Genomic DNA, 115,343 nt, shown 5'->3' with positions numbered 1-115,343 from the left:
AACCTACTACCTCGTTATACAGCCCTTGAGAATGTTGTGCTCCCACTAATTTACGCTGGAGTTGGGAAGGATACTAGAATTGCAAAAGGTGTTGAAACAATGCGCAACGTTGGGTTAGAGGACAGAATGGAACATCGCCCCAATGAACTATCAGGCGGACAACGCCAAAGGGTTGCAGTTGCCCGTGCATTAGTAAACAATCCTTCAATTATTCTGGCGGATGAACCTACCGGTAACCTTGATTCAAAAACATCAATAGATATCATGAATCTTTTCGAAGATATTTATGATCAAGGGAATACTATCATTGTTGTAACTCATGAGGAGGATATTGCACGCCATGCAAGGCGGATTGTTAGATTACGTGACGGGTTAATAGAATCGGACGAAATTAATCCTAATCCAGTAAGAAAACAAAAGGTTGTACTGATTGAACAATAAAATCCATTTTCTTTAAATGAAATACCCATGTTGTAGACTAAAACAAAAGGAGATAAATATAATATGGGTGTTCCATGATTGTAATTTATAAACGGTTACCATTACATTTTCATCTTACTATAAATCAATCATATAATATAAGATTATTCTCATGAAGGTTTATACTAAAACAGGAGATAAAGGTACTACCTCGTTAATCGGAGGAAAGCGAGTTTCCAAGTACCACCCAAGAATTGAGGCCTATGGCACTGTTGACGAATTGATTTCATACGTAGCTCTGCTTCGCGATCAGGATATTGACCATGAAATAAAGCTATTTCTAATTGAGATTCAAGACAAATTGATGAACTGCGCATCCATACTTGCGGCAGATTGCACGGATTGTAAGGTTAAAATCCCATTGATCCTTCCCTCGGATACCCAAAAAGTTGAACTGGAAATCGATAAATTTGAAACTTTACTAGAACCTTTAACTTCATTTATTCTGCCTGGTGGTCATCAATCAGTATCCCTCTGCCATGTATGTCGCACTATTTGTCGTAGATGCGAAAGAATAATCATAAAACTTTCAGAAGAAACACCTGTACCCGAAGAATTAATTGTTTATATTAATCGCTTAAGTGATTTTTTCTTTGTTTTATCAAGAAAAATTGCCAAAGATCTTAATATTGATCAAATTTCTTGGAATCCTAAATTTTGATATGAATATTTTTTATATTTGCAAACAGGGTATTATATACAATATTCTGTAAAACAACTACTTAACGAAAATATTTTAGATTATGTACTGGACACTAGAACTTGCATCAAAATTAGAAGATGCTCCTTGGCCAGCAACTAAAGAAGAGTTGATAGACTTTGCTATTCGTTCCGGTTCTCCGCTAGAGGTAATTGAGAATCTTCAAGAACTTGAGGAAGAAGCGGAAATATACGAAAGTATAGAAGATATTTGGCCTGATTATCCTACTAAAGAGGATTTTTTCTTTAACGAAGATGAATACTAAAAAGAGGCCGAAAGGCCTCTTTTATTTTATTTCCTAGGTTTATCCAATAAAACATTACGAGTAGTGTAATGCTCCGTGAATTTTGATATCTGGAATCTAATCTAACGTCAGTTCGATGTAAGGTGTCATCCTGAGCGAAGCGAAGGATCTAATTATTTAAAGATGAGATGCTTCACTTCGTTCAGCATGACAAAGCAACAATCTAACCCTGAGTTAAGGATCAATATGTTACGTTTACATCGAACTCACGTTAATCTAATTCTCCCTCAGAACAAATTCATCGTATTCAAGTTCAAAGCGAAGCTTATGGCGAGACTCTTCTTGAGCAAGGCCTAAAAATAGTTTTTTCAAATCTTCGTTGGGGGCTTTTTCAGATAGTTTCATGTATAGTTTAAATGCTGCTTTTTCCCTTTTCATGGCTAGAACCAAGGTCTGTTCATAGCTCATATCAGCCTTTGTTTCAGTTCTTACAACGTAATCGGCAATTTTCAGATCGGCAACTTTTGCTATTGGAAGGTTGAAGATACCCTCTTCCTTTATCTTAATTAACCTAGCCTTATGACCCATTTCCTCCTGAGCAAATAGTACAAATGTGCTGTGCATATCATCGGTACGAGCTGTTTTTGCCAAATCGTTATAAAACTCAACGGCATTCTGCTCGTTCTGGATTGCAAAATCCAGTATGTCGTTTATGTTAATAAATTCGTTCATATGATTCTAGTTAATTCGATTGGTTGTTGATATTACAGTGTCTAGAGTGCCTAAAGTACTTTAAAACTAATATGGTGAACTTAACTTTAGGCATTTTAGGCACTCTAAACTCTAGGCACTTAATTGTTTAATATATAAACATTCATTTTGTCAATTAGCTTAATTCGAAACAAATTATTTCCCTAAAGCCCCTTCAAACTCTTCATCAAAACGTTTCATGATATAGTTACAACCATGTGTGAACATTTGTTCGCTAGTCTCACTTTCGGTATAAATAAAATTAAACTTGGTCGGTTCATCTTGAGTTGGAAGTAGTGAGAGTGCTTCAGTATTTGCTTCATGAATATCACTAATACCATTCGAACCAAATTTTGCAAGAAGTTTAATTAGCTGTTCAGCGGATGATAGTTCAGTTTTAGGTTTTAATCCCGATTCAAATACCTGAATCATCCTTTGTGAGTTGGTGAAGGATCCTCCAGTTTCGAACCATAGCGATGCAGGAAGAATCAGATCAGCCTCTTTTGCTGTATCGCTCATAAATACATCTTGAACTACCTTGAATTCAGCCTTGCTGAAAATCTTTTCAATGGATTTCCTATCAATGGCACAACCAATAGGATCTTCACCAAATATGAAGAGATTCTTGTATTCGCCATTCATGAACCTTTCAGTAAAGCATTCTTCTACAATTTTTGGAAAATCATTAATACTCCATTTACTCTTAATTTTTGCAATAAATTCAGCATTTGATAAATCCTGTAACCCAACACTCGTTTTTGGTCTAACGCCCATATCGAAAAGTCCATGCGAGTTATTCTTTTGCTTTAGCGAGATGATTCCACTTGAAGTTTTTCCTAGTTTACCAGTAATCATCGCTAAATTGATAATCTCACGTGCAGCATCAGATCCAACCTCTTTCTCGCTGAATATCAATATTGCATTCATCTCGTTGTTAAACGATTCTGCAAAATCGCTAACGCAGCTGCAATCACAGCCACATTCACTATAACATGCTTCACCGCATAATTTTTTGTAACTCTCCTTCAGCAAATTCTTTTTATAATCCTCGTAACCAACGCAATTATCCTTAATGAACATGCTATTCTGCTTGCCATTGGCAATTAGATAGTGATTAACCGCCTTAATAAAAAGGTAATAGGATTTTACTGTATTAAATGAAAATGCTTTATGTCTTAGAGTGCTCTTTGGGTCTATAGAGATTACCTCTAAACGCTTCTGAGCAGCATTTACCATATAGCCAGCCACAGGATTGTCACGGTTTATCTCAGAGCCAAGTAGATAAATAGCGGATGCCCCGCTAATAGCATCAAAAGGAACGTTACTATCAGAATCTGTTATATAACCTTTTGCTCCTCCTAAATAATGGAAACTGTTAACGTTATTGGTCTTAGCACCAACACGTGCTAGTTTCTGGACAAGGTATTGTTCCTCATTGGTTAATCCAGCACTTGCAAAGAATGCATTCTGGTCGTTTTTAACAGATTTTATTTTTTCGGAGATGATGTTGAATGCCTTTTCGAAGCTAATCTCTTGAAACTTTCCGTTGACTTTATGGAGAGGTTTTGTGATTCTTGATTTATCGTTGATAAAGCGATAGCCAAACTTACCATACATACAAAGATTGCCATCTTTATTCACCATTCCCTCTGCACCAGTTACCTTCATCACATAGCCAACACGATGATGGAATGTAAGTTTACATCCTACAGAACAGTATCCACAAATAGTTTCGAATGTTTCTAGCTTAACAGGACCTGGTTTAAATGGAACATTCTCGGTGATTGCTCCTGTAGGACAAGCAGAAATACACATCCCGCATGATTCACACTTAGTATCTTGTAATTTGTCGCCAAATGCTGGTGCAACATAGGTGTCGAAACCACGCTTAACAAGCGTTAGGGCGTTAGCGCCAACAACCTCCTTACAAATCCTCACGCAGCGTGAGCAGAGAATACATTTGTTATTATCAATCTCAATGTACGGATGGGCTATATTCAATTGGAATTCCTTATGCTCACCAATAAATCTCTTTTGATCGGCTTTATAGGTATCTGCATGTTTTTTCAAATCGCAGTCGAAATAGGCAACACAACCACATTCTAGGCAACGGCTAGTTTCATTCAAGGTTTGTACTTCGGAATAACCAAGTTCTACCTCTTTGAAATTAACCCTGCTATTGGGTTCCATAACAGGCATCTCTTCCCTAATTTGGTTGCGATAACGACCAATATATTCGTCTTTCTCCTGATTTTTAAAGTTGTCCTTTTTACTAAGGAAATCTTTAATTGGAGCTTCAACCTTTTGTCCTGTAAGATAAAGATGGCAACTATTTGATGCCAAACGTGCTTGAGCAACGGCTTCAATTAGAGTAGCAGGCCCTGTTACTCCATCGCCAGCAGCAAAAACAGATGGAATTCCTGTTTGAAGAGTGTTTTTATCAGCATCAATGTCACCCCATTTGGTGGGTTTCAGCTGACCTCCCTTTGCATATTTATTGATATCATCAAGGAAATTAATCTCGGTTTTTTGACCAATTGCGGCGAGTATATAATCAACCTCAATATCAAATTCAGAACCTTCAACAGGAACAGGTCTTCTTCTGCCCGAAGCATCGGGTTCACCTAATCCCATTCGAATAAGGGTCATGGATTTTAATTTTCCATTCTCATCCTTATTAACCCTAACCGGATTGGTTAGGAAAAGATACTCAACTCCCTCAAGTTTTGATTCATGGATTTCAATTGGATTGGCTGGCATTTCAGCCTCAGAGCGGCGGTAAACCACCTTAACATCGGTACTTTTGCAACGGAGAGATGTGCGACAGCAGTCCATGGCTGTGTTTCCGCCACCAACTACAACTATTTTTTTCCCAGTGAAGTCGTAACGCTGACCCGTTACCTCCATATTCCGAAGGAAATCAATTCCAGAGAAAACGCCATCTGCATCCTCACCATCGCAACCAAGTAGGGTGCCTCTTTGTGAGCCAATGGTTAGAATTACCGCATCGTACTTTTCTGATAATTCCTTATAGCTAATGTTTTCGCCTAACTTTTTATTGTAAAAGATATTTGCACCTAATTCAGTTACACAATCAGTCTCTTTTTGAATTATATCATTGGGTAAACGATACTCAGGAATACCATAACGTAACCAGCCTCCAGAGTGTGGTTGTGCCTCATAGATATCGCACTGATGACCTTTTTGTTGTAAAAAGTATGCGCTTGATAAACCACCAGGGCCAGCACCAATAATTGCAACTTTTTTACCTGTTGATGGGGCAACCTCAGGTTTATAATGGTTTTCAGAAGATAGATCGGAATCTGCTGCAAATCGTTTCATATAATCAATACCAACTCCAGTTCCCTCATCTAATAGATTTCGGCGACATGCAGCCTCGCAAGGGCGAACACAAACTCTCCCACAGATTGAAGGTAGAGGGTTAGTTTGTTTTATCACCTTAACAGCCTCGCTGTAAAGACCTTTTTCAATTAGTGAGATATAGCCTTGAACATCAACTCCAGCAGGGCAACGCTCGCGGCAGGGAGCAACGCAATCGGCGTAGTGGTTGCTCATTATCAGGTCAAGTGCAGTTTTTCTAGCCTTGTAAATTCTATCATTATCAGTATTAATCTTCATTCCCTCAGCAATCCTCGTTGAACAGGAGGGTTGAAGGTTTTTGTTTCCCTCAATCTCAATTAAACATACATAGCAAGCAGAGAATGGCTCAAGCCTTGGGTCGTTGCAAAGTGTTGGAATTTCAATACCGTCCCTTTTGGCAACATCAAGAATGTACTCTCCTTTTAAACCAGTGGTATTTTGTCCGTTAAGAACTATATTGATTTTGTCGCTCATATTCGTTGTCAGTTGAAAGTTTGTAAATCATTAAGAAACACTAATTGCACCGAACTTACAGCGTGAATAACAATCACCGCAGCGGATGCACTTTTCCTGATGAATAAAGTGAACTTTTTTCTTTTCACCCTCAATGGCCTTAACAGGACATTTAATTCCGCAAACCATGCAACCAGTACATTTATCAGGCAGAATCTGGTAGGTGAGAAGCTGCTTGCAACTTAAAGCAGGGCACTTTTTATCTCGGATATGTGCTTCATACTCATTTCTAAAATACTTAATTGTTGTGAGTACTGGATTTGGTGCTGTTTGTCCTAGTCCGCATAGTGTACTATCCTTGATTTGAGCAGCTAGCTCTTCGAGGGTTTCAATATCGCCTTCAACGCCCTTCCCTTCAGTTAAACGGGTAAGAATTTCGAGCATGCGCTTTGTCCCGATACGACAAAAGGTACATTTTCCGCAAGATTCTTTTTGTGTAAAATCAAGGAAGAATCTAGCCATATCAACCATACAGGTTGTTTCGTCCATTACAACCATACCACCAGAACCCATGATGGCTCCAGTTGCATTTACTTGGTCGTAGTCAATTTGTAAGTCTGCAAGGTGCTTTGGAATACATCCACCAGATGGACCACCCATCTGAACCGCCTTAAACTCCTTATTGTCTTGAATCCCACCACCAAGTTTGTAGATGATATCTTTGAGGGTAATACCCATGGGAACTTCAACAAGTCCTCCATGTTTGATTTTGCCAGTAAGAGCAAACACTTTTGTGCCCTTGCTTTTCTCAGTACCATACTTATTGAATGAGCCAGCACCGTTGTAAACAATATATGGGATATTTGCAAAAGTCTCAACGTTGTTGATGTTCGAAGGTTTTTTCCAAAGACCCGATTCTGCTGGGAATGGAGGGCGTTTTGATGGCATACCACGTTTACCTTCAATTGAGCCCATGAGTGCAGTTTCTTCACCACAAACAAATGCTCCTGCACCCTCTTTTACATAGATGTCAAGATTGAATCCTTTTATTCCACAAATATTTTCACCCAGATACCCTTTATTTCGTGCCTGATCTAAAGCAATGTTGAGACGTTTAATGGCTAGAGGATACTCAGCCCGACAATATATTACTCCATGGTTTGCTCCTATTGCGTATGCTCCAATAATCATTCCTTCAAGAACTGCATGTGGATCGCCTTCAAGAAGTGAACGATCCATAAACGCTCCTGGGTCGCCTTCATCTGCATTACAAATAATATACTTATCATCGGATTTGCTGCTACGTGCAAATCGCCATTTTAAACCGGTTGGGAAACCTCCGCCTCCCCTACCACGCAAACCCGAATCGAGAATGGTTTGGATTACACTTTCAAAGGGTAATTTTTCAGAGGCAATCTTCTTAATTGCTAAATAGCCATCTCTGGATTCGTACTCCTCGATACTTTCTGGGTCGATATACCCACAATTGCGGAGTGCAATCTTAACTTGACCTTCAAAGTAATCTTTGTCGGGTGTGTCGAAAAGATCTGTTTTAACTACATAATCTTTGATGGGATTAAATCCGATAACATGCTGTTGAATAATTTCAACTGCCTTATCTTCTGTTACATCTCCATATATAAAGGAACCAGTATCATCAATAACCTCTACCAAGGGTTCTCGATAGCACATACCGATACAGCTGGTTTTTCTAAGTTCGAAATCAATTTTCTCAGCCTCTTGTAAGGCTTTGATTTTGTTATAAACCTTGTTGGCTCCAGCAGCAATTCCACAGCTACCTAAACCGACTATAACTTTTGTTTTTGCCATTAAATATACTCTTTTGTAGTAAAGTAGCGATTTGTTAAAGTGTTGAGGTAAAGTCGAAACACTTAATACAAAACACTAAACACTAATTGCTTTGGCTTTCTTTTATTTTAATATCCTTGATAATTTTCACGGCAGAATTGCCTGTGAGTTTGCCATATGCCTCTTCACCTATCATCATAACAGGAGCAAGAGAGCAGCACCCAAGACAGGCAACCGATTCGAGGGTAAACATCTTGTCTTCGGTAGTTTCTCCGTCCTTTACATTTAATGCTTCTTTAATAGCATCGGAGATTGCATCGGCATTTTGAACGTGACAAGCAGTTCCATGGCAAACTTTTATAATATATTTGCCTACAGGTGCAAGTCTGAACTGGGAATAGAATGTAGCTACTCCATACATGTCGCTGAGACTAATGCCCGATACTTTTGATATTTTATCAAATGCTTCCCTTGGGATATACCCAAACATTTCCTGAGCACCTTGTAAAAGTGGAATAAGACTACCTTTTTTGCCTTTATACTTGTCAAGTAAAGGCTCTAACAGGACAACATTTATGGGTTCCCCTTTGGCGATTGGTTTTGATTCAGGTTGGAGTCTTTGTATGCGCATGGGTAAAACAGTTTGTAATGTAATTAATTACTAAAAACGATATGTATTTTTACATATCGTTTAAAACCTTGAATAGTCCTTGTAAAAATATTCCTTTAATCTTGATATAAATATAATCATATAAAAATTTTATAAACAAATCTGTCAGGCTGTGGTGAGCAGCCTGACAGACACTACTAAAACTAAATTATCTATTTAAACTGCTCCTTGATCAATCATTGAGTTGGCTACTTTAACGAATCCGCCGATGTTAGCTCCATCAACGTAGTTGATATAACCATCCTCTTTTGTACCATATTTCTTACATGTTTCGTGAATGTCGATCATAATCTGATGTAATCTTTGATCAACCTCTTCACGTGTCCATGATAAACGAAGTGAGTTCTGTGACATTTCAAGACCAGATGTTGCAACTCCACCAGCGTTAGCTGCTTTACCAGGGCCAAATAAAATCTTATTCTTAATGTAAACTTCAACAGCCTCAGGTGTTGATGGCATATTTGCACCTTCAGAAACGCAATAGCAACCATTCTTAACAAGAATCTTAGCTTCTTCGCCGTTGATTTCGTTCTGTGTTGCGCTTGGTAAAGCTACATCACACTTGATTCCCCATGGACGTTCACCTGGAAAATAATCACATTTAAACTTATCGGCATATTCTTTAATACGGCCACGTTTCTCATTCTTTAGCCACATTACGAATTTTAGTTTTTCAGCGTCAATTCCTTTAGGATCGTAGATAAATCCTTCAGAATCTGAAAGGGTAACGCATTTTCCACCAAACTCGTTAACTTTTTCAACGGTGTATTGAGCAACGTTTCCTGAACCAGAAACTGTTACAACTTTACCTTTAAAACTCTCACCACGAGTTTTTAGCATTTCTTGTGCAAAATATACATTGCCATAACCAGTTGCTTCTGGACGAATTAATGAACCACCCCAAAGTCTACCTTTTCCAGTAAGAACACCAGTAAACTCATTACGGATACGTTTGTATTGACCAAACATGTAACCAATTTCACGACCACCTACTCCTATATCACCAGCTGGAACGTCAGTATCTGGGCCAATATGACGACAAAGTTCAGTCATAAAACTTTGGCAGAAACGCATAACCTCTTTATCTGATTTTCCTTTAGGATCGAAATCAGAACCACCTTTACCACCACCCATAGGTAGAGTAGTTAAACTATTTTTGAAAACTTGTTCGAACGCAAGGAATTTCAAAATACCAAGGTTTACAGTTGGATGGAAACGTAATCCACCTTTGTATGGTCCAATTGCACTATTCATCTCAATACGGAAACCACGGTTTACTTGAATTTCGCCTTTATCATCAATCCAAGGTACTCTAAACATTAATACTCTTTCTGGCTCAGTAATTCTCTCAAGAATCTTTTCATTATAGTATACAGGATTCTCTTCCATGTAAGGAATAATACTCTCGATTACTTCCCTTACAGCCTGATGGAATTCAAGTTCAGAAGGATTCTTAGCCGCTACTTGAGCCATGAATTTGTTAACTTTTTGTTCAATAGCTTGGTTTTTCATAATGATTTAATTTAGTTAGAAATTTATTGTTATTAAAAGGGTTTTATGAGTAAAATTGCAGTTGAAAGTTAGCCTAAAAAAGATATCAAAATACGAAAGTGTCTTAAATCCAGTTATATACTGACACTGTCGATAGGCGTTCCACTTAGCCGGTCTCCGAGTTTTACTTATTTTTACTATTATGAGTTGATGAAGCCGAAAAATGCTGCTAACTTGAAGCGATTTGAAGTGTTTCTTTTATTTAGTTTCCCAACTCAACTAATAGCTTATGACTCAGAAACCTGTTGCAAACCCCGAGGATTTTTACAAATTACTGGCTCAGAGCAAGGAAAGACTGAAGGAACTTGCTGCTATTAATCAAGCTATTGCTATAATTAAGGAGGGAAAATCAATACAGGATACATTGCACCAGCTATGCTTAATACTACCTGATGCATGGCAATTCCCAGAGCATACAATTGTTAGAATAAAGTATGGACAGTACGAATTTCAGTCATCTGGGTTTAAGGAAACCCCTTGGTGTCAAAAACAAGATTTTGAGACTATTGATGGTGGTTTTGGATTCATTGAGGTTTACTATACACAGGAGTTTCCAACCGAATTCGAAGGTCCTTTTTTGAAAGAAGAGAGAGATCTAATTAATAATATCACCAATATTTTAACAGGTTATCTCAATAGTATTAAGGGCAAAGATATTATTCGTGAAGTTAAAGTAATTCAAAAACGTAAACCTGAAGGAGACACCACTACAAGCAAAAGACTCTTACAAAAATTTATAAACCAGCATAATGCCGACAGGGACATTTATCATGATTTGATGCCCTTTAAGGTTAAAGAGATATTACTGATTTCAACTCTATATGATGCGTACAGCATAGAAAAAGAGGATAGGCTAACCGATAATATTCTTGGTGAGTACTCAAAACTCAGTCTTTCAACGGTACCCCGTATCACAGGTGTTTCTAATCTTGATGAAGCTCTTGAAAAACTAGATGAAAAGTATTTCAACATGATTATTATCATGATGGGAGCAGATACTCAGACTCCTCTTGAGATGAGCAAGAAAATCAAGAGTGAGTACAACTATATACCTTTATATTTACTCGTTAACAATAGCGTCATCGTTAACGAGATGGAAAAGAACCCTGTAACCATCTCAAGTATCGATAGAGTATTCGTTTGGAATGGTGAACCGAAGGTCTTCTTTACCATGATTAAACTGTTGGAAGATAGGGTTAATATTGAGAATGATACACGAATTGCTCTTACGCGGGTTATTCTGCTTGTTGAAGATTCACCAAAGTACTATTCACGATATCTCCCTCTATTATATAGCAGCGTGCTAGAACAGACAAAGCGGATAATAGAGGATGTTAGCACGGATGATTTATATAAGGTATTAAGAATTAGGATTAGACCTAAAATCATTCTCGCAGGTACCTATGAGGAGGCTATTGAGCTCTTTACAAGGTATAAGAATTATATGCTTTGCTTAATTTCCGATGTAAAATTTTATAAGAATAATATTCTTGATGAGAATGCAGGAGTTCAGTTGGTTACTCATGTGCGAAAAGAGTTGCCAAATTTGCCCATTATTATCCAGTCTTATGAACAGGATAAGGAGGAGATGGCTTTTAAACTAAAGGCTGCATTCCTAAATAAGAACTCTGAGATATTGATGCAGGAAATAAAAAATTTCTTGAGCAACTTCCTTGGATTTGGCGATTTTGTTTTCAGGGATTCTTTGGGAAATCCCTTAACCATTGCATCAACTATGGAAGAGTTTGAGAGAGCTCTTAGGATAATTCCGGATGAGAGCCTTTTATACCATTCCCAGAAAAACCACTTTTCGATGTGGCTGGCTGCACGTGGTGAGATACAGGTAGCCCGAATTATTCACCCATCTACAATTGAAGATTTCACTAATTCAGAGGAACTTCGGGAATATCTTTTGAATACCCTAAAAAAATATAGGCAAGAGAAGCGTAGGGGAAAAATTGTTGGCTTTGATACCGCCTGGGAAGTAGACGAGAGCAATATAGTTAGCCTTGCCGAAGGCTCCTTTGGGGGAAAAGGGAGGGGTCTGTCATTTATCAATACCCTAATTTACACTTTTGATATATCACAGTATACTCCAAACATCAATCTTAGAACACCACGTACATCAATTATTGGTACTAGTGAGTACGAGGGTTTTATGATGAGAAATGGATTGTACGAAAAGGTTTTCGCATCATCAAGTTATGTCGAGATACAAAAACATTTTTTGGAAGGAGAACTATCCGATCAATTAAAGATAAGGTTAGATAGATTACTACAAATATATCATCGGCCGTTAGCTGTTCGTTCATCTGGCTTGCTCGAAGATTCAATAATGCAACCTTTTGCGGGCATCTTTGAAACCTATATTGTACCGAACAATCACCCCGATAAGCATATTCGCCTGAAACAGGCTATGGATGCTATTAAATTAGTTTATGCATCTGTTTTTTCCGATACAGCACGTGGATATATAAAAGCTATTAACTATAAGATTGAGGATGAGCGTATGGCTGTTATTATCCAAGAGGTTGTTGGTAATACTTATGGGAATTACTATTACCCCCATATAAGCGGGGTTGCACAATCCTATAACTACTACCCATTTGGACATATTCAACCTGAGGATGGATTTGCTAATATGGCTGTTGGTCTTGGGAAATATGTTGTTGAAGGTGAAAGATCCTACCGGTTTTGTCCAAAATATCCTACTATTATTAATTATTCCAATGCCGATTTGATAAAAAATTCTCAGGTTGAATTTTTTGCGGTAGATCTATCAAAACACAATCTCAACCTGCTCGAAGGTGAAGAGGCTGGACTTGCACGTCTCCATATGTATGAGTCTGAACAGCATGGTACTCTCAAACACTGTGTTTCTGTTTTTAATCCAGAGAATAATTCGTTAACTCCTGGTCTAGGCCAATCTGGTCCAAGAGTTGTAAATTTTGCTAATATTCTTAAATATAACTATGTTCCATTAGCACAGTCAATTCAGGTTCTTTTGGATGTTGTAAAAGAAGCTTTGGGTGCAGCATGTGAAATAGAATTTGCAGTTGACTTAAATAGGGATACAAACTATAAATCCTCATTCTTCTTGCTGCAAATAAAACCAATGCTTGGTAATACTCAGGAATATAAGGTGAATCTTGACTCTATTGATATGAGTAAGGTAATTCTTATGTCGATGAATGGCATGGGGAATGGGTATATCAACACAATCTCCGATATTGTTTATATAAAGCGTGAATCATTCGATAAATCGATGACTCCTGATATGGCTATTGAAGTCAACTCAATAAATAATAAACTAATTGAACAAAATAGACGCTACATTCTGATTGGCCCCGGACGATGGGGTAGCCGTGATAGGTGGATTGGAATTCCTGTTACATGGCCGCAAATTTCGCAGGCAAAAATTATAGTTGAAACAAGTTTTGAAGATTTTCCATTGGATGCATCTTATGGTTCCCACTTTTTCCATAATGTAATTTCAATGAATGTTGGCTATTGTTCAGTTCAGGATGGAGATACCAAAACAAAAATTGCCTGGGATGTTCTGAATAGTATGCCTAGTGTAAATGAAACAAAGTTTTTCAGACATGTTCAACTTCCGAAACCATTGGTAGTTAGGATGGATGGTAGACAGAGATTGATAGTTGCAAGTATTGAATAATATATTTCACCACAGTAGACACATTATAACACAATAGAAAAAAGGAGAGAAAAACTAATGTGACCTACTGTGTCTACTGTGGTTAATTTTAAGGAATTTAAAATCGTTTTGCCATGGAAAATAAACCCAACGATCTAAAGGCTGGCAAATACTACTTTGCCGAGACGGCATTCGATTTGTTAATGAAAAAACAAATTAAGAGTGTTCTGCTAATTTGTAGTAAATATGATGCTTTCATGCTCGAAGAGGATGGTAGGATCGAGGAGCAGATCTTTAACGAGTATGTTTCGCTCAACCTTCGTTATCCACCAGTATTTTATCAGGTAACATCGGCAGAGGAGGCCTTCTCAATATTAAAGAAACAGCATATAGACCTCGTTATTACAATGCTTAATGTTGAAGGTATGGATACTTTTACTTTGGCTACAAAGATTAAGAATTTATACCCTCAGAAACCAATCGTAGTGCTTACCCCTTTTTCACGTGAAGTATCACTTAAATTAAGTAAGGTAGATCTTTGGGCAGTAGATTATGTTTTTGCATGGCTGGGGAATGCACGTATAATGCTTGCAATTATCAAACTGATTGAGGATAACCTAAATGTTGAGCATGATGTTAATGAAGTTGGAGTTCAGGTTATTCTGCTTGTTGAGGATTCGGTGCGCTTTTACTCTAGCTATTTACCTCATCTTTATAACATAATTTACACCCAGAGCAAAGAGTTTATGTCCGAAGGCCTTAATGAGCATCAGAAAATGATGAGATTAAGGGGTCAACCTAAAATCCTTCTTGCCGAAAATTATGATCAAGCAGTTGAATTGTACGAAAAGTATAAAAATAACCTACTAGGTGTAATAACTGATATGAGCTATCCGTTAAACGGAAAAATGGAACAACGTGCTGGTGTTAAACTTATTGAGAAACTGAAGGGCGATAACCCATTTTTGCCAATTCTACTGCAATCGTCCGATATAAACAACCGCTTAATTGCAAAGCAGATTAAAGTGGGGTTCCTACATAAGTATTCAAAAACTTTATCGCTTGAACTTCGCGACTTTGTTGTCAAATATCTAGCTTTTGGTGATTTTATATTTATAGATCCTGATACAGGAAGCGAAATCTTTAGGGCATCAGACTTAAAATCTTTACAAGATTTAATATTTCAAGTTCCTGAATCATCACTTGAATACCATATTCGTCGAAATCATATCTCTAAATGGCTTACAGCAAGAGCTCTATTCCCAATAGCTGAAATTTTTAAATATTTTGTCCCTGAGGATTTTACTAATTTTGATGAGATTCGCAGGTTTATTTTCGATACAATTGATCGTTACCGCCAGAGTAAAGGGCGAGGAATAATCTCAAAATTTTACCGTGATCAGTACGATGAGTACCAGATTTTTTCACGTATTGGCGATGGTTCAATGGGCGGTAAAGGCCGAGGCCTTGCATTTATCGATTCCGTGATCAAACGTAACTATCTGATTCACCAGTTCGAAGGCATTACGCTAACTATTCCTCGAACGGTAGTGCTCTGCACAGATATTTTCGATGAATTCATGGAGATCAATAATCTCTACTCAGTAGCGATGTCCGATATAAGCAACGAGGAGATGCTAAGGCATTTCCTTAATGCGCTAATACCTTCGCGTATACATAAAGATTTATTCTCATTTATATCTGTTGCAAAGAACCCTATTGCTGTTCGCTCCTCAAGTTTATTGGAAGATTCACATTATCAGCCATTCGCTGGAATCTATTCAACATACATGATTCCAATTTTGCACGAGAATGAGCATCAAATGCTTGAAATTCTTGGACAAACTATAAAATGCGTTTATGCCTCTGTTTACTATAAGGAGAGTAAAGCGTATATGCAAGCAACACAGAATGTTATTGATGAAGAACGGATGGCTATTGTTTTGCAAGAAGTTGTTGGTTCAACCTATGGGCATAGATTTTATCCGACAATATCTGGTGTTGGACGATCTTTGAACTTTTACCCTATTGAACCTGAAAAACCATCGGATGGGATTGTAAGCGTGGCACTTGGATTGGGAAAACATGTTGTTGAGGGAAAGCCAAGCTTGCGCTTTTCACCTAAATATCCAAAAAAACTATTCCAACTCTCAATTCCTGAGATGGCATTAAAGGAGACCCAGAAAACATTTCTTGCCCTCGATTTAAGAGCATCCAGCTTTGTTCCATCAACTGATGATGGAATAAACCTGCTTGAACTAGATGTGAAAGAGGCATATCCCGATGGCTCGTTAGCATTACTTGCATCAACTTTTGATAATGATAGCCAGCAAATACGTGAAGGATACAGCGGTCAGGGCATGCCAATTATTTCCTTTTCGGGTATACTTCGACATAGGCAGTTTCCACTTGCTGAGATTTTAGAAACCCTTCTGAAGCTTGGAGAGCATGAGATGAATACTCCCGTTGAGATTGAGTTTGCCGTTAACCTCAACACTCCTGCCGGACAACCAAAACTTTTCAGCTTCTTGCAAATTAGGCCTATTGTACAAAATAGGGAGTTGGTGAATATTGATGTTGATAATTTTAAGAAAGAGGATTTGATTCTCTTCTCGGATTCATCACTTGGAAATGGGCAAGTACAGGATATATGTGATGTTGTATATATCAAGCCAAAGAGTTTCGACTCTTCAAAAACCATTGAAATGGCTGAAATAATCGATGAGATTAATCAAAAACTTGTTCGTGAAGGTAATCCTTACATACTGATTGGCCCTGGTCGCTGGGGTTCGGTCGATAGATGGTTAGGAATACCCGTTAAATGGTCGCAAATATCGGGTGCTAAATTAATTGTTGAGGCCGGACAGGAAAACTATAGGATCGATCCAAGTCAGGGTACACACTTCTTTCAAAATTTAACCTCTTTCAGGGTTGGCTATATTACCGTTAACCCTTACATCAATCAGGGATACTTAGATTTCGAATATTTAGATAGTATTCCAGCAATTTTCGACGATAATTATATTCGGCACATTCGTTTCGATGCACCTATGGATTTAATAATTAACGGACAAAATCGTAAGGCGGTTGTGCTTAAGAGAACTGGAATTGTTAGTAATAAATGATTTGAACCACAATAGGCACAATAGGGCACATTATATAAAACCTAAAATTTAATAATACATATTTTAAAGTTTAACTCTGTCAGGGTTTTGAACCCTGACAGAGTTTTGTATGATACATAATAGACATTATATATTTTCTTATACTATTGTTCTCTGCTGTGCCTATTGTGGTGAAAAAGAGTATAATTATAACAGATTAATTGAAATCGAGAACCCTTTCAGTAATCTCGATTGGCTTATCATTTTTATAGGTAGTTTTCTTTATCCAATTACCCGAGTTGTCATACTCGTATTTATAGGTTAACGAACCCTTGAAACTATTATCGGGGCTATAAGCCGAATGTTCGGTTTTATTCCCCTTATCGTCATACTTAAAGGTGTACTTATTTGTTAACTCATTCTTAGCGTTGTAATGATTTTCTTCAATTTGAAGACCTTGGGAATTGTAGCTGAATGTGATTTTCTTGATTCGACTACCAATCAGATTATATAACACGTATTCAGTTTGGTTTCCCTTACTATCATACCCGTAGGTTGCCTTGTAGTATAAGCTGCCATCGGTATAGTTTGCTGTTTCTTCAAGAATATTGCCATGATCATCGTATTTGAAAGTAGATTTATAGTCTAAACTTCCATCAGATTTGCTATTGCTGTATTCTATCTTTTTACCATCCTCATCATACTTGTATAGGGATTTATCATCCAAATTACCTTTTGGGTTAAAATTATCCAACTCTATTTGATTACCCTTTTTGTCAAATAGCATAAGCTTTTTCGATAGTATATTCCCTTTTATAATTGCACCATCCTTTATAGTTGAGTAGTAATAAGTCTCGGTTATTGATTTAATATTTCCAGCAATTTTCAACTTTTCGAGATCACTTTTTACTTTTGCCTTAACCTTCGAAGCCTCTGCATTTGCTTTACTATTTGAGGTAGATGATTCTTTTTTAGGCTGCTCATTGGTACAGGAGAAAAAAATCACTGTGATAATGAGTAGAAGAATAGTATTCAAGTGTTTCATGGCTAATAAATTTAGTGATATTGAAAAAGATATTGTTGTGCTAACTGTAAATATATAAAAATCTACCTAATCGGTTGTTGTTAGGACTTTAATAAATTCAAACAACTTATTAATATTCAGTATTTAATATAGCAATAATTAACTTATCGAAGATTCGTCTTCCTCATCGCCTCCAGCACCTTTTTACCCTTATTGATGATACCCGGTGTTCCATCAATTATTTGTAGTTCTATTACATAAGGTAGTTCCTCGGCAATCCACTCGTAACGATTCGAGAAGTAGTATAGAATATCCATACAATGGGCTTTAACAGCCGCTTTGGTTTCGGGATTCATTAGCCATTCAAAACACTTCTCAACAACGGGTTCCATATCCAGCTTTTTAAGTAGCTGGCATACATCCTTGGGAAGTCTGTTATTCAGGCAATCGGCAATTGCTATATTAAGTAGTTTGCTGAAATGGCGCTGTACGCTTGGGTTTTTTATGTTAGGAATTGCCTCAACAATTTTAGAAAGGCTTAAGGCAAAAAGATATGGATTAGCTGTTAGCACATTCTCTAACACCCATGCTGCATGGAAACTTAACGTTTCATTTTCCGATTTGCAAAGCTCAAATAGAATTGAAACGCCATCATCAATATCTGCGAATATCTCGGCAAGGGCTAAAACTTCTTTTTTACCCATTACAAAGTTTAACCGTTCTATCAGCCTTTCTTTTTCCATATATATGCGTTAGATTGTCTTACTGATGTTATGTTAACTGTAAAATTAACAATAAACCACCCCTACCCCTCCTTAAGAAAGGAGGGGAAACCACTGCACTACTCTGTTATAGCCCCTTTAAGGGGTTGGGGTTTATTCGTAATATTAAATTTAACATAACACTGTAAAATTTTCAATAAATATATTTAAAAACACTCTGTGAAATTCAGTGCCTACCTCTGTGTACTCCGTGGTTAAATATGGATGAAAAGTAAATAATTATAGAATCCGATAAGCCATAAAGGCCATATTTTACAACAACTTTTTAAAAAATATTAAGTAGTAACATTGGTTTAAAAGGTATAGGGGGATGAAAAGTATTCTACCATTTATTTAGAATGCTTATATTTATGGGTGAATATATAACTGAGTTGGCTGCAATTTAATAAGACACGATATAACAACATTATGACATCTACTATAATAAATGAAGAATCAATCGAGAAAATAATTCAAAAACTCGATAGTTTTGTTTGGACAGATAAAGACAAGGAAGAACGCAATAATTTAATTCAACAATTTCAGGCAACATATAACAAAGACCGCATAGAAAACTTAACTAAAGAAGATTACTTTGCAGGTCTTGGAAGGAAAAAGGGTTGTATTGCTTACGACCTTGAATGGGGTACAAGAATACTTGGTAGCATTAAAGGGGGTTCAAAATATAAATATGGATACGAATCTGACTTTTTTAAAATAAAATCGCTTATTCAGAGGGTAACTTTTATTGACGGTAAAAATGCTTACCAACCAGATGGATTATTTTCCAAAGGACTTGAAGAAATTGCCAAACTTTCAAAAGAAATTAATGGATTTAAGACTGGTAGGACAGTTTTGCCAAAATTATTAAGTATATACTATCCAGATACATTTTTACCAATATTCAATGACCAAGACCATTTTCTTGCTATTTTGCTAACAGGAGGAATTGACACAGAAAATACGGGTCTTAAACTTTATCTTGAATACAATTTCAAACTTATAAAAGTAAAAGAAAGATTAGAGGAAATAGCAAATAGAATTTTTGATAATTTTGAATTTTATCATCTTCTTTATCAGACTTTTCCAAAGGAACATAAAGAACCGAATGAAGTAGCAACAACAGTTAAGGAATTAGTAGAAGAACAAAAATTTGAAGCGTTGGAAGTTCAACATTATCAAAGTTTATTGCATAGAAACTTCAACCGACTTTTTCCAAAACTTAAATATTTTGACGACGAGGAACAAATACCTAAAAACGGACAATACGATACTCAGACAGTTGGTATTATGGATATTCTTGCAGTTGACGATAAAGGCAATTTTATAATTATCGAAATAAAGCGACAGGCGACCGATAAAACAATAGGTCAAATTTTACGCTATATGGGGTGGACTCAGGAAGAATTGTGTAAAGACGGTCAGAAGGTCTCAGGACTCATTGTTGCTGAAAGAAAAGATACTCATTTAGAATTTGCATTAAAAGTAATTCCTATAGTAAAATTTATGAAACTTGGATTGACAATCACACTTGAAGAACAATAAACATGAGCGGTTAACACCTAGTGTCATTTATTGGTGCAGAAATGGCGATGAGAAATTTTTTTATCTTTAGTTTGTTTTGTGGAATGAGAACGCTGGTGCAATCCCAAACACTCAAAACCACCGAACGCCCCTAAACACATAACCAATGAAACCCAAAATAACCCTATTACTCCTTCTCGCAACAACCTGCCTCTCGATCAACTTATTCGCTCAGGCTAATGTTGGTCAGCAAACGGTGATGTATCATGATAGTTTAAGGAATAGGCCTCTAAAAACCGAGATTTGGTACCCAACAAACGACTCAATCACCCCAAATAATAATGCAACAGCATCATTACCCTTTATTCTCAAGCCAACGGTAAGGAATGGGAGTTTCTTGAATAAAAAGTGTCCCCTTATACTCCTATCACATGGCTCGGGCGGAAATCGATTAAGCTTAGCATGGCTTGCCTACAATCTTGTAAAAAATGGCTTTGTAGTTGTTGGCGTTGATCACTGGGGGAATACTTACGATAATAAAATCCCCGATCAATTCGTAAAGGCTTGGGAAAGACCGCAGGATATAAGCTTTGTGCTAACGCAGCTGCTAAAGGATAGCCTTTACAAAAAAAATATTGATGAGAATAGGATTGGCGTTGCAGGATTTTCGTTGGGCGGCTACACCGTTATTGCCCTTGCAGGGGCGCAGCTGGATGTAAATTTGCTTCTGAAATTTGCCGATACCCCCCAAGGGCGCAAGGAGGGAACAACCGCTGAGTATGGGGATCTTACCAAACTTATGAGGGAAACTAGTGTTGAGGAATCGTTTAAGCATTGCCCTGATTTAAAGGACAATAGAATAAAAGCATTCTTTGCCATTGCTCCAGCCATAGGCCAAGGATTTGGGAGCGAAAAGCAAATGGAAAGAATCACCAACCCCGTTTTTATTGTTGGGTTAGAGGGCGATAATGTAACACCCGTAAATACCAACGCCTTGCACTATCACACCTTAATAAAAAACTCAACCTACCATTTAATTACAGGCAAAGCAGGCCATTACAGCATACTAAACGAGGCTAAAGATGAACTTTTACGTGAAGCCAAAATTTACTATAAGGATGCCAAAGGGGTTAATAGAACTACAACCCATGATGATATATCGCAATTTGCGATAGGTTTCTTTCAAAAAACATTACATTAAGAATAAACCCATTTTATGCCAACATTTGAGCAGATAAAAGCCGTAATGCAAAAGCATACCGTAGGAATAGCCGGGGCTGGAGGCCTTGGCAGCAACATCGCAATGGCGCTTACACGTGTGGGCATCGGCAAGCTAATTATCGCAGATTTTGATATTGTATCGGAATCCAACCTTAACCGCCAGTTTTACTTCTGCGACCAGTTAAACCGTAAAAAGGTTGAGGCATTAAAAGAAAATCTACATAGAATAAATCCCGATGTTGATATTGAAATCCACGATATCATGCTTGATGAGAACAATTTACTTCCCATCTTCTCATCCGTAGATGTTATGGTTGAAGCATTTGATAAGGCCGAGATGAAAGTGCAGATAATTGAACTATTCCAATCCGAGAAACCGAATATCCCACTTGTTGCTGGTAACGGCATGGCTGGCTGGGGAGAATCTAATAGGATGAGAGCTCAAAAGTTTGGAAATTTGTATATTTGCGGGGATTGTGAAACAGAGATTAGCCCAAGTATGCCGCCAATGTCGCCGCGAGTTGGAATATGTGCATCGATGCAGGCAAATGTTGTAATGAATATTTTACTTGAAAATCAATTTGGAAATGAATTTAATTTTGAACCATAGCCCCGAGGTAATTGAAACATCTCAGCAAACAATCACAGTTTCTGAACTTCTAAAGATTAAAAACTTTACCTTTCGGATGCTTGTTATCAAAATCAACGATGAGGTTGTTAAAAAGGATAACTATTCAACATCAACCATTAAGGATGGCGATAACGTACAGGTAATCCATTTAATAAGCGGTGGATAACTTTAAATGTATTTAAGGTGTATTGCATTGATTCATAATATAATTTTGTCAAAATAAACAAGTGTTACGTTTACTGTTAAAAATAACAATTAACCACCGTATAACTCTGTTATAGCGCCTTATTTAAGGAGTTGGGGTTAAAGATTTTTGGTTCAATAAACAAAAGCAAGTAGTTGAAATTACAATGGATGCTCAACAAATTTGGAAGAAAATACTACCACGGCTAAAGAATAAATTTATTCTTACCACTCTGGTATTTTTACTTTGGTTGATTGTTTTCGATAGAAGCAATTGGTTCGATATGATTGGCGAAATTCGTTCAATCCATAGCCTAGAGGATGAAAAAGAGTACTATCAAAAAAAGATAGAAACCGATAGGCAACGGCTCAATGAGCTTAAAACAAACGATGAAAACCTCGAAAAATTTGCTCGTGAGCAGTACCTTATGAAAAAACCTAACGAGGATATTTTTATAGTTGAAGAATAATTGGTTCACACTTTACAATTTCAAACTCCAATTAGCATTGGGGATTTTTATTTATCTATAATCCAGTAAATGCGGACGTGCAATTATTCAGGTTTATATCTCAGCAAATATGTAAGGATTATAGGTTAGTTATAGTCACTAAAACTTAATTTCGTTAAGTAATTATGGGTTCTCGCAAAGTCGCAAAGCACGCCAAGTAAGAAAAAACTAAAGGTTTTTTCTCTTTGCGCACAAACCGTACATTCAGTTTGGAATAATTTAATCATAATATTTCAGTTGATTTTAATAGTGTTTCACAGCTATCTTTTCTTCTTTGCACCTTTGCGTCTTAGCGTGAGATATTTTTTATTGCTGAGTAATTACGCTGACATAAATATTAGGAATAGTTAATATAAATCATCGTAATTAATAAGTTGTAATTCCTGTAATAGTGCTAAATTACAAACTAAAATCTTTGCTATGAAACTACCACGTTCCTACTATAACTTATTGTCTTTCATTGGTACAGCGATTGCCAGCGTGAGTTTTTTTATGATCATGTTCCTTTTTATTATCTCCTTCTTCTGGGAAAAGAGCAACTCATACCTTGGTTTATTTATTTATATCATCATCCCCGCTTTTCTGGTTATTGGATTGCTGATTATTCCGCTTGGGATGATTATTGAATTGAGGAGACGAAAAAAGCGTGTTCAAATCTACCTTAAGAAAGAATGGCCGGTAATCGATTTAAATATATCAAAATACAGGAATGCTATTTTGATATTTGGGATAGGAACGCTTCTACTACTACTTCTTACAGGTTTGGGCAGCTATGAGGCGTTTCACTATACTGAATCTGTTGAATTTTGTGGTAAACTCTGTCATGAGGTTATGAAACCTGAGTATACAGCTTACCAAAACTCGCCACATGCGCGTGTTACATGCGTTGAGTGCCATGTTGGATCGGGGGCAGGTTGGTATGTTCGTTCAAAACTCTCGGGTTTAAGACAGGTTTACGCTGTTACAACCAACGATTTTTCTCGACCAATTGCAACCCCAATACATAACCTTCGTCCTGCAAGGGAAACTTGTGAACAGTGTCATTGGCCTCAGAAATTCTACTCTAGGCAGCTTAGAAACGAAAAGCACTTCCTTTCGGATAGTATGAATACCGAATGGAATATCAGCCTACAAATGAAAATTGGACCTTCGCATAGTGCTTATGGTTTAGCTGAGGGAATTCACTGGCATATCAACCCAAATGTAAAGATCGACTATATTTCTACCGAGGATAATCGTGAGGAGATTCCTTGGGTCAGATATACAAATCTTTTAACTGGTCAAGTAACAATTTTTAAGGACACAACAGCTGGGTTTGATGATTCCAAGATATCCGAATCAAATGTTCGTGGAATGGATTGTATCGATTGCCATAACCGCCCATCGCATCACTACTCTACACCAGCCGAATTTATTGATTATTCAATGACTACTGGAGCTATTCCCAAGGATCTTCATTTTATTAAAAAAGCAACAATGAAAGCCTTGGTTGAACCGCTTAAGCATACTACCGATAGCACATTGCTTCAAATAGATAGTTTATTGAATAGCTATTACAAGGAAAATAAACCTTGGATCTATGCCTCAAAACAGACGGAAATAAAGAAGTCAATAGAGGAGGTTAAAAATCAGTTTTGTAAAAATGTTTTTCCAGAGATGAAAGCTAGCTGGGATGTATACCCCGACCATATTGGGCATAAAACTTACAATGGTTGTTTTAGGTGTCATAACGACACCCATATAAATGAAAATGGGAAAACCATTTCGAAGGATTGTAACTTGTGCCATACCATTGTTTTACAGGGTAAAGCAGGTCAAGAATCGTATGCTCCGCTGAATAGTTCCCTTGAGTTTGTTCACCCAAAAGACATTGGTGATGAATGGAAAACTTCGTTATGTACTGTTTGTCACAGAAACCTTTATTAAATAATTCGAGTTACTGTTTAGAGTTAATTAACAAATATCGATTGTCTTCGGCGAGCTCATAAACTCGGTTAACGATTTAAGGTTTTTGGAGTGAATATGAACAAAATCTTGATGTTCAGAATTATGATATTTAATTCCGAATAACTTCTGAAATCAAGATTCGTTGATCTTTGTTCTTAAATCTTCTATTTTAGCTATAACTTGCAATTTGAATTAAAGAAACGAGAGGTATGGATAATTCTCAAGAAGCGAAATATATTGGCTATCTCTCAAGTCCAATTGGACTTCTTGAAATTACGAGTGATGGTCAATATATTACATCAATTCAATTCTTGAATGATGCTGAACCAAAGCAAATAAATGAACCAAACGAGCTTATCCAAGATTGCATAAAACAGCTTAATGAGTATTTTGAGGGTAGTCGAAAAGAATTTGATCTTCCTCTTCGACCCTCTGGTACAGAATTTCAGTGTAGAGTTTGGGATAGGATTTCCGAAATCCCGTTTGGAATGACCTCTTCCTATGGGTTAATTTCTAAACTGTTAGGTAACTCCAAACTTACCAGAGCCGTTGGTTTGGCTAATGGAGCAAACCCAATTCCTATTATTATTCCTTGCCATAGAGTAATTGGAAGCGATGGAAGCCTTACAGGATATGCAGGAGGATTAGATAAAAAGAAATGGTTACTTAACCATGAGCAGCAACACTCTAAAATTAGTGAAGGACAATTAAAACTTTTTTAATCAGATTAAAAAAAACAGTTTTATTAATAGTTAAAAGCAGCAAAATCGAATAAAAACTCGTCAATAATTTGTTGTGCCAATGAATCCCAATTTTTTCTATTCTTGGTACATAATATAGATATATGCAATCTAGTTTTTATTATTCAAAAGGTATAATCAAACACCATCTTATATATTTAATAATCAGTTATATATTATTACAAAGTATTAAATACAAATTCAATAATCAACTTATATGATAAAAAACTTCTTTCTACTGGCATTAAGGAACTACATGAGAAATAAAGCTTTTGTAGTTATCAATGTATTGGGATTAGGTATTTCAATTGCCTGCTGCATTGTTGCTTACCTAAATTTTATGTTTGATGCCGATACGAATACTATGCATGTTAATCATGAAAAGATTTACAAAATAAATATATCAAGGCACATTAAAGACCGTTTACAGAATTATAGCATTTCGCCAGTATCATTGGCTCCAGTCATGTTTAACGATGTTGCTGGTATCGAAGCCATATCGCGCTACTCCTCGGTAGGTTCGCCAATGCGGTACGATATTCCCGGTAAGGATGCTAAGATATTTAATCAGCAGATAGTTTTTGCTGATAAAGATTTTCTCAGGATATTTTCGTTTCCCCTTAAATGGGGTGATCCGGCCTCGTTTGAAGACGAAGGGAAAATTATTTTGAGTCAGGAAACATCGGAGAAATATTTTGGTGATAAAAATCCTGTAGGTGAATCGCTTACCATTTTTAATGATGAGGGGGTTGGTAAAATTGTTGTGGTTGGGGGTGTCTTCAAGAAAATGCCATACAATACCATTCCTCGCTTTGGATCTTTGATGCTGTATTCCAATTATATAAAGTTCTATAAAGTAAATGAATTAGATTGGAAGAATTGGGCCGGAGGAACTTTTATTAAGGTTTCTAACCCCGCTACAGTAAAAACAATTGAAACATCGTTGGCCAGATATATAGACATTCAAAACAAGGCTAAGGACGATTGGAAAATTGAGAGATATTATATTGTGAGTTTGCATGATTTTGTTAAGGACTCAAGAAATCTATGGGCGAACTGGATTGGAAGCAATTCACACCCAGCTGCAGTTATTACACCTGTTATAATGGCAATTCTAATACTGCTTTTGGCTTGTTTCAACTTTGTAAATACTGCTATTGCCACATCTAATAAACGACTTAAGGAGATTGGAATTCGAAAAGTATTAGGTGGACATCGTAAAGGACTCATTATTCAGTTTATGGGCGAAAATTTCTTGATTTGTTTCCTTGCTCTTCTTGTTTCATTGTTGATAGGAGCTTTTCTGATTGATGAATGGCAGAAGATGTGGGCATATGAAATGATTGGAAGAAATTTCATTGGTGTTTTAGGAGTATGGGTGTTCTTGGCATGTACTCTTGTTTTTACTGCAACTGTTTCGGCACTCTACCCTGCTGTGTACATTAGCTCTTTTAATCCCATCCAAGTGCTTAAAGGATCTGTAAAATTTAGTGGGAATAGCGTTCTTGCAAGAACATTGTTGGTCTTACAGTTTACTATATCTTTAATTGGCCTCATTTCAAGCATTGTATTTACCCAAAATGCTTCGTTTCAGCGAAACTTTGAATATGGTTATAATAAGGAGGAGTTGATTCTTGTTCCTACTGGAAGTAATGCTAATTTAGAGTTATTGCGGAAGAGTTTGGAGAATAATCCATCGATTATACAGATGGCTCAAACTAGTCATCACGTTGCATGGGGTGCCTACACTCGTACAGCAATATATGTAGATAAAAAAGCTGAGGTTAGATTGTTTAATCTATATACTGGTTATTGTGGAATAATGGGGCTTCAGTTTGCAAAGGGAAGAGAATTTACTCCAGAATTTGAATCCTCGGATGTAAACCGTTCTGCAATTGTTAACGAAATGCTTGTAAAGGAATATGGATGGGACGATCCTATTGGTAAAACAATTAAGATTGATACTTTACAGCTCACAGTTGTTGGTGTAGTTAAAGATTTTTACCAAAGCCTTTGGGAAAAACAGATGCCTATGGTTTTCAAGATGGTGTCAAAGGATCAGTTGAATTTACTTGTTGTTAAGGGAAATAAGAAAAATCTTATGGCATTAAATGAGCAGATCAAGAAGGAGTGGGAAAGACTTGTTCCCAATTCACCATATGAAGGAGCTCTACAAACCCAATCATTCGAAGAAGCTACCAATGTTAACAAGAATATTCAAAAGATATTTAACTTCCTTAGTGTAGTTGGTTTGTTCCTTTCAATCGTTGCATTGTATACCCTAATATCGCTAAATATTTTGAAGAGAACCAAGGAGGTTGGAATCCGTAAAGCACTAGGTGCTCCATCGTTCCATATTAACAACATGATTGGTAAACCGTTTTTTATCATGCTTCTAATCGCATCTGTATTGGGAGGTGTTGGAGGTTACTATCTATCAGTAATGCTTTTAAATAGTATTTGGGAAATTCATATAATGGTTAATATAGTAAGTATACTGCTACCAGTAATTATAATGCTGATGCTAGCTTACGTTACACTTTCATCGAAGGTTTACTATACATTATCAAAAAATCCGATAAGTTCACTGCGCTACGAGTAAGTTGAACTATTAGTGGGACTGACGAATTTTAGTGATTCTCTTTTTCGCGGTAGGACTTAAGTATGTCAATGGGATTTGGATTCTCAGGCAGCTTAAGTCCTATCCTATTTGCAAGAGTTATAGACTCTTCCTCAACTGGTTTCCTTTGAAAATGATTTTCGTTTGCAAAATTTAAGTACTTAAGTAGCATAAATGCATCGAACCAAAAGAAAAATCTTTTACGGAATGATTCCAGATTGCCAGTGTTTGCTTTGATTTCAGCAATTTTTTGAAGATAACTATAGTTTGATAAAAATAGAACTAAGGCTGGGTGTAAATTGATAGCCCACTCCTCAATAATTTGACTTTCAGAATTGTAAAAGAAGTCTATATTTTCGAAAAGTGGAATAAGCGTTAAGAATGAGTTAAAATTATAGGTTAAAATTGATTCCTCTGGATTTTGTTGATATTTGGTCATTGCCCTACCCGTTCCAAAGGGAACTCGAAATGATGGGCGGGGCGATGGATAAACACATGTACTATTGAGTTCACGAAAATATCCATGGGGTATTATTTTTTGAAGAAAATAGAAGTCCTCCCCTGCTTGATGGCGATTCATTCCTCCAAACTTTACGTATGCCTCGACAGAACAAGCCATGCTCGAACCTATTGTATGATATGCAAATGGGAATTTAATAAATCTACTCGCCTGATTATAGAACCGGAGATGTAATTCGTAGAGTGTTATTCCTTTATAAATGCACTCATCGAATTCAGTCCCATTCATTGGATGTTCATATCGAATTGAGCAGGCCTGAGTTTTGGGGTAATTCTTCCAAAGATTCACAAGTTCCACCAAGTAATTAGTCATACAATCAGAATCTGCATCGTAACAAGTAATTACCCCTTTGGGGTTGTTGATACTGAAAAAACGCCAAGCAGCCTCATCCATGCCAATCTTTCTAGCCAAACCAACACCCGCTTGCTTTTTAGGTAAATCAGCTGCTAAAATATAGCTGAATTTTAACCTTGGATTTGATGAGAGTTGATTAACATCTTTAACTTTTTCAATGCAAAAATATGCATTTTCAATAACCTCTTGGGACGATTCAATTGGATAGTTTATAACAGATATAACCTCTACAGAACAATTAGGTATTTTACAACTCAATAGCGATTGTAGAGATTCCTTAAGATTTGGCTCATTGTATGTTGGAATTACAACCACCAATCCAAGATCTTGACTAGGCAAATCGCTAATAAAAGGTTTATATTCTCCATATTTGCTAAAGTACCCTATCATGAATTTGCTTTCTAACTAGAGTTTATCTTTAAAGTAACTGTATTTTGATTTAAGAACAAGGGTTAACGATTTTTGATTTATGATTGGTTTCGCCGAACTCGTAAACTCATCTTCCTTAGGCGAACTTGCAAAAAAAACACTAGGTTTCTGATGTTTTCATAATCAGTTAGTTTTTAGAAATCTTCTAAAATCGTTAATCCTTGTTCGATATTCAATTTAGGTATAAATTTCTGATATTATGGATAGACTCTGATGACAAGAAAAAAATGAAAAACCCCCTTCTTTTCAATCATTTATGAAGAGAAAGGGGTTATAATGTATTGATTAATTATTTCTTTGAAGTATTCGATTTGTGTTCGGCTGAATACTTTTCGTTAAGACCTTTTTGTACCTCTTTTGTGATATCAATTGAAGGATGACCGTAAAGTAATGGCCCACCAAATGTGCTACTAAAAATAAGGTAATAACCTTTATCTTTATTGTATAGCGCAAGATATTCAGTGATACTCTGATGAATTTGGCGGAGTTTAACTTGTTGTTCATCGTTAAGTTGGGCACGTAGTTCATCGCGTAAACGATAAAGTTCCTGTTCCTTAACTGCTAAATCCTGCTGTATTTGCTGTAATTTTGTTCGAGTTTCTAATCCCTTCTGTGCTTTGTCTTGAAAATCGGCAGCTTGCTTTTCAAAATCTCTCGATTTTAAATTCAGTTCAGCTTCAAGTTTACGTCCAGTCTCCTCCAGTTCTTTCTGCATATCATAATACATGTCGTAATTATTGATAAGAGTATCAATATTTACCCAAGCTGCTGAAAAATTATTTGTTAGCTTAACATTAGAGATATTCTCGCTACTGTTTTTAGTTGACGTTTCATTATTCTTCGATTTGCAATTTGATAATAAACCTACAACTGCTACTGTTGCTATAACATTGACTACTAAAGTAATTTTTTTCATTATAATTGTTATTTATTTTACAAGCTTAATCCGTAACCAATAAACTTTTCTTTAATCAATTTAAGGTAACGGAATTACTATAAGTTCATTTACCGCAAATATAAGAGAAAATAAAACAAATTATCGAGTCATCACATTTTTTAGCTAATTGAGAATAGGTATTATTCGAATAATCCATCATCTCTAACAAGCAAAAGAATGGATGAAAAAGGTACTATAAAATATTTCTCATGATTGAATTCAATTTCAATACTACTCTCTTGAAGGTACACAGCTAAGTCACCTATTTTTGCTTGAAGAGGAAAATACCTTGCATCATCTTTCTTGCTCTTCCACGATTCATCAAACTCATTTATTGCTGGAATAGGATAGCCAGGGCCAACTTTGACTACATATCCATGATGTACCTTTTGCTTTTCCTGAACCCCGGGAGGTAAAAGCAATCCTGCTTTTGTTCGTTCTTCAGGGTTTTTGGGTTTAATTAGCACCCTGTCTCCTACAACAATGAGTTTATCAATATCTTTTGTATCGAGTATTAGCGACATAATAACTAGTTTGAAAACACAAAAATAGTAGATATTGGCATATTATTTTCTGTTAATTTAATTTTATATTTGCCTAAATCTTACCTAAATATTGTTCGAAAATGAGTGAAATTGTAATCTTTCAGGAGAATTTCGCAACAATTACTTATCATTCTAAGCAAGAAATGATAAAAGTTGTATGGAATGGGGCGATTAGCAAAGAACAGTATCAAAGAGCCATTGAAAAGGCTTTGGATTTTCAACAAAAAGAAGGACCTCGTATTGAGAATTACTTGTCGAATATTTTAAACCAAGGCATTGTTAGCCCTGAAAGTAGAAAGTGGTTCGAGGTAGTAGCGCTCCCAAGAGGAGTTAAACAAGGTTTGAAAAAAGCTGCGGTTGTTTTTGATGGTAATATTTTTAAAAAGTATTACCTGAACCTAATTCTTCAAGCATCAAATGCATATAAACTCCCGCTTAAATTTTTTAGTACGGAAGAGGAGGCAATTAAGTGGTTTGATTTGGGCAAAAAATGATTTCTAGCTTGTTTTTTTATTTAGAATACCTTTGCAAAATAATTTATAATTGTTTTTAGGTTGATTTTTCTATTTGGATGCGCCCTCGAAATATCAACACTAGTCAGATTTTGCTTTAGTTTAAATGAAAATACGTGTGAATTAGTATCTTCAAAGTCGAGTCCACAATACCTTATATCATAAAGCCATAAACTACCCGAAATATCCTTTTCAACAATGTAGAAACCTTTGGTAAAGCGCAGCAAGTTTAGTAAATTTTTATCTTCTAAAAGTGAATCGAGTAATTCGGAATTTCGTGCCTGAAAATTAAACTTCACATCATTATTTTTGATTGGATAATAGTACCCAATATTGTACCCGTTATCATTCTCTGCGACTATTAACCATAAAAAATTTGATAACGGAGCAGGGGTTGTGAGCAGCCTGTTATATTGAATATTACTACTTGCCAGTTGCTTTTTGATTTTCAATTCAATATCTATTTTATTAACAATTGTAAAGAAGAAATAAGCAGTTGAGAGTCCAAGTCCAATCCACATTATAATTCTTCTAATCCTATCTTGTTTTTGATAAAACATCACCCAAATTACCGCAATAGTTAAAGGTGCAAGAAATATAAAATCGATTATTGCCATTGTATCGTAGGCAATTCGAATATTACTAAAAGGCTCAAAAATTCCAGTCCCATAAGTGTTAAAGCAATCAATAAAAATGTGGGATAGCAGAGGAAAAAGAGAGAATAGAATCCACTCTTTAAGTTCAATTGAATGCTTCTTTTCAATCTTCGATAAAATCCATCCCACAATTGGAGCTATAAACACCAAAAAGAGCAGAGAATGGCTAATACCTCTATGAAAAAAAAGCGATGAGACTGGGTTTAAAAAAGGGGTGATAAAAACATCCAGATCTGGAATTGTACCAAGGAATGCTCCATAAAGAAGGGCCTTATTGCCAATCTTTTTACCCAAAGTAACCTCTCCAATAGCAGCACCAAGAACAATATGTGTTAATGAGTCCATGTTTTATACTAACTTTGCAAGCAAAACAGTTTTATATAACATTTGTTTGATTCCAAAAGTAGTAAAAGGTGGTTAAAAATAGAAAACATCCTTTGTTAGAGCGTATTTTAATTGAGGATATTGCAGCAGAAGGTAAAGCTTTAGCACGGGTAAACAATAAAGTGGTTTTTGTAACATTTGCAGTTCCAGACGATATTGTTGATATACAGATTGTAAGAAAGCGGAAAAGTTTCATGGAGGGTTATATAACCCAATATCACGAGTATTCATCATTAAGGGCAGAACCATTTTGCGAACACTTTGGGATGTGTGGAGGATGCAAATGGCAGAACTTACCCTATTCAGAACAGTTGAATTTCAAACAACGTCAGGTATTTGATCAGCTAAAAAGGATAGGAAAGATAAATATTGAGGAGATAAACCCAATAATTGGTTCTAAAAATACTACCTATTATAGGAATAAACTGGAGTTTACATTTTGTAAGAGCAGATGGCTTACTAACCAAGAGATATCCCTTGGAGCTGATATTCCAATTGAACCTGCTTTAGGGTTTCACATCCCTGGCATGTTCGATAAAGTTTTTGATGTTAAAAACTGCTACCTTCAACCAGAACCTTCGAACTCAATTAGACTTGAGGTAAAGAAATTTGCCCTTCAACATCAAATCACCTTTTATGATATTCGGAAAAGGGAGGGATTGTTAAGAAATTTAATTATTAGAACCTCCTCTACTGGCGATGTAATGGCTATTTTCTCCTTTTTTTATGATGATATTGAAATTCGAAATAATCTTTTAAATCATATAAAAAACCTTTTCCCTCAAATTACATCGCTGCTATACGTAGTAAACTCAAAGGTAAATGATACCATCAATGATCTTGAAGTACATACATTTAGTGGTAATGACTTTATTTTTGAGGAGATGGAGGGGCTTCAATTTAAAATTGGGCCGAAATCATTTTATCAAACAAATTCCGATCAAGCGTATACTTTATATAAGGTTGCACGGGATTTTGCAGGCTTAACAGGTCATGAACTTGTATATGATCTATATACAGGTACTGGGACTATTGCTCAATTTATTGCTAAAAGCGCAATCAAGGTTATTGGGATTGAATTTGTTCCTGAGGCGATAGTGGATGCAATAGAAAATTCGAAAATAAATGGGATTGCCAATGCTAACTTTTTTGCCGGTGATATTAAAGATATTCTTAATCAATCATTCTTTGAACTTCATGGCTACCCCGATGTAATTATTCTTGATCCACCCCGAGCAGGCATTCATGGAGATGTTGTTGAGGCGTTAATACATGCTAACCCAAAGCGAATTGTATACGTTAGCTGCAATCCTGCAACTCAGGCAAGAGATATAGCCCTTTTAGGTGAAAATTATTCAGTAATAAAAGTTCAGCCTGTAGATATGTTTCCACACACTCACCATGTTGAAAATGTTGTTCTCCTTGAGAGAATTTCGGCTTAGTAGATAATTCATTGATTACAAGATTATCATAATCAATGAATTGAGATATTAGATTGCTATTGTAGTGTAATTTCGATTGCATCCTCCAAATCGTTCGAATACGAACACTAAATGTTTGATTTCGTTCAATTTTCTAAGAATGTAAAAACATTAAATTATATTATATTATTGATAACCAGTCATTAAATTGATTTGGCACAAATCTGGTCAACCATATGTTAATCGAATAACTTTTTTATAATAATTTCTTTTTAAAAAATTACAACAACCCAAAATTGAAATACTTTTATTATTAAAAATTTCACGAAAAAAGATTAAAAATTTATCGAAAATTGTAATTGAAATGTTGGGCTTAACATTATTAAAGGATTAAAAAAAAGGGTGCTGTTTGTTGTTAGGTATCCGAATTATTAAAAATTGTTCTTGGGTTAATCTAAAAATTATAAACTGGGTTGTAAAAAAGTCCGTGACATTAGCCACGGACTTTTCATTTATGGGTATAAATAAACTACAACCCTTGAGTTATGCAGGACGAATTGCCTCAACTGGACAAACATCAGCGCATGAACCACAATCGGTACAAACTTCTGGATCGATTTTATAGATATCACCTTCAGAAATTGCCTCAACTGGACACTCATCAATACAGGTACCGCAAGCGGTGCAGTCTTTAGAAATTACGTATGCCATTTTTTTATTTGTTATTGGTTAAACTTAAATTCTGAAATTTGAGCACAAATTTATATTCATTTATCAAAACCAAAAATAAAAACGAACATTTTCCTCTGATTAATAATAATTATATCATTTCTAAGTGCTTTACTAGTCGATTTTGTTGGGTAAGTTAAAAGAAATCCAAGCCATAAGACCAGAAGAATATTTTAGAACCTCCTCGTTTGCAATAAAAGTTGAACTATGAAGTTGAAAATTACAGCTATTCTCAAATCCCACACCCATGCGAAAAAAAACGGATGGAATTGTTTGACCAAAATAAGCAAAGTCATCAGTTGTCATTCTTCTTTCCAAATCAATTACATTTGAAGGGTTTAGGTATTGCTCTGCCAAAATTTTGGCTTTCCTTGTAAGTTCTGGATTATTATAAATAGAGGGGTAACCTTTTCTTATTTCAATTTCACAATCGCCTCCTAGGTCAATGCAGGTCTTTTTTGATATCTCTTCGATTAAATGGTGCGCTTTATGCCTCCAATCCTCATCCATTGTTCGAAAAGTACCTTCGATATGTACATCATTAGGTATTATGTTTGTTGCCCCATTAGCCTGAAACTTCCCAAAAGATAGGATACTTGGAATAGCCGGAGGAGTTTCCTTATCAATAAATTCTTTAAGATTTAAAATCAAATTAGATGCGATTACAATAGGGTTAACCGTTGTTTTTGGTAAAGCTGCATGCCCGCCCTTTCCCTTTACAATGATATACACTTCATCGCCAGAGGCCATATATTGGCCTTCTCGAAAGCCAGCCTTACCAGAAATTAGTTCTGGTAGAACATGAAATGTTAGCATTATGTCAGGAATATTCTGCTGGAAGATATTCGAATCAATAATTTGCTTAGCTCCACCGGGAATTTGTTCTTCACCCGGCTCGAAAACCAGTACTATTTTTCCTGTAAGGCTGCTTTTTAGTTTGTTTACAATTATTGCCGTTCCAAGTAATGAGGCCATGTGGATATCGTGACCACAAGCATGCATCACTCCATCATTTTTTGATAAAAAATCGAGTGAAGTGTTTTCGACTATTGGTAGCGCATCGAGTTCGGCTCTAATGCCAATTGTCTTGCCATTTATTTGACCCTCAATTATTCCAATTACTCCAGTTCCACCTATTCCCTCAAAAACGGGAATATTATTATCTCTTAAAGTCTTAGCAATAAATAATGATGTTTGTTTCTCCTGAAAAGAGAGTTCTGGGTTTGCATGCAAATACTGCCGAAAACTTCGAATCTGTTCGAATAAACTTTCGGAGTACTTTTTAATTGAATCTAAGAGTTCTTCCACTGAATCAGAAATTATTAGGTTTAGCAAATGTAGGAAAAATGAATAACACATATAAATAGATATTTAAGTAATTAAAATTAAACTCAAATCATTTCATCTTAACTGATTTACTTTGTTAACCGCTAAAATCTTTTTTACCTTTGATGCAGTAATATCTATAACATCTAACGAGTCCAATTCGCACACACACGAAATAGCCATTAGAAATAAATATTACAACAAACGAGAATGTTTACACATGGTATTTTCCATGTGGCCTTAAAAAATAAAAAACAAGCACATGAAAAAATTATATTTATTTTCAATGATTTTGGCCTTTGCGGTAGCATCTTCAGCCATTGCACAACAAAAAAATGCTTTGATTACTTTTAAGAAGACAACTCACGATTTTGGGACAATAAAAGAGGAAGATGGAATTGTGTCGTATGGTTTTGAATTTGTAAACTCTGGTAAAAGTCCCTTAATAATTCAACGAATAATAACTTCTTGTGATTGTGCAACATCTGATTGGTCAAAAGAACCATTATCACCTGGGGCAAGTGGAATAATTAAAATATCCTATAACCCTAAGAATAGACCGGGGAACTTTGATAAAATGATTACTGTATACTCAAACGCCGAAACTCAGACTGTAATTTTACAGATAAAAGGAAATGTGCAAGAGAGGCCAAAATCCGCTGAGGAAATTTATAGCCGATTAATTGGTGGGTTTAGATTTAAAACAAACCTACTCTCTTTCAATAGAGTTTTTGTAGATAATCCCAAGGTTGACACGCTTGAATTTATATCTGTTACTAATGAACCCATCAAAATTGGGTGTAAGATAGATGGATTGCCACATTTAAGTGTCAAATTTGTTCCAGAGACGCTAAAGCCTAACGAAAAAGGACTTATGATTGTTAAGTTTGATGCCAAAAAGCGAAATGATTGGGGTTTTGTTATTGATAGATTTAATTTAACACAAAATGACAAGGATATTAATGGTGGTTTGATAAATATTAGCGCAAGTATAGAAGAAAATTTCTCCAATTTAACAGATGAACAACGTACTAATGCACCAAAGATCGAATTTGCTAAAACAGACTATGATTTTGGACAAATAAATGAAGGTCAAATTGTTGAATATGAGTTTTCTTTTACAAATATAGGAAAGAGTGATCTGCTTATAAGAAAATTTAAATCAAGTTGTGGGTGTACAACAGTTGAACCATCCGATAAAGTAATAAAACCAGGCAAAACAAGTACCTTCAAAGCATCGGTTAGAACAAAAGGGTTAAGTGGCAGAAATTCTAAAAGTATAACTGTTATTTCCAACGATCCTGTTAACCCTACAGTAGTCATTCGGATAAGCGGAATGATAAACGGAACTCCTAAATAGGATTATGAGATTACAATGAGCTTATGAGCAAAGTAATAGTTTTTTTATTTTTATAATTTTCAAATTGGTATTGGTATAAAGGTTTATAGAAATGTCTGATAAAAATTTTAAAAGTGCATTAAAGGTTAATCCAGGAATAGATCCTCCTCCTTCAATTAATCATGACTCCGCAAATAAGTTTAAAGCCAGAAAGAAAAAACTACTAGGTGCTGATGAATATGTCGAAGGTATTCTATCTCAAAATAAAACGTTACTCAGCCAAGCGATAACTTTAATTGAAAGTTCGCTACCCGAGCATCATATATTAGGTCAGCAAGTTATTGAAAAATGCCTACCCTATTCTGGCAACTCAATGAGGATAGGAATAACAGGAGTACCTGGTGTTGGGAAAAGTTCTTTTATCGAAGCCCTAGGTTCAACTATTACAAATTCAGGGCATAAGTTAGCTGTTCTCGCAATAGATCCGAGTAGCGAACGTAGCAAAGGTAGTATTTTAGGCGATAAAACTAGGATGGAGACTCTGAGTACGGATGCAAATGCTTTTATTAGACCATCCCCTTCGGCAGGATCGCTAGGTGGTGTTGCTCGGAAAACTCGTGAAACCATAATCCTTTGCGAAGCTGCTGGCTTTGATACTATTTTTATTGAGACGGTAGGTGTTGGGCAAAGTGAAACGGCAGTCCATTCAATGGTCGATTTCTTTCTCTTGCTGATGTTGGCTGGGGCTGGGGATGAACTCCAGGGAATCAAGCGAGGAATTATGGAAATGGCTGATATGATTGCTATCACTAAGGCCGATGGCGATAACTCTAGAAAAGCACAAGTGGCCAAAGTAGAGTATGAAAGCGCATTACACCTATTCCCTCCCTCAGAATCGGGATGGATTCCAAGAGTGTCCACATGTTCATCAAGGGATATGATGGGTATAGTTGAGTTGTGGGATGATATTCAGGATTATTTAAAGTTTACCAATAGTAATGGATTCTTTACTAATCGGAGAAGAAATCAGGCAAAATATTGGATGTACGAAACAATTAATGAAGCTCTAAGAGGTAATTTCTACAACTCAAAATCAATTCAAGAGAACTTGAAAGAAAAAGAAGAAAAAGTCTTATTAGATAAGTTAAGTTCTTTTACCGCAGCTAAGGAATTACTTGAAATTTATTTTTCATCAAAATCCTAAAATATCTTGAGTTTTTAAAATTATTGGCGGTTTATCAATATATACTATCTGGTTTATAATTAATATTTTATGTTTAATTTTTATTGAAGTAGCCTTGAAAAACCAGTGTAGGGAGATAGTTCTCTGATTTCAAAATGTATTATACCATTTGTAACAAGAGGAAGAGAATTAATAATTTTTTCTGCTTCATTAAGACTATTACATTCCAATATTAGGACTGCACAGTGGTACTGATCAAAGTAAATTTCACGAATTACTCCTTTTTCGTAGAGTTCAAGTACCTTTAATGATTCATTTTTGAGATGAGGAGTAAAATGCGACGTTTCAACACCAGCATTTTCTATTTCAATAGCTAAGTATTTCATAATAGAAGCGTTTGGGGGATTATACCAAATTCTAATATAAACTAAAATCATCTATCTTTATTCTTTGATAAGAAGTGCTAAGAAGTTGTAACTAAATTAAAATTTCTTAGTCTTATATCAAGAGATTAATTAAAACCGAACAACCCATGTTCATAATCGAACAGTATTTTAAAGATCAAAAATAATATATAATTCAAATAATCAACGCAATATGAATTGTGGTATAGGATATGAAAGAAAATAATTAATAAATCATACAATTATGACAGTAAAACTTTATGAAAATGAAACCGTGCTGAAGGCTGCAAATACAAGTTATTATGATAGTTCTGCACAAGTTGATGGAAAATTAATACTTACCAATCAAAGAATATATTTCAAAACGATGACAGATGAGAAAAAACATATAGATTTTGAAATATTGCCAAATCAAATAAAAGAGGTAATGTTTTTTAACACTTGGAAAATAATACCAAATGGCTTAAATGTTATAACCAAAGAGGGTAAGGAGTTAAAATTTTTAGTAAAAAATCGTGATCAGTGGTGTTTAATGATTAATAAGATGTACTAAAGTAATAAAAGGCTGTTTATCATCTTCTCATCAAGCACTATAGATTCACCAATGTTTTAGGGCTTTAGAATAGGATTGAGTAATGTTGAACTATCCGAATGAATCGTATAGGTGAAATTCTTCTGATTCAACTTCTTCAACAAACCCGCTGAGGTGATTTTTTTATCAACAAAAGTCAATTTTAACTCTATGCTAAACACATGCGCTAAAGTGGCAAAACTCAATGGCTTGCTAATCAATAATTTCTTTTAATACACAACTGCATTGGAGTGGTTTCTTTCGCCACTACAAATTAAAATGAATTGTGGCTCTTTTTTCTTCTAGCATCTTTTTCGAAAAGGAAAGTAAAACTTTACTAACGAAAAAACATGTGTTAACACATCAACCTGACTTCAATAGCTATCTAATACAACATCTATTCTTTTAGTATTTTATCTTCCTTTTACAATAATTCAATACTCATTTTATTTTGTAATTGTTGGAAACAGTCTACCTCAAAGTCTTGTACACATATTTCTGTCGTCATTATTCTTTGTAAATGAACCATTTTTGTTTATTGAAATTTAATACTCAATTTGTTTCAATATTGTAATTATTTAAATCATAAACAATTGAAGATCTATTTTAGCCATTATTTTTGACAGATTTTACCTATATTTTACAACGTGTATTATCTTTCGTAAATGATACTATATTTGAATAATAATAATCTATAAAATAAGGAGGATAAAAAATGGTTAATGAATATGATGTTATCATTGTGGGCGGTGGGCATAATGGTCTTACTGCTGGATGTTATCTGCAAAAATCAGGAAAAAAAGTACTCGTGCTTGAGCGATTAGAAAAAGCAGGGGGAGGCGTTTGGACCGAAGAGGCAACTCTGCCCGGTTTTAAGCACAACCTAGCTTCGCTTTTTCATGGGATACTTCATTTAGGACCCGTTTATAAGGATCTTGAATTGGAGAAATATGGCGCAAAGTACATCTGGCCAGATGCACAAGTTGCAGCTGCATTTACCAATGGGAAATGTCTTGTATTTTATCGAAATCTTGAAAAAACATGTAAGGAAATCGCACGTTTTTCGGAAAAGGATGCAGAAACATACAGACAACTAGCAACTAATTTCAGGGTTGTTCTTGACAATATGATTGGCCCTTGGTTTTTTAATCCGCCACAACCAACTTCCCTTGCAGCAATGGCCATGGAAAGTAGTGTTGAAGGGTTAAATATGCTTAGGATGCAACTATCTAGCCCCAAAAACATTGTCAATGAACTTTTCGAATCGAATGAAATAAAATCATTCCTGCTTGCTTTTATCAAGGAATTTGGCGGTTCGCCCGAAACCTATGGGTTTGGGGTGTTTGTACCGATGATGCTTGGTGAAACTCATGAGCCACATGGCTGGGCAATATGCGAAGGGGGATCAAGTAACCTTGCAGATGCTTTTGTACGATGCTTAGAAGCTAACGGTGGAACGGTTAAAACAAAAGCCCATGTTAAGCAAATTATTGTTAAAGATGGAAAAGCAACTGGTGTTGAGCTTGAAAATGGCACAATAATTCAGGCAAAAGAACTAGTTATTTCAAACATTGAGCCCCACCAAACATTCTTAAACTTAATTGGTGAAGATAAACTGGAGCCATCATTTGTAAACTCAGTTAAACGCTTCCGCCATGAAGAAACCGTTCTGTTCACTACTCACCTAGCTTTAAACGAACCTCTAAAATGGAAATGTGCTGAATTTAATCCTGATATAAACCGTTGCCTAGGTGTGTTGCTGGTTGATAACCCCCAAGAATTATACGATGACTTTGCTGATATTAATAAACAAAAACTACCTGAATATCCACGTATGTTTACAGCATACCCATCGGTTGTTGATCCAAGTCAAGCTCCTAAAGGGAAAGGGACTGCAATGGGTTGGCAATATGTACCCTATAAGCTTAAAGGAAAAGGACCAGAAGAATGGGATAAAGTGAAAGAAAGTTTCGCCCAAAGATGTATTGAAGTTTGGGGTCAATATGTTGAAAACATGGATACTGCACTTCTAAAAACATACATTTTATCTCCTAGAGATACCGAAAATAAATGGATATCGATGGTGCATGGTGGATTTAATCATGGTGAAATGAGTCAAGATCAGCTAACGGTAATGCGCCCATTCGTTGAATATAAACCATACAAAACACCAATTAAAAATCTTTACATGTGTGGTGCTAGCACTCATCCAAGTGGAAGTGTTGGCGGAGCATGTGGCTATAATGCAGTGCAAGTTATAGCGGAGGAGTTGAAACTGAAAAAGTGGTGGGAATAAATTATTGAAAAATTATGAAGTTAACAATAATCTCGGATAAAGGGGTGCCAATGATGGTGGTTACAAATGTGTCCCGCAAAGGGCACTCCTTAGAAGTAACTGGTAAAATGATGGGGGCATGGCCAGCAAAAATGTATATAACACCAAAAGAGTTTTGGATATGTATACGTATTGCTTTCAGTCCTGCTGTGCAATTATATCTTTTGTCATACCCCTTTATACTTTTAATAGGCATATTTAAAAAGAAGAGCAAATAATAGATTAACATTAAGAGTCACAGATTTTGTTAACCACTGCCCTACTATTTTCAAAGGAGATGAAAATTACCGAGTCATCTCCTTTGATTTTGGTGACCAATTATATTTGAAAAGATTCATCATCAACCCTTAATCAAAAGTATTGGTTAATAGGTTTGGGTCTTTTCTGAGCCTTTTCAAAGTTGTAATCCTTGGCTATTTTCACGGAACGGTTGGCGTTTGGTACGTTATGCTGTTCAAATAATTTGAATGGACAATTGCTGCCTAAGGTTTGGAAATTTTTTTTGCAACAGTAAATCGAAAAATGCAATACCGGGCAGGACAATTTGCATAATGGAGGAAAGGTTTTTGTAAGTTTATTTACCCCTATTTATAATTTGTTAAATACTTGCCTCTCTTTTCACTCTTATCTTTTCACTTTAAAATATTCACTTTTCACTTTCCTTTCCTATCTTTGGTTCTGATTCGATGTTGGGGAAAATGGTGTCTAGAAAGCATTACTTATTTCTTTATCTAATAATTATTCTGTTGTTTGCATCTTGTACTAAACCAAACCAGTACTTTGCAAGGGAAAGGTATATTGTCACCACCAATACTCTGAATATCCGAATTGATCCAACACAATTATCGAGAAATATTGGTGTACTAAAAAAAGGGGATATAATCACTGCTCTTGCATCGGATAAATACTGGGTGATGGTTAAGGTTGGTGATCAAACTGGATTTGTTTCCATTGAGTATGTGAAAGAAATTGATCCAATAGCAGCACCCAAAATTATCTCTTTTATCGAAAGGAACGCTGATTGGGTGAAATGGCAGTTCTGGGTTATTTCTATAATACTTATCACCCTATGGGTTATTAGTGAGTTAGGATTGATGCGATACGAGAATCGTCTCAAAATCAAATTTGGTATTAATGCAAAAAAAATCTCTGTATCTCCGCTAATATTCTTTGTCACTGGCATTCTTACGGCAATACTTTATCTTTATTGGAAAGATCAGGTAATTGAATCCCTATTTTACAAATCCTCATTTCTACCACGTGGAATGGGCAGTATTGCATGGATAATATGGATTCTATACTTGACTCTTCTTTTAGGAATGGTTGTTGATTTTAGCGGTTCAATTTACCGAAGCGGAATTAAGTATGGGCCTGTAACCTTTTTAATGGAGTTAGGAATTAACCTTATCATTTACTTTACTACATCCTTTCTTATCATCTCACTATTTATAGCAGCAATCGTTTTCCTAATTGTTTTCTTTGCTATTCTTTATACAATAGTTGTTACGGAAAATAGTAAATCGTTTTCTGATTTTTTAACAAGTAAATAGATCTATTTGAACCACATTAGACACAATAGAAATAAGGGTAATAATGCCAAAATTAGTTGGTGATTTTGTTTTTATCTCATAAAAATTTCTTTAGAAATCCTCTCTCACAAATGGGTGGAGAGGTTTATAAAGAAATTTTTTTCATCATCTATTGAAACACCCTCCAATAGAGTATCAGTAAACTCAATAAGAACAAGAGGTGTATGAGTTTTTAACAACTATTTTTGGCATATATACCGAAATAAGCCCTACTTACTCTATTGTGCCAAATGTGGTAAATATCTTATTCAACCTTAATTCTCTTCACCCCTTCCCTTCCAAAGAAAGTTGGGAAATACATTAACTCTGCCCTTGCAGGGTTAAGCGTAAAACTACCTGTAAATCTAGGGATTAGAGTAATTTCTATGATACAAATTCCATTATATAATCTATTGTAGAAAACGGAAACATGATCCTTAAATTTTTCTCGATAGTCCTCATTGAATCCTTTTTTCTGATTATCATCGTATGAAAAACCTGCAGGAATTGGTATCTCTATCATAGTGTATGGAGAATCCCTTTTCACCGTTACAATGGCAGTTAACTTTATTGGTTTGCCAATTTTTACCCTATTCGATTTAGTGTCAAAAAAGGTCTCAACGCTGAAATAATCAGATATTTTGATTGGATTGCTGTTGAATTTCTTAGAGTAAGATGTGAAAAGTACTGGTCTACCTCCACTCTTCTTAACAACAACCTTATCACCAGCTGTTATTGTAAGATTATAAGGGAATTTATTTACATTGATAATAGAGTCATTAACGCTCAAACTTAGTTTAGGATCTGATTGAAGACCCATTGATAAGATATCATCACTAATTGCATCAATAATCACAGCCTTATGGTAGGTGTTCATGTATGATTGGTTGTTGATGTTCATAAAGAAGAAGCGATTAATCTTCCGCAACCAATCCACCCTTGAACTATCCATTTTGATAAGTTTATACATCTCAGCGGTAGTGATATTGCGATGATCATCCGGCCAAATTGTTTCGCTTCCCCAGCAAACGCCTCCAGCAAAGGTTGAGATTGTATTCCTAAATAGACTATCTGGAACATGTTTCAATAGCCCTGCTCTCATCTGAATACTTGATACCTTTATGGCATTTATCAAGGCATTATATTTGAATAATTTATTTTCCTTTACAACCTTTTCAATGTAAACCTTATAATCAGTAGATTTATCGATATCAATTAGAATGTCTAGTGTTGAAACCAATTCATAGAAATATTTAGCCTCTTCCAACCTTTTTTTCAGAGATTCTACAATTGAATTAATATTAAGATCAAACTTATAATCTGCTTTTTTAGCCATCAGCAACGCTTTTATAACATGGCTAGATACCCAAGGCTCATCGTTACCGTCCTTCCACCAACCCCATAAACCTCCTTTTCCTCTTGATTCAAGCAACTTCTTTATTAATTTCTGAACATCTTTCTTTTGCTTAAATGGTTTATTTTCAATTTTTGCTGCTTTCTCAAGAGTTAGTAGTGCAATTAATTTGGATGCTGCTTGCTCATTACACAAATATGGGTAGTTAACTATTGATTCTGTAAGTGACTTAAGGAAGTCATATTTACCTGATGTTGCATATATTGTTGTGTTTTTACCTATTGTAGAATCAGGAACGGTAAAGGTTGTATCGGTATCGGCATAAACAAATATGCCTTTGGTTTCGAGTGTTCCAATTCGATTTAGTGGAATTTTGCGACGTTCACCATCGGAAATACCGTTCTTAATTTTTGCTGAATACTCAACTGATATACTATCGTCAACAGGAGCAATAACAAGGGTAGAGTCATTAATAATCTTATGCAATAAACTATCAGGGAGGGTTTTAGTGAAGCTCAAATACTTGAAATTTCTTGAAACCTTTTCATCCTGCTCCGAATAGTTTTTCACTCTACCTTTAACGTACACGGAATCACCCTCAACTAAGAATCTTGGTAATGAAAGTGAAGCCATTACAGGTTTAAAGGCTTTTATTGTACCTTGAGTTTTAGCCATCTTAAGATCTTTACCAACCGCAATTGCATAGGTTTTCCATGTTGTTATATCATCGGGTAGTTTTGTTTTAAACTTGGCAATACCATTCTTGTCCGTTGACAGTGTTGGTTTCCAGAATGCATAATCCGAAAAACTTGTACGCAATGAACTCGCATTTTCCAACCCAGCAGCATAACTTGAATCAGCCAAGGCATTTTTGATGCTAATCGGTTTTGTTCCTCCTTTGGTTGTGATAATAACAACCCCATTGGCTCCACGAGAGCCATATAAGCTGGTTGCTTGTTCGCCCTTTAGAACTGACATTGATTCAATAGATGCTTGGTTTAATGCGCTACACTCTTCCTGTGACATAATAACCCCATCCACCACGTACAGAGGGGGATTACTTCCACTAATTGAACCTGAGCCCCTTATTAGAATTGGCTGTGATAAACCATTAGAACTAGACACCTGAACTCCTGCTACTTTCCCCGCAAGTGAAAACGATTTGGGAGAATATCCAAAAGCAGTAACCACAATCTCCTCGCAAGCCATAGATTCTGCTTGAAGTTCAATATTAATTTCTGGACTATTCTCAATTGAAACCTCTTGATCTTTCATCCCTACAAAACTAAATACCAAAACATGCGAATCGCTCGAAGTATATACTTGATAGTTGCCCTCGATATCTGAAATCGTGCTTATGTTTGTGCCCTTAATGACTACCGAAACACCTGGTATTGGCAAACCATCTTCATTAGAAGTAATTTTTCCGTAAATAGCATTTCCCGAGTAGTTTACCCTTTTGCTATCGCGAATCTCACTAATTGTAACATTCTTTTTTACAAAAGGGATTGATCCATGGTATAACTTATTAGCAAATTCAGATGGTGAAACTGGAAACCCCTCTACTATTTTTGAGACTTCAGTATAATGGGCTTTTTTTATGGGTGAGTTACCAATATGACTATCTGTTATCTCCATATAAAATTCACCCTTAGCGGAGATAAAGATTGAGTCCCTAGCTCTGATACCATCGTTGTAGAATAGAAATAACCGATAATAGCCTGTACTTGATATCTGATAATTTTTTCCATAACGAAATAACTCTTTATCACAAATAATAAACCCAGGATCAGAATGGCTAAGTACAACGATAGCATTTGGTTTTATTGTTGAATTATTGACAAAATGCAACTTAGCTCCATTATAGGTGCTTGAATAGGTGCCTGTAAATAAAGCATTAAATGGATCTCTGTTAGGTTTAATGAAATTAATACCATCCTTACGGGTTAGAAATTTATCCTCAAAATCCCATGAAATGTTGTATACACTATACTTGATATCGTATTTGGTAAAAGGTTTGGTGGTTCTCATTACAACCACTTTTTGCCCAAAAGTGTATTCGTAGCCTGGAACAAATCCAATCCTATAATTATTACCGTATGCAGTAAAATCAAAGTCGTTTGAAAGAATTGGTGCTAAATTCAACCCTCTGTAATAAGCATAAGCGGACGGTACAAGAAAGGTATTTTGATTTTGTATGATAAATCCCTTAACACTATTAATATTTCCGCTATTTCTAACTCTTAGAATATACCTATTCGCATCATAGATTTGCTGCCTTAGCGCTTTATCATCTTTTTCCTTAATTATTACTAAACTATTTGGTTTTGAAACATCGAAGTTTACAATAGTTTTACGATTAATTTTAAGGGAGAAATCTTTAATTTTATAAATCTTGTCTTTAGCAATAAATTCAATATTATTAAACCTCGATGCATTAAAGATGTAGGGTTTACTTCCACGCTCTAAACCAAAGTATACAGGCCAACCGTTTATATTTATCTGCTGAATACCGATAGGTTTTCCATTGCTATGAAGGTAAGGAGATATAAGCGTTACGCTATCATCCGATTTTATCTCATTGATGTAAAGTCCATATTTAGGGTAAAGAAATTTATAAAATTCAATGGTATCGATTCCCAATGGTCGACCCCACCGCTTAAAATCTAAATCTCGGTTAACATTCACATCATTAGGAAGTCTAACAAAGAATCTATTCCTAAGCATTCGAGCCTTTGGTTCTTTTGCAAAATTTGGCAAATTTATCTCCTGATTTTTCTTGAATTTACTGGTCACAGCCCAAGCTGTTAAATCAGCATTCGAAACAGGTTGTCCTTTACTATTGGTAAGTGCAATTTTAAACTCCACCTCTTGACCAGGAACCGCATTAGGAGGAGCAATTAAATCAAGATTTAACAAGTCATCCTTAAGATTAACGCTATAATTGTTTCCAATTACCTCACCTGCCCATACATAACTTACATACATGGAGCAAATCTTCTTTGACCTATAACTTTTTGCAAAGTTTTCAGTTGAGTCACACACACCTCTATAATATTCATTATTGCCCCGATAAATGAAATAATCAACTTTCAATTTTCGGATGTTGACAATGTTTACAAAAATTGAATCTTCGGTTCTTGTTGCAGAAATCGAAACATCGCTATAATTAGCAGGTAAATAATATTTTAACCTTGTACTCATTTCAAAGAAATCATAAACCTTTTTAGTTGGGTTGGGTTTAAATGAAAAAGGGTACGAAATTTTCTGGTGGGCTTGATCATCAATCTTTAGTGTGCCAGTGCCTTTCGTCTCCTTTCCCCTATAATAAAGTCGTGCAATTAAAGAATCTTGACCGTTAAGATCAACTATGATTCTGGAAGTATCACCTATAAAGCATCCGTTCTCGTTAAACCTATGATATTCATTAGCCTGATCTTTAAAACTCACATTCACCAAATAATCAATTATGGCTTTAGGAAATATTGAATCGGGAATTGCGATGGAAGTTTCAGGCATATCCTCTAATAAACGAGAGTATTTCCATAGCGTATCAGGGATGAATACTTCAGGAGATAGTGTTTTGTTAATCCTTTTTGGCAGTAAAATTACCTCAACTCTTGCATCAGGAATAGGATTTCCGTTTTCATCTTTACCCGTGCAGATTATACTATTTTTCTCCCCTCGAAAGTGATCTTTCTTCTCCAGTCTAACACTAAAGGTATTGTTCTTTAATTCGTAATCCTCCAAACTGAAATAGGTATCAACAGATTGCCCTTTAATATTTTCCAATCTAATACTAGCAGATTGATCCAGCCTAAGATTTAAACTATCGTGAAGTACAAACTGAGTTTCGTAAAAACCTTTTCTATACTGGGTAATCTCTTTTATCTTTTTCTGATTTACAAAAAGCTCAAGGATTTCATTCTTCAATTCTCCTTTAGAGTCGGCAACAAAAGCCTTTAATTTCAATGTATCACCCAACCGATAGATGGGTTTGTTTAAAATTATGAATCCTTTCTTTTGTCTAAAACTATGGTTGAAAAAACACCAAAGTTTTTCCATTCTAGGTTCTGGCTCACCATAACTAATTGATTCAGCAAAATCGGTTACAGCGGCAATCCAACCTTCAGGTTCTCCATATCTAATGCTTCTAGAAACATCACCAAACGGTTTCCATAAGTAGTAGAAAATACCCGAAGGGTAACCTTTAACAAAACTTCTTACTAAATCGAACGGAGATCCAACTACAAGTCTAACTGGCATCCAAACATAACGTATTGGTTTTTGAGATAATGCCAATTTTACTTTATTGGTTTTATAATTCTTACTCAGTAGATATATTCCAATAAACCCATCCTTTTCAATTGAGAGATATCCATCAGGGTGCGATTTGGGTAAACGATATGTATGAGTTTTATTGTCAAATCTCACTTTTTTTCCACTAACTCTTACAATTGCATCCTCTATTAAACCTTCTGTACCAGCTATTACCATGCAGAAGTCATTGTTGTTGTTCACAATCAACGGAGTCATTTTATTTTCAGAATGAATGCTTAGTTTCAACTGGTTTGACTGCGCTTTGACCAATAAATAGTGCCCACGACTGAGCCGTTCTGTGTTTAATTGATGTGCAGGAAATGAGTCAACAAGATGCTTAAATAGCAATTCATCAGCTTCGATACGTTTATGCCGATAAACGCTGAATGCTTGCTTGTTTGTAATCTTATAAACGTAGACGTAGTAACTCTCTCTCTTTGAGTTTACTAAATCTTGACTTGTTGATGATAGAACTGTTGAAAGGAACAGTATCAGCAGAAAACAAATTCGCATAAGAGATTTTTTATATCCATTTTAAAGATATAAAACAATCGTTATAAACATTAATTTATCCTGAAAATATTGATTTTAGGGCTACGAATTAAACTTTTGGGATAAATCTTACCGAATTTGCCTTAACCGATATCCACACTTTCTTATCGGTCTTTAGTCCAAGTTTTTCAACGGATTCCCAAGTTACTAAAGCCGCAACACGAATTCCAATATCAAGCCAAACTTCAAACCCATGTTTTTGTGGAAAGATATCTACAATTATACCCTGAAAAGTGTTCAAAGCACTATTTTCAGGCTTTTCGATTGAAACGCTAATCGCATTTTCGGGGAAACAGACAAAGCCATTGGGTTCAACCTCATCAGTATATAGCCACACTTTAAGGCCATTTATGGAAAATCCTTTTAACCCATGTTCCGTTGTATCAGATATTGAGCCTTGAAAGAAATTCTTTATACCACTAAAATTTGCTACAAACTCCGATGCAGGATTCCGAAAAACATCAACAGGTGTGCCTTTTTGAACGATTCCTCCACTGTTTACAACGGCTACATGACTTCCAAGTGAAATAGCTTCATCGTAATCGTGAGTAACATGAAGTATCGTTTGCCCTTCACGGTTTAAGTTGCGAAGCAAAGCCATTAGCCCAGATCTTAGCTGTACATCAACTGATGATAAGGGTTCATCGAGTAGTAAAACCGTTGGTTCTAGTGCAAGTGTACGTGCCAATGCCACCCTTTGTAATTCTCCGCCTGAGAGCGATGCAGGGTTTCTATCGAGAAGATTTGAGATTGAAAGTTTATCTGCAATTTCAAAAACCTTTATTTGTTCGTCTACCTTTTTAATTCCTTTACGGCGAAGTGGATATCCAATATTCTGCGATACCGACATATTAGGAAATACTGCCAAATCCTGAAAAACAAGACCTACGCTTCTCCTTCCAATGCTGGCTTTGGTTACATCAATACCATTAATCCAAATTTGCCCATTATCAGGTTTAACAATACCCGCAATTATTTCAAGAATCATTGATTTTCCAGCACCCGATGGGCCAAGTAGCATAAAATAATCACCTTTGTTCACCTCAAAGGTTATATCGCATATTGCGAATTCTTTAAATTTTTTGGATAAACCTTCAACCTTAAGCATCGCGGTGCTCCTTTCTGGCTATTAATCGCACCAAAACAAATACCAGCAAGCAAACCCCAATAAATAGAACGGCAACTGGTCGTGCATATTTAAGTCCGAATGATCCAAATCGTTCAAAAATCAGAACAGGTGTTATCATAGGATGATAAGCAACCACTATTACTGCACCAAACTCGCTCATTCCACGAGCAAACATCATAATAAGTCCCGACACAATGCTTTTCCATGCAAGAGGAAGCGATATAGTAAAAAAGACCCTTGTAGGCGTTGCTCCAAGGTTTAACGCCGCCTTCTCCAAACGTTCAGGAACTGCAGCAAACCCCTCCCTTGCATAGTTTATTAGGAATGGAACACTTACAAATGCCATTGCAAGCGCAATTCCTCCTGAAGTTCCTACAAAACTAAATCCCAACGAGGAAGAAGTTTTACCTAAAAAGCTATCCCTTGCCATAAACCCAAGTAAAGCTATACCCGCAGCGGAATGAGGAATAACTACTGGTAGATCTATGATTCCTAGAACCAATCGTTTTAGAGGAAATTCGAAACGTGCCAGCAAATAGGCAAGCGGAATGGAAAGTATTGCAAAAATTAAAGTGGCAGCCATAGCAACCCAAATAGTAAGCCAGATGCTCTGTTGAACCTCGTCCTCACCTGCTGTTTTGATTAGACTTTCCAATGGGGTTGCAAATACCATTCCTAGTATAGGGGAGATGATGAATAGAAGTAGTACACCACCTAACAACGAGGCAATAAGCCTGAACCAAGAAAAACTCTGGTTAAAATCTCTTATGCTATTGCTAAGTTTAGATGGCATTAAAGGTTTTATTTTAAAAAATTATTCTAAAAGCGAAACTCACTGTTTCTTGTCATTCCGGGCGAAGTCCCGGAATCCCATTATAAAAATTCAAAAAGATCTTTCCATTCTGGATTAAAACTGTTGATTATATTGTCCTTGTATTCCCTCTTCCATTTCTTCATCCTTTTCTCCTGCTCTATTGCCAATCGAATATCTTCATATTTTTCAAACCAAACTAATTTTTCGCAATTATACTTTTTGGTAAATCCTTCATTTTGTTTGGTTCTATGTTCAATTACTCTTCTTTTAATATCATTTGTTACACCTAAATACAAAACTGTGTCTCTGCTGTTCGTCATGATATATAAGTAATATGCGATGCTTTGTATTTTTACAAAGATATAGATTCCGGGACTTCGCCCGGAATGACAAGAAAGCTTATTTATTGCAAAAACTAGTTTATTTTCTTCAACGCAAAACCTTTCAACGGTTTAGGAATACTGTCATACGACAAAGTTGATGAAGGCACAATCGGAGTTTGCCCCATCTCTTTAATTATTGCCTGACCCCCGTTCTGCTCTAAGAAATACTTTACGAATTCAATCGCCAATTTTGGATTTGGAGAATTCTTAGGTATTGTAAGCCCGTAAACCATTGGTTCTCCGAACATGGTTAGTTTTGAGTTGGGTGTTTTTCCATTTACCTCAACCGAAACGGTTTTGTAGAGTGAATCCATTGTAAGATTCGAAAGATTTATCTCTTGAGGTAGCGTAAGATATTTCAGTCCATGCTGAATTGCAACTGATTTGTATAGGAAGATATAGTCAATCGTATTGCTTTCAAGTAACGCAAGGAGATCAACCTCTTTAGGGCGAATATGCTTGGTATCTTTACTAAGGAGAGTCTTTGAAATCGTTGTATTCAGGTAATACTTTTCTGCAAGTTTAATCGTCATAACAGTTCGATACCCGCAAGGGTCAGAATTTGGATCGCTTCTACCAAAGGCAACGTCATCTTTTGCTAAAATCTCAAACCAGTTATCCTTACTAATTTCCTGTGAATGCCTTGATTTTTCTTGATAAACAATCGCCATCTCGTTACCAGCAAATGGGATATTCCATGATGCATACTGAGGGATAAGTAGCTTATCAATCACTTTATAATCGGCTGATGCCAATAAATCGCATTGCTTACCCAATTCTGTAATCTTGCGGGCGCACTCAACGCTGCCTGCCGATTCTAGTTTGAATGTTACTGCTGGGTACAATCGTTTAAAACTATCAACTGCTGCTTTCATCGGCATTGATAGACTTCCCGCATGAAAAATTGTAAGTTCTCCCGTAAAAGGGTTAACCTTTTCAGCCTTTCTACCGCATGAAAATAATGCAATTGAGGCTAGTAGTATAATTTTAATCTTATTAGTTAACATATCCGTAAGTATTATCAATACTGCTATTTAAAGTCTGTTCGATTCAAGAAACAATGTATTAACTTATGTATCAATCTATTTTATTTGAAACAATGGAAAAATGGAAGAAATAAGTAAGAATCTAACCCCTTGTTTTGACTTCGTCGAGTTCCGCTTCGCTCCAGTTCCATTATTCCATCATTCCAACCTTCCATCGTAATACTAAATAATTATATGTCTCTGCCATTGTCACATTCTTATACCAAACTCTCGTTATTTAAAACTATATGTTGCTGAAAACTGAAAGAATCTTCCGGGTGATATTAACCCCTTTTTATCGGTATAAGGATTATCCAGTAAGTCCTGTATATCAAGGGTAAATTTAATAGATCTGAAATCTTTCCAAAGTCTTAAGTTGAATGTATTCCAAGGATCAATCTTATAACTATTAACCTCATCGCCCCACTGAGAGCCAATGTAGATCCAAACAAGTCCAGCATTAACAAATCTACTCTGCATAATTAGTTCGCCAGATGCTTGATTGAGTGGAACTTCGGCAAGTGATTTCCTTTTTAAATCGATATTAACCAGCGGATTTGCTTTAAATGCAATAATTTCAGAATGATTCTGGGAATAATTCCCCCTTACTATTAACCATTTAAAAGGATTGAGACTTACTGATATTTCTCCTCCCATAATTCTAACCGAGGTGATATTCTCACGCTTAACAATCGGCTTAAGGCCATCGCCACCAGTATCTATTGAATCGCCTGTTGAAACAAAATACTGAAAATCATATCCCTTCGATAAATATAATGCAGCATCCAGCCTTAAAATTGAGTTAAATCTCAGACCACCACCCAATTCATAGGTTAAGAGATTCTCTGGTTTTAGGTTTGGATTTGCCAACTTAAATCCTTTTGTAATCTTTCTTGTTGAACAAAGGTCGTCCAATTTAGCAGGCATAAACCCTGAAGCTACCGAACCATAAATGCTTAGCCACTTATTTGGCAAATACCTGATACCAAGTTTTGGATTTAATGAATTCCATGAACTTTTAGGAAAATTCGCCAGAGTATCTCTACCAAAACCCGTATTCTTTGTAGGATCAGAAACTTTTAGCAATCCATCAAAAAAGGTTGCAACATCGAATCTGAGTCCGCCCAACACCTTTAACTTTGAATCAAAGAAAGTTTGTTCATCCTGAAGAAACATAGCAGCAAATGTTACCTTTCCTTTGCGTAGTACATCATCAGTAGATGTTCTGTAAATATCCTCGGCATCCATCCAGCCATGTTTAAGGTCAACACCTCCGATTAGTTCGTTTTTTACGCCTAACCTTCGTAATGCATTTGCCCATAGCCCTAAATCTCCTGAAACCTGAAAAGTATGGAATAGTTTGTAATCACCGGATGTGTTTACTGCCTCGTTCTGCCGATAGTAATTCTCCCGCTGAGCATAACCATAAATCTCAAGTTTAAACTTCTCAATTCTTCCATTATAGCCGAATCTTAAACGCTTAGTAGTATAAGCATCAAAGCTACCATCGCTCATGTAAACCGCTCTCCCCGCTCCTCTTTTATCCTCGTAAAGATTACCTCCAATATAAAAGGTTGAACTATCGGATAAAGAAACAATTGCTTTAACGACTAAACCTTTCTCATTGATATAAGATTTAGCACTTGTAGAATCTCTAACTTCGGGAGGATCAACAATATAACCATAGCCCTTTCTGTAAAACCCATTTGTCATTATGCTAATGCCCTTTTTCAAAACAGGAATCTTTCCTCCCATCATTGCCCTTGTACCATACAAACCAAAACCACCAGCCTCACCAGTAATTGAGCCGTAAAAAGGAGAATTAAGCGGTTCTTTCGTTCTGATGTTTATTACACCTGCCATGGCATTATTCCCGAATAATGCCGATGAAGGGCCATGTACAACCTCTATTTGGTCAACCATATCAGGCGAAATCAAACTCCAGTTGATAAACCCGTAAGATGTTTTATTCAGCGGAGCGCCATCGTACAGTATCAAAACTCGGTTCGAGCCATCCAATCCACGCATTGTAACCGCTGCATTTTTTGAGAAAACCCCATTAGATCTATCGATATACAATCCGGGGATTGTTCTTAAGTAATCATCTGTATTTAATGCGGACTGAGATCGTACCTTAACACTATCAATTACACTGACTAGTGCTGGCACCTCCCATGTTGACTGCGGGGTAAGGGTTGCAGTTACAACAATCGGATCTAACGCAATTGGCGATTCCATTAAATTTACCTCCACAAAATCAATTGCCCTTACATGTAACTTATAAACTGGCTTGTAACCTATATGGCTAAATAAAAGATCAATTGTTTCCTGCTTAATTTCACAAAGTAAGAATTCTCCATTTAAACCAGTAATAGCCCCAATTGTTTCACTCACTACCTTAACAGTAACACCTGCAAGCGGTTTCTTGGAATTAGCATCCACAACTTTCCCCTTGAAACAATTTTGATTGTAACCAGATAAAGAAATTATTATTAGGCTGATAATGCAAAATGCAGATTTCATAGATTTCTCAGAATGCTTAATTGATTTTACTTTTGCATTACGATGGAAAAGACCACCTTACCAGCATCCTCCCCAACTACCTCATACACTCTGAAAATACCGTATTTGCCAGTACTTTCGTCTTTAAATGAATACACATCTCCAACTACAAGGTTTTTCGCCTTACGTTTTCCCTGCGATTCGGAGTATGAATTGATCACAAAAACAGGATCGGAAATAGTCTCAAATTGCTGTTGAGTTAATGTAATTGGATAAAAACGTGAGGTATTCTTTACAGTCCAATTTGATAAGCCATAAGTTCCTGTAAATATCGATGCGTCAACATTCGCTCCGGGCGAAGCAATTGTATTGGCCTCTCCAGATATCGCATCGTAGTAATAAAGCAGATTGATAGTTTGCTGAACACCAAACGCATCCTGCAAAGTATAGGCAGTTCCATTTGAGAAAGAAAGAAAACTCTTCCCTCCAACAGAATTCTGGGCATTTAGGGTGATGTTATCGTACTTAATAAGTTCGCCGCCACCAGAACCTGCCTTCTTCTGAACCTTCAAAAAGGTAGAAGATGAACCACCCTTAATATCACGTATTGTAAATGCAATTGAATCAACGTCGCTACTGCTTTTAGCAAAATCAACATTTCTTTCAAATTCTTTGATATTCATTCCCTCGTCAACAACACGAATTCCGTTGCTTGCAACTATTAAGTTCGTTAGGGTTTGTTCTCCATTCCATTTACAATGAACCCTAAAATGAAGTATCGATGCCTCCATCGCCGAAGTATCCACCGTAATTAAATTACTTCCATCAACCAATTCGATGGTTGGAGCACCAGCATCCGCTTCCGACTTGCTGCATGAAACACCTGTTATACCTAGACAAGCAATGGCTAATAGAATACGACAAGCAATATACTTCATATCGGTATATGTTAAAAATGGGTGTTCAAACCTTTCAAACACCCAATATTTTTATTTATTCTTAAGTTTTTTTATTCCTACAACCAACCCAACACCAGCCAATGAACCAATAAATCCAAAGGCAAAATGGGTCATCCAAGGAAATAGTAATCCATTACTTAATGATGAATGGATTGAGCCAAATAGTGGAGATAAAAACATCCTAAATATTGGTATAAAACTATATACAACTCCACCCAGCAATGCAGCTATTGGAATCCAAACTAAAAGTGACTTCCAATTATACCATACAAAATCAATTGTGGCTCCCATGACAAGGTAGATATATGGCAGTAATGGATCGCCATAGCCTAAGCCCGGAATTAAAGAGGCTAAAATTGAACCTGTAACTGTAATGGTTGAAGCCAATCTTAAGTTCGACAAAGACCTCGCCCCCATAATTAGCAACATGAATTCAAGTCCATGTCTGCCCGGCATTTTCAGTGGAATTCTAAAACGCAGATGTAGCCATGTTGCAATAAAACCCACCATAAGCAGGAGCATAAATTGCACTGCTATTGAAAAACTAATCGGAAATGCCTTTGATATACTCTTTGTCTGCAAGCTGGTAGCCATATTCTTCATTATTATCAATTCTATTAACTATCAAAGTAATAAGACCATCGCGATGTACAGGTCTTAACCAACCCTCTAATGATATTCGAGAATGGTCATCAACAAGTTCACCCTCAGTGGTTACTATTTTATGCAAATGAACAAGTTTTTTTAATTCTGCAGAAGTTTTAACCCCGCTTATTGTTCTTACCTCGGTTCCCCTTAACCCAACAAACCGTCCATCACTACCCGATGCTCGTAATCCCACAGCAGCCATTGAACCAATTACCCCATCGTGGTTGCCTGTTAAACCAATCAATCTAACATTCTCTTTCTTTGCGAGTTCGTGAGCATCAATCTGTCTTAGCAAATCACGTTTTGCCTTTTGCCCCCATTCTACAATTGATTCAGGAATTTTATCAGCATCAACCATACATAAACCACAGTCGGAGCCGGGTGCACAAGCTTCAAGTAGATATTCAACCATTAAATTCCACACCTCGTCAGGTTTATCAGTCTCAATTTCTAAGCAAAGTGATGAGTTATGCGATGTATAAGGAACCCTTTGATCAAATAGCAATTGATGCCTTGATACCCCGCCACAAATACCCAAACCCGAAGCATTTATCTGCTCGCCCATTGTACGTCCAATAAATCCAGTTCCTCTGCTCTCTAAATTATCAGTATCGTCAATCCCCACTAAATATAACATCTATCGCTATTACTCATTTATCTTGTGAAAAAAATCCTTAACTATCCTCTTTACCGATGAGTCAAACTCAAAACGCAATTCCTTGTAAGCCTCAATTAAATTCTTCCCTTCTTCAGTTAATACAGAATTTCCACCGTCCCTACCACCACGGTGCTTCTCAATTAGTTGAAATCCTAGGGTCTTCTCCGATTGTCGAACCAACTCCCAAGCCTTACGGTAACTAATTTTCATTTTCTCCGCCGAAGCAACTAAAGAGCCTAACTCTCCAATATTTAAAAGAAGTTCAAAGTGCTCTTCCGTTAAAATAGGATGACCATCCTCCTTATGTTTGAGGAAGATAGAGAAATCTAGAAAGATATCGTAATACTTTGACCCTTTTGGACCTGCCATAAAAATAAGTTAAGCATTTATTAGCATATCGATAGTCAAGCAAAAGCGGCACAATTATGCCGCTTCAAATGTTTACTTATATAGGCAACGGTAAGAGGTATCGCCATCAACCTTTACATCAAACTTCACATCCTTAGGAACAATAAAGGTTTCAAACTCTTTGTAAGTTTTCCACTGGGTCTCGCCAGGAAGTTTAACATCCATTTTTCCAGAAGTTACAGTCATGTGCTCAACAGTTGAAGTACCAAAAACATACTCGCCTTTAGCCATAACGCCCACAGTTGCAGAACCATTAGAAGTTTCAAAAGCAATAGATTTTACTTTGCCATCGAAGTATTCGTTTGTTTTAAACATAATCGGTTAAGTTTTTAATTGTTCAAAATTAAAGAAAAATTCCTGACCTCAATCAATAGAAACCACAAAGGTTTTAAAAACCTTTGTGGTTTAAAATCCTCGTTTAACTTCTACTCTTCATCATCCAATTCTTGTATAAAACGATGATGTTCAATAAAATTATCAATTCCATCAAATTGATTTAGAATAAATTCTCTTGCTATTAGAGTTGATTTATTGGTTGTATAGGCATGCCACGAACTATACGACCAATTCCTAAAATCGTCAATCAATCTATGATTCTGAGGATTAAAGTGAATATATTTTACAAGATTTAGGAGATATTTTTCATCTAACACCTTTTTTCTTCGAATTTTATATCTGAATAGACTTCCAGTTCTATTATAACTTTTATTATAAGCCTTTGCATAAGCATTAAAGAAGTTTGAGAAATAGCGCCATGCAGGTTTACATGTTATTTCGGAATTGTTAATTTCATCCACATCCTTAATCCTGAGCAAAAAATGGAAATGATTAATCAGCAAGGCATATGCGTAAACCTCACAAATATCGGCTAAGTGTTTTTTGAATAAGAACATAAAAAATCGATAATTCTCGCTTTCTATAAAAATATCCTCTCTATTATTCCCTTGATTGAATAAATGGTAGGTATAGCCGTATTCTATCGGTTCCATTCTAATTGTAAATTTAATAGATCAAGATTTTAGACCCCAAAGGTCTTGAAGACCTTTGGGGTCTCTCTTCGTTGATTGAAGTCTTTTCAACAAAATTAAAAAAAACGAATATAAAAATCAGGTTTGAAAAAATGTCTGATTTATAATTGATTAACAGTATTTCTTTCGAACATTCACGGTTTTAATATGTTATTTAGAATGATTATAATTTATATTTTGTTTTCAAAACATGATTTTCGTTATGCATCTTTTTGCATAACGTATTTATATTTGTCCCCGAATAAATAAAATTTTTAAAATGAATAACTCAATATTTAAATTTGAACGCCCTAAAAATGAGACTATTATGGGTTATGCACCCTGCTCAGCAGAAAGAGTAGCATTAGAAATTGAACTTAAGAATCTTTCTGAATCTGTTATGGATATTCCACTTATCATTGGTGGAAAAGAGATAAGAACTGGAGTAACCGGAAAAGTTGTAATGCCTCATAATCACTCTCATCTGCTTGCCACATATCACATTGCAGGTGAAAAAGAGATTCAAATGGCAGTTGATGCTGCACTTGCTGCTCGTGAAAAGTGGGCGCAAACATCTTGGATAGATAGGGTATCGGTTACAATAAAAATTGCTGAGCTGATATCGAAAAAATACCGTGCATTGATGAATGCAGCCACAATGCTTGGGCAAAGTAAAAATGCTTATCAAGCAGAAATCGACTCGGCTTGTGAAGTAGTTGATTTTTTAAGGTTCAACGCATTCTTTGCAAGCGAAATATATAATGGACAGCCTTTATCCGAGGATTCTAATCTAAACCGCACTGAATATAGACCTTTAGAGGGATTTGTTTTCTCTGTTTCTCCATTCAATTTTACTGCAATTGCATCAAACTTAAATATGTCTCCTGTTCTTATGGGGAATTCAATAGTATGGAAACCGGCAACCACCTCTATCCTATCCAATTATATATTGATGAAGATTTTTAAGGAAGCCGGACTACCCGATGGGGTTATTAATTTCGTTCCGAGCAAGGGTTCTGTTATTGGAAAGGAGATATTTAAACAGCCAATGCTTGCAGGTATCCATTTTACTGGGTCAACATCAACGTTCAACCTTTTCTGGAAGCAAATTGGAGATAATCTAAGTAACTATAGATCCTACCCAAAACTTGTTGGTGAAACCGGAGGAAAAAACTTTTTATTTGTTCATCAAAGTGCAAGGCTAGATGAGGCAGTTATTGCAGCAATTCGTGGAGCGTTTGAATATCAAGGACAAAAATGTTCTGCAGCATCAAGGGCTTATTTTCCAAAATCTATGTGGCCTGATTTTAAAGCGTTGATGCTAAAAAATCTAAATGAAATAAAAATTGGCGACCCAACCGATTTCACAAACTTTATAAATGCTGTGATTGATGAATCTTCGTTTGACAATATCATGACCTATATTCAAAAGGCCAAAGAATCAAATGAGTCCGAAATCATTTTTGGTGGAAAGGGTGATAAATCAATTGGATATTTTATAGAACCTACTGTTATTCTCACTACTAACCCTCATTTCCTTACTATGGAAGAGGAGATCTTTGGCCCAGTGCTTACAATCTACCTATACAGTGATGAGGAGTACGAGCAAACATTGGATGTTTGTGACCAAACATCACCATACGCTTTAACTGGGGCAATTTTTGCCACAGATCGGGCTGCTATAAATATGGCAATGAAAAAATTGCGTTATGCTGCTGGTAACTTCTATATCAACGATAAACCTACTGGTGCAGTAGTTGGTCAACAACCATTTGGCGGGGCTCGTGCATCGGGTACAAACGATAAAGCAGGAAGTTCCTTAAATCTCATCCGCTGGACAAACGCGAGAACTATAAAGGAAACGCTTGTTCCTCCAACCGATTATAGGTACTCCTTCATGAAAGACGAAATTTGTAAATAATAATCAAACCCCAATAAATTGGACTTTTAACAATCAACTAATTAGATAAATGGACAAAATTATAAATAACACATTACATAATCTAGGCATTAAAAAAACGAATTTAGGTTTAAGTACTGGAGCAAAATGGATTGAAACACGTGGTTCGTTATTGAGCTCTGAAAATCCAGCAACTGGTGAAATTATTGCAGAGGTAAAAACAGCAAGCATTGAAGATTATGAGCTAATGATATCCAATGCTAATCTCATATTCAAAGAGTGGCGACATTGGCCTGCCCCTCAAAGAGGCGAAGTTGTAAGGCAAATCGGCATCAAATTAAGGGAGCACAAAGAAGATCTGGGTCGATTGATTAGCATTGAAGTTGGAAAGATTCTTCAGGAAGGAATGGGTGAAGTGCAGGAGATGATTGATATCTGCGATTTTGCTGTAGGACAATCGCGCTTAATGAATGGGATTATGTTGCGTTCCGAACGTACAAATCACAAAATGTACGATCAGTATCATCCACTGGGAGTTGTAGGCATAGTAACATCATTTAACTTTCCTATTGCTGTATGGGCTTGGAATACAATGCTTGCAGTAATTGGCGGTAATGTTGTTGTATGGAAACCAAGTTCAAAAACGCCTCTCACTGCAATTGCTGTTCATAAAATTATTGCCGATGTTTTGGTTGCAAACAATGTTCCTGAAGGGGTTCTCAATCTTATCATTGCAAAAAGTTCTGTTCTTGGTGATAATTTCCTAGAAGATAAGCGCATCCCCTTACTCTCGGTAACGGGTTCAACAAAAGTGGGTCAACATGTTGCCGAGATTGTAGGTAAAAGATTCGGTAGAACAATACTTGAATTAGGCGGAAACAATGCAGCAATTATAATGCCTTCGGCAAATATCGATCTTGCAATTCCCTCTATCGTTTTTGGGGCAATTGGAACTGCGGGACAGCGATGTACATCTACCCGAAGGGTTATTGTTCATGAAAAAATATACGATGAAGTTAAAAATCGGCTAACCAAAGCTTACGCTCAATTCGAAAAACGCATTGGAAATCCGCTTGATCCTGCAACTTTAATTGGGCCTATGATTGATAAATCGGCTGTTTTAGCATATATAAGTGCAATTAATGATGCGATACAGGAAGGTGGAAAATTGATTTGCGGAAAAAAAATTATTTCAGGTAAAGGTTTCGAAAACCAAACATTTGTCGCTCCCACTATTATTGAAGCAGATAATCGTTTCAAGATTGTTCAAGAGGAGACATTCGCCCCAATCCTTTATCTTATTAAGGTTAAGTCATTTGAAGATGCTATTGCTACTAATAATGATGTACCACAAGGTTTATCATCTACCCTATTTACTACTAACATGATGGAGATGGAACGATGGCTATCGGAAGGTGGTTCTGATTGCGGAATTGCCAACGTAAATACGAGCACTTCTGGTGCTGAGATTGGTGGTGCTTTTGGTGGTGAAAAGGAAACCGGGGGTGGTAGAGAATCAGGTTCTGATTCCTGGAAACAATATATGCGCAGACAAACTGTAAATATCAACTATGGTAACGATCTTCCTCTAGCACAAGGACTTAAATTTAATACTTAAATCCCAATACTTTTTATATACCTAATCCAGAATAAATATTAAAAATGTTTAAAAATAATTGACTTGGATTAAAATAAAATAGAAATTGCATCTGCTTAACGTTAAGTAATATACTTTAACTTAAAACTAAACAGAAAATGAAAAAATCATTTGCAGTTCTACTAATTATTGGAATGTGGGGTTTTATGATGAACTCCTGCCAAAAATCTTCGGATGTTAAGCTTACTAATGATCAAGAAGTAAGTACTCTTCATGCATTAGGTTGCAATCTTTTACCAGCTGATGAATACGCTAAAATCCCAGTAGCTAAAGAGTTAGAAGGTGTTGTTACAAAAGCCGCAGTGATGCTAAATGTACCTCCCATTGGTGATCAAGGTGGTGAAGGTTCATGCGTTGCATTTGGAACTACCTATGATGCCCGTAGCATTTTTTGGCAAACAGGACACCCAGCTGCATGGAGTTACAGCGTAAATATTTTCAGCCCTGAGTACGTTTACAACCAAATTAAGGTTAAGAGATCATGTGCATCAGGTGCTTATGTAACCACAGCTTTGAATTTGTTGAAATCGCAAGGTGTTTGCAGATGGTCTTTAATGCCATATACCGATGTTAGCTGTACAACAAAGCCTAATACAACCCAAAAGGCTGACGCTGCAAATTATAAAATTGCGAGCTATAGCACTGTTTCTCGCACTACTACCGCAATTAAAGCCCAATTGGCTGCTGGAAAACCAGTTATAGTTGCAGGTCCTGTAAGTAGTGGATTTATGTATTTAGCTAATGGCGCCGTTCTTACTACCTTCGTTGGAGGTTCTTTAGGCGGACATTGCTATTGCGTTGTTGGTTATGATGATGCAATTGGTGCTTTCAAATTCATGAATTCATGGGGAACTGGCTGGTCATCAGCAGGTTTTGGCTGGATAGCTTACGGTTATGAAACTACATGGTGGCAAGAAGCTTACATACTTAACTAGGTTCTTCATATACATATATAAAAAAACCCTTCAGTAATTCGAAGGGTTTTTTTTACAATATTATTCAATTAAAAGATATTAAGGATTATACAACGAAGTAATTAAAAACTTATCTCTATATCAATATAATTAAGTGAGCTGTTCTAAAATTAAATTACTGATTTCCAGATGATCGTATTTAGAGATGTTAAATACAAAAGGTTGTTTAAAATTCCATTTTTGAATCACTTTTTCTGCAATACTATCACGAACAACGAGTAATAAATGAGTATTTGATCTATCAATCAAATCTTGGATACTTGTTGCCCAACCTTGGTTTTCACACTCCAAATTTCCAACCTCATCAATAACAACAATTTTATTATTCCTGTTATTCGATGATTTTATGATGTCCGAGCCTTTCTGCAAACCTTTCGAGAGAACTCTAAATCGTCCAATTTCCATAACGCTTTCGTTGACTTTGAGCCTTAAAAATTCCTCGTTATCGCAAGTTGCGATATCAATAATATTATAGCCAATGGTGGTATTATTTTCCATTACCCTTGGGGAATAAATGCCACCCATGGCAATACCCTTTTCTTTAAATACCTCAATAACCTTTTGCACCATTGCAGTTTTACCCTGACCTATTGACCCAGTGATAATAAATACTTTTTGATTAAACTGTATTCTATTTTTTATTTCATCTAACCTAAAATCAACCTGTGAAATGATTTGGTAAATCACAGATATAGGATTTTTAACAATTGTTTTAAATTCTGGAATATTCGCAATCATCGATGGTAAACTTTCGAGCGAAAGTTCTAAGGCTAAAGGCAATTGTTTAAATGATGTTTTGAGGAAAAAATCACGAATCCGAGGATTGTACAATTCGGTTCCTAAAACCGAAAAGCCAACTATAATAATAACCGCTCTGAAATTCATCTGAAGTCCAATCAATAATCCTTGCATCAAACTATTTTCATGGGATTGAACTTTAGTGAAAACAAAAGCGGTGATCATTGTTATGATTACAAAGAATATCCAGAATTTTGGTTTGGATAACTGACGCAACGCCCGTTTATATCGAAATGCCCAAAGTGTAACAGTACTTACAATAAATAGTCCCCAATATATATAAGGTGTATAATTCAATAAAGTTAATGCGCCAATTATTAATAGTATATCAACAAAAAGCCAGATCATTGAATAATTGAAATCGAAATTCCGTCTATTCAGTGGCTCAAAAGTTCTATTGGCAATGATTTCTGTTCTATGTTCTACTGGTTGTTTTAAGATTTTTCTACCCACTCTAATTCCAATTATTGCTGCAATAAATCCTAGCATACAATAAATTAGTAATAAAACCAAGATTGGCAACCAAACTATATCAGAATGTATATCAAGTTGCTTTTGAGTGTATTTTAGTAAATTTGTGTAAAGATCTACAATATTGAAACCATAAAATATTATGAAGTTTACTATTTTTTGAAATAAATTCCACGACATGGCAAGCATAGCACCAAGTATATAGGCCGCTATTGTTTTTCCAAATATTCTAACAGAAATTTCGAGTAAAGCTGCTTCACAAAGTATGGCAATTATTGGCCCAAAAATCACGGCACTTGGCGACATGGTTTTCATTAAAGCACAAATTATTCCTGCACGCCAAAATATTCCTTTTTCAGTCCAGATATAACTTACGGAAATTAAAATGATAATACCAATTGCTGTCAGTATATTTCCACTAAATGGAATCTTCAAATTATGTAGGAAACTACCTAGAACAATCTCCGATGCAGCCCAAATAGTTCCTACAATTGAGGCTTTAATCCACTTCTCATTTAGTTCACTAATTTTTTTCATCCAGAATACAGATTTTTTGAGCGCAGTATTTAAATAGATGAAAACCAGTACCTGCCTCACCAACAATCGAAAATAATAAGCCAGGATCGGTTATTCGTGTTGCACCAATAATATTAACCTTATTTTCGAATAAAACATCTGGAATTAAACTACTTGAAGGTCCAGCAACAATTACCTGTGTATTGGGTGATATTGCAGAAAGCAAACCATCTATTGTGTTGTTTACCAGTGTTAAGCCTGTTATAATTATGACATCGGAAATGGGTAGAGTTTTAGTGTATTCTTTTGCAGGAACATAGTATTGCTTTTGCTCTTCAGTAAGCACATTTTCGTCCAACTCCAAAACATATAACTTGTTACTCGTTTCAGATATTCTGCGAATATAGGAATGAAAGCCACCAACAAGCGTAATGGTTTTCTGCGATTTTAAATCAATAAGATCTATAGGGTCTATGTTTTCAAGTATTTTATAATTCGATTTAGAAAGTATTTGTAGAGATATTGCGTTCAACACCGCAACTCTCATTGAATCAAGTAATTTTAATTTCTTATTTGTTTCGAGTAAATCAATTACCCTTTGACCTATAATTTTTGTTGGTGTGAAATCGCCAAAATCACGATTGTTTTTGCTACACGGTGGATTGGTATCAATATCTGTACTGGCAACGCCACAACTACCATCGGACAAGCGAATAGCTGTAAGGAATACCCCAACTCTTATATCCGAGATTGTTAAATTTTCAATTTGATCTTTGTATTTAGTTTTTATCAAATCATAGGTTTTGTCTAAAATCATGTGGCAATTTTTTACAAGGATTAGTGAAACAAGAAAGGCAAATATATTAAAAGTTCACTGGAGCGATATGTAAAATAAAAACTTTGAAGGGAGTGGTCACTTATCTATAAATAATGCCTTGAAAAAAGGTATCAAAAAAAATCATATTAAAGAAATTTTTTTTAATTCCCCTTATAAGATGTAGCAAATCTGCGCCCCCACACAACAATAATTGCCATACCTAGTCGAGGTAAAAACAGCCACCAAGCGGACACTCCAATAGCTGCAAAAAGAATTAAATCCTCTAAATTGGAATGCGAAATTGCAATATGAAAATTGAGAAGATCTGCATCTTGTCTGGTAATTCTACCACTTTCAACCTCATCTATCATTATTGCCGAACCATAAGCTAAACCCAAAAGGTTTGCGGCCATCCACATTACGGAGGTAGATCCTGACAATCCCATAATTTTTAGGAATGGACCAAAGATTTTAGTCAGTAGATCGGTTATTTTGAACTCTATTAGTATCTTCTGGAGTATCATTAATAGAGTTATCAGTACAACTATTTTAATGCTTAACTTCAATGCCGATATTGTCCATGTAGACAACACTTCTTTAAATATAGGATTAGAAATTTGGTGCAATCCCAAACCTGATGATCCCATCTGAGCTGGTAGTAATAAATTTAGTAAAGCAGCAGCCGCTATAGAACTGATAATTCGAAGTGCTATTATATGCCAGACCTTAGAACCTGTCTTCTTTTGAACAGCCGTTTCTACAATCAAGTTGTGGGCAATTAAACTCATTATGGCCAATATGGTCATCTCCCTTAATGTAAAATTCAAAGATGTGATAACGGCAATTGCAGAATAAACGTTTAGGAATGCTGATGTAATATAAACCAGAGCAGCTTCGCCTTTAAGACCAATAAGGTTGAACGCAGGAGATAAAAATTCAGAAATAACGTTCAGAATGCCAAAGTGATACAAAAGGGTAACGGTAAATGATATCGGAATCGTAATTTTGAGAAACCATAATGATGTTTTTATAGCTGATGGCATTGCGTTTTTGACACAATTAGCAATGCGCTTAAGTATTGAACTATGATTTAAGGTATCCAACTGTGATTTTCCAACTCTTTTCATAAATCATAAAATCTGTCTGTCATTATTTTACCTATGTTCATTCCAAATAATGCTATTCCTGCAAACTACAAACTCTTAGCAAAGCTAACAACATTGCCATCCGGTTACTTTGTTATACTCCAAAAATTCATTGAAAATTTTCTTATGCCAAAAATGGGAATAGTGATATACTGATAAGTATTATTGTGGGTATCTCTCAATAAATAAAATGATATAAGGTTCGAATTGTTTATTGATTGGATTAGTTATGCAGTTTTTCTAAATCTTTCCTTAATTTTTTTGCAAAAACAGCAAATTGGCTGTTCGAATCTTCTGTTTCCTTGCATGCTCTAATAGCCTCATCAATTTTAAACTGATTAAGATAAGCAAGGCTGAGATACCATTTATAGTGTTCTTCGTATATACCAGTATTGGATTCTTTTAAGATGGTATTAATTAATAATTCAGCTTTTTCCGGTTTGTTCACTTCAAGATAGGCAGAAATAAGCATTAAGTTTAAGATGTTATTTTTACGATCTTTTTTTACCCTACCCTCAAGTTCATTGATAATTTTGTCGAAGTTTTTTGATTTATAATTGGAGAATAAACCATAAAATTCGCTATGACCAGAGGCATCTCTATTAACCAAAGGTGCATCAAAATTTTGATAATATTTGCTATAAATATTCTCTGGCTTTTGTGGAATTCTCTGATAGAAGAAAAATGATGTACAAATCAGTATAATTAGACAAGATGCAGAGATTAATCTATAATGAATTTTAAATTTTTTCTTTTTCGCATTCGTTTTTGCTTCAATTAATTTTGATTTTAAATTAACACAATCTTCTTCTTCAAGAACAACAGCCATTATTTTACGAGAAAGGATTAATTCCTTTCTTAGTCCCTCATCAAATAACAATTCCCGTTCAAAACTTTTTCGTTCTTCCTTCGAAAGTTTGCCCGTAATATAATCGTCAATATCTCTATAAAAATTCCGATTCATCCATCTCAAATATTTTATTATACATCGGATCGCTTTTAATACTTTTTATTAGAATCTCTTTGCAAATATACTTCTTTCGTTTGGCATATTGGCTTGAAGAAAAGCCAAATTTTTCAGCAATTTCCTCATAACTTAATCCACCATAAAAAGCGTTAATGACTCTCTTGCATTCAGCATGGAGCATCTTAAAATGTTTATAAAGCAAAGTTCGTTTTCTATTGTTAACGTACTCCATAAACAACATTTCCTCGCCACTTTCCTCTAAAGGCAGTTCATCCCACTTTAATTTTGATTTTTCCCGGTAAAATTTAAACCATATCTGTTTACAGGTAACCATTAAGTAAGGTTGAACAATAGTATTCTCGTCAAGTTCCTTCGATTTAGCTTTACGGTAGAAAATTATAATAGCTTCTTGAAAAATATCATCAACATCTGCCTCTTGACCCCCATAACCCCTGATCATTGAAAGAACTTTTGGGAAAAAACTGGAGTACAAGTAGTTCAACGCCTCCAAATCTTGTCCAATAATACCCCTATATAATTGAGAATTACTAAAAACTTCCACTCCAAATTTGAATTAGTGCTTCAAACAAAACTATAAAAAAGGAAAGCAATTTAAAATATAATAACGATTAGTTTCATGAAATTTTACAATAGATGTAATCGATAACAAAATAAATTTACTAACAAATAGAAAATCAAATCATTATCGATTCGCAAAAAATATATTACTGATTTAAATATAATAAAAAACCCCAAAAGAAGATCTTTTGGGGTTTTGTGCGGGTAAAGGGACTCGAACCCCCACGTCTTTCGACACTAGATCCTAAGTCTAGCGCGGCTACCAATTACGCCATACCCGCGAAAATTGTGGTGCAAATGTAAGATCTTTTTTTAAAAGCACAAGTATGTTTATAACTAATTACAAATAATAGTTAAAATAGTCTGAAAGTACAGGGAAATTTATTTTCTAAGTTCAAAGTTTTTACCCAAATATAATCTCCTAACCTGTTCATCATCTGCCAATTCCTGAGATGTTCCAGCCTTGAGAATATCCCCCTCAAAAAGAAGGTATGCTCTATCAGTAATTGTTAATGTTTCATGAACGTTGTGATCAGTTATAAGAATCCCTATATTCCTATCTTTAAGATGAGCCACTATATTCTGAATATCTTCAACCGCTATTGGATCAACACCCGCAAAGGGTTCATCAAGTAAAATAAACTTTGGATCTAATGCTAACGCGCGTGCTATTTCAGTACGTCTGCGTTCACCTCCGGATAGTTGAATTCCTAAACTTTTCCGTATTTTTTGTAGGCCAAACTCAGTTATAAGCGACTCAACCTTTTCTCGTTGATAGTCCTTGGGAAAAGTTGTCATTTCAAGCACTGATTTGATATTATCCTCAACGCTTAAATCTCGGAAGACTGAGGCTTCCTGAGCTAAATAGCCAATTCCTCGTTGTGCTCTTCTATATACAGGTTCATTGGTTATATTTAGGTCATCAAGAAAGATGCTTCCAGAATTGGGATGAACCAACCCAACTATCATGTAAAAAGTTGTGGTTTTCCCAGCACCATTTGGCCCAAGAAGACCAACTATCTCTCCCTGGTTCACCTCAACGGATGCACCTTTTACAACGGTTCTTGCTTTGTAACGCTTAATAAGATTGTTGGTATAAAGCCTCATATTATAATGCTTGATAGCTACAAAACTAGTAAATTATGTTAGAATATTATTTGCAAACCTGCACGTATTCCAAACTTTTCGATATTTGGATTATTTAAGTGGGTTAATCTCCACATAACATCAATTCGAATAACCTTAAATATATTTTCAACACCTGCTCCAGCTTCCATATATGGTTTAGACACCTCTTGTAAACCATAGGGGAAAACAAGCACGTTCTTGTTCTTATCATTAATAGATCCAATTAAAAACTTACCAGATACAACCTCGCGCCATTTTAATCTGCGCATTAATGGTATGTGATTTAAAAAAAATCCCTGAAAATGGTGCTCTAGGAATAATGATGTATACTGATCCGAAGCAAATTCGTAATAGTTCATCATGTTAAATGCGTATCTATCGAAAGCATATGTCTCGTTCCCTTCGTGTAATTGAAGTAACGGATATGGAACAGTACCGAATATTTTCCCAGCATCAACAATTACTCGAGCATAGCCAAAAGGATTTATTGAAAATTTATGGTAATAGTTAAAATGTAATTTAAGATAGCTGTAATCACTTCCAAACAATCCTTTTTGTGCTCCAATAATATCAAAATTTACTTCAGGATATTTACTACCTAAACTTACACGGTCAAATTCCCCTGTAACATACTTTTCATCTTTAAGCCACCGAGTATTTAAAGATAAACTTGTACTTATAATTTTTGTAACAGGTGTATTATCAATTTTCAAGTTAAATCTTATTGAATCTGATGGGTATATGCGTTTATAGCTAAAGCTAAGTGTATTTGAAAATCCTGCAAACCACTCTTTTTGGTAATTACCAGAAAATTCATTCACTAAAGTAAGTTTGTAATTAGGATTCCGACGAAGTACGGAAGTCATAATATTATCTTCAGTCAAGGCGTATGGGCTTTGACCAAGTTGCTCAATATCACTCTTATATTCAAATTTCAATGTCTCCCTAGGTTTTTTACTCAACATATACAATGCTCCTAAACCGTACTTGAAACGATTGTCCTTATCACCATAAGCCAAAAATGTAGAAAGCATCAACTTTTTGCTAAACTTATTGCTTGTTCGACCAGATACCCTGAAGCGATTACCTTCAATCTCGTTAAAACTATAAGTCTTATAGTATGGTCCAATCTCGAAATATCCTACTACATAATAATAATTAACAAACATGTTAATTATGTCGAAGAATGTTTTGTACATAGGAACCTGCTTAACAGAGTCAACCATCTCATAAATTTTGGCTTCTTTATCGGTCAAATTAAATGGACGTGTTTTATCCCAATATTTCTCATCCTGTTTGAGTGCTCCATCCTGAACAACCACATTGGCTTGAATTGCCTGAATTGAATCTACAATTGGTTCTTTTATTTTAACATTGTTATAAGATGACGTTTTTCTTCCAAAAAAGCCTGTTGTTTTATCGGTTAAATTAAAATCAACAAAAAGTGATATCTGCTTAGGAAACCAAAGAGTATCATTTACAAGCTGATATTCCGCTGATGCAACAAGATCGTTTACAAAATTCAAATTGACATTTTCCGCCAACCTTACCTGTGCTTTTACTATTGCCCATGTTGTGTCGTTAACCCAAAAATCTCCCGTAAAGGTTGGTTCCATTTTACGCTTTGGTTTAAATGATATTTGGTAGCACCATTTTTTTTCAATAAATGTACTATCTATCAAATAGTATTTGTAATAAAATAAACCGCCATCTGCAATAGGGCTTACAAGACCTTGATCGAATACATTTATATAGTTATCATATAAATTTATCTTTTGATAAATTTTACCTGTAAACTGAGATACACTTTCATTATTAACTCCAGAAATTTTAGTGGCCTTAATTACCTCTTTTTCAATCTTAGGAGATCGTTGATAGTGATAATCGGAGATTGCCTCTGTAATAAATACTGGGAGAAAAGTTTTACCTGTTATAGCGTTAGTATCAACATAGTTAAAAACAAATTGGAACTGCTTGAATATTTTTCTTTTCTTCATTTGATCATCAACATTATTCAAGTCAATCTCAATTTTATTATAACTTTCATAGGAATACGATTCAAGTTTTTCAGGATCGTTCCTCCATTTATTTTTTATGATTTTTCTGAGAATCGGGTGAGCTGGATTCTCACCAGGAATAATTGTTACTCCCTCTATAGCAAATGTTGTTGCCTTAAGTTCTATACTTAATTCTTGATATTGACCTTTTCTAATACTTACTGATTTTGGGTTATATCCAACATATGATACCAATAAAGAATCTGTAGCTCCACGAGTCTCAATAAAGAATTCACCTTTGAAATCAGTAATGGTACCAATGGATGTGCCCTTAAAGGCAAGGCTAACAAACGAAAGTAACTCTTTTGTATCCGCATCAATTACTTTGCCCCTAATTTTAGTTAGCTGAGCAAAGGCTTCTTGTTGACTAAAAATAACTAAACAAAGTATTAACGCTAATAATTGTATTCGATGAATTTTGCTTCTCATTTATAAATCTTAAAAAACGAAAATAGTAAACAATTTTAACTTGCAATTGGTTTTTCCTTAATAATCCTTGATGAAAGAAGAATACTTACCTCAAAAAGCAACCACAAGGGTATCGCAATAATGGTCATGCTAAGCACATCAGGAGGGCTAATTATTGCGGCAATGATCAAAATTACAATGAATGCATGTCTTCTATATTTTTTTAGAAATGCAGGTGAAAGTATCTTTATTTTGGTTAAAAACAAAACCAGTATGGGCAATTCAAAAACCAACCCTGTAACCAACGATAGCGAAGAAACAAGTGATATATAAGAAGTTAAATTAATTTGATTCAAAACCTGATTGCTAACGTAATAACTACCCAAAAAATCAACCGAAAACGGTGTTATAAAATAATAGCCAAAAAAAACACCCCCTATGAATAAAGCGGAAATGATTAAAACAGCTCCTCTTGCCTTTTTTCTTTCGCTCTCATAAAGGGCTGGACTAATAAACTTCCAAAGTTGATATATTATATAGGGGAAGGCAATTATCAAACCGGCATACATTGAAACTGATATATGAGTATTAAATTGTCCTGCCATATCAATATTAATCAGTTGAAATGGCTCCGAATTAATACAAAGTGCTGGAGAATCTAACATCTTAGACAAATAGCACATCATGCGATTTGTGAAAAAATCGGGAGATTTTGGTCCAAGTAGAATATCATCAAATAAATATTTGTACCCTATAAAAGCAGCACCTGCAGCCACTGTAACTGCAATAGCAGATCTTATAAGTACCCATCTTAACTCTTCGAGATGGTCAAAAAAAGTCATTTCTTTCTTCTGTTCTTCTTGTTCGTCAGCCATAAATCCATTTAATTAAACAAGACCCTCTTTCAAAATATCATGAAGATGAATCATGCCAACATATTTATCTTTTTCAGTAACAATCAACTGGGTAATTTTGTGCGATTCCATTTTATTATAAGCGTGGATTGCCATTTCCGCTTTGTCAATCGTTTTCGGATTTACCGACATAATGTCTTTAGCAGTAAGGTTTTCAACAGAATCATTTTTCTGAAGCATTCGTCGTAAATCGCCATCAGTAATTATCCCGGCTACCATACCATTTTCAGTAATTACTGCAGTTGCACCAAGTCTTTTAGATGTCATTTCAAGAATAATTGTTCTTATTTTATCATCTAAATTTACTTTGGGTGCATTTTCTTCAGAAAAAATATCTGAAACCCTCATATATAGTTTTTTCCCTAATGAACCACCAGGATGAACTCTTGCAAAATCTTCAGGTGAAAAACCTCTAAGTTTCAGCAAACAAACGGCAAGAGCATCACCTATAACCAATTGAGCCGTTGTGCTTGATGTTGGGGCTAGGTTATTTGGACATGCTTCTTTGTCAACGGTTGCCTTCAACACATAATCAGACTTTTGAGCCAAATAGGAAGAAGTATTTGAAACTACTGCTATAATTTTATTGCCTAAATTCCTAATTAATGGAACTAGAACTTTAATTTCGGGTGTATTACCACTCTTTGAAAGGCATACAATAACATCATCAGGTTGGATTATTCCCAAATCTCCATGTATAGCATCTGCTGCATGCATGAATATTGCAGGTGTTCCAGTTGAGTTGAGGGTTGCAACTATTTTATTTGCAATAATTGCACTTTTACCAATCCCCGTCACAATAACCCTTCCCTTTATGTTATAGAGCAATAAAACACTCTTTTCAAAGTCATCATCTATATACAAAGCCAGTTTTCCTATTGCTTCAGCTTCAGTTTTTATTGTCTGAATTGCCAGCTGTTTTATGCTATTTGTCATTTTTTAACTATTTTTAACTCCTTTTTATAAAAAACTATAAGAGGATTTATTTTTTTTAAGAATTTTTAGTAAATTTAAAGTACAAAAGTACTGTTTTTTGGTTTATGAATTAGAAACAAGAGATTGAACAAATTGCAATTTGCTATAATGTGCAATTAATCAACTATATATTACAGTAAAATTTGTTATTAAAGAAGAAGGAAAACATAGCTATGAGTATTAATGCGGAAATCTCCCTAAATGAGTATTTAAATAAATATTTTGGATTTAATACTTTTAAGGGAAATCAGGAGGTCATCATTCGGAATGTTTTAGCAGGTAACGACACTTTTGTGTTAATGCCAACTGGGGGTGGGAAGTCACTTTGCTATCAATTGCCTGCTTTAATAATGAATGGAACAGCCATTATCATATCACCGTTAATTGCATTGATGAAAAATCAAGTTGATTCAATGCGTAGTTTCAGTGTTGAAGATGGTGTTGCACATTTCATGAACTCATCTCTTAATAAAGCCCAGATACAAAAGGTTAGGCAGGATGTTACCAGTGGGGTTACAAAAATGCTTTACGTTGCCCCAGAATCTCTAACAAAAGAAGAAAATATACAGTTTCTAAAACAGGTAAATATTTCGTTCTATGCTATTGACGAAGCACACTGTATTTCTGAGTGGGGTCATGATTTCAGACCAGAATACCGACGAATTCGTCCAATAATTAACGAAATAGGTACCGCTCCGTTGATTGCCCTCACAGCAACAGCAACCCCGAAAGTCCAGAGCGATATTCAAAAAAACCTTGGAATGCTTGATGCTAGTGTATTTAAATCATCTTTCAATCGGCCCAATCTTTACTACGAAATTAGACCCAAAGTTAATGCTACCAAGGAGATCATCAGGTATATCAAAAATAATACAGGAAAATCTGGGATTATTTACTGTTTAAGTCGAAAAAAGGTAGAAGAACTTGCTGAGGTATTAAAAGTCAATGGTATTAAAGTTCTCCCTTACCATGCAGGAATGGATTCTGCAACCCGATCAGGCAATCAGGATAAATTTCTCATGGAAGATGTAGACGTTATTGTTGCTACCATTGCATTTGGTATGGGTATTGACAAACCTGATGTCCGTTATGTTATCCATTATGATATTCCAAAGAGTTTAGAGGGTTACTATCAGGAAACTGGTCGTTCTGGGCGAGATGGAGGCGAGGGTCAGTGCTTAACATTTTATAGCTATAAAGATATTCAGAAGCTTGAAAAGTTTATGCAAGGAAAACCTGTAGCAGAACAGGAAATTGGCAAACAACTTCTTTTAGAAACAGTATCGTATGCTGAATCATCAGTTTGTAGGAGAAAAATGCTTCTACACTATTTCGGAGAAGAATATAAAGAGGATAATTGTGGATCATGCGATAATTGCTTACATCCTAAGCAACAATTTGAAGGACACGAGTATCTACAAATGATTCTTGAAACTGTTGTTGCAGTTAAAGAGAAATTTAAAGCAGATCATATTGTCAATATTCTCACCGGAAATGCCAATACTGCTATTAAATCATACAAACACAATAAACTTGAAACTTTCGGTGAAGGTGCCGAAAAAGATGTTAGGTTCTGGAATGCCATTTTTCGCCAAACCATGGTAATGAAATTCTTAGATAAAGATATAGATAATTATGGTTTGCTGTTGTTAACTGATAAAGGTCGAGAATTTTTGGCAAAGCCTTACGATATCATGTTCACCCAAGATCATGAATACGAAGAGGCCGATGACGATGAAACAGGAGCACCCCAGATGGGTAAATCTGGTGCTGTAGATGAGGAACTCTTTAATATGCTCAAGGATTTAAGGAAAAAAACAGCTAAAAAGAAGAACCTTCCTCCCTTTGTTATATTTCAAGATCCCTCGCTTGAGGATATGTCAATACAATATCCGATTACTATTGAAGAATTACAAAATATCACAGGTGTTGGTGCGGGAAAAGCAAAACGTTATGGAAAAGAATTTATTGACCTAATCAAATCGTATGTTGAAGATAAGGAGATTATCCGGCCTCAAGATATGGTTGTGAAGTCAATCGCTAATAAGTCCCTTCTAAAGGTATACATTGTTCAGAGCATAGATCGTAAAATGGACTTAGATGATATTGCAAATGCAAAGAATCTTGAAATGCCCGAACTCCTTAATGAAATTGAAGCTATAGTTAATTCTGGTACTAAAATAAATATCGATTACTATATAGATAAAACGATTGAAGAGGAAAAGCGTGAAGAAATTTTCTCATATTTCCACGAGCAAGCTGAATCAGAGTCTTTAGAAGAGGCTATGAAGTATCTGGGCGAAGAAGATTTTAATGAAGAGGAAGTTAGGCTTATCCGAATCAAATTCCTCTCTGAACTAGGAAACTAAAACAATAATTCTAAGTTTACTTAAAAAAGGTTGATTATAATCAACCTTTTTTAATTCTTAGAAATGCTTCTATTAATTTATAATCATATCCTTTTTAAAGTCACCCCTTTTACAATAATTGAAATAGATGATTTAGCAATTGAATTTGTTCTTAGCATCATTTTTCATTAATATTGTACGTATAAACTCGGCTCAAGTGGAAACTATTTTAAATGTTGAATCTATAAGCAAAGTGTTTGGCAGTATCACTGCAGTTGATCAATTGTCTTTTAAAGTTCAAAGGGGAGAAGTAATTGGAATGCTTGGACCAAATGGAAGTGGAAAAACTACTACACTTTCAATTATTCTTTCGGTTAAACAAGCATCAAGAGGACATTTCAGTTGGTTTAATGGACTTTCAGGCGAAGTAGCTAATAGAAAAATTGGCTCACTCCTAGAAGTGCCATATTTTTATCCTTACCTTAATCTCGAAAAAAATTTGGCAATCACAGCACTTGCAAGAGGTAGGGGAGAAAATGATATTCCTAGAGTTTTAGATGAAGTTGGTCTTCTAAAGCGAAGTAAATCATCCTACTATACTCTCTCCCTTGGCATGAAACAACGATTAGCCTTGGCAAGTACGCTGATTGGAGATCCTGAAATCCTCATTTTTGATGAGCCAACAAACGGGCTCGATCCAGAAGGAATTGCAGAAGTTAGGGAACTTATTAAATCCCAAGCTGTAAAAGGAAAAACTATTATCATGGCAAGTCATATCCTCGATGAGGTTGAAAAGGTTTGCTCCAGCGTAATAATTCTCAAAAAAGGGAAGTGCATTGCTTCTGGAAAAGTTTCGGAGCTGTTGAATGAAAAGCAAGTTGTCATTATTGAAACGGATGATTTTGATCTTCTTTCCGTATTAATTAACCAAAACAATAACTGTAAAGTTCTTAGTAAAGAGAATAAACAGTTCACTATTGAAATTGAAGCAGGTTATACACCATCCGATTTGAACGCTTGGCTATTCAGTCAAGGCATCATTTTAAGCCGATTAGAGCCAAAGCATCTAACCTTAGAATCTCAATTTTTAGAACTTGTTGGTAAAACACAGAATTTATAGCTAATGAAGAATCTAATCAAAATCGAATTCATTAAAACTTTTGGATATCCTGGTTTTCGAACAATAATATTGTTACATGCTATTCTTTTTCTGCTGGTAACTACCATTGGATCACAAATCAATTTGAATATACAAGGGTTAAGAATCGACAAACTTTTTGCATTCCCACATATCTGGGCAACATTTTCGTGGATTGGCAGTTGGTTCAACCTACTATTAGGCATTATAGTTATTATCCTTGTAGGAAACGAACATCAATTTCGTACATTTAGGAAGCAACTAATTGATGGATTGAGTCGCAATCAGATCCTCTACTCTAAAATGGTTATCATTACTATTCTTGCTTTATACGCTTTATTAATTGTTCTATTAACGGGATTTGTTTTCGGCTTAATTTACTCCAATAATATTTCGCTAAGTGATATTTTTGAAAAGACCTCTTATGTGTTAGTACTCTTTGTTCAGTCATTCGCATACATGATGCTTGGTATGCTTTTCGCTTTGATATTTAAAAGTAATGCATTATCTATTGTAACCTTTATACTATTCTTTTTCCCAATCGAACCCATATTAAGAGTTTTTTTTCCATCTCAAATAGACCAATTCTTCCCTATTAAAATTATATCAAACCTGACTCCAATGCCAGATTTTGTTGGCATAACAACAAGCGATCTAATTCAAATAAATGGATCGTCACCAGCAAGTTTCCAGAACATGGGAATAACAACAGAATCGCTATCAGTTGGAATATCTACGCTAGTTTGCATAGGGTACATTACTGTTTTTTACTTTATTGCAAAACAAATAGTTAAGCGATACAATTTTTAAATTTCTTTAAAAAGATTGTCCTTAAATTCCAGCAATTTCTATAAATTGCCTGTGTCCTTACTATTCAAGGGGTTGATAATCTTTAAATTTATTTGTATCTTTACTCATATCCAAAAACTATACGCTATGAAAACAATTCTATCTCTTGTGATTGGAATTACATTTTCAGTTACTATCAATGCTCAAACAATTCTTACATTCAAAACGCATGGGTTAGTGCCAAATGAGAAGAATCCCATGGTACTCACAAAGTATGTTGATCCTGGCATTGAAGGGCAAAATGTTGTTTGGGACTTCTCCATGTTAGAGGCAACAAATAGTTTTACAGGAAATGTCCAAAACCCCTACTCTTTAAAAAATATTGGTGGATTTGAGACTGCAAATACAGTACTTGAAGAATTCGGTAGCTATTTTTTCTTCAATGCAACCAGTTATCAACTAGAACAATACGGTTACGTGTCTAATAGTGGAATTATCTCTATTGAGTATACAAAACCATTTGTAAAGATGCGCTACCCCTTTTCCTTTAGCAGCAGCTACTCAGGAGTTTTCGAGGGGAAATATAACTCTAACAATAAGCCTATTGGTGATATTATAGGTAATTACCAAGTTACTGGAGATGGGATTGGTACATTAATTCTTCCAGGGAAAAAATCTTTCCTTAATGCACTTCGAATTAAGGAAGTGAAGAGTTACAAACAAAAAATAAACGAGAGCACTACGAGTATTGAAGAGATAACCTATAGATGGTACGTTAATGAGCATAGGTTTCCAATTCTTGTATTAATTAACTCCGCTTACACTTTTGAGAATGGGCAAAATAGCACCTCAACAAAGGCTGCCTATAATTCAAATGTTATCTCATCAAGTATGCTTAATAATAACGATGGCGACAATATAAAACTTGATGTATTTCCGAATCCTTATCATGAAAAAGCTAATATTAATTTACATATTGATAATAGATCAGATGTAAAAATAACTGTTTATGATATTATTGGTAAGAAAATAGCAATCATTACAGATAAGTCGGAAGATGCAGGCGATTTAACCTATAGTTTTTCCGCAAAGGAAATTGGTTTAGCAAATGGCACCTATATTATAAAGGTAAAAGTGAACAGTAAGGAAATTACTAAAAAGATAATTGAACTATAAGAAATCATTTTACATATTAAAACCTGATAGGAATTCCTGTCAGGTTTTTTTATTTTACCAACATTTAGTCCAAAAATTATTAATACCGATTGGAAATATATATTAGTCCAATCTTCGCTTCGCTCGATAGTTCTAAACATATTTTCCATCGGCATAAACCAAAGTATAATACAAGTATGTTTTTGGACTGTTAACAAATTCACTTTGGTATAATTTGTGGCTGATAATATAGAAAACCACTTTTTCCCGCAAATCAGCACTCATGATAGCGAACCGTTCATCGTAAGATTTATTAACAAACAAATATACAGATCTTTAACTTATCATTAACACTCCTATTCTTCTATTACCTATAGATAAATGTTCAGATATAAATACTATGTACTCTACCCATTTACCGAATATCACTATATATTATCTCATTTAAGACATTAAATAATTTTAATAAACTCAACTATCACTATATTATATAAATATAAGAAATAGCCTATATTTAATATATTTTTTTGTATTACATATTAAAATAATTGTTTTTAAATCTTTGTTTCTTAATATTACCACGTATTAACAATTCAATTTAATAATAAAAATATTTATATGCTTCTCATGTTTAATTGTTTAATATTAAATATTTCTTAAGTTTTTTAAATTTTTTTATAGATTTAAACCTATATTGATACATTTCTAACGTGAATAATAAAACAAGAACGTCTATTCAAAAATTACCTGCTAAGTACAATAGAGATGCATATAACCAAATATTTAAAGAGTACTATCCTCGATTATTAGCTTATGGCGAACTCTTTTTGGATACTCAGGAGGCAGAAGATATTGTTCAAGATGTTCTGGTATATATTTGGGAAAACTCCGAAAGCATTGAGATTCACACCTCTCTAGAAAAATATTTATTTAAAGCGGTATTTCGACGATGTCTAAACCAGATTAAGCACCAACAAATTCGCAAAGAGCATAATCAATTAGTTACCAAAGAACTGCTTGACTTTGAAACTCAGTACTTCGACCCTGATCAAAATGATTCTATTCAAAATTTTTTTTCAGAGGAGATCCGTGAGGAGATTGACAAGGCATTGGTAAGCTTGACCAGCAAATGCAGAGAGGCTTTCACCTTAAGTTACATTCATGAAATGAAAACCAAAGAAATTGCACTGGAAATGCTTATTTCGGAACGAACAGTTGAAACCCACGTATACAATGCTCTCAAAATCCTCCGAACAAAACTTAAAAAAATTTATCTCCTCTCTATCTGGTTTTGTTAATAGATTCAGATAAGGGCTTTTCGATAAATCAGTAATAGTTGGGCGGTCTAAATCTTATCACAGAACAGCAATTTATTTTTTTATTTTTCACTACGTACTTTTTTCTTCTGGTTTGTCTTTTATGTAAACAACATAAAGTGACAGATCATATCAAAGAACTCCTTATAAAAAAAATTCAAGGAAAGTGCTCCTCAGAAGAAGAATTACAGCTTCAAATTTGGTTAATTGAATCGGAGGAAAACAGGAACATCTTCTTTCAGTACAAAATGTATTGGCAGGCTCAGAAGATAAAAGCCTATTCCAATGAAAACCAATTAAATGCGGCGTTGGAAAAATACAATCAAAGGATCGATAACATTCTATCAAAAGAAAAAAAGATAAAAATCTTTAAAGGCTTAAAGTGGGCTGCTCTTGTTTTAGCATTAGCATGCTTGCCTACTTTATGCTTTTATTTAAAAACGAATAAGAGTGTGGCAACTCTGATTACGGAATCTGTTGCACTTAAAGGTGATATTAAAGTAATAAATTTAACGGACGGGACAAGAGTGTGGTTAAATAAAGGTTCAACTGTTTGTTACCCATCAAATTTTGAACACATAGAACGAACTCTTTACCTCGAAGGTGAAGCTTTCCTTGATGTGAAAAAAGATTCCGCTCATCCATTTATTGTTAAAACCCAAGCCATTCAAATTAAAGTATTTGGTACTTCCTTCAATATAAATACAAGATGCAAAGATAATGTTGTGCAAACCACGCTTGTTGAAGGATCTGTAGTGATTCTTGATGACAAAGGGAAAAAAATTACATCGCTTAGTCCAGGACAGATGGCTTCAGTGGATATTAATTCTAAAAAAGTAAAAATAAAGGGAGTAAATCCCAAATACTACACCTCATGGAGAACAGGAGAGGTGTATCTTGAAAACGCCAACCTAGTTGATATCATTACAAAAATTGAAGAAGTGTATGGAATTAGGATTCAATTTGATACACACCTCGCTTCAAAAAATGTGAATCAAAAAAGGTACAATTTTATATTTCATAGAAGCCAGCCTGTGGATACTGTTTTTGAAATGCTGAATTTCATTGCCCCGTGTAAGTTTGTTAAAAAAGATAATAAACAAAACCTGAAGGATCTCCCAAAATAGAATGAGGGTTATTCGGAAAAGTGTTTAAAAATATTTTTCAACCTAAACTAACATAAATTAAGCTATGGATCCATAAAAATAAAAGAATCGGAACATTTCTGGTTATTAGGAATTCGAATCAATTTGTCAATTCATTATTAATTAAATCAAATTTAAAAGCATGAACCTATACGCAAAGGCAATTCCCATTGACAAAAGATTTTTAGCAAAATTTCTTGTTTTGTCAAGTTTCAGCCTATCACTATTGTTTTGTACTCTTTTTTCAGCATCTGCGAGCGAAAGCATTTCTCAAAAAATATCGCTGAACCTTGAGTTGAAAAATGCACCCCTAATTGAGGTAATCAATGCAATAAAAAGTCAATCCGAGTTCGAGTTTGCTTACGAAGCAAACTTGGAAACATTTATGCTAAACAATGTCTCTTTAAATGTTAAAAACGAAAAAATTGAAAACATTTTAGAGCAGATTTTTAAAGGTACGGGGATAAGTTACCTTGTAAAAGAACGAATAATACTTCTCTCTAAAAAGGAGATATTAAAAACCTTGCCTAATTTACAAGAAGTATCTGTTACTGGTATAGTAAAAGATGATGACGGTCCACTTCCTGGAGTAAATATCTTAGTTAAGGGTACAACACAGGGAACAATAACTGATCCAAATGGTAAATTTTCTATAACAGTACCTGATGCAAGTGCGATTCTTGTTTTTTCATCGGTGGGTTATCTCTCACAGGAAATAGCACTGGAAGGTCGTAACACTTTAGAGATAATCATGAAACAAGAATCAACGAGTCTCAGCGAGCTTGTAGTTGTTGGGTATGGTTCTCAGAGAAAGATTGATGTTACAGGATCTACCAATCGATTAACCTCTGAGAATATGAATAAGAGCATAGCATCCTCCCCTATTGAAATGATGCAAGGGCGTATTTCAGGGGTAAATATTTCGCAAAACAATGGTGAACCAGGAGCAGGCATGTCAGTTCGTGTACGCGGATCCAACTCTATTCGTTCAGGACAAGATCCATTATACGTAATTGACGGTGTTCCTCTTGACAATCAAGATATTACACCAGCAGGAACAACTACAGCAGGTATTAGCGGATCATCAAACAAAAATCCTATTAGCTTTTTAAACCCCAATGATATTGAGTCTATTGACATATTAAAAGATGCATCAGCAACTGCAATTTATGGTGCCCGCGGTGCTAACGGGGTTGTTTTGATCACTACAAAAAAAGGTGAACAGGGAGCGGGCAAAATAACCTATGATGGTTATACTGGTTTTTCAAAGATTCGGAAAAAACTGGATATTCTGTCAGCAAATAAATTTCGCTCATACATAAAGGCTGATGGAACATCACTTACCGATCTTGGCGCCAGCAATGACTGGCAGGATGAGATATTCCAGAGTGGTTATACTCAAAGTCATGATGTGAGCCTTAGCGGCGGAGAAAAAAATAATTCGTACCGTGCATCTCTCGGTTATCTGAATCAGCAAGGAATCGTAAAGACTACTGATATGAAAAAAGTAAACGGAAAGATCAGCGTAACCCAAAAAGCGTTTAAGAATAAAGCTGTATTTACAGGAAACCTAATTGCTTCGAATGTAATGGATCGCCGAGCACCTATAGGTGAAACAGGCGGTTATGAAGGAGATGTGATTTTAACAGCCCTAAAACTAAACCCCACTTACCCAATCTATAACCCCAATGGATCATACTATCAGAACTCCACTACCCAGCGCAATCCTCTTGCAATGCTTAAACTTACAAATGATATTACACAAACTGAGCAGCTGATTGCAAATCTAACTGGCGAGTTCGAGATAATAAAAGATCTGAAATATAAACTGAATATTGGTTATACTAGGAGTTCCGTTGAAAGAAGGATAAATCAGAATAATGAATTGAGCTATTTGCCAAATAATGGCGAGGCTGATATTAATTCGATTCATGCGCAAAACAAACTTATCGAAAACTATTTGACCTATTCAAAAAAAGTTGGAGAAGCTCATCAGTTTAATTTCCTATTGGGTACTGCTTACCAATACTTCAAGGTTACCAGTAGCTCGTTAAATGTTAATGGTTTTGTTGTTAAGGATATTCTATATACTGATAATCTCCGTTATGGAAATTTTTCCGCTGCAAATTCAAATTCCACTGCAAATGAAAACGAACTGCAATCGTTCTTTGGAAGGGTAAATTATGGGTTTAATGGAAAATATCTATTTACTTTCACCGGTAGATTTGATGGTTCTTCGAAATTCGGGGCTAACAATAAGTACGGTTTTTTCCCATCAACTGCATTTGCCTGGAGAATTTCAGAAGAAGGGTTCATGAAATCGATAAGTGCTATAAGCAATTTAAAATTGCGCCTCGGATGGGGTCAAACAGGTAATCAGGAAATTCCAAATAAGATATCACAGATTTCAGTGGGAACAAATCCTTCTGCCAACGGATATTTCAATGGCACATTGACCCCTGGTATCACTTTCTTGAGAACCCCAAATCCAAACATCCAATGGGAAACAACAACTCAAACCGATCTAGGATTAGACTTTGGTCTTTTTAGGAACAGGTTAACGGCAACGATTGATTTGTTTCACAAACAAACAGAGGATGTTTTGTTAGAAATCACATCCAAAGCCCCTGCGGCAACTCAAACACAATGGTTAAATGTACCCGGTCTGAAGATAATCAACAATGGGATCGAACTTGGATTAGATGCATCCATTGTTGATAAGGCTGATTTGACTTGGGATGCCGGATTCAATATTTCCCACATTAAAAACGAGGTTAAGGATTTGCCCGTTAAACTTATTGAAACAGGTAATGCAAGTGGACAAGGTCTTTCTGGTACACGTGTTCAAGTTATAACAAACAACAATCCTATTGGAACGTTTTACGGTCGCGTATTTCAGGGATTCGATGCTACCGGTATAAGTATTTATAAAAAGGATGAGAATGGTGCTGATGTGCTTGAACCTATCGGATCTGCTTTACCTAAATTTACTTTTAGTTTCAATACCAAGGTGCAGTATAGGAAATTCGATCTCAGCATGTTCTTGTATGGTGTGTCAGGTAACAAAATCTATAATAACGCGGCAAATGCCCTTTTTGTAAAAGGTGCTCTTAACAACGGCTCAAACGTAACAACCGATGTATTTAATTCAAACGAGGCAACTGGCAATTCGAATGCCTATTCTTCGCGATTTGTTGAAAATGGATCGTTTTTGAGACTTGCCAATGTAACTTTAGGTTATACCTTTAATACCAAATCAATTGGCTGGATTAGCAATGCAAGGGTTTATGTTACAGGAAATAATCTACTCCTTTTCACTAAATATACCGGATTTGATCCTGAGGTGAATATTGATGCGAGTCAAAACGGAGTACCATCTATTGGTATGGACTTTACCTCCTATCCCAAAGCCCGAACATTTACTTTAGGTATTAGCCTTCAATTTTAATAATCCTTTAATATACGAAATGCTATGAAATTCAATAAATTTTCAGCTTTAATAGCCGTTCTCATCATAATCCTCACTTCATGTACCGACCTGCATGAAAACATTTTGGATGAACAGCTGGGTGGGGATCTTGTCAACAATCCAGATAATATTGAAGCATTGATCAATCCACCTTATGCTACTCTACGACATATTATCGAATGGTATGATTACTGGGGTCTTCAGCAAATTTCAACTGATGAAACTGCGTTTCCTACACGTGGATCAGACTGGTTTGACAACGGAGCTTGGCAACAACTGTACTTGCATACATGGACTCCCGATCATATCCGCTTATCAAATGTATGGGATGTACTTAGTCAGGGAATTTCTCGCTCCAATACCGCTATTTATTATATCAGTAAATTTGAACAAACCGCTACCACCGATCAGTACATTAACGAAGCTAGATTTCTTCGGGCATACTATATGTACCTGATGGTTGACCTGTTCGGACAGGTTCCTTATAGGGAAGCAAATGCACTCGATTTCTCTGCCACACCTGAAGTAAAAGATCGAAAAACAGCCACTGATTTTATCATTGCCGAGATTAAAGAAGTATTACCTAATCTTAAAAAACGCTCTGTGGTCACTTCCGAGCGCGTTACCGAGGGCGCTGCTAATGCTCTGCTAGCTAAAATTTACCTAAACTATCAAGTATACGGAGGAGAAGCAAAATGGGACGAAGCAATTCAATATTCCGATGCGGTCATTAATTCGAGTGAGTATACAGTTGCCAACGATTATTGGACCATGTTTCAGTACAATGTTGTAAATCATCCAGAGTTTATATTTACCGTTCCCATGAGCGATTTAGTAGATATGGGTAGTGGTAGTGTTTGGATTAATTTTACCCTTCACTATAATCAAGTATTCGGAACATATACAAGCTTTTGGAATGGTGGATGCACAACAGCTGATTTTATTAATACTTTTGATAAAATTAACGATACTCGCTTCTACGATGGAAGGATAAAAAGCACAACTGGGCTCAACCAAGGATTCTTAATTGGGCAGCAGTACGACATAAATGGTAATGCCCTTACAATTCGAAATGGAAATCCATTGATTTTTGTTCCTGAATTTAATCTGGGTAATGCGGTTGAAAACGAGGGTGTACGTGTAGTAAAATTTGCTCCAAACCCCAATACTCCAAGGCAATTCTCTTCTCCCAATGATGTTCCATTACTCCGCATTTCGGACATCTATCTTGTTCGTGCAGAAGCAAAATTCCGCAATGGCGATGAAACTGGAGCTCTAGATGATGTTAACTATATCAGAAGCAGACGTAGTGCCGCTGGAAAAACATTAGCAACATTGTCTAGCCTAACAGCAGATGATATTTACAAAGAGCGTGGTTTTGAATTGTACTGGGAAGGATTCCGTCGTCAGGATATGATACGTTTCGGTAAATTTAATGATGCACATCAGCAGAGACCAGTTACTACTGCGAATAAGGCATTATACCCGATTCCAACATCTGCGATAGATGTAAATAAAAAATTAACTCAAAATCCAGGATACTAAGAATTAGGCATTCTCCATTGTAGGAGAAATAAATAATTGGAATTCTAAGCATGCAAATGCTCTTAAAATTTTAGGTTCTCATAGAATGAGGTTTAGGAAAGCTGATTAAGTTCAGCTGGATCATATATCCGTGTTGTGCTAATGCATGGCACGGATATAATTATACCAAATAATATTATATAATGTCTATTGAGTATCATTACAAAACTCTGTCAGGGTTTTGAACCCTGACAAAGTTAAACTTAGAAATATGTATTATTTAATTTTAGACTTCATATAACATAATTCTCAAAACACAAATTACTGAATATCATTTACCTAAAGAGTTTTAATAAATAAGTTGAATGTTTTATAAGACACCTCACCCTAAATTTTACAGTTAAGCTTAAATAATTACGATGAAAAAGACAAACTATCTAATTTTATTATCAATTGTACTGATAATCGGCTTTTTATCTTGCAGTAACGAGCCAACCTCTAAAAACACAAAAACAACTGATAAGAAATGGTGGAAAGAAGCCGTTGTTTATCAGATTTACCCCCGCAGCTTTAAAGATAGCGATGGAGATGGTGTTGGCGATTTAAAAGGTATTATCTCCAAACTAGATTACATTAAAAGTTTGGGTATTGACGTAGTTTGGTTAAATCCAATTTTTGCCTCGCCAAACGATGATAATGGCTACGATATAAGCGATTATCAAGATATCATGAAAGAGTTTGGCACCATGCAAGATTTTGATACCATGCTGAAAGGAATGCACGAAAGAGGAATAAAACTTGTGCTTGATCTAGTTGTAAATCACAGCAGTGATGAGCACGAGTGGTTCAAACAATCCCGTAGTTCACGCACAAACCCTTACAGAAATTATTATCATTGGTGGCCCGAAGAAAAAGGGAAACCTGCCAAGCGCTATAGCTATTTTGATGTAAACAATGATGGATGGAAATATGACTCTCTTACCAAATCATACTACTTACACTATTTCTCCGTAAAGCAACCCGATTTAAACTGGGAAAACAAAGCCCTACGCGATGAGGTATTTAAGATGATGCGTTTTTGGTTCGATAAAGGGATTGATGGATTCCGCATGGATGTGATTCCATTCATTTCAAAAGACACAACCTTTCCTGAATTACCAGCAAAATATAATGACAACTATGTGGCATATTATGCCAATGGCCCGCATAACCATGAGTATTTGCAAGAAATGAACCGTGAGGTCTTAAGCAAATACAATATTATGTCAGTTGCAGAAGGAGCTGGAGCTTCTCTAAACACTGCAATGAATTTTGTAGATCCCGATCGTAACGAACTAAACATGTTGTACCATTTCGATGGAGCTTCATTAGGTTCTTTGCCAAATGAGTATAAAGCCCTTGATCCAAAAGGGTATAGCCTAATCGACTTTAAAACAATATATTCACGCTGGGATAGTATATTTGCCCAAAAAGGCTGGGGTACCATTTACCTTGGAAACCATGATTTGCCTAGAATGGTGACCCGATGGGGAAATGACAGCCTCGAATTCAGGGAACTTTCATCTAAAATGCTTACAACATTCCTTTTAACTATGCGTGCTACACCCTACTACTATTTTGGTGATGAACTGGGAATGACAAATATTAAATTTGACAAAATTGATGATTACCGAGATATTGAAACAATTAATATGTATAAGAATACGCTTGACAAAAAAGGTGATCTGAAAAAATTTCTCGAAAATCAAAAGCTTACGGCTAGAGATAATAGTCGTACCCCTTTTCAATGGGACAACTCCGCCAATGCAGGTTTTACAACAGGCAACCCTTGGTTAAAAGCAAACCCTAACTATCTGACTGTGAATGTTGCGGCACAGGAAAACGATCATAACTCTGTGCTTAACTATTTCCGAAAACTTATTAATTTGAGGAAAAAAGAGTTTACTCTTATTTATGGTAAATATACTCTGCTTGATAAGAATAATCCCGATATTTACACTTACACACGTGAATTTGAAGGTAAAAAAATGCTTATACTATTGAATTTCAGAGCCAAAAACGCTTCTGCGTCGATTGGTAATATTGATATGAGTAAAGCAAATCTTATTATTGATAATTATAATGCAGAAGGTGTTGAACCTTTGAATTTGCGTCCTTATGAAGCAAAAATTTACGAGATAAAATAAAACGGTTATTACAAATCAAAGCTTGACAGGTTATTATGACCTGTCAGGCTTATATAAATAGTTGCTATTAGAATAAGATTTAAACATTAACTAATTTTTGAATATGAACGCTAATATAAAAACAAAGTTTCTAGTCTGTATCATTCTTATTCTTTCATCCTATATGCAACTATATGCACAGCCAGATCCTTGGATAATTAAGACGGAAAAAATAGATCCATCTAATTATTATGGAATTACGGTAGCAAATGGCATGATTGGCATCGTTTCATCGCCTGAACCATTTAAAGTTAAAAATGTGGTTCTTGCTGGTACATACGATTTATATGGAAGGGGTCGTGTGAGCAATTTTTTAAATAGTTTCAATTTGCTGAACATGCGGATGGATGTTAATGGACGAGGTGTTGATGCAAAATCTATCAGCAATTTTAGGCAGGAGCTTGATATGCAATCCGCCGCTTTTACCTCAACTTTCGATTACGAAGATCAGGCAAGCATCAAATACACCTACTATTCACTTCGCCAATTACCTTTCACTGTTTTAATGGAGGTTACAGTAACTGCCAAGAAAGATATTACCTTCAACACAGCAAGCGTTATGGAAGCACCAGATGCATTGCGTGATGTACAAAATTATTATAACGAAATAGAACGCCCCCACGTAAATATAAGTCTCCTCACATCTACAGCAAAAAGTCCTACTGGAAAACTACAACTCTGCGCATCAACCTCTTTTATATTTACAGAACCTCATTTACATGAGCCTCGTGTAATTCACGAAATGTGGGATAATAACATGCATCTGATGAAATTCAGCAAAACCTTAAAAGCCGGTCAAACTTATGCTTTTTGTATTGTTGGCACCTCAATAACCTCTGCACATCATGAAGATCCGCTAAACGAAGCTGAACGATTGACCGTTTTTGCAAAACTAGAAGGGCGTGACAGATTAATTAGCTTTCATCAAAAAGCATGGGCAGATTTGTGGAAAAGCGACATTCAGATTGAGGGTGATGCTCAATCACAACAAGATATACATAGCATGTTATACCATCTGTATTCCTTTGCCCGTGAAGGTAGTTCTTTTGCACCATCACCAATGGGTTTGTCTGGGTTAGGCTACAATGGACATGTATTTTGGGACTCCGATTTATGGATGTTTCCAGTTTATTTAGTACTACATCCCGAAATTGCCAAATCCATTATTGAATATAGATTCGAAAGACTCAATGCAGCAAAACGCAATGCCTTTTCCCATGGATTTAAAGGAGCTATGTACCCTTGGGAAAGCGCAGGAACTGGCGTTGAAGAAACACCAGTATGGGCGCTATCTGGTCCTTTTGAACATCATATTACTGGCTGCGTGGCTTTAGCTGCATGGAATTACTATTGTGTAACTCAAGATAAAAACTGGCTAAAAGAGAAAGGTTGGCCGATACTTTCTGCAACAGCAGATTTTTGGGCAAGTCGTGTGGAGCACAATGAGTCAGGAAACTTTGACATTAAGAATGTTGTAGCGGCCGATGAATGGGCTGAAAATGTTGATAACAATGCCTTTACAAACGCAGCAGCTAAATTGAATTTGCAAAATGCAACAATTGCTGCCAAATTACTCGGATACACAGCTAATCCCGATTGGGATTTAGTAGCTCAGAAAATTCCAATACTAAAGTTTCCCGATGGAACAACAAAAGAACATGCCACTTACAAGGGAGAAGGAATTAAACAGGCTGATGTAAATTTATTAGCTTACCCCTTAAATGAAATTACAGATACAAATCAAATAAGAAAGGATTTAGAGTATTATAGTAAACGTGTGCCTGATGCTGGAACACCTGCTATGACACAAGCCATATTCGCTTTGCTTTACACAAGGCTAGGTGATAGTGAGAAAGCTTACAAGTGGTTCAAAGAGGCATTCGAACCAAATCTAAATCCCCCTTTTAGAGTTATTGCCGAAACAAAAGGAGGAACTAACCCTTATTTTGCAACTGGTGCTGGAGGGGTTTTACAATCTGTGCTTATGGGTTTTGGTGGATTGGACATTACTCCTGATGGAATTGTACAAAAAAAATCGGTACTACCAAAAAGATGGAAAAAACTAACAATTACTGGAGTTGGAATCTCTGCTAGAACATATTTCGTTACTAAATGAAGAATGAAGAAATATGCATATCCGTAATTATACCAATTATGTAAAACACACTCCCCTGTCATTCCGGGTGAAGTCCCGGAATCTAGTTAAGGAGATGGATTCCTGCATTCGCAGGAATGACAATTTGGATTATTTATTCTTCATTTGGTATTATTACGGACGTTCATATAAAAAATATCAAACAAGTTGAACTTTAAAAATATTATAATTATGAATCGCTTATTCTTAGTTGCTTTTATTGCCTTACTAAGCCTGTCTTCTAAATCACAGAATAGCAATCTAACACCCGACAAAATCTATGGTCAATTATTCAGGGATGTACAATTGAAGCAAGTTTTCCCCGATGGTAAAACCTTTGTAGATTGTGTTCCTGTTAAAAACCCCAAAGAAATTGTGAACAATTATCTTTCCATCCAAAAAGATGCAAATTCAAATTTCTCGTTGGCTCAATTTGTAAAGGAAAATTTCACAGAGCCAGTTAACCCACAAAGTAACTATCAATCCATTAAAACGGAATCCGTTGAATCGCATATAAAAAACCTTTGGCCCGTGCTCAAGCGCAATCCTGACCAATATATTGAGGGTAGCTCATTATTGCCCCTCCTCTATTCATATATTGTTCCTGGCGGAAGGTTCAGGGAGATTTATTACTGGGATAGCTATTTTACAATGCTTGGATTGCAGGAAAATGGGGAATGGGAGATTATTGAAAATATGATTAAAAATTTCTCTTTCCTAATTCAAACATACGGGCATATCCCAAATGGAAACCGAACCTACTATCTATCGCGCTCCCAGCCCCCTTTCTTTAGCATGATGATAGAATTGCTGGCGGAGAAAAAAGGCACTACTGTTTATGCAGATTATTTGCAGTCGTTACAAAAAGAATATGACTATTGGATGGATAAAACCGCAAATACAAAACATACCGTTACAATGCCCAATGGTTCAATATTAAACAGGTATTATGATGCTGATTCAATTCCGCGACAAGAGAGCTACCGACAAGATGAAGAATTGGCTCAACAGGAATCTCAAAAGGCAGAAGAGGGAGTACGAAGTGTTGTGTATTCGCATTTGTGCAAGAATTTACGCAGTGGTGCCGAAAGCGGTTGGGATTTCAGTAGTCGATGGTTTGCCGATGGCAAGAATATCAGTTCTATTCAAACTACCAATTTAGTTCCTGTTGATTTAAATGGGCTGATTTACCATTTAGAATTAACATTAGCTAAAGGTTATTTAGAAGCTGGCGACACTTTACAATCCAAAATATTTATGAATAAAGCTCATTTTCGGAAAGATGCCATAAACAAATATTGTTGGGATGAAAAGGAGAAGTGGTTTGTTGATTATAATATATCCACAAAAAAACAATCAAATGAATTAACAGCAGCGGGTATAGAACCATTGTTTTTTGGTATTGCATCAAATCAGCAAGCACTTGCCTTAACAGAAACCTTAAAGGAAAAATTCTTAAAAAACGGAGGAATAGCTACCACCCTGAAAAATACAGGACAACAATGGGATGCACCAAACGGTTGGGCTCCATTGCAGTGGATGGCAATTAAGGGTTTAGAGAATTACCAACAAAAAGAAACAGCAAAAGATATTGCTAAACGTTGGATTAAGCTAAATGTTAACGTTTACGAACGTACCGGCAAACTCATGGAAAAATACAATGTAGAGAATACAGCATTAGAAGCTGGAGGTGGAGAGTATTCTGGTCAGGATGGTTTTGGTTGGACAAATGGTGTGCTCGTAAAATTGATTTCAATATACGGCAAATAATGCCAAATTGATAATGAATTGTAATATGATTCCATTGTCATTCTGAGCGCAGCGAAGGATCTTCCCAATGTCATTCTGAGCGGAGCGAAGAATCTGTCATTTCGATTTAAGAACAAGGATCAACGATTTATGATATTTGATGTATACGTAATCAGCTTGTTTCCCGCAATCTTCTAAAATCTACATTCGTTAACCGAGCGTTTTTTGCGAGTTCACCGAAGGTAATCCTTGTTCGATATTCAATTTATTCGGAACTCTTAACCACCCAAAACTTACTCTCCCCCGGCCCCTCTCTCCCGGCAAGAGAGAGGGGAGTGAAGCAACCAGCAATCTCTCTAGATCACCACCTCCCCCTCTCTATCCGATAGATTATGAATTGAAAAAACAAACGCTTAATGAATGCTTAATGTTAATTCTAAGAATAGAGAGGGGGCTGGGGGGTGAGTCTTTTCCCAAAATTTTCCTACATTTGTTTCCACTCAACGGAAAAAACGCCCCATGAATATAACGCTCACCCGCAAGCAGCGCATAAAAATCCGATGCTCCGACGATGCCTTCAAAGTGATGAAGGAGATCCTCATGCGTGAGGATAAAATCGACCGCGATAAGGAGCACTTCTGGGTGATGGGTCTTGCCCAGAATTATAGAATATACGGGATTAACGAAAAAGGAGATAGAAAAGATAAAATTAGACTAACCCAGAACCATTTAATGGTTATTTGTTTTACTTACCTTTATGATAACAATTACTAAAAGGTACACAATACATTACGGGTTTATACATGTACCTTTAGTACATATATAAAATGTTATGCTCAATTAAATAACGCATGAAGTTCCAATTAAGTAGAAATTTTTATTATGTCCTATACTTTTGAAACATTAGATGACAAAGACCTTGAGGAACTTTCATGTGACCTCCTTCAAGAGGAACTAAAACTTAGTTTTGAAAGTTTTAAAAAAGGCAGAGACGGTGGTATTGATTTACGTTATTCAAGAGCAATAGATTCACCAAATACCATTGTCGTTCAAGTCAAACATTTCTACAATAGTGGATACCGTAAACTTTATAGCCATCTAAAAAATGAAGAGGTAAATAAAGTTAAAAATGACCTCAAGCCTGATAGGTATATTTTTGTTACATCCGCAGGACTGACGCCAAAGAATAAAAAAGCAATATTAGACTTATTTAATCCATATATAAAAACAACTAATGATATTTATGGACAAGATGAATTGAATAGTCTTCTGAGAAAATATAAGCATATAGAAGAACGTCATATTAAATTATACTTTTCAAGTATTACAATCCTTGAGAAAGTAATTAAGAATTCAATCACTGGTAGGTCTGAATTTGAATCACATAAAATAGGTAAAATTGCCAAACTATTTGTTCCACATAAAGAATATAATAAGGCAATTAATATTTTGAAAGAAGAACAACTATTAGTTGTTACTGGAGATCCTGGGATTGGAAAGACAATGTTGTCTAAATATTTAATTTTGACTTTTCTTAAAGACAATTTTGAGTTAATTTATATTCGAGAAAATATAAGTGAGGCAGAAGAATTGTTTTGCCCTGAGAAGAATCAAATATTCTATTTTGATGATTTTCTTGGTTCAAATTATTTAGAATTAAAACAACCTAAAAATCATGATAATGGATTAATTGAATTTGTAAAGAGAGTCAAAAATTACCCGAACAAATACATGATTATATGTAGTAGAACAACAATATTAAATAGGGCTAGAAAAGAATATCCAAAATTAGAAAACCCAGACATTGTATTTGCTCAACATCAAATAGATATTAAAAATTATTCTATTCTAGACAAAGCCAAAATCCTTTATAAGCATCTTTATTTTTCTGGACTTTCAACTGTTTATATCGATAAAATAGTTGAAAACAAGAACTATTGGTCAATTATAAAGCATGATAGTTACAATCCTCGAATTATAGAATACATAGCAGATTATAGAAGATTGCAAAATGTAAATACCGACGATTATATACCATACATTATAAATAAATTAGATAACCCAGAGGATGTTTGGAAAGATGCTTATAATAATGACATTGATGATTATAGCAGATTTTTATTATCGACATTGTTTACTTTAATTTTATATAATTATCGAGATGTTGATGAAAATGTTTTGATTGAAGCCTATGGTTACAGGCTTGATTTTGAAATTATAAACAATGGTTTTAAAAGACCAACAAATCCCTATAATAGTGCTTTAAACAACTTGTTAGGTGGATTTATAAATCGGACAGTAGAACAAGATACCCGAAGAATAACATGTAACTTTTTTAATCCCTCAATAATTGATTTTCTACTTAAATACATAAAAGAAAACAAGGATGAAAAATGGAGGATTTTAAATTCAATAATTTATTATGAGCAATTTGAACAGCGTTTTGGTTATACTGGACTTTTAAATAATTTATCATTTGGTTCAGAAGAGTATGATGAACTATTTAAATATTTAATAAAAATGGAAAAGAAGTTTATTGCGCTAAAGCAAATTTCAATTCCATTAGAATTAGCTTATCAACATTATTTATACTTCGGATTGCAAAGAGTAGAAGAAGTGCTTATTAGATTATATAAAAGTGTTGATTTTGAGGAAATTTCACCAAGTCAATTCTCAAATTTCAAGTGTTTAATAAGTGGTTTTGTTGAGGATGATACATCAAAAGAAGTAATCGAGCAAGATATTAAGAAGGTAGTTTTTAAATTGTTTGCTATCGCTCAATTTGAAGATGAATTTAATGAAATTCTAGAACTACTTGAAGAATATAACATGAATATAAATGTCTTCTTAGAAGACGAAGAATTCTTAAAACATATCTCGAAGTGCTTATTAGAATACATAAAGGAAAATTCAAAAGATTACATTGAAAGTGAAATCAACTATGGTAGTTTAAGAAATACGGATGAGCTTGATTCAAAACTAGATGATGTAGTAGGTTCGCTTGTGTCTTTCATTGATAAATTTGGCATTGAAATAGAAGATGAATTTATTGACAGAAGTCATTATTATCAAGAATATGAGGATTATTGGAGTTATCAAGATGATTATGAACCAAATTACTCAGGTAAATCTAAAATTGAAGAAGAGAAAGATTTTGAGAGATTAGTAGATGAATTGTTTGAAAAATAACTGAGCATAACAATGTATAAAAATAATAGCCGGTTCAGTGGTAAAATCAAGGGTTGTAGCCCGCTTCAACTTTTGTGTAACTTGACAGGGATGAAGCCCTCCCGCTCGGCATAGATTAGCGAAGCGTATCTACGTCGTAATTAAATGGAGCTCTCCAGACCGCACCAATTCAAAACAAAAAAAACTGCCTACACAGAATTCATTATACTAATAATATTCAACCACTCCGTGATTGTTTTTTATCTCATACTATATCCCGCAATGCATACGGGGCTATTCACCTTCAATTACTTCGGGATTATATGGCTGAAACCTTTCATTAAGCTGAGGCTATAAGAACTGAAAGAAAAATGATTGGGTTGGACAGTCGGCTATGCCCAGCTGTTCTATTTTTAGTGGGTTGAAAGAAAATAATCATTTACACATCTTAGTGGACTCTATCTTGGACACTCTCTTCCAAAACTCATTCTGACGAATATAGAGTTTCAAAAAGTTTTTCCGGTTCTCATGGAGGGGTTCGCCGATAGAAAAAAATAAATTTTTGCCTCGGCGAAGGGGTTCGTCGACAGAAAAAAAAAGTTTTTGCCTCGGCGAAGGGGTTCGCGGACACAAAAACAAAAGTTTTTGTCTCGGCGTAGGGGTTCGCCGACACAAAAACAAAAGTTTTTGCCTCGACGAAGGGGTACGGGAACACAAAAACAAAAGTTTTTGCCTTGGCGTAGGGGTACGGGAACACAAAAACAAAAGTTTTTGCCTTCACGTAGGGGTACGGGGGTATCAAAACAGAAATTTTAGCACCTGATTAACAGCGATTTGCAAAAAAAATCAAACCCTATTGCAAAACCACAATCGTAAATTGCGTTGTGGTAAAATGGTTTTGCATATCAATAATCGCAATTTGCGATAACCTAATTGTGTTTGGTAAGTTTAATATCTTTTCACCTTCTCCCTTTCGTTATAGATTGCTTTCAGCGAACTCGCAAAGCTTGTCCCGATGCTATTTATCGGGATAGCTCAGGGTTTTTTATTTTTTAGTACTTTTTTATCAAGAAAAAAATACAGAAATAATCCCTTCAATCCTCTATATTCTATTAGGTTTTGCCTGCACAATACTCAAATAACACCCCGCATTATTTAAAAATATTTTAAAAATAACTAAACATTTAGTTGCACAACTAATGTTTTAGTTGTATATTTGTACTATCAAATTTGTAGAATACTATTATGAAAGATTTAACTAAAGCGGAAGAACAGATAATGCACATTCTCTGGAATATCGAAAAGGGATTTGTGAATGATATTATGGAAAACCTTCCTGAACCAAAACCGGCATACAATACGGTATCGACCATTGTTCGCATTTTGGAAAAGAAAGGATTTGTTGACCATAATGCTTACGGAAAAACCCATGAATACTACCCTTTAGTATCGAAAGATAAGTATACAAAAAGCTTTATGAAAGGGTTTGTGGAGAATTACTTCTCCAATTCATACCAAAACATGGTTTCGTTCTTCTCTAAGAATGAGAATCTATCGACAAAGGAGATTGAAGATATTATTAAAATTCTGCAGGAGCAGGTTGATTCTAAAAAGAAATAGTAAAATTAATTGTTATGGAAATCTATCTATTTAAATCATCAGTTGCATTGACCATACTTTATGCGTTTTACTGGTTATTGCTTAGGAATGAAACCTATTTTGGTTGGAATCGGATATATTTAATCTCATCGATATTCATCTCCCTCATATCACCCCTAATAAATATCACCATTTTTGAAAAAGCGGGTGCATCAATCGGTAATATCTTACAACCCGTTATTGTAAGCACCCAAATAGGCGTTATTAGAGAAAATCATTCACTTAGCATACTATCGATAATATATATAAGCGGCGCTGTTTTCTTTACATTAAAATTTTTATCCAAACTTTCCCAAATCTATTACATGTACTATCGATTTCAAAAAGTACAATATAATGGGTTTAGAGCTGTACTGGTTGATGGAAATATATCTCCATTCACCTTTTTCTCAATCCTTTTTCTGTCACGCTCCGATTACGAGAAAGGGGAAATCACTGAAATAGTTGTTCACGAAAAGGCTCACAAAGAGCAGCTACATTCGCTCGACGTTATCCTTCTTGAGTTTACTACAATCATTCAGTGGTTTAACCCATTCCTATGGCTAATCCGGATAGCACTAAAATCGGAGCATGAATTTATTGCCGACAGTAAAGTATTAGAGAAAGGGTACGATAAGGTTGCATACCAAACCCTTTTATTCGAGAAAAGTCTAGGTGTAATTGGATTGGGAGTAACCAATAATTTTAATTACTCACTTCTAAAAAAAAGATTAAAAATGATGACAATTAAAAAATCAAATTCCGCAGCAATTGTAAAATACATTTTTGCATTACCATTGCTACTTTCATTATGTTTGTTCCTATCAACAAATATGAAGGTTCTTGGGCAGGAAAAAGTATACGAAGTAGTTGACAAAATGCCACAATACGGAAATAGCCCAGATGACTTGAGGATGTTTGTTGCTAGAAATATGAAATACCCTAAATCTGCTGCTGAACTAGGGGTTCAAGGACGAATATATCTTCAATTCATTGTTACCGATATGGGTAAAGTAAAAGATGTTAGCGTTATCAAAGTAGCTGTTCCAGAAAAGGATATGAAAGAAGGAATTACCGTTACTGCTCTAAAAAAGGATAAGGATGGCAAAGTAGAATTTAAGGATTACAAATCAACTGGAGATGCCAAAATTGACCAAGCCTATAAAGATTTAGAAAATGAAGCTATTAGAGTTATAAAGCTTCTCGGTGATTTTACTCCTGGAGAAGAAAAAGGGAAGAAAGTTAATGTTCAATTTACATTCCCAATAACCTTTATTCTTCAATAAAGCATTAACATTAAGGAGTCATCAATTTCTTTAATAGTTTTTGATGACTCCTATTTTTAAGATTGAGTTCACACTTAGGGGTGAACCTCTTAAAACAAAGACAAAAGACAAATATCAAAAATCAAAAGTAATTACATCATAATCTAACCTTTAGCCTTTATCGCACTGAACCATTTTGGAATAGCATTAGTTAATACTATTACCACACAAGCCATTATCAAAATGGTAAGCGATAAGTTAATAATTCCGGGAACCATTTTTGCTGGTTCAGATATTTGGGGAATGTAGATATTGATCATATTCATCCAACCTGCTGTAAGCGTTGTAATACCAACAAATGTCATTGGAACTATTGTAACCCAAGCATATCTTACTTTACCTCGATTAATAATAAACGAAGTACCCACTGCAAGGGCAATGGTAGCCAAAAGCTGATTGGCAGTTCCAAACATCGGCCAGATGGTGGAAACACTCCCTGTGTAAATAAAATAACCCCACGCCAACACAATCAATCCGCTTGTAATTAGGTTACCGGGTAACCAGTTTGTTTTCTGAAAGGGTGAATAAACCTTACCCATGGCTTCCTGCAACACAAATCGACCAATACGAGTGCCTGCATCAATGGTTGTAAGGATAAATAAAGCCTCAAACATTATAGCAAAATGATACCAGTATGACATTAGATGAGATAAGCCAGGAATTGACGAAAAAATATACGCCATCCCCACACCCAAGGATACAGCACCACCCGTCCTTCCAACTATTTTTTCCCCTACCTCAGCCGACAATTGCTGAATGTTACTTTCGGTAAATCCCATAGCATGGAGTTGTGGTAGTAGAGCTTGAAATTTTTCCACAGGAACATTTATCTGAAAATAGTCAAGCGGAAGTAAACTACAAGCGGCAACCAGAGCAAGAATACTAACCACACCCTCTGTAAGCATAGCACCTGCAGCAATAAACTTTACCTGCGACTCCTTCATAATCATTTTAGGCGTTGTACCTGAACTTACAAGGGAGTGAAAACCAGATATTGCCCCACATGCAATGGTAATAAACAGGTATGGAAAAAGGCTTCCAGGAATAATAGGACCACCACCATGTACAAATTGCGTGAATCCAGGCATCTTTATCTCAGGTGCAACAATTATTACACCTATTGCAAGCATAGCAATAACAGTTACTTTCATGATTGAACTAAGGTAATCGCGAGGCGATAGAAGAAGCCAAACAGGGAGTACTGAGGCCAAAAATCCATAGCCACACAGCAGAATTGTTAACGTTTTATGATCATAAGTAAACCAACTAGCAAATGACGACCCAGGAATGTAGCGACCAAATATCACCGCAGCCGTAAGCATTATCACACCAAAAATGGTAGCCTCAACCGTTTTCCCTTTTCTGAGTTTAAACATCCACACACCCATTATTATAGCTATTGGTATGGTTGCTGCTATTGTAAATGTTCCCCATGAACTCTCGGCTAAAGCATTCACCACAACCAAGCCCAACCCTGCAAGTGCAACAACTATAATTAAGAGAATGGCAACGGATGAAGTAACACCGCTTACCTTATTAATCTCCTTGCGAGCAATCTCGGCAAGTGATTTTCCATCGTGCTGAATTGATGCAGTAAGAATTACAAAATCGTGAACAGCACCCGCCATAACAGCTCCAACAAGCATCCAAAGGAAACCAGGGAAAAAGCCGAATTGTGCTGCAAGCACAGGACCAACCAATGGACCTGCCCCTGCAATAGCCGCAAAATGATGCCCAAACAGCACCCACTTGCTCATGGGGTAGTAATTCTGACCATCATATAATCTATGCGAAGGGGTTTGGTTTAAATCGTTAAGGGTTGCAACCTTGGCTGCAATAAAGCCAAAGTAAAAACGGTAGGCAATAACAAAAACTAGAATTGCACCCACCACAAAAGGCATTGCATTCATAAACTTTGTATTAATGTCATAAAATGGTTGGCACTAAATTAGAAGAAAAATGCATCTGATTTTATACTTATGAGCATAACAAAGTAATTTATTCCTTAAAAATTTAGAAACTAATTGATTATACGTATTAATAATATAACTTTGAAATAGTTACTAATTAAAAGGAGGAATAAACTCTCTAAAATGCTCACGCAAATTGATTTTAATTGGGTTATACACAATTTGTATCACCACAAATCTCAATTTATGATCATTCAATAATTTAATGATATATATCAATTGCCTCAACAATAATCTCTTTTTTTGGAAAAGTAGAGTGGAACAAATACTTTTTACACGTATAATTGAAGAATATTTGCCTAGAAATTATTCATTTTTGACTCAAATATTAATTCATAATAATCCTGTTTCGTGTAAAGTGAATTCATATCACCTATTTAATTGCCCTAAAATGTTTATTTGGAATAAATATATCATATTTCTCATACTGGTTTTTGGCTTTTCTAGTTGTTTGAATTCTAAAAAGGAGAATAAAACTGCTCCTTTGGCCGAAAAGGGAGTTATAAATTTACAAGAATGGGAGTTTGATAAAAATGGAATTATTGAACTTAATGGTCAGTGGGCATTTTATTGGAACTCTTTTATTGAAGATGAAAAAAATGATACCCTAGCAAAAGAAAAACCTAATTTCGTTAATGTACCTGAACTTTGGAATAACTATCATATTGATAATTTATCTATTACAAATCACGGTTATGCTTCATACAAACTTCTTGTAAAACTTAATAAACAAGAAGAATTAGCCATAAAGTATTTAAATGCAGCTACATCCTGTGAAGTATTTATCGATGGAATTTTGGTTCTTAGTTCTGGTCAACCCGCAAAAACTAAAGAAAAAACTACTCCAAGTTACAAACCCGACATTATTACCTTCTCACCCAAAAGCACTGATTTTGAGATAGTACTCCAGATTGCTAATTTTCATCATAAAAAAGGAGGTCCCTGGGAGCCATTTATTCTGGGTACTACAAAGCAAATAAAGGACTACTATAACATTCGTATTTTTTTTGAAATATTATGCATTGGGTTTATTCTAATTATGGCTGCTTTTCATTTCACCATATTTTCAATATATACCAACGAAAGACCATCTCTTTATTTTTCTCTTTTTGCCACTATAATCTCAATTCGATTTTGTGTTACAGGAGAATGCACAGTATATATGCTTGGAGATTTTAACTGGGCACTATTGGTGCGCGCCGATTACCTGAGTTTTTCTCTGTCCATTCTTTTCTTTATGCTTTTTTTCAGAAGCTTATTCGCAGAAGAGGTTCAAAAAATCCCTTCAAGAATAATAATAACTGTTAGTCTGTTTTTTTCATTCTCGTTCTTGCTACTTCCTCCTTCATTTTCAAGTTATGGGTTAGTTTATTATCAGGTATTTATCATTTTTGCTGGTTATTATATTTTTTATGTTTTACATAGAGCAATAATGAATAAACGTGAGGGTGCTCGCTACTTTCTGTACGGTTTTATTGTTCTATTTATTTGTATGGTTCATGATATCTTAAAAGTAAATGAACTTATCATTTCTATTCCATTATCATCAATAGGTCTAACAATATTTATCCTATTTCAAGCATATTTCCTCTCGTTGAGAATAAGAAACTCATTCGAGTTAAATAAAAAATTATCAATTGAATTGCAAAAGCAAAATAACGACTATGCTTTTTTGAATGAACGATATAAAGAGCAAAATAGAAATCTCGCTATTGCAAAAGAGAAAGCAGAGGAAAGTGATGCGCTAAAATCTGCTTTTCTAGCCAATATGAGTCATGAGATTCGAACACCCATGAATGGAATTCTAGGTTTTACCGATTTACTTAAAGCACCTAATCTAAGTGATAAAAAACACATGGAATATATAGATGTTATTCAAAAAAGTGGGATTAGGATGCTCAATACGGTTAATGACATAATTGATATTTCAAAAATCGATTCGGGTCAAATGGAGGTTGTGCTTAAAACTGTTAATATTATTGATGTGATCGATTCGCTCTATACCTTTTTTTATCCCGAAGTTGAGAATAAAGGGTTACAACTATTCCTCAGAAAAGAATTAACCATAAAGGATGCCATATTAAAAACAGATCGAGTAAAATTCAATTCAATACTTACTAATCTTATAAAAAATGCAATAAAATTTACTGATTCAGGCTTTATTGAAATTGCCTGTAAAATAAACAATGGATATCTTTGGTTTTCTGTTAAAGATACTGGAATTGGAATACCAGATAATCGCCAAATAGCCATTTTTAATAGATTTGAACAGGCAGACATTAAAGATCGAAGGGCGTATGATGGTTCAGGATTAGGGCTCGCCATTACTAAAGCTTATGTAGAAATGCTAGGGGGTAAAATCCGAGTAAAATCTGTTGAAAATGAGGGATCCACTTTTTATTTTACAATTCCGTACATTTCACCTGACATACAAACTCCAGTAGTACAAAAGAGTTCGATTGATATTAACGTAGAAGACCAAATAAGGAACGGTAAAATATTAATTGTAGAGGATGATGATATTTCTGCAATATTTTTGAAAGAATCCTTGGAGGTACTGAATGCGGAGATTATTAACGTCCAAACAGGAGAAGATGCAATTGCAATGTGTAAAACGACACCAGATATAGATATTATTTTAATGGACATTAAATTGCCTGGGATTGGTGGTTATGAAACCACACACAGGATTCGAGAATTCAACAAAAAAGTATTTATTATAGCCCAAACAGCATTTGCACTTATTGGCGATAAAGAAAAAGCTATAGAAGCAGGATGTGATGATTATATTTCGAAACCAATAAATACAGAAATTCTTCTTCAAATTATAAATAAACATTTAAAAATCAAACGACAATAGAATAGCCAACTAAAAGCATTTTGGTTGATGAGGCCTTTGGTGGTACAAGCAATTCGCAATCTAACTATTTACTCAAAATTTTAATTAAATTCATTATTGTTGTCAACTACCTACAAAATTCGGCTTAGTAAGAAAGTATATTCAAAAACTAAAATTGCATTAATTAGAACCAATTAATATGGAACCAAGAATTGAAACCCTAATCGAGAAAAAATTGGTTGGAAAACGAATGACAATGTCATTAGCCGAGAATAAAACCGCTATACTTTGGCAATCCTTTATGCCAAAACGAAGGAGATTAATAATAGAGTTACAAATGACTTATTTTCAATGCAGGTTTACAATGAACCTTTAAAGATTGGTGACTTAAAACAAGAGTTTGAAAAATGGGCTGCAATTGAAGTTTCGAGTTTTGATAATGTACCCGAAGGAATGGATACTTATACATTGAAAGGAGGACTTTATGCAGTCTTCGATTATAAAGGACTCAGTACTGACAACAGTATATTTGTTTTCATCTTTGGAACATGGTTGCCAAATTCAGATTATTTATTGGATAATAGACCTCACTTTGAAATATTGGGAGACAAATACAAAAACGGAGATCCTAATTCAGAGAAAGAGATATGGATACCCATTAAACTGAAATAAAAGTGGAAAGAACAATCTATTGAACATTTTGTGCAAAGCATAAATCATAACCCAACCACATTTTCAACTTTTGTTTGAGCAAATGAATGTATCGTTCGATCCAAGAAATATTATGCTCATTGAAGATAAAGGAACGGTTTATCCAAATATTAGAGTAACCGATATTAACGGTAAACAACGGCGCATTGATGAGCCCTAATTGGGATAAAATTTCAATTACATTTCCAATAAAGTATGAGGATAAAATTATAAGCGGAGATGGTTGGACTTTGGAACTTTCACAAGGTTATTCGATAATAAAGAATGAAAATACGGGCAGTTATAATCCAACCAAAAAGTAAATGTGTAACGTGCTTTACTTGTTTTTTATTAACTTTGAAAGCATTATTAGGATTGGTATACACTTATTATAATTCAATGTATAATAATTCACTCCCAAATTGATATTATTATAATATTCCATTTGATGCTCCCTATAATATTTTTCAGAAGATAGTTTCCAAAAATCCTACACTAATTTCTCTGTAATAAACCTTTTTTCTAGCAATCTAGCAGCATGACCATTAATATATATGCAAAACCAAGACTTAAAAAAATGGACTAACATTCAATTAAGTATGTCAGTCCATTTTATTTTAATTCTGTTAACTAAACCGTTAATTTTATTAAACGGTCTGGATCTCAAGGCTACATTCTTACTTTAGTTTCAATGTATTCTATCGATCGCACTAGTATTAATTTTAATTACTTGAATCAGTTTTAGTCGTTCTCCCAGGTCTTTTGCTCAATTCTTCTCGAATTAATTGTTCTTCCTTTTGCGCAAATTCACTTGTTTTGCCTTCTGCTGTATTTTTTACTATGCGATCACGAAGATCCTGCAACTCTTGGTCTTTCATGTTTTTATGAATTTCTTTGTGGGCTTTTTCCTCATTAGTTGTCATACCGCCATTGCTACTTCTTTCTTCTTCAGTTGCCATAATTTTTCTGTTTTTTAATTAATAATTACTTTAAAATATTCTATCAAACCATTTTCACTTCCAAATCTTTCATGGGTCATGTGTATAGTTGTATTACCTTTTTTTAGGGCTTTAAAGGTGTATACTTCTGTACCCGGAGAACCTTCAGATTCAGGGTGTGTTTCTATAAATTCATTTTTAATGAAACTCAATAAAGCGCTATCGAATTCCTTTATCTTCCATAAGTTTCCAGTTGATGGGTTTGATGAAAGAATAAGTTTAAAAAATTCTCCTTCAACTGTTTCAATTGGTTTAATTTGAATTTGACCTCCCATAATTATCAAAAATTTATACTCAAATGTATGTAATCAAATACACATAAACTATTGTATTCTAACATTAATAATTTAATAACAGCATATTGCTATTTTTTAATTGCCTTTTTTATAAAATAAAGTAATTTATTCAACATTCCTGTACCAAAACAGCATTATGCTCGGAAATTAAACCATAAATAAGAATTAGGGAAAGAAATGATGAATGAAACTTGATTGTTTGAGTTTGAAATTTTTATTTTTTGGTACGGGGCTTTATCTTTAACTCGATTGCAAATCCGAACTATCGGGGTTTCTGTTAGACACTATATACTACAAAAAGCATATCTATTTGGTAACGTGCTTTACTTGTTTTCTATTGACTTAGGAAGCATTATTAGGAATGGTATACACTTATCATAATTCAATGTATAATAATTCACTCCCAAATTGATATTATTATAATATTCCATTTGATGCTCCCTATAATATTTTTCAGAAGATAATTTCCAAAAATCCCTTCCTAATTTCTCTGTAATAAACCATTTTTCTAGCAATCTAGCGGCACGACCATTACCATCTCTAAATGGATGAATATGGGCAAACTTAAGATGAATCATTGAAGCGAAGTAAAATACCTTAGGTTTTGATAAATCCGCTTTTATTAGGATGTCTAGATCGTTGAAGAATTCGGTCATAGCCTCTTTAACGAATTCAGGTTCAATTGCTAGGTAAACTAATCCCGATTGCCCGAATACACCTACCTTATCATTGCGATATTTCCCTTGCTTACTTTTAATCACCAATGTTTTAGATAGTATCTTGTGACAATGCAAGAAATTCTTTTCATTCAAATCATTTGATTGTGCAAATTCGTAAGCAGAAATTAAATTCTCAATTTCTTGTATCTCTTTTTGAGGCTTAAACTTCTCCTGTGAGAGTTTGTAATTCATGAAAGAATTCAAGTCAATGCTGTTTCCCTCAATATTCGATGAGTATACCGCTGAAGTCTGTGTCTTGTATCCTAAATCAGTACTCTTTTCGGCATAATCAAATGACACTATAAATTTGTCGATTTGATTCCCAGCTAAATCATTGTACTGATTAAAATATTTCTCTTCAACAATTCTCATTGTTCGATTTTTATTTCAAAGATAACAATTTTAGTGATGAGCTAAGTTAACTTCCTAAATCCCTACGAGGATTCGTAAGGTTAGTTACGATGTAGATACGCTTTACTAACCTAACATACACGGAAAGTTTGCTGAAAGTAATCTATAATGTGCAGAGGTGTGAAGAGCCGAACATCTATCCCAAGTTAAACATACTTACCTGCTTTATCCATCACAGTTGACTTAAACACTCTTTAAGTTTAGTTCTAATTTCATTTTCTCTTTTGGGAGAAGCCATTCAATTTGTTTATATGGAATTTCATTGATTCGTCTATTTATTTCACGAAAAGGCCAATTGTCAATATGTCCAAATTCATATTTCCAATCTTCAACATATGGAAGTACACTATTCTGAATTCCAATTACTGATTTATCATTGTCTGTTTCAAAAAGTTCAACCTTTCCAATCATGCTTAATAAAATTGACTTATCAATTTTTATGTCGTCAGCTAATAATTGCTCAAAGAGTGTTTCTGCGAAAATTTTAGATAAGTCTGAAAAGTCCGAAGTTTTAATTCTGTCAAGAATTACAGTGTATATGGCATTATTATTTGTAATCATTAGACACTTCTTGTGACTCACGTAAAAAATTGTCGCATTCCATTTTCCTAAAGGATTATCATGAACTTTGTCTTCTGCTTTAATTGCAGATTTAGAGACAAGAGATTCGAGTTTCCTAGATATATAGATTTTCGTAATCATACACTAACACTTAATTTAATAACGCCTGACCCCCATTCCCCTAACAAAATTACCAAAAAACATGAATGCCCAAAATTGGATTACTCCCAATAAAAAGCACCGAAGCAAGTTTTGTGAGTTTGTCTGAAAGTAATATAAGATAAACAAAATAATTATTTTTTGAATTGGTGCGGTCAGAGACCGCTATTTAGTTAAGACGAAGTCGCAGACTTCGCCTAGCGGGGGCAAATGGACAACTATGTAATGTTAACTTTCGTTACTATGTACAATAAATTTTGCTCTTTCATAAAGTTCATCGAATGTAATTATCTCTGGGTTTGATGTGTTCTTTCTGTAAAGTTCAAAAGAGCGATATTTATTCTTATTAATTCCATGTTCGTTTGAAAACTCGTCCAAATTGCCAATTACCAAATAGGATTTTGGTTGATAATTAAAAACCTCCTCACCTGTTGGATTTCCTTCATGATCTTCAAGAATTACTTTATTTGATAATGTTTCAACTGCTGAAGCAACTGTTCCTTGAATTTGAGCAACCGCTCCAGTCAATTCCTGTGAAGGAGCCCAGCATCCAGAACGATATGGTTTACTATCGAGTAATGGAGTTGTATTTGTCTTGATTTCAATAAAACACAAATTGGAAATAATTCCATTTGTTTTCATTAATGCATCAACTCGCTTACCATAACTATTTACATTATGACCTTGAACAATTTGTTCAAGTTTTTTATCATCTAGACTTGATAAGAAAATATAACCAAGACCATATCCAAATACCCATTTATTCTTCTCAAAGAATTTTTGCCAAAGAGATTCATTTGTACAATTAGTTTTTGTCTTAACTTCTTCAAAATATATTTTATCTGACATAAGTTTACGATAATAACCAAGTTGCTTTTTACGGTATCCAACCGCAATAATATCTTCTTTCGTAATTTCGGATTTTAATAATTGAGCAAAAATTTCTTGATTCTCATGTAATAAACTTCTCGCTTGATTATCTGAAATAATCAATTTTTTTAATTCTTCATCTGTTATATTGATGGGGCCATTACTTTCTAACTTTACTGATTGAATATTTTTTATAAACTCAATTAGGGTTTCGATTTCTTCTCCAACAAAGGCAAAACTAGCATTGTGAGGTTTGTTGGTTGCCACTGTAAATCCTTGAATATTCAATACAAAAACCCTTCTATTATCTTCAATGAATTTCGCACTTATATATGATTTTGCATTTTCCTTATGTCTAAGTACAATCTCATCTTTTATTATTCCAAATGCATATGAATCGGGCGAATCAATCACTTTTGATGCTATTCTAACTTTTCTATTTGAATCTCCAAAAGCTTTTAAGCTCGGACTAATATATGTTTTCCCCTCTTTGGGGTTCTTATAATCATCCATCTTGTCAAGTTTTTATTCAATGAAAACTAACGGTCTCCTGTAGCAAAAGGACGGGATTGTGAAGTTGTGTCTGTATCCCTCGATGAAAAACTAATGCAAGAATAACCGATCGAAACCTTCTGCACCCCTCATTTTGCTATAGTTTATTGGTGATCAGCTTTATTTTAATATTATTAGTTTGTTTTACTTTTCTTAATCTTAATTACTTATTTCTTTTTAAATATTCTTGTCTCAATAAAAGATAATATAATACAATAAGCCATTATTAAAATTGATAAGCCTGCGAATGAAATTCCAACCATAATAATTATCTGAAAATCGGACTTATTTATCAAGTGAGTTATACTTAATATTATAATCGAATATATTATTGTTAGAACACCTATGATAATGGATGTTATTGATAATATTTTTATTTTATTTTTTAGAATATCTATTTTTTCAATAATTGTCTTCCAGCGTTGAAGACTTTTGTATTGATGGATTTTTTTAACTTGTTCGTCATTTAAAATATATACTATCTCATCAAGCATCCCAGCCGTTGACTCTGCCAATCTTAATGTTTTCAGATCTGCCGCAATACTAGGACAACCATAAAATGAACTCTCTGTCAAACCAGAACCACTCATATAATTATAAAATTGTTGTGCTTGTATCAACTGCATCTTACATAAGTCCTGTATTTTGAATAAAATAAAAACACCACTCAACGCTATAAATCCTGAAAGAACTTGAGCAATGGTGCTAAAAGTATAATAAAGCGAATTAATATATTCCATATGTGTTTTTTATTTGCCTTGCTGCCAACTTATTAATATTTACCGAAAGTATACTCATACATGAAACTAAACTGTATATATAAACCTTCTGTAATCCCTATCAAAGTTACCCAAAATTATAAACTCTCAAAAGAAAATTTGATTTTTTTAGAGCGTGTTAATAGAATGAATATCCAATAATTACCCCACCTAACACAGTTCGTTGAATAGACCCTTAACCTACATTCTTTTACCATTTTTCTATGTTGTTTTATCGTTTTCCTACATGGAAAAGTCACTTTACTACATTCCCAAGTCACTTTTCTACATAGGAAAGTCACTTTCCTACATTCCCGAATGACTTTCCTACATTGTTTTATCACTTTTCTACATGGAAAAGTCACTTCCCTACATTCCCGAACGACTTTCCTACATTGTTTTATCGTTTTTCTAAATGGAAAAGTCACTTTTCTACATTGGAAAGTCACTTTCCTACATTCCCGAATGACTTTTCTACATTGTTTTGTCGTTTTTCCATGTTGTTTTATCGTTTTCCTACATGGAAAAGTCACTTTTCTACATAGGAAAATCGTTCTGCTAGGTTGTAAAATGGCTTGGTATTGTAAAAAAGGATTTAAGAACAAGGAACAACGAATGTTGATTTCAGAAGTTAAGGTAATAATCATTACCTGTGGGCAAAAATGCTTGTGCTTTGCATTCTTTATCTTCTAAAATCGTTATTCGTTAATCGATATTCGTAAATCAAAATGATGTTGCTGTGTGTGGACAAGCGATAATTAGATCCTTCGCTTCGCTCAGGATGACAACCTACAATAACTTTTCTAAATTAGTATGAGTTCTGCCTTAAATATCGGTAACGCTTAATATCCCCTTTCACCCTTTGCTTTCAAGGCTTTTGGGGTCGAGGGCATCCTGTAGTCCATTGCCAAGGAGGTTGAAGGCGAGTACCAGAAACATTATTGCCATGCCGGGAATTATGGCTAGGTAGGCTTTGTCCATAATTATGTAGCCGTAATGATCCTTTATCATTGTTCCCCACGAGGGGATTGGAGGTTGAACGCCAACACCTAGGAAGCTAAGTCCCGCTTCGAGCAGAATGGCTGTGGCAAAGTTCCCTGCTGATATTATTATCACGGGGCTTAGTAGGTTAGGGACAATGTGACCAAATATTATTCTCATCTGGCTAAATCCAAGCACCTTTGCGGCTTCAACGTATTCCTTTTCGCGGATGCTAAGCACCTGCCCACGTACAACCCTTGCCACATCAACCCACATGGTTAGGCCAACGGCAATGAATATCTGCCAAAATCCTTTGCCAATAACCATTGTAAGGGCAATTACCATAAGAAGCGTGGGAACAGACCATACCACGTTAACGAACCACATTATAAAATCATCGAGCCAACCACGGAAGAATCCAGCCATTGCGCCCAGAAAGATTCCTATTATTAGCGATATTGCTACCGCTATGAAACCAACGGATAGCGATACTCTTGACCCAATTATCAATCGACTGAACAAATCGCGTCCAAATCGATCCGTACCAAGGATAAATCGGCGGGTTTTAATCTGATTCTTGACTATTTGGGATCTTAGCTCATTAATGGTAGATGAAATCGACCTACCATCAACGGTTTTAAAGGTTATAGTCTCCCCAACCTTTTTCAGTTTTTCGTTCCTTGAGATTGGGTAAACAATACAGGCGATGCTATACTCTGTAAAAATACTCTGCTGCTTTTCGATATCATTAAACTCTTCTACAATCAGCCTATCATCCTCGAAACGCCAGCTGTTAACTGGTATCTCCCTATAATCCTCGTCCTGCCCGAATAGCATTTTGCTCAAAATACCCTTTTCCCTTACCCCATCGGGCTTACGAACCAGAACCATGGTAACTTTTAACCCCGGGTTACGGGTTGCTATCTCAAGATGTTGTTGATTTGCGTAGGGTGTTGAATCGGGAACAATCAGATATCCTAACGTTGCGGCTAAAGCGCACACGCCAATAAAAATTAGGGCAGCAACGGCAAGCCAATCGGAAAAAAGTTTACGCATTGCAATTCGCCAGGGCGATCCTTCCCTTGAATTACTAGTTCGATTTCGGTGAAAAAATGGCATATTGTTCTGCGTACAAAATTAAATTGTATGAATATTCTCCATTATACCTATTTTATTTGAATCAATGGAATATTGGAATATTGGAAAAATGCAAGATGCAAGCAAAAATCTAACCTCTTGTTATCCATTATTCCATCATTCCATCATTCCATCCATTATTATTGTATTTATAAATATCTGTTTATTATTTTGTTAATGTGATTTATCATATCGAACTCCTGTTATCAACCGTTCTTTCCACAGTATTTTAGTAAAAAGGCTAACAAAAAATGAGTAGGCGATATACATTGGGTATATCAGCTGTAAAGGTAAAAAAACCTTTATGAGTTCTTTCGCATTAACAAAGCTAAGATATCGGCGGAGCAGAATAAAATCGACAATGGACTTTATCGTTATCAGCAAAAGGAGATAAAAAAGATTCTCAATTCTAATAAACGATGCTATAAGCAGCCCGATTAGTGCGATGCTGAAAAGAAGAACTACGAAACCCGTAATAATTGTATCCCTATCGGTATAGTAGATTGATTTTGAAGCCCACCGTTTACGCTGATCTAAAGCCTTTGATAGCGATTTTAGGGTTGATGTTTTTACTATAGCATCCTTAACCCCCATAAATGAGATTTTAGCCCCCGGTAATCGTTTAGCATGATGCAACAGGAACATATCATCGCCCGAGGTAACCCTTGGGTTTAAGGTAGCTTCCGATACCTTTAGAATATCGTTCCTAAATGCAAGGTTTGCCGAGCTGGCAATTACCGGGTGACCAATGCCACACGATCCCGCTGCGGATGCCATCTGGCTTGCATACTCAAGGGCTTGAAACTTTCCTGCAATACCATTCAGGGGTTCCATAGTTACAGGGCCTATCATTAGGGATGCTCCCTTGCTGGCTTCGGATGAAACTGCTTTAAGCCATCGTTTGGGAGGCAAACAATCGGCATCGGTTAGGGCAATTAGCGGGTAAAGGGCAGAATCGATGCCGTAGGCAATTGCAGCCTTTTTGCCTGTTCTGTTTTCGGGTAGATTTATCAATTTAAAGTTGATATTCGATAAGCAGTATCGCTCTGCAATGGGTATTGAGTTATCGGATGAATGGTCGTTAACCAATATCAGCTCAAACTTATCCTTTGGGAAGGATTGATCAGCCATTGCCTCAAGCAGGGTTGGAAGATTCACTGCCTCATCCTTAAACGCAACTATAACGCTTATGGGCATTCCCGATTCATTATCGGCGGATGGTTGTACAAGCACCCTGTTCAGACCAACGATAAAGGATATTATCAGCCCGATGTATGCGATGGAAACAATCAATATCAACCCAAATAGAATCATATATATGTAATTTGTCCCTTTTCCTTTGTGGTACTTATTTTTTCTTTGTGATACTTTGTGGTAAAGCTAAACACAAAGTGACACAAAGGATATCACAAAGTTCCACAAAGTTTTTTAAGCGACCTCTTTTGTTTAACTCTGTCAGGGTTCGAAACCCTGACAGAGTTTCGTAATGTTACCGAATAATCTTTATATAACTGTGTTCCCCATCTATCCTCTTTGCGCCATCGCGTCTTAGCGTTCAATCTCTTTATCCATAAACACCCTAATTCTCTCACACGCCGTAACAATATCCTCCTCGGGTCGTGCAACGTTAAAGCGAATCCAATCCGACTTTCCTTCGCTAAAATGTTCCCCTGGGATAACGGCTACCGATTGCTCATCGTAAAGCCTCGATGCGAATTCGAAACCATCCGCCCACCCATTCGGTAGTTTAGCCCACACAAAGCAACCGCCTTGGATTGGAGGAATCTCGAATCCAAACTCCGTTAGAGTTTTAACAAGGATATTGAATGATCGTTTCACATTCTCACGGAAAGAGGTTGTAAACTCCTTCGCAAAATTGCTCTTCCCAAGATACTCCACCAAAGCATATTGCAGCAACGATGGTGCGCAAAGCCCAATATAATCGTGGATAGATTTTATTCCCTCCATGTGGCTTTCGTGCGAAATAAGATAACCAATTCGCCACCCGGTAATGCAAAGCATCTTGGAAAAGCTGTTTACAATAAATAGATTAGGAGATAGTTGATCAATAGGAATGTAGGGCGATTCGTTAAAGTACAGCTGCTCATAAACGGCATCGAATACGATGTACACGCCCAGTTGGTTCGATATGGAAATCAAACTATCAACCTCGCTCCTGCTCCATATCTTCCCGAAAGGATTTCCGGGCGAGCTAAGGAAGATAAGCTTAACACCCTTTTGCTTTACTGCTAGGTAAAGATCATCGTAATCGAACGTATAATTGCTGTTTAATGGGTAGTGTATAAACTTTTGCCCAAAGATTTTTGGTAGTTGTAGGTAGCTCTCATACGCTGGTTCGAACGATAGTACTGCAAAATCTCCATTCAATTTCCTGTTGATATAAGTATATACCAACGATAACGCCTCGGTTGCCCCCTGAACAATAAGTAGATTCTCAGGCTTAACCCGATATTCGGTTGCAATCCGTTCAATCAGTTTTAAATTCCCCATTCCTGGTGCATACTGATGAACATTCAGATCAGCACAACCCTTTAATGCATTGATAAGCTCGCCAGGCGGATTAAACCCCGGAATCCCCTGCGCCAGATTTATCCCACCCCTTTGCTTAACCATATTGCTGAAATAGCTGATGTAGGAACCTGTGGGCTTTTGGTAGATGCTCATCGTTACTTAATTTAAGTTGCTATTTATGGAAAAAAAAGAGAATAATGAACAACGATTAACGAATTTTGATTTTAGAAGATTTCGGAAAACAAGCTGATTTGGCAAACATCAGAAACCGAACGTTTTTTGTGAGTTCGCCAAAGGCAATCATAAATCGTTGATCCTTGTTCTTAAATCAAAGTATCACCTTAAAGACAGACTCTAAGTAATTATTGGTTGCTGGTTACTTGCTTCTTACTCTCAACTTCCGTCTTCGGACTTCCCACTTGCCACTTGCCACTTGTCCCTTTCCACTTTTCTCTTTTCTCTTTTCACTTTTCACTTTTCACTTCCCCCTCCACCCAAACCACGCCCCCACC

84 protein-coding genes, 1 tRNA gene and 2 pseudogenes (1 of these 87 running past the window's edge) are annotated in these 115,343 nt (G+C 35.4%); 41 read left to right on the top strand and 46 right to left on the bottom strand.

Translation table 11 applies throughout. From position 1 onward, the window contains the following. From HOO91_15030 to HOO91_15020, 3 genes are all read left to right on the top strand, one after another. Window positions 1-441, top strand: partial view of an ABC transporter ATP-binding protein gene (locus HOO91_15030; GenBank protein NOU18866.1) — the 3' portion only. The gene continues 288 nt to the left of window position 1, outside the view; 441 of the gene's 729 nt are visible here — the last part of the coding sequence; its start codon lies off the left edge, out of view; the stop codon is at window positions 439-441. Window positions 442-592: 151 nt separating this feature from the next. Further along, window positions 593-1,141 carry a cob(I)yrinic acid a,c-diamide adenosyltransferase gene (locus HOO91_15025; protein ID NOU18865.1) on the top strand — a complete coding sequence of 183 codons (549 nt, stop codon included), beginning with the start codon at window positions 593-595 and terminating at the stop codon, window positions 1,139-1,141. A gap of 82 nt (window positions 1,142-1,223) precedes the next feature. Beyond that, window positions 1,224-1,445: a DUF2795 domain-containing protein gene (locus HOO91_15020; GenBank protein ID NOU18864.1), complete on the top strand. Its 222-nt coding sequence runs from the start codon at window positions 1,224-1,226 to the stop codon at window positions 1,443-1,445. A 255-nt stretch (window positions 1,446-1,700) separates the two neighbouring features. Here HOO91_15020 and HOO91_15015 read toward each other — a convergent pair whose 3' ends face one another. The 5 genes from HOO91_15015 to gdhA all read right to left on the bottom strand — a co-directional run bounded on the left by HOO91_15015 (window position 1,701) and on the right by gdhA (window position 9,999). Beyond that, the gene (locus HOO91_15015) at window positions 1,701-2,156 is read right to left on the bottom strand and encodes a ferritin family protein (protein ID NOU18863.1); all 456 of its coding nucleotides are present in this window, start codon (window positions 2,154-2,156) and stop codon (window positions 1,701-1,703) included. 174 nt (window positions 2,157-2,330) lie between these two features. Beyond that, window positions 2,331-6,029: a molybdopterin-dependent oxidoreductase gene (locus HOO91_15010; protein ID NOU18862.1), complete on the bottom strand. Its 3,699-nt coding sequence runs from the start codon at window positions 6,027-6,029 to the stop codon at window positions 2,331-2,333. Between the two features lie 30 nt (window positions 6,030-6,059). Continuing rightward, entirely contained in the window at window positions 6,060-7,838 is a 1,779-nt protein-coding gene (locus tag HOO91_15005) for an NADH-quinone oxidoreductase subunit NuoF (GenBank protein ID NOU18861.1), read from the bottom strand. An 82-nt stretch (window positions 7,839-7,920) separates the two neighbouring features. Beyond that, window positions 7,921-8,448, bottom strand: a complete 528-nt coding sequence (gene nuoE / locus HOO91_15000; protein ID NOU18860.1) for an NADH-quinone oxidoreductase subunit NuoE — start codon at window positions 8,446-8,448, stop codon at window positions 7,921-7,923. 195 nt (window positions 8,449-8,643) lie between these two features. After that, complete coding sequence (gdhA, locus tag HOO91_14995) at window positions 8,644-9,999, bottom strand: NADP-specific glutamate dehydrogenase (GenBank protein NOU18859.1); 1,356 nt, start codon at window positions 9,997-9,999, stop codon at window positions 8,644-8,646. Between the two features lie 268 nt (window positions 10,000-10,267). On the opposite strand from gdhA, the gene HOO91_14990 reads away from it, so the two are divergent. Both HOO91_14990 and HOO91_14985 read left to right on the top strand, forming a co-directional pair. Beyond that, window positions 10,268-13,714 carry a pyruvate, phosphate dikinase gene (locus tag HOO91_14990; GenBank protein NOU18858.1) on the top strand — a complete coding sequence of 1,149 codons (3,447 nt, stop codon included), beginning with the start codon at window positions 10,268-10,270 and terminating at the stop codon, window positions 13,712-13,714. 113 nt (window positions 13,715-13,827) lie between these two features. Next, a complete protein-coding gene (locus HOO91_14985) occupies window positions 13,828-16,818 on the top strand; it encodes a phosphoenolpyruvate synthase (GenBank protein NOU18857.1) in 2,991 nt (996 codons plus the stop codon). Window positions 16,819-17,014: 196 nt separating this feature from the next. On the opposite strand, the gene HOO91_14980 is transcribed toward HOO91_14985, so the two are convergent. Together HOO91_14980 and HOO91_14975 are read right to left on the bottom strand one after the other, a co-directional pair. Next, on the bottom strand, window positions 17,015-17,842 hold the full coding sequence (locus HOO91_14980; protein NOU18856.1) for a hypothetical protein: 828 nt from the start codon (window positions 17,840-17,842) through the stop codon (window positions 17,015-17,017). Window positions 17,843-17,985: 143 nt separating this feature from the next. Continuing rightward, window positions 17,986-18,564, bottom strand: a complete 579-nt coding sequence (locus tag HOO91_14975) for a hypothetical protein (protein NOU18855.1) — start codon at window positions 18,562-18,564, stop codon at window positions 17,986-17,988. A 447-nt stretch (window positions 18,565-19,011) separates the two neighbouring features. On the opposite strand from HOO91_14975, the gene HOO91_14970 reads away from it, so the two are divergent. The 8 genes from HOO91_14970 to HOO91_14935 all read left to right on the top strand — a co-directional run bounded on the left by HOO91_14970 (window position 19,012) and on the right by HOO91_14935 (window position 27,939). After that, window positions 19,012-20,127 carry a DUF91 domain-containing protein gene (locus tag HOO91_14970; GenBank protein NOU18854.1) on the top strand — a complete coding sequence of 372 codons (1,116 nt, stop codon included), beginning with the start codon at window positions 19,012-19,014 and terminating at the stop codon, window positions 20,125-20,127. A 145-nt stretch (window positions 20,128-20,272) separates the two neighbouring features. Beyond that, entirely contained in the window at window positions 20,273-21,307 is a 1,035-nt protein-coding gene (locus HOO91_14965; protein NOU18853.1) for a dienelactone hydrolase, read from the top strand. A gap of 15 nt (window positions 21,308-21,322) precedes the next feature. Then, window positions 21,323-21,937, top strand: a complete 615-nt coding sequence (thiF, locus tag HOO91_14960; protein ID NOU18852.1) for a sulfur carrier protein ThiS adenylyltransferase ThiF — start codon at window positions 21,323-21,325, stop codon at window positions 21,935-21,937. Further along, a complete protein-coding gene (gene thiS, locus HOO91_14955) occupies window positions 21,915-22,124 on the top strand; it encodes a sulfur carrier protein ThiS (protein ID NOU18851.1) in 210 nt (69 codons plus the stop codon). Before thiF ends, thiS begins: the two co-directional genes overlap by 23 nt. Before the next feature lie 184 nt (window positions 22,125-22,308). Continuing rightward, on the top strand, window positions 22,309-22,611 hold the full coding sequence (locus HOO91_14950; protein NOU18850.1) for a septum formation initiator family protein: 303 nt from the start codon (window positions 22,309-22,311) through the stop codon (window positions 22,609-22,611). 459 nt (window positions 22,612-23,070) lie between these two features. Then, window positions 23,071-24,576: a cytochrome C gene (locus tag HOO91_14945; GenBank protein ID NOU18849.1), complete on the top strand. Its 1,506-nt coding sequence runs from the start codon at window positions 23,071-23,073 to the stop codon at window positions 24,574-24,576. Window positions 24,577-24,806: 230 nt separating this feature from the next. Then, on the top strand, window positions 24,807-25,319 hold the full coding sequence (locus HOO91_14940; protein NOU18848.1) for a methylated-DNA--[protein]-cysteine S-methyltransferase: 513 nt from the start codon (window positions 24,807-24,809) through the stop codon (window positions 25,317-25,319). A 235-nt stretch (window positions 25,320-25,554) separates the two neighbouring features. Next, window positions 25,555-27,939 (top strand): FtsX-like permease family protein, encoded by a 2,385-nt coding sequence (locus HOO91_14935; GenBank protein ID NOU18847.1) that lies wholly within the window; start codon window positions 25,555-25,557, stop codon window positions 27,937-27,939. Window positions 27,940-27,967: 28 nt separating this feature from the next. Here HOO91_14935 and HOO91_14930 read toward each other — a convergent pair whose 3' ends face one another. The 3 genes from HOO91_14930 to HOO91_14920 form a co-directional block, all read right to left on the bottom strand. Next, window positions 27,968-29,221, bottom strand: coding sequence for a glycosyltransferase (locus HOO91_14930; protein ID NOU18846.1), 1,254 nt, complete (start codon window positions 29,219-29,221; stop codon window positions 27,968-27,970). A 328-nt stretch (window positions 29,222-29,549) separates the two neighbouring features. After that, a complete protein-coding gene (locus HOO91_14925; protein ID NOU18845.1) occupies window positions 29,550-30,176 on the bottom strand; it encodes an OmpH family outer membrane protein in 627 nt (208 codons plus the stop codon). 161 nt (window positions 30,177-30,337) lie between these two features. Next, window positions 30,338-30,721: a co-chaperone GroES gene (locus tag HOO91_14920; protein NOU18844.1), complete on the bottom strand. Its 384-nt coding sequence runs from the start codon at window positions 30,719-30,721 to the stop codon at window positions 30,338-30,340. 101 nt (window positions 30,722-30,822) lie between these two features. Between HOO91_14920 and HOO91_14915 the strand changes: the two genes are divergently transcribed. Continuing rightward, window positions 30,823-31,236, top strand: a complete 414-nt coding sequence (locus tag HOO91_14915) for a hypothetical protein (GenBank protein ID NOU18843.1) — start codon at window positions 30,823-30,825, stop codon at window positions 31,234-31,236. 20 nt (window positions 31,237-31,256) lie between these two features. Here HOO91_14915 and HOO91_14910 read toward each other — a convergent pair whose 3' ends face one another. Continuing rightward, window positions 31,257-32,255 (bottom strand): metal-dependent hydrolase, encoded by a 999-nt coding sequence (locus tag HOO91_14910; GenBank protein NOU18842.1) that lies wholly within the window; start codon window positions 32,253-32,255, stop codon window positions 31,257-31,259. Between the two features lie 68 nt (window positions 32,256-32,323). Between HOO91_14910 and rlmD the strand changes: the two genes are divergently transcribed. Continuing rightward, on the top strand, window positions 32,324-33,736 hold the full coding sequence (gene rlmD / locus HOO91_14905; GenBank protein ID NOU18841.1) for a 23S rRNA (uracil(1939)-C(5))-methyltransferase RlmD: 1,413 nt from the start codon (window positions 32,324-32,326) through the stop codon (window positions 33,734-33,736). 522 nt (window positions 33,737-34,258) lie between these two features. Here rlmD and HOO91_14900 read toward each other — a convergent pair. After that, entirely contained in the window at window positions 34,259-34,426 is a 168-nt protein-coding gene (locus tag HOO91_14900) for a 4Fe-4S binding protein (protein ID NOU18840.1), read from the bottom strand. Between the two features lie 132 nt (window positions 34,427-34,558). Beyond that, window positions 34,559-35,803: an amidohydrolase gene (locus tag HOO91_14895; protein NOU18839.1), complete on the bottom strand. Its 1,245-nt coding sequence runs from the start codon at window positions 35,801-35,803 to the stop codon at window positions 34,559-34,561. Between the two features lie 229 nt (window positions 35,804-36,032). Between HOO91_14895 and HOO91_14890 the strand changes: the two genes are divergently transcribed. Together HOO91_14890 and meaB are read left to right on the top strand one after the other, a co-directional pair. Beyond that, window positions 36,033-37,130: a DUF1573 domain-containing protein gene (locus HOO91_14890; protein ID NOU18838.1), complete on the top strand. Its 1,098-nt coding sequence runs from the start codon at window positions 36,033-36,035 to the stop codon at window positions 37,128-37,130. Between the two features lie 91 nt (window positions 37,131-37,221). Then, window positions 37,222-38,313 carry a methylmalonyl Co-A mutase-associated GTPase MeaB gene (gene meaB / locus HOO91_14885; protein ID NOU18837.1) on the top strand — a complete coding sequence of 364 codons (1,092 nt, stop codon included), beginning with the start codon at window positions 37,222-37,224 and terminating at the stop codon, window positions 38,311-38,313. A gap of 80 nt (window positions 38,314-38,393) precedes the next feature. Here meaB and HOO91_14880 read toward each other — a convergent pair whose 3' ends face one another. Next, on the bottom strand, window positions 38,394-38,678 hold the full coding sequence (locus tag HOO91_14880; GenBank protein NOU18836.1) for a superoxide dismutase: 285 nt from the start codon (window positions 38,676-38,678) through the stop codon (window positions 38,394-38,396). Between the two features lie 262 nt (window positions 38,679-38,940). Between HOO91_14880 and HOO91_14875 the strand changes: the two genes are divergently transcribed. From HOO91_14875 to HOO91_14865, 3 genes are all read left to right on the top strand, one after another. After that, window positions 38,941-39,249: a hypothetical protein gene (locus HOO91_14875; protein NOU18835.1), complete on the top strand. Its 309-nt coding sequence runs from the start codon at window positions 38,941-38,943 to the stop codon at window positions 39,247-39,249. 733 nt (window positions 39,250-39,982) lie between these two features. Next, complete coding sequence (locus tag HOO91_14870) at window positions 39,983-41,563, top strand: NAD(P)/FAD-dependent oxidoreductase (GenBank protein ID NOU18834.1); 1,581 nt, start codon at window positions 39,983-39,985, stop codon at window positions 41,561-41,563. Between the two features lie 785 nt (window positions 41,564-42,348). Next, window positions 42,349-43,152: a hypothetical protein gene (locus tag HOO91_14865; protein ID NOU18833.1), complete on the top strand. Its 804-nt coding sequence runs from the start codon at window positions 42,349-42,351 to the stop codon at window positions 43,150-43,152. Between the two features lie 283 nt (window positions 43,153-43,435). Here the strand turns inward: HOO91_14865 and HOO91_14860 are convergent, their stop codons facing one another. From HOO91_14860 to HOO91_14805, 12 genes are all read right to left on the bottom strand, one after another. After that, window positions 43,436-49,357 (bottom strand): TonB-dependent receptor plug domain-containing protein, encoded by a 5,922-nt coding sequence (locus HOO91_14860; GenBank protein NOU18832.1) that lies wholly within the window; start codon window positions 49,355-49,357, stop codon window positions 43,436-43,438. Window positions 49,358-49,445: 88 nt separating this feature from the next. Then, complete coding sequence (locus tag HOO91_14855) at window positions 49,446-50,504, bottom strand: ABC transporter ATP-binding protein (GenBank protein NOU18831.1); 1,059 nt, start codon at window positions 50,502-50,504, stop codon at window positions 49,446-49,448. Beyond that, complete coding sequence (locus tag HOO91_14850) at window positions 50,497-51,318, bottom strand: ABC transporter permease (GenBank protein ID NOU18830.1); 822 nt, start codon at window positions 51,316-51,318, stop codon at window positions 50,497-50,499. The genes HOO91_14855 and HOO91_14850 overlap by 8 nt, the downstream gene beginning before the upstream one ends. A gap of 80 nt (window positions 51,319-51,398) precedes the next feature. Next, window positions 51,399-51,659: a GIY-YIG nuclease family protein gene (locus HOO91_14845; GenBank protein ID NOU18829.1), complete on the bottom strand. Its 261-nt coding sequence runs from the start codon at window positions 51,657-51,659 to the stop codon at window positions 51,399-51,401. Window positions 51,660-51,754: 95 nt separating this feature from the next. After that, window positions 51,755-52,714 (bottom strand): tungstate ABC transporter substrate-binding protein WtpA, encoded by a 960-nt coding sequence (gene wtpA / locus HOO91_14840; GenBank protein ID NOU18828.1) that lies wholly within the window; start codon window positions 52,712-52,714, stop codon window positions 51,755-51,757. 267 nt (window positions 52,715-52,981) lie between these two features. Next, window positions 52,982-55,270 (bottom strand): TonB-dependent receptor, encoded by a 2,289-nt coding sequence (locus HOO91_14835; GenBank protein NOU18827.1) that lies wholly within the window; start codon window positions 55,268-55,270, stop codon window positions 52,982-52,984. A gap of 26 nt (window positions 55,271-55,296) precedes the next feature. Further along, a complete protein-coding gene (locus tag HOO91_14830; protein NOU18826.1) occupies window positions 55,297-56,187 on the bottom strand; it encodes a hypothetical protein in 891 nt (296 codons plus the stop codon). Window positions 56,188-56,238: 51 nt separating this feature from the next. Further along, window positions 56,239-56,802 carry a hypothetical protein gene (locus tag HOO91_14825; protein NOU18825.1) on the bottom strand — a complete coding sequence of 188 codons (564 nt, stop codon included), beginning with the start codon at window positions 56,800-56,802 and terminating at the stop codon, window positions 56,239-56,241. Then, entirely contained in the window at window positions 56,753-57,493 is a 741-nt protein-coding gene (locus tag HOO91_14820) for a hypothetical protein (protein ID NOU18824.1), read from the bottom strand. The genes HOO91_14825 and HOO91_14820 overlap by 50 nt, the downstream gene beginning before the upstream one ends. A gap of 9 nt (window positions 57,494-57,502) precedes the next feature. Further along, entirely contained in the window at window positions 57,503-57,883 is a 381-nt protein-coding gene (locus HOO91_14815; GenBank protein NOU18823.1) for a LysR family transcriptional regulator, read from the bottom strand. A gap of 72 nt (window positions 57,884-57,955) precedes the next feature. Beyond that, a complete protein-coding gene (locus tag HOO91_14810; GenBank protein NOU18822.1) occupies window positions 57,956-58,237 on the bottom strand; it encodes a pyrimidine/purine nucleoside phosphorylase in 282 nt (93 codons plus the stop codon). A 110-nt stretch (window positions 58,238-58,347) separates the two neighbouring features. Then, on the bottom strand, window positions 58,348-58,911 hold the full coding sequence (locus HOO91_14805) for a transposase (protein ID NOU18821.1): 564 nt from the start codon (window positions 58,909-58,911) through the stop codon (window positions 58,348-58,350). Window positions 58,912-59,209: 298 nt separating this feature from the next. Here HOO91_14805 and pruA point away from each other — a divergent pair, with 298 nt between their 5' ends. From pruA to HOO91_14790, 3 genes are all read left to right on the top strand, one after another. Continuing rightward, a complete protein-coding gene (gene pruA, locus HOO91_14800; GenBank protein NOU18820.1) occupies window positions 59,210-60,850 on the top strand; it encodes an L-glutamate gamma-semialdehyde dehydrogenase in 1,641 nt (546 codons plus the stop codon). A gap of 49 nt (window positions 60,851-60,899) precedes the next feature. Next, on the top strand, window positions 60,900-62,447 hold the full coding sequence (locus HOO91_14795; GenBank protein NOU18819.1) for an aldehyde dehydrogenase family protein: 1,548 nt from the start codon (window positions 60,900-60,902) through the stop codon (window positions 62,445-62,447). Between the two features lie 137 nt (window positions 62,448-62,584). Continuing rightward, complete coding sequence (locus HOO91_14790) at window positions 62,585-63,421, top strand: C1 family peptidase (protein NOU18818.1); 837 nt, start codon at window positions 62,585-62,587, stop codon at window positions 63,419-63,421. A gap of 129 nt (window positions 63,422-63,550) precedes the next feature. Here HOO91_14790 and HOO91_14785 read toward each other — a convergent pair whose 3' ends face one another. The 10 genes from HOO91_14785 to HOO91_14740 form a co-directional block, all read right to left on the bottom strand. After that, window positions 63,551-65,266: a hypothetical protein gene (locus tag HOO91_14785; GenBank protein NOU18817.1), complete on the bottom strand. Its 1,716-nt coding sequence runs from the start codon at window positions 65,264-65,266 to the stop codon at window positions 63,551-63,553. Next, window positions 65,253-66,062, bottom strand: a complete 810-nt coding sequence (locus tag HOO91_14780) for a DUF364 domain-containing protein (GenBank protein NOU18816.1) — start codon at window positions 66,060-66,062, stop codon at window positions 65,253-65,255. The genes HOO91_14785 and HOO91_14780 overlap by 14 nt, the downstream gene beginning before the upstream one ends. 161 nt (window positions 66,063-66,223) lie before the next feature. Beyond that, the gene (locus tag HOO91_14775; protein NOU18815.1) at window positions 66,224-67,189 is read right to left on the bottom strand and encodes a nucleoside recognition protein; all 966 of its coding nucleotides are present in this window, start codon (window positions 67,187-67,189) and stop codon (window positions 66,224-66,226) included. A gap of 241 nt (window positions 67,190-67,430) precedes the next feature. Beyond that, window positions 67,431-68,171 (bottom strand): hypothetical protein, encoded by a 741-nt coding sequence (locus HOO91_14770; protein NOU18814.1) that lies wholly within the window; start codon window positions 68,169-68,171, stop codon window positions 67,431-67,433. Then, window positions 68,152-68,736 (bottom strand): sigma-70 family RNA polymerase sigma factor, encoded by a 585-nt coding sequence (locus HOO91_14765; GenBank protein NOU18813.1) that lies wholly within the window; start codon window positions 68,734-68,736, stop codon window positions 68,152-68,154. Before HOO91_14765 ends, HOO91_14770 begins: the two co-directional genes overlap by 20 nt. Window positions 68,737-68,952: 216 nt before the next feature. Further along, window positions 68,953-69,034: transfer RNA gene (locus HOO91_14760), tRNA-Leu, on the bottom strand. Window positions 69,035-69,134: 100 nt separating this feature from the next. Beyond that, the gene (gene lptB, locus HOO91_14755; GenBank protein NOU18812.1) at window positions 69,135-69,860 is read right to left on the bottom strand and encodes an LPS export ABC transporter ATP-binding protein; all 726 of its coding nucleotides are present in this window, start codon (window positions 69,858-69,860) and stop codon (window positions 69,135-69,137) included. Window positions 69,861-69,898: 38 nt separating this feature from the next. Beyond that, entirely contained in the window at window positions 69,899-72,367 is a 2,469-nt protein-coding gene (locus tag HOO91_14750) for a carboxypeptidase-like regulatory domain-containing protein (protein ID NOU18811.1), read from the bottom strand. Between the two features lie 35 nt (window positions 72,368-72,402). Further along, window positions 72,403-73,188: a twin-arginine translocase subunit TatC gene (tatC, locus tag HOO91_14745; protein ID NOU18810.1), complete on the bottom strand. Its 786-nt coding sequence runs from the start codon at window positions 73,186-73,188 to the stop codon at window positions 72,403-72,405. Window positions 73,189-73,233: 45 nt separating this feature from the next. After that, window positions 73,234-74,196, bottom strand: a complete 963-nt coding sequence (locus HOO91_14740; protein ID NOU18809.1) for a KpsF/GutQ family sugar-phosphate isomerase — start codon at window positions 74,194-74,196, stop codon at window positions 73,234-73,236. A gap of 212 nt (window positions 74,197-74,408) precedes the next feature. Between HOO91_14740 and recQ the strand changes: the two genes are divergently transcribed. The 15 genes from recQ to HOO91_14665 all read left to right on the top strand — a co-directional run bounded on the left by recQ (window position 74,409) and on the right by HOO91_14665 (window position 99,319). Continuing rightward, on the top strand, window positions 74,409-76,604 hold the full coding sequence (gene recQ, locus HOO91_14735; GenBank protein NOU18808.1) for a DNA helicase RecQ: 2,196 nt from the start codon (window positions 74,409-74,411) through the stop codon (window positions 76,602-76,604). 196 nt (window positions 76,605-76,800) lie between these two features. Beyond that, on the top strand, window positions 76,801-77,703 hold the full coding sequence (locus tag HOO91_14730; GenBank protein NOU18807.1) for an ABC transporter ATP-binding protein: 903 nt from the start codon (window positions 76,801-76,803) through the stop codon (window positions 77,701-77,703). 3 nt (window positions 77,704-77,706) lie between these two features. Beyond that, window positions 77,707-78,531, top strand: a complete 825-nt coding sequence (locus HOO91_14725; protein ID NOU18806.1) for an ABC transporter permease subunit — start codon at window positions 77,707-77,709, stop codon at window positions 78,529-78,531. A gap of 126 nt (window positions 78,532-78,657) precedes the next feature. Then, on the top strand, window positions 78,658-79,686 hold the full coding sequence (locus HOO91_14720; GenBank protein NOU18805.1) for a T9SS type A sorting domain-containing protein: 1,029 nt from the start codon (window positions 78,658-78,660) through the stop codon (window positions 79,684-79,686). Between the two features lie 689 nt (window positions 79,687-80,375). Next, the gene (locus HOO91_14715) at window positions 80,376-80,963 is read left to right on the top strand and encodes an RNA polymerase sigma-70 factor (protein NOU18804.1); all 588 of its coding nucleotides are present in this window, start codon (window positions 80,376-80,378) and stop codon (window positions 80,961-80,963) included. Between the two features lie 137 nt (window positions 80,964-81,100). After that, complete coding sequence (locus tag HOO91_14710; protein NOU18803.1) at window positions 81,101-82,108, top strand: FecR family protein; 1,008 nt, start codon at window positions 81,101-81,103, stop codon at window positions 82,106-82,108. A 160-nt stretch (window positions 82,109-82,268) separates the two neighbouring features. Continuing rightward, the gene (locus tag HOO91_14705) at window positions 82,269-85,574 is read left to right on the top strand and encodes a TonB-dependent receptor (protein ID NOU18802.1); all 3,306 of its coding nucleotides are present in this window, start codon (window positions 82,269-82,271) and stop codon (window positions 85,572-85,574) included. A gap of 24 nt (window positions 85,575-85,598) precedes the next feature. Next, a complete protein-coding gene (locus tag HOO91_14700; GenBank protein ID NOU18801.1) occupies window positions 85,599-87,140 on the top strand; it encodes a RagB/SusD family nutrient uptake outer membrane protein in 1,542 nt (513 codons plus the stop codon). A gap of 398 nt (window positions 87,141-87,538) precedes the next feature. Further along, window positions 87,539-89,305 (top strand): alpha-glucosidase, encoded by a 1,767-nt coding sequence (locus HOO91_14695; GenBank protein ID NOU18800.1) that lies wholly within the window; start codon window positions 87,539-87,541, stop codon window positions 89,303-89,305. A gap of 103 nt (window positions 89,306-89,408) precedes the next feature. Next, a complete protein-coding gene (locus HOO91_14690; protein ID NOU18799.1) occupies window positions 89,409-91,460 on the top strand; it encodes a glycoside hydrolase family 65 protein in 2,052 nt (683 codons plus the stop codon). Window positions 91,461-91,670: 210 nt separating this feature from the next. After that, window positions 91,671-93,248, top strand: a complete 1,578-nt coding sequence (treF, locus tag HOO91_14685; protein ID NOU18798.1) for an alpha,alpha-trehalase TreF — start codon at window positions 91,671-91,673, stop codon at window positions 93,246-93,248. A gap of 498 nt (window positions 93,249-93,746) precedes the next feature. Beyond that, the gene (locus tag HOO91_14680) at window positions 93,747-94,001 is read left to right on the top strand and encodes a hypothetical protein (protein ID NOU18797.1); all 255 of its coding nucleotides are present in this window, start codon (window positions 93,747-93,749) and stop codon (window positions 93,999-94,001) included. Window positions 94,002-94,109: 108 nt separating this feature from the next. Beyond that, window positions 94,110-96,416, top strand: coding sequence for a hypothetical protein (locus HOO91_14675; GenBank protein ID NOU18796.1), 2,307 nt, complete (start codon window positions 94,110-94,112; stop codon window positions 96,414-96,416). Window positions 96,417-97,640: 1,224 nt separating this feature from the next. Continuing rightward, window positions 97,641-98,015 (top strand): BlaI/MecI/CopY family transcriptional regulator, encoded by a 375-nt coding sequence (locus HOO91_14670; protein ID NOU18795.1) that lies wholly within the window; start codon window positions 97,641-97,643, stop codon window positions 98,013-98,015. A gap of 14 nt (window positions 98,016-98,029) precedes the next feature. Beyond that, window positions 98,030-99,319 carry a M56 family metallopeptidase gene (locus HOO91_14665; GenBank protein ID NOU18794.1) on the top strand — a complete coding sequence of 430 codons (1,290 nt, stop codon included), beginning with the start codon at window positions 98,030-98,032 and terminating at the stop codon, window positions 99,317-99,319. Window positions 99,320-99,462: 143 nt separating this feature from the next. Here the strand turns inward: HOO91_14665 and HOO91_14660 are convergent, their stop codons facing one another. Continuing rightward, a complete protein-coding gene (locus tag HOO91_14660) occupies window positions 99,463-101,268 on the bottom strand; it encodes a carbon starvation protein A (GenBank protein NOU18793.1) in 1,806 nt (601 codons plus the stop codon). A 451-nt stretch (window positions 101,269-101,719) separates the two neighbouring features. Between HOO91_14660 and HOO91_14655 the strand changes: the two genes are divergently transcribed. The 3 genes and pseudogenes from HOO91_14655 (at window position 101,720) to HOO91_14645 (ending at window position 105,180) form a co-directional block, all read left to right on the top strand. Beyond that, complete coding sequence (locus HOO91_14655) at window positions 101,720-104,188, top strand: response regulator (GenBank protein NOU18792.1); 2,469 nt, start codon at window positions 101,720-101,722, stop codon at window positions 104,186-104,188. Window positions 104,189-104,366: 178 nt separating this feature from the next. After that, window positions 104,367-104,839 (top strand): annotated as a pseudogene (locus HOO91_14650) (GyrI-like domain-containing protein). A gap of 46 nt (window positions 104,840-104,885) precedes the next feature. After that, a pseudogene (locus HOO91_14645) lies at window positions 104,886-105,180 on the top strand (hypothetical protein). Between the two features lie 399 nt (window positions 105,181-105,579). Here the strand turns inward: HOO91_14645 and HOO91_14640 are convergent. The 9 genes from HOO91_14640 to HOO91_14600 all read right to left on the bottom strand — a co-directional run bounded on the left by HOO91_14640 (window position 105,580) and on the right by HOO91_14600 (window position 114,984). Beyond that, complete coding sequence (locus HOO91_14640; protein NOU18791.1) at window positions 105,580-105,816, bottom strand: hypothetical protein; 237 nt, start codon at window positions 105,814-105,816, stop codon at window positions 105,580-105,582. A gap of 14 nt (window positions 105,817-105,830) precedes the next feature. Beyond that, window positions 105,831-106,130, bottom strand: a complete 300-nt coding sequence (locus tag HOO91_14635; protein NOU18790.1) for a protease inhibitor I42 family protein — start codon at window positions 106,128-106,130, stop codon at window positions 105,831-105,833. Between the two features lie 344 nt (window positions 106,131-106,474). Beyond that, window positions 106,475-107,242, bottom strand: a complete 768-nt coding sequence (locus HOO91_14630) for a Fic family protein (GenBank protein ID NOU18789.1) — start codon at window positions 107,240-107,242, stop codon at window positions 106,475-106,477. Window positions 107,243-107,464: 222 nt separating this feature from the next. After that, window positions 107,465-107,983 (bottom strand): hypothetical protein, encoded by a 519-nt coding sequence (locus HOO91_14625; protein ID NOU18788.1) that lies wholly within the window; start codon window positions 107,981-107,983, stop codon window positions 107,465-107,467. 246 nt (window positions 107,984-108,229) lie between these two features. Then, a complete protein-coding gene (locus HOO91_14620) occupies window positions 108,230-109,384 on the bottom strand; it encodes a DUF4263 domain-containing protein (GenBank protein NOU18787.1) in 1,155 nt (384 codons plus the stop codon). 206 nt (window positions 109,385-109,590) lie between these two features. Continuing rightward, complete coding sequence (locus HOO91_14615; GenBank protein ID NOU18786.1) at window positions 109,591-110,163, bottom strand: hypothetical protein; 573 nt, start codon at window positions 110,161-110,163, stop codon at window positions 109,591-109,593. A gap of 873 nt (window positions 110,164-111,036) precedes the next feature. Then, the gene (locus HOO91_14610; GenBank protein NOU18785.1) at window positions 111,037-112,281 is read right to left on the bottom strand and encodes an ABC transporter permease; all 1,245 of its coding nucleotides are present in this window, start codon (window positions 112,279-112,281) and stop codon (window positions 111,037-111,039) included. Window positions 112,282-112,473: 192 nt separating this feature from the next. Beyond that, window positions 112,474-113,613 (bottom strand): glycosyltransferase, encoded by a 1,140-nt coding sequence (locus tag HOO91_14605; GenBank protein ID NOU18784.1) that lies wholly within the window; start codon window positions 113,611-113,613, stop codon window positions 112,474-112,476. Window positions 113,614-113,847: 234 nt separating this feature from the next. Beyond that, window positions 113,848-114,984: a pyridoxal phosphate-dependent aminotransferase gene (locus tag HOO91_14600; protein ID NOU18783.1), complete on the bottom strand. Its 1,137-nt coding sequence runs from the start codon at window positions 114,982-114,984 to the stop codon at window positions 113,848-113,850. Window positions 114,985-115,343: the final 359 nt, after the last annotated feature.

It is taken from the genome of Bacteroidales bacterium (assembly GCA_013141385.1).
Lineage (GTDB): Bacteria > Bacteroidota > Bacteroidia > Bacteroidales > Tenuifilaceae > UBA8529.
This window is presented reverse-complemented; position numbering and strand designations above follow the sequence as displayed.

Bases quoted from the DNA above. Each gene is read 5' to 3' on its own strand.
- HOO91_14670 (NOU18795.1), top strand. From the start codon at position 97,641: ATGAAAGATTTAACTAAAGCGGAAGAACAGATAATGCACATTCTCTGG.
- HOO91_14985 (NOU18857.1), top strand. From the start codon at position 13,828: ATGGAAAATAAACCCAACGATCTAAAGGCTGGCAAATACTACTTTGCC.
- HOO91_14750 (NOU18811.1), bottom strand. From the start codon at position 72,367: ATGAGAAGCAAAATTCATCGAATACAATTATTAGCGTTAATACTTTGT.
- HOO91_14895 (NOU18839.1), bottom strand. From the start codon at position 35,803: ATGTGTTATTCATTTTTCCTACATTTGCTAAACCTAATAATTTCTGAT.
- HOO91_14780 (NOU18816.1), bottom strand. From the start codon at position 66,062: ATGATTTTAGACAAAACCTATGATTTGATAAAAACTAAATACAAAGAT.
- HOO91_14965 (NOU18853.1), top strand. From the start codon at position 20,273: ATGAAACCCAAAATAACCCTATTACTCCTTCTCGCAACAACCTGCCTC.
- HOO91_14610 (NOU18785.1), bottom strand. From the start codon at position 112,281: ATGCCATTTTTTCACCGAAATCGAACTAGTAATTCAAGGGAAGGATCG.
- HOO91_14700 (NOU18801.1), top strand. From the start codon at position 85,599: ATGAAATTCAATAAATTTTCAGCTTTAATAGCCGTTCTCATCATAATC.
- HOO91_14810 (NOU18822.1), bottom strand. From the start codon at position 58,237: ATGTTTAAAACAAACGAATACTTCGATGGCAAAGTAAAATCTATTGCT.
- HOO91_14870 (NOU18834.1), top strand. From the start codon at position 39,983: ATGGTTAATGAATATGATGTTATCATTGTGGGCGGTGGGCATAATGGT.
- HOO91_15015 (NOU18863.1), bottom strand. From the start codon at position 2,156: ATGAACGAATTTATTAACATAAACGACATACTGGATTTTGCAATCCAG.
- HOO91_14680 (NOU18797.1), top strand. From the start codon at position 93,747: ATGAATATAACGCTCACCCGCAAGCAGCGCATAAAAATCCGATGCTCC.
- gdhA (NOU18859.1), bottom strand. From the start codon at position 9,999: ATGAAAAACCAAGCTATTGAACAAAAAGTTAACAAATTCATGGCTCAA.
- HOO91_14950 (NOU18850.1), top strand. From the start codon at position 22,309: ATGGATGCTCAACAAATTTGGAAGAAAATACTACCACGGCTAAAGAAT.
- HOO91_14875 (NOU18835.1), top strand. From the start codon at position 38,941: ATGACAGTAAAACTTTATGAAAATGAAACCGTGCTGAAGGCTGCAAAT.
- thiF (NOU18852.1), top strand. From the start codon at position 21,323: ATGCCAACATTTGAGCAGATAAAAGCCGTAATGCAAAAGCATACCGTA.
- HOO91_14725 (NOU18806.1), top strand. From the start codon at position 77,707: ATGAAGAATCTAATCAAAATCGAATTCATTAAAACTTTTGGATATCCT.
- HOO91_14850 (NOU18830.1), bottom strand. From the start codon at position 51,318: ATGCCATCTAAACTTAGCAATAGCATAAGAGATTTTAACCAGAGTTTT.
- lptB (NOU18812.1), bottom strand. From the start codon at position 69,860: ATGAGGCTTTATACCAACAATCTTATTAAGCGTTACAAAGCAAGAACC.
- nuoE (NOU18860.1), bottom strand. From the start codon at position 8,448: ATGCGCATACAAAGACTCCAACCTGAATCAAAACCAATCGCCAAAGGG.
- HOO91_14770 (NOU18814.1), bottom strand. From the start codon at position 68,171: ATGAATCGGAATTTTTATAGAGATATTGACGATTATATTACGGGCAAA.
- HOO91_14695 (NOU18800.1), top strand. From the start codon at position 87,539: ATGAAAAAGACAAACTATCTAATTTTATTATCAATTGTACTGATAATC.
- HOO91_14990 (NOU18858.1), top strand. From the start codon at position 10,268: ATGACTCAGAAACCTGTTGCAAACCCCGAGGATTTTTACAAATTACTG.
- HOO91_14935 (NOU18847.1), top strand. From the start codon at position 25,555: ATGATAAAAAACTTCTTTCTACTGGCATTAAGGAACTACATGAGAAAT.
- HOO91_14790 (NOU18818.1), top strand. From the start codon at position 62,585: ATGAAAAAATCATTTGCAGTTCTACTAATTATTGGAATGTGGGGTTTT.
- HOO91_14820 (NOU18824.1), bottom strand. From the start codon at position 57,493: ATGTTATATTTAGTGGGGATTGACGATACTGATAATTTAGAGAGCAGA.
- HOO91_14845 (NOU18829.1), bottom strand. From the start codon at position 51,659: ATGACGAACAGCAGAGACACAGTTTTGTATTTAGGTGTAACAAATGAT.
- HOO91_14925 (NOU18845.1), bottom strand. From the start codon at position 30,176: ATGAAAAAAATTACTTTAGTAGTCAATGTTATAGCAACAGTAGCAGTT.
- HOO91_14605 (NOU18784.1), bottom strand. From the start codon at position 113,613: ATGATTCTATTTGGGTTGATATTGATTGTTTCCATCGCATACATCGGG.
- HOO91_14660 (NOU18793.1), bottom strand. From the start codon at position 101,268: ATGAATGCAATGCCTTTTGTGGTGGGTGCAATTCTAGTTTTTGTTATT.
- HOO91_14930 (NOU18846.1), bottom strand. From the start codon at position 29,221: ATGATAGGGTACTTTAGCAAATATGGAGAATATAAACCTTTTATTAGC.
- HOO91_15025 (NOU18865.1), top strand. From the start codon at position 593: ATGAAGGTTTATACTAAAACAGGAGATAAAGGTACTACCTCGTTAATC.
- HOO91_15020 (NOU18864.1), top strand. From the start codon at position 1,224: ATGTACTGGACACTAGAACTTGCATCAAAATTAGAAGATGCTCCTTGG.
- HOO91_14815 (NOU18823.1), bottom strand. From the start codon at position 57,883: ATGGCAGGTCCAAAAGGGTCAAAGTATTACGATATCTTTCTAGATTTC.
- HOO91_14910 (NOU18842.1), bottom strand. From the start codon at position 32,255: ATGGACTCATTAACACATATTGTTCTTGGTGCTGCTATTGGAGAGGTT.
- HOO91_14705 (NOU18802.1), top strand. From the start codon at position 82,269: ATGAACCTATACGCAAAGGCAATTCCCATTGACAAAAGATTTTTAGCA.
- HOO91_14630 (NOU18789.1), bottom strand. From the start codon at position 107,242: ATGAGAATTGTTGAAGAGAAATATTTTAATCAGTACAATGATTTAGCT.
- HOO91_14635 (NOU18790.1), bottom strand. From the start codon at position 106,130: ATGGGAGGTCAAATTCAAATTAAACCAATTGAAACAGTTGAAGGAGAA.
- HOO91_14740 (NOU18809.1), bottom strand. From the start codon at position 74,196: ATGACAAATAGCATAAAACAGCTGGCAATTCAGACAATAAAAACTGAA.
- HOO91_14980 (NOU18856.1), bottom strand. From the start codon at position 17,842: ATGAAACACTTGAATACTATTCTTCTACTCATTATCACAGTGATTTTT.
- HOO91_14825 (NOU18825.1), bottom strand. From the start codon at position 56,802: ATGGCTACCAGCTTGCAGACAAAGAGTATATCAAAGGCATTTCCGATT.
- HOO91_14625 (NOU18788.1), bottom strand. From the start codon at position 107,983: ATGATTACGAAAATCTATATATCTAGGAAACTCGAATCTCTTGTCTCT.
- HOO91_14805 (NOU18821.1), bottom strand. From the start codon at position 58,911: ATGGAACCGATAGAATACGGCTATACCTACCATTTATTCAATCAAGGG.
- HOO91_15010 (NOU18862.1), bottom strand. From the start codon at position 6,029: ATGAGCGACAAAATCAATATAGTTCTTAACGGACAAAATACCACTGGT.
- HOO91_14690 (NOU18799.1), top strand. From the start codon at position 89,409: ATGAACGCTAATATAAAAACAAAGTTTCTAGTCTGTATCATTCTTATT.
- HOO91_14880 (NOU18836.1), bottom strand. From the start codon at position 38,678: ATGAAATACTTAGCTATTGAAATAGAAAATGCTGGTGTTGAAACGTCG.
- recQ (NOU18808.1), top strand. From the start codon at position 74,409: ATGAGTATTAATGCGGAAATCTCCCTAAATGAGTATTTAAATAAATAT.
- tatC (NOU18810.1), bottom strand. From the start codon at position 73,188: ATGACTTTTTTTGACCATCTCGAAGAGTTAAGATGGGTACTTATAAGA.
- HOO91_14675 (NOU18796.1), top strand. From the start codon at position 94,110: ATGTCCTATACTTTTGAAACATTAGATGACAAAGACCTTGAGGAACTT.
- HOO91_14970 (NOU18854.1), top strand. From the start codon at position 19,012: ATGACATCTACTATAATAAATGAAGAATCAATCGAGAAAATAATTCAA.
- HOO91_14615 (NOU18786.1), bottom strand. From the start codon at position 110,163: ATGGAATATATTAATTCGCTTTATTATACTTTTAGCACCATTGCTCAA.
- HOO91_14785 (NOU18817.1), bottom strand. From the start codon at position 65,266: ATGAAAAAAATTAGTGAACTAAATGAGAAGTGGATTAAAGCCTCAATT.
- pruA (NOU18820.1), top strand. From the start codon at position 59,210: ATGAATAACTCAATATTTAAATTTGAACGCCCTAAAAATGAGACTATT.
- HOO91_14665 (NOU18794.1), top strand. From the start codon at position 98,030: ATGGAAATCTATCTATTTAAATCATCAGTTGCATTGACCATACTTTAT.
- HOO91_14920 (NOU18844.1), bottom strand. From the start codon at position 30,721: ATGTCGCTAATACTCGATACAAAAGATATTGATAAACTCATTGTTGTA.
- treF (NOU18798.1), top strand. From the start codon at position 91,671: ATGAATCGCTTATTCTTAGTTGCTTTTATTGCCTTACTAAGCCTGTCT.
- HOO91_14890 (NOU18838.1), top strand. From the start codon at position 36,033: ATGAAAAAATTATATTTATTTTCAATGATTTTGGCCTTTGCGGTAGCA.
- thiS (NOU18851.1), top strand. From the start codon at position 21,915: ATGAATTTAATTTTGAACCATAGCCCCGAGGTAATTGAAACATCTCAG.
- HOO91_14855 (NOU18831.1), bottom strand. From the start codon at position 50,504: ATGCTTAAGGTTGAAGGTTTATCCAAAAAATTTAAAGAATTCGCAATA.
- HOO91_14655 (NOU18792.1), top strand. From the start codon at position 101,720: ATGTTTATTTGGAATAAATATATCATATTTCTCATACTGGTTTTTGGC.
- HOO91_14640 (NOU18791.1), bottom strand. From the start codon at position 105,816: ATGGCAACTGAAGAAGAAAGAAGTAGCAATGGCGGTATGACAACTAAT.
- HOO91_14945 (NOU18849.1), top strand. From the start codon at position 23,071: ATGAAACTACCACGTTCCTACTATAACTTATTGTCTTTCATTGGTACA.
- HOO91_14835 (NOU18827.1), bottom strand. From the start codon at position 55,270: ATGAAATCTGCATTTTGCATTATCAGCCTAATAATAATTTCTTTATCT.
- HOO91_14975 (NOU18855.1), bottom strand. From the start codon at position 18,564: ATGGAAAAAGAAAGGCTGATAGAACGGTTAAACTTTGTAATGGGTAAA.
- meaB (NOU18837.1), top strand. From the start codon at position 37,222: ATGTCTGATAAAAATTTTAAAAGTGCATTAAAGGTTAATCCAGGAATA.
- HOO91_14940 (NOU18848.1), top strand. From the start codon at position 24,807: ATGGATAATTCTCAAGAAGCGAAATATATTGGCTATCTCTCAAGTCCA.
- HOO91_14620 (NOU18787.1), bottom strand. From the start codon at position 109,384: ATGGATGATTATAAGAACCCCAAAGAGGGGAAAACATATATTAGTCCG.
- HOO91_14720 (NOU18805.1), top strand. From the start codon at position 78,658: ATGAAAACAATTCTATCTCTTGTGATTGGAATTACATTTTCAGTTACT.
- HOO91_14600 (NOU18783.1), bottom strand. From the start codon at position 114,984: ATGAGCATCTACCAAAAGCCCACAGGTTCCTACATCAGCTATTTCAGC.
- HOO91_14775 (NOU18815.1), bottom strand. From the start codon at position 67,189: ATGAAAAGAGTTGGAAAATCACAGTTGGATACCTTAAATCATAGTTCA.
- HOO91_14830 (NOU18826.1), bottom strand. From the start codon at position 56,187: ATGAAGTATATTGCTTGTCGTATTCTATTAGCCATTGCTTGTCTAGGT.
- HOO91_14900 (NOU18840.1), bottom strand. From the start codon at position 34,426: ATGGCATACGTAATTTCTAAAGACTGCACCGCTTGCGGTACCTGTATT.
- HOO91_14795 (NOU18819.1), top strand. From the start codon at position 60,900: ATGGACAAAATTATAAATAACACATTACATAATCTAGGCATTAAAAAA.
- HOO91_14915 (NOU18843.1), top strand. From the start codon at position 30,823: ATGAGTGAAATTGTAATCTTTCAGGAGAATTTCGCAACAATTACTTAT.
- HOO91_14860 (NOU18832.1), bottom strand. From the start codon at position 49,357: ATGCGAATTTGTTTTCTGCTGATACTGTTCCTTTCAACAGTTCTATCA.
- HOO91_15005 (NOU18861.1), bottom strand. From the start codon at position 7,838: ATGGCAAAAACAAAAGTTATAGTCGGTTTAGGTAGCTGTGGAATTGCT.